This is a genomic window from Mycobacterium sp. NGS24 (assembly GCF_059813065.1).
In genome coordinates, this window is sequence record NZ_JCALDW010000004.1 from 113,287 (window position 1) to 227,965 (window position 114,679).

Sequence of the window (114,679 nt, forward strand, 5' to 3'; positions counted from 1 at the left end):
GGCCCGCCGGCGGGAACGGCCAATCCGGCGCGGCAGCGTCAGTGAGTCGGGTGATGTGTTCGATGGTAATCACCGGTTCGCCGTCCACCACACCTTCGACCGCGAACCGGACCGCAGCCATCCCGCCGGGCTCCACCTTGGTCATGATGCAGTCGATTGGTTCGGTTGTGTACCAGCGCTCATCCCGCTGCCGCACTTCCTCGAGAACTATCCCGAGCTGATCCGCCAAATTGTTCACCGCGCCACCGAACATGGACACGATTACCCCGGGCAGGAAGAGCATCGGCGGATCGTCATCCTGCTTCAGTCCGAAACCCATTGACGTACCGGTGAATTCGTAGTCGTCGTAATTCCCGTAGTCGAAGATTTCCTGAACGGTGATCGAGGAGACGCGGGTGCTGAGGCTGCAGGCCGCGTAGACCAGGGTGTCACCGGAGAACCCTGGATCGATACCGTTGACGTACAGCGATGAGTTGCCGGTTTCGCACGCGCTCTGCAGCGGATGTCGGAGCCAATCCTCAGCGCGGTGCGGCGTGGCCAGCCAGACCAACGAGGTGCCGACAACATTGGTGCCTGCCGCCAGGAATCGTGACATCTGGTCGATGGCCTCCATGGGCCGCGTCTCACCCAACGCGGTGTACACCACGCAGTCGGCCCCGAGCGCGATCAGAGCGTCGATGTCGTCGGTGGCGACCAGTCCGGTCGCTTCGTTCAACCCGCACAGCTCGGCGGCGTCTCTGCCGACCTTATCCGGACCCGAGGCATGGACTCCGACCAGTTCAAGATCTGGGCGTCCGATGATGGCCCGCAACGAATGTCGCCCTACGTTGCCGGTCGAGAACTGAATCACCCTGCGCACGACGGCCGCCTCAGTAGTCGGGGATGGGTAGCGGCGAATTGTTGGAATCGATTCCGCCGTCGACGTGGAATATCGCGTTGGTGGCATAACAGTCGGATGTGCTCAGGTAAACACACAGCCGACCCAGATCCTCGACGTTGCCAAGGCGGTGCAGAGGCGTCGCCTCCTGCATCTTCTCCAGCGAACCCGGCATCAGGTCGAGACTGCTTTGGAGCCCATCGGTGGCGAATGATCCGAGCGCGATGGCGTTGACCCGGACCTTGGGGGCCAGCTCCTGGGCCATCGCCCGGGTCAGCGCTTCGAGCGCCCCCTTGGCCGTGCAGTAGGCAGCCAACGCGCGGATGCCGAAACGCGCTGAGCCTGAGGAGATATTGACGATCGAACCGCGACCGGCGTCGATCATGTGCCTAGCCACCAACTGACTCATGATGAACGTAGACGTGACGCACCAGTCGAACGCGAGCCTGAAATCGTCGTCGGTGATATCGAGAAACCTCGCGTAGGTGGCTCCCCCGACATTGTTGATCAAGATATCAATGCGGCCGAAGCGCTCCATGGCCGTCGAGACCACGCGTTCACCATCGGGACGGCTCATCGCGTCGGCAACCACAGCCAGTCCCTGACCGCCTGCCTCCTCGATGCCGTTGATCGTTGCCAGGATGTCCGCTTCCGTTCGCGCGGTGCCGACCACCGTCGCACCGGCCTCGGCCAGCACCCGGGCGATGCCCTGACCCACACCTTTGCCGGCGCCTGTCACGATCGCGACCTGCCCGGCCAAATTGAACTGCTCCAAAGCCACCTGAGCTCCTCTGCCCCGACTTGACGCCGACATCATCTAACGACTGAAACTGACTTAAGTCAACGATCCGCTCCGGTGCAGGGTGCAGTGTCACTGGCCCGACCAGCGCCGCCGCGATACTGTTTGCAGTCGAATTCGGCGGAGGAAACATGACGGCAGGCAACAAGATCTCGGCTCGCGAGACCAAACGACTGCAGACCCGGGAGCGATTGCTGGGTGCTGCGGTTGCGGAGTTCAAGCGTTCCGGGATGGCCGAAGCTGACGTCGCCGCGATCGTGGCGGCCGCCGGAGTTGCACACGGCACATTCTTTTTCCACTTCCCCACCAAAGAACACGTGCTGCTCGAATTGGAACGCCGCGAAGAACAACGCATCGCGAGCCAGCTCGCCCGATTCCTGGTCACCGAACACGATCTTGCCGGTGCTCTCGGTGAGGCGGTTCGACTGGTCGCCGGCCTCGAACGCCGACTGGGCGATGGTCTGTTCAAAGACTTTCTCGCGCTGCATTTCTCACAGACCCGCCCACCGGTCGAGGACGGCAGAGATCATCCGGTGATCATGGCGGTGGCCGGCGAGATCGAGCGGGCGCAGCGGAACGGCAGCGTTGCCGCCGACGTCATCCCGATAAACAGCGCAGTGTTCTTCCTGCTCGGTTTGTACGCACTGCTCATCACGACCAACACCTGGCCCACCCGCGATGCCATGCTCGCCGATTACGTGGCCAGAACGATGCAGAGCATGGCGGCTCGCTGAGTCCAGGCGGTTGACCTCAGTCAGTTTCTGCGTTACAACAGGCGAGGTTGAGGGAGGCCACATTGAATCTGCCGACGCTGAACTTTCGCCGCTGGAGCAGCGCGCCGGCCCCCGGCGCCAGGGACGGATTGGCCTTCGACGAGCACATGGAGGAATCCCGACTCGCGCAGCGACAGGCCGACAAGTGGCTGATTTCGGGCTCGCTGTTGATCGGCACCGCCGCGCTCGGCGTCTTCGGCCTCCCACTGTTCCTGCGCGGAGTCTGGTTGCTGCGACGCGCGCAGCGGGCGGGGTTGTCGGTGCGGCCGATGCTCGTCACACTGCTCGGCTATCTGGTCATCATTGATGCCGCCATCAACACCGTGGGCTGGGCGCTGGACATGGTGGGCAACCACACCCTGCTCGGGCGAGTGTTGCTGGTGGGCTGGGGCAATATGTTCGATGCTGGCTACTTCTGGCATTTCAACGAACTCTGGATCGGCGGCGCGGCAGGCCCCGGGGAGAAAGGCTGGGAAGTCGGCCTGATCTTCACCGTGTTCACCATGCGAATCGCCGCGGGCATCGGCTTCCTGCAGATGAAACGATGGGGACACCAGTGGATGGTGGTCACCTGCTGGATGGGTGCGGTCATCTGGATCGGCTACGTGTTCAACATGACCATGTACGCCGACGTGCGCTTCGGCGGTGTGATATTCCCGGTCGTCGGCTGGTGGCTCTACGACATCTTCTACATCACCCCGTTCCTCGCGATCCCCTACCTGCACACCGTCAACCGCGAGATCTTCTCGGACTAGCTCGATGACCGAGGTCATGCAACATCACGTTCGGCTAAGTGCTGAATCACTCATGGATTCAGGTCAATTCATCATCGAAAACGCTGCCGAGCCGGAACGGCGCCGTTGACTTCAGTCAGTAAAGGGTCTACAACAGAACACACCATGACGGCACAGGTCAGAACCTCGGTGCGCGAAACGCAGCGACTGCAGACCCGGCAGCGCCTGCTCGGTGCGGCACTTGCCGAGTTTCAGCGCTGCGGAATGGCCGCTGCCGAGGTCGGCGTGATCACCAGTGCTGCCGGTGTCGCACACGGCACCTTCTTCTTCCACTTCCCCACCAAAGAGCATGTCTTACTCGAATTGGAAAGCCGCGAAGAGGCGCGGCTCGCCGCTGAACTCACCCGGTTCCTCGGCACGTCGCCCGACCTGACCGCCGTGCTGACCGAGGCGGCGCACCTGGTCGTCGACCTCGAACAACGTTTGGGCGGTCCACTTTTCCGGGACTTCCTGGGCATACACTTCTCGTCCACGCGGCCCAAGCGCGACGAGGAATGGACCGATCACCCGGTGATCGTGTTGCTGGTCAAGCAGATTCAGCAGGCACGTGACCGCGGCGAGATACACGCCGCGGTCGATCCGTTCTACAGCGCGGTGTTTTTCCTGCTCGGCGTCTACGGCGCATTGAGCACCACGTCCGCCGGGACCCGTCGCGACACCATGCTGGCCGAGCTGGTCGCGACGGCAGTCCGAAGTCTCGAGCCTCGACAATAACCAGGGAGATTCGTATGGATATGGTTTGGGAGTTGCTGCGGTACGTCGCCGCCTGGGGCGGAACCGGATTGATCATCTGGTTCTGGTACTGGATGTTTTCCAACATCGGAACGTTCTGATCGCGTGGCCGGGACGGCCGATTCATCGGCGATGGCGATCGAGCGCAGTTGTGCACTGACGGCAGTGGCGCTCAGTGGACAGCGCCGCGACGGTGCCCGCCTACTCACAGGTGCCGGCCGCAGCTTCGGTTTGAGCCCCGCGTTGGACCTCGTGCACGTTCCCTACCCGGGCGTCGGCGACGACTGGACCCGCCGCACCCTGACGTGTGGTGTCGCGTTGCAATGCTCGCCGTCCAAAGAACGCCTCGCCCACTACCGGTTGTCCGACCTGTCGCCCCGCGAACACCGCGCCCTGGCTTTCGTCGAAGCAGGTGTCGCGATGGGCTGGATCGCTGCGCACTGGCCCGGACTGATGCCTGAGCTAAAAAGAGCGTTGTCCGACATCCCGATTCGCGATCCGGACCTGGATGCCGCGACCATGTTCGACCAAGCGATCGACATTGCGCGCGGTAGACAGCCGATCGTCGAGCACCCATTGCTCGGCATGCTGCCGCGCACCCAATTCAGCGCCCGCGGATTAGCCAGCGCAATCAAGCGACTCGGCAGGATGCCGTGGACCAGCACCCAACAGCGTCATCCGCGCCCATATTCGGTGCCGGTGGGCGGCGATGGTGGCGTTCGCAACCCCAACCTGCCACCGCCCAGCCGACCAGAGGATAACGACCTCGACACCAGTCCCGAACGCCGGCAAGGTATCCCGTATCCGGAGTGGAACGCCTGGACAAAGACCTTCCTGGCGAATCATGTTGCAGTGCTGGAGTTTCCCTCCTACCCGCAGGCCGGTCACCCGGCCCCGGTCGCAGAAAACCTTCGAAAGTGGTTCGAGGAGCACACGCATCGCGCGATGACCAACCGGCTCGAGGACGGATCCGATCTCGACGTCGAGCAATACGTGCGGCACTACATTGACATGTTGACCCAGACGGCAAGCGAACCAAGGATTTTCCGGGAACTGTTGCCGCACAGCCGCGACGTCGCCACCGCGCTGTTGCTCGACGGTAGTTCCTCACTGGGCGTGCACGGCGGCCGCATTTTCCGCTTGGAACTCGAATGCGCCGATGCGCTGTCCCGCGCGATGACACTCGCTCGTGAACGCCATGGCATTTTTGTGTTCACCGGAAACACCCGGCACCGCGTCGAAGTGCGCTGTCTCAAAGACTTTCAGGACGGCCACTTCATAGCGCCGGGCAAGCTCGGGCTGATGACCGGTGGTTACACCCGGCTCGGCGCGCCGATTCGACACTTGACCTCGCGGCTGTTGACCCAACCGGCTGAACGCCGTCTGCTCATCGTGATCGGCGACGGACTGATCTCTGACGAAGGATACGAAGGCCGTTACGCGTGGGCCGACGTGGCGCATGCGGTCGAGGAGGCCAACGACGCCGGCGTCTCGGTGTACTACGTGGGCGTCGGCCCAACGCGGGTCGATCCGCTACCCGAGGTGTTCGGATCCCGCCGGTCGCGACGGATCAAACGTGTCGAAGAACTGCCGCGAGTACTCGCGCACGTCCACCGAGAGCTTGTCTCCGCGTGACCGGCGCAGACCTGAGGGGAGAAATGACCACCGACACCTACATCGCCAGCGGCAACGAGGTGGAGTTGTTCGAACAGGCTTACCGCGAACACGTTCCGGTGATGCTGACCGGGCCCACCGGATGCGGCAAGACCCGCTTCGTCGAACACATGGGCGCTCTGCTCCGGCAACCTGTCGTCACCATCAGCTGCCATGACGACCTCACCAGTTCGGACCTGGTCGGCCGCTTCATGGTCACCGGTGGAGATGTGATCTGGAAAGACGGCCCGCTGACCAGAGCAGTCAAGGCCGGCGCCATCTGCTACCTCGACGAGGTGGTCGAGGCCCGACACGACTCACTGGCGATTCTGCACTCCCTGACCGATCACCGTCGCGCTCTCTATCTGGATCGCGCCGACGAAGTCGTCCGGGCGCCCGACTCGTTCATGCTGGTCTGCTCCTACAATCCCGCCTACCGCAGTTCGTTGAAAGAGTTGAAGCCGTCCTTCCGTCAGCGATTCGCGACCCTGCCGATGACATATCTGCCCGCCGTGCAGGAGGCCGAGGTGATTGTGGCGGAATCGGACGTAGAGATCGCGACGGCGCACCGACTTGTCTCCTGCGCCAACGCTATTCGCTCTGCGGACGCCGTATTCCACTTCGAGCCGCCCTCTACCCGGGTGTTGGTCACGGCCGCGAAGCTGATCGCGGCCGGAGCCACCGAGATCAGCGCGGCCGAAGCCTGCATACTCGCACCGCTCAGTACCGACGGTGCCATCAACGACGGTCTGCGCGAAGTCGCAGCAGCGACCTTGAACACCGAACCCTCAGGGACTTTCTAGGAAAGGCGGACGAAATGGTGGATCAACAAGAGCGCAAACGCAAGCGGGCACTCATCGTCTTTCAGATCTTCATCTACGGATACCTGCTGATCATGTTCAGCATTCAGCTGTACATGTCCTTCGCCCGTGGCTGGTGGGACCTGTGACCGCCGTCGTCTCTCCGGGCGACTCGGTCAACCTCTCTGAGCATGACGACGAATCACGACAAGCCCAGCGCCGAGCCGACAAATGGATGATCGTCGGTGCCGGGTTGATGGGATGCTGGGCCCCGGGCCTGATCGGATTCCCCATCTTCATGCGTGGGGTGTGGCTGCAGCGTCAGGCTTTACGTGCCGGGCTGTCGGTTCGCCCCATGATCGTCACGCTGATCGGCTACCTGGTGCTGATCGACGGAATGCTGAACAGCCTGGGATGGGCACTGGACCTCGTCGCCAACCACACCCTGATCAACAGGGTGCTGATGATCGGCTGGGGCAACATGTTCGACGCCGGTTACTTCTGGCACTACAACGAATCCTGGGTGGGCGGCGCATCGGGGCCGGGTGAGAAAGCGTACGTAGCCGGTCTGATCCTGACCGTGTTCTCCATGCGGGTCGCCGCGGCTATCGGATTCCTGCAGATGAAACGGTGGGGCCATCAGTGGATGGTGGTCACATGCTGGATGGGCACCGTCATCTGGTGTGCCTACGTCTTCAACATGACCATGTACGCCGACGTGCGTTATGCCGGTGTGGTTTTCCCGGTGATCGGCTGGTGGCTCTACGACATTTTCTACATCACGCCGTTCCTCGCCATCCCCTACCTACACACCGTCAATCGCGAAATCTTCTCCGACTAGGGCATGAAGGAGCATCCCCATGACGACGAAATCGACTGTCACAGATGACAAAGAACCGGCCGAAGACCTGCCGCCGGGCACCACGCCCTACTACGCGCGCATGCACAAGTGGATCAAGCGGGCGGTGCTGGTGTGCCTGGTGGCCCTGGTGCTCGAGGGCGCATTCACGTTGCCGTTCATGGCCGTCTACTACGGGTATCCCACGCTGAGCCTCACTGAAATCTGCAGCGAGTTGCTCAAAGTCCGCTACTCCGACGACGCCCTGGAATGCAAATACCCCTACCCACCGTTGGGTCCGCCGGAAGGCGCCGAAGGCAAGGACACCGCCCGGGACGTCTGGGGTATCCAGCCCACGCCGAAGTACCACCGTCTGGGCTTTCGTGAACTGGTGCGCATCCATGATGAACGCATCGCGCGCCAGCACGCCGGCGCCAAGTGACCAGGAGGCTGCGCGTCGTCCAATGGACCACCGGCAATGTGGGCAGGAAGTCGGTCCACGCGATCGCCGAGAACTCGTTGTTGGAACTGGTGGGCTGCTACGCGTGGTCGCCGGACAAAGTCGGCCGTGATGTCGGCGGACTGTGCGGGATCGAACCACTGGGAGTGCAGGCCACCGACGACGTCGACGCGCTGCTCGGCCTCAAACCCGACTGCGTGGTCTACAACCCGATGTTCGCCGACGTGGACGAAGTGATCCGCATACTGCGGGCTGGAATCAACGTCGTCACCACGTCGGAACTCATTACCGGACACCAACTCGGCCCTGCCCGGGACCGCATCGTCGATGCCTGCATGCAAGGCGACTCAACCATTTTCGGCAGCGGCATCAATCCCGGGTTCATCCAACTCCTGGCGATCGTCACCGCCGGACTGTCCGACCGGGTGGATCGCATCTGCATCGTCGAATCGTTCGACACGACCATTTACAACTCTCCGGCCACCGAGATTCCGATGGGCTTCGGTCGTCCGATTGATCAGCCGGACCTGCCTGCTCTCACCGAGAAAGGGTCGGGCATCTTCCGCGAGGCCCTGTTGCTGATCGCCGATGCCCTGGGAGTCGATCTCGACGAAATGAGATGCGACGTCGAATATGCCCAAACCACCGAGGATCTGCTGCTGCCCGGTGACTGGACGATCGAAAAAGGTTGCGTCGCAGGCATCGATCTGCGGTGGCGGGGCATCGCCGAGGGCCGCGAGGTAGTCGAGGCCCGCGCCGTGTGGACCAAAGGGCAATCCCTCGAACCGCGTTGGTCGACGAACTTCGGTTACACCGTAACGGTGGAAGGCCGGCCCACGATCAAGACCACACTGAGTTTCGAGCCGCCCCCGGACTTCCACGGGGAGTCGATCGACGACTACATCATGCTCGGTCTCACCATCACCGCCATGCCGCCCATCACCGCGATACCCGCCGTCGTCTCCGCACCGCCCGGCATCGCCACCTACACCGACCTGCCCCTGCTGTTACCGCGGGGAGTCCTGGCACGCAACGGAAGGACGCGCGCACAATGACGGAGAAGTATCGCGTCATCCAATGGATGACCGGGGATGTCGGACAAGTCGGACTGCGGCACTTCGCCGACAATCCGGTCTTCGACCTGGTCGCCGTGTTGGTGCACACACCGGAGAAGGTCGGCAAGGATGCCGGGGACATCATCGGCATCGGACCGACGGGCATCGTCGCGACCGACGACGTCGAGTCCGTCATGGCGACCGAGGCGGACTGCGTGTTCTACACACCGATCATCATGGATGTCGACACCGTTTGCCGGCTGTTGCGATCGGGCAAGAACGTCGTCACCACGAGCGGATTCTTTCATCCGTCCAAGTACTTTCGGGAGGAAGCGAATAAGATCGAGGCCGCCTGCCGTGACGGTGGCACGAGCTTTCACGGCGGTGGCATCCACCCCGGCTACGCCGGAGACCTACTGCCGCTCACCCTCGCCCGCGTCGCCAGCAGGATCGACAAGATCGAAGTGTACGAGGTCGTCAACGTGCTCACCGACGCACCACTGGACCACATCGACTGGTTGGGTTTCGGTAAGCCCCAGGATGAATTTCTCTCCACGCCAACCATTCTGGGCATGGGTCTGCCGTTCTTCGCCCAATCGATGTACATGATCGCCGATGGGCTGGGCGTCGAAATAGACGACATCACCGCAGATCTGGCCGTCGCCACCGCCACCGAGGACATCCCGCACGAACTCGGCGCCATCGCCAGCGGAACGGTGGCCGCGCAGCATCACACCTGGACGGCACAGGTCGGCGGACAGCCGTTCATCGCTTTCCACGCCATCTACCTCACCAGCGGTCCGACCAGCATCGAGCCAGCCTGGGATTGGGGAAAAACCCGCTACCGCATCGTGATCGAGGGCGATCCAGCAAGTGTCCTGACCCTGGAAGGGCTCGAATCCCCGGACGGGACCACCTCACATCCCGGCTACAACTGGACTGCGATGGGCGCTATCAATGCCATTCCCGACGTCTGTGACGCCGCACCGGGCTGGCTCACTCACTACGATCTCGGTTTGATTCGGCCGCGGGGTATGGTCCGCTGATGACCGACCCGCCACGGTTGCACCATGTCGTGTTCGCGGTGGCACGGGAGCGGCAAGATGCAGCGGGAAAGCTATTCACCGAACTTGGGTTCACTTTGAACGACATCGATCTGGAGCATCTGGGGCTTCGGGTCCTGCTGGACTGGGATCGGGGCATCGAACTGATCAGCCCCGGCCCCGAATCCGACGCCGAGGTTGCGACTTCGGTGAGTCAGTTCCTGGCCGATCATGGCTCTGACCGGCTGCCGAATCCGAGGTGTTCCGAAACCCCCTCGTGGCGGCCATTTCTCGGCATGAGCGGACCCGCGCGACTGCAACTCGAATTCGATCTACCGGACCGGTGATGGTGAAGATCGGCGTTCAGATTCACCCGCAGAACACGACCATGGCCGCGCTGCGTGCCGGTTGGCAAGGGGTCGACGACCTGGGCGTCGACAGCCTGTGGACCTGGGACCATTTCTTCCCTCCGCTGTACGGCTCGCCCGACGAACCGCACTTCGAGGGCTGGCAGATTCTGGCGGCCATGGCCGTCACCACAGCCAACGTTTCCCAGATCGGCATGTTGGTGACCGGATCCTGCTACCGCAACCCCGACCTGCTGGCACATATGGCCTGCACGCTCGACCATCTCTCCGGTGGGCGAGCGGTGCTGGGCATCGGCTCGGGATGGATGGAGCGCGACGAGACCGAATACGGCTACCCCGTCCGGACTCCAGCCGAGCGCCTCGACGTTCTTGCCGCGGCGCTGCCCCGCATTCGCAACCGCATCGGGCTGCTTCGGCCTGCTCCGATCGGTCGGCTGCCGCTGCTGATCGGCGGTAATGGTGAGCGGCGCACCTTGCGCCTGGTCGCTCAGTACGCCGACATGTGGAACGGTTACGGCGATCCGGCGACCATCCGACGAAAGAACCAGGTCATCGACCGGTGGTGTGGCGAAGTTGGCCGCGACCCGCACCAGATTGAGCGCACCGCGTGGATCGAGCGCGCGGAACCGGGTCTGATGCGATCCCTGGTCGAGGCTGGGGCCGATCACCTGATCCTCGGCCTTCGTGCCCCCTTCGACCTGCGTGAGGTGGAGCGGCTGGCCGGGGGTCGTCAGGCGTTTTAGCGTTCAACAGCTCGGGTATGCCGCCTTTAGCGGCGCACAGCCCCCCGCCCGCATTCGCAAACTCCACCCATGGAGGTGTATCGGCGTGGCCGAAATGATTGTTGAAACTCCGGAAGAAGTTGTTGCCTACCTCAAAGCGCAGCACGACCTGATCGAGGATATGTTCGACCAGGTGCTGCTCGCATCAGATCCTGAGGCGCGGGAGAAGCCGTTCATCCAGCTTCGCCAACTGCTCGCCGTGCACGAAACGGCCGAGGAGATGCTGGTGCATCCGCGGGCCCGCCGCGATCTGGAAGCCGGCGACGCAATGGTGGACGGGCTCCTGCAGGAAGAGCACGATGCGAAGGAACAGCTTTCCAAGATCGAAAGCCTGGACATCACCTCCGATGCGTTCATCGCTGAGCTCACGAAGCTGCGCGAGGCCGTGCTGGCACACGCTGAACATGAAGAGATCGAGGAGTTCGCGAAGTTGCAGCGCGACCTCGACACCGACGAGCTGAAACGGATGGGTACCGCCGTCAAGGTCGCCGAGGCTATCGCACCGACCCGGCCCCACGCCGGCGTGGAATCAGCGAAATTGAATTTCGTCGTCGGACCGTTCGCGTCGATGTTGGACCGGGCACGGGATCTGATGCACCAGGCGACAAGTTAGGGGCGTACATGGGTTTGGCTACAGCACGCCATGGCCGAGACGGTTGACCCCGGTCCGTAGGCTGGATCAAGTGAGCGTTGCACCGGGCACGACCATCACACTTGGTAACCGCTTTCTCCGCGACCTGCCCGAGATGGCGGTTCCCTGGCGGGCTCAGGTTGCGGCCGAGCCTCGATTGCTCGTCTTCAACGAACCGCTGGCGGTCGAACTCGGTCTGGACGCTCAGTGGCTCCGTAGCTCCGACGGTCTGCGTTTCCTGGTGGGCAACCTGGTTCCAGACGGCGCCACCCCGGTCGCCCAGGCATATGCGGGACATCAATTCGGCGGCTATGTGCCGCGGCTGGGTGACGGCCGCGCGTTGTTGTTGGGCGAGATAGCCGACGCCGACGGGCGGTTGCGCGACATCCACCTGAAGGGATCCGGCCGCACTCCGTTCGCCCGGGGCGGTGACGGCTTGGCGGCGGTAGGGCCGATGTTGCGTGAATACGTGATCAGCGAGGCGATGCACGCGCTGGGGATATCCACCACCCGATCGCTGGCGGTGCTGGCGACCGGGACCGCCGTGACGCGCGAGACGCTGCTGCCCGGCGCCTTGCTGGTCCGGGTGGCAAGTAGCCACCTGCGCGTGGGCAGCTTCCAATACGCTTCTGCGACAGGAGATATCGGTCTGCTTCGCCGCCTGGCCGATCATGCCATTGCCCGTCACCATCCTGAAGCCGCCCACGCAGAACAGCCCTACCTCGCGTTGTTCGAGGGTGTGGTGGCGGCCCAGGCGTCGCTGGTGGCCCGGTGGATGCTGGTCGGCTTCATCCACGGCGTGATGAACACCGACAACATGACGATCTCGGGCGAGACCATCGACTACGGGCCATGTGCCTTCATGGAGGCCTACGATCCGGACACCGTGTTCAGTTCGATCGACGCCTGGGGACGCTATGCCTACGGCAACCAGCCGACCATCGCGGCGTGGAACCTCGCCCGCTTCGCCGAGACTCTGCTGCCATTGATCGCCGACGACATCAACGACGCAATCCCGTTGATAGAGGAAGCTTTTGACGGGTTTCACCAATACCACAGCGCCTGGCTCGCGGGGTTGCGCGCCAAGCTGGGCCTGCCTGCCGGTGCCGAACCGACCGAGCCGCTCATCGATGAACTGCTGCCCATGTTGCAGGAGAGTCACGCGGACTTCACCTCTTTCTTCCGCAACCTCAGCGCTGCGGCGGCCGGCGACGCCGAACCGGCGCGTGGCATGTTCGTGGACCCGGCCCAGTTCGATGCCTGGGCGTCACGTTGGCGCCAGCAGGGGCCGGACGTCGACATGATGCAGCGCGTCAACCCGATCTACATCCCGCGCAATCACCTGGTCGAAGAAGCACTCACCGCGGCGACGGCGGGCGACCTCGAACCGTTGAACCGACTACTCGATGCCATCAGCTCCCCCTATACCGAACGACCGGGTCTGGAGCGCTATGCAGCCCCGGCCCCCACGGATTTCGGCGTCTACCGCACCTTCTGCGGCACCTGACTCTCCGCACCTTCAGGACTGGAGATCCAGTGCCGCCCCGATCAACGCCAAGTGGCTGAGACCTTGGGGAAGGTTTCCCAGGAAAGAGTTGTCGTCTGAGTCGATCATCTCGGCCAGCACGCCGACATCGTTGGTCAATTCGACCAATTGGTCCATCAATTCGCGCGCTTCGGTGTCGCGACCGACGTAGTGCAGTGCCGACACTGCCCAGAACGAACACGCGACGAATGCACCTTCCTGCTCGTCCCGGCGTGCCCCGCTGTAGCGGTATAGCAGCGGACCGCAACCCAGATCGCGTCGCAGTGCGTCGATGGTCGCCGTCATCCGCGGGCCTCGGTCATAACCGCTGCCGGCGTGCAACAAGATCGAAGCGTCCAGTTTGCCACTGCCCGGATACCATTCGTAGCTGTTCAACTCGTCGGACCAGCATTCGCGTTCTACCCAGGCCCGAATCCGTTCGGCCTCACCGGCCCAGCGATCGGGATCGCCGGGAATCTGTCCCAACTCGGCAAGCCCGACCGCGCACCGCAACGCGTGCCAACAACCCAGTTTGGAGGTGGTGTAGTGCTCGAGCTGTTCCAGCTCCCACATCCCGGCGTCGCGGGTGCGCCAGGCGTCGCAGGCCTGGTCGGCAAAGTCCGCCAGTAGGTGGCCGGTCGCGGTGTCCAGCGCGTGACCGGAGTCGACGTACAGGCGCACCGTGTCGAATAAGTCGGCGTAGATGCTCAACTGCAGCTGCCCGTGCGCGCGGTTGCCGGTCAACACCGGTCCGATCCCCCGCCACCCGGGTACCTCGTGGCTGATCACCGGTTCGACCTCCGAACCGTCCAGCCGGTAGCACACCCCGGTGCCGGCACCGTGCTGACGAACCGTGCGCAACAGCCAGCTGATCGCGGCGTGCGTTTCCTCCCGGATGCCGAGCCGGCGCAAGGCGCTCAGCGTGTAGGCGGCATCGCGGACCCACGCGTAGCGGTAGTCCCAGTTCTTACCGCCTGAAAGCCGTTCCGGCAGTGAGGTAGTCGCCGCGGCTGCCACGGCTCCGGTTGGACTGAAGATCAGCAGTTTCAGGAACAGCAGACTGCGGTGCACGGCTTCGCTCCACGCGCCGGCGCATTCGAACTCACCCGACCATTTGCGCCACTGCTCGACGGTGCGGTCCAATCCCCGATCGATATCGTCCACCGGCGACAACATCAGCGGCTCGCCATCGGTCGCTACCAGGCCGATGACCCGCCGGGACGACGGGTCCGCACTGAATGTGCCGGATACCGCCTGATCGGTCAGCTCCACGTTCATGCCCTCGGAGATGGACACCCCGAAGTTCAAGTCCTTGAGGCGCAACACAATTCCATGCGGAGTCTGTCTCGCCCACGGTGACGCGGTGTTGAAACAAGTGCCGGGTGCGACGCGCCAGCGCATCGGCACCTCGCCGTCCAGTCCCTCGATTCGACGCACCAACTCGGTCCACGGCAACCGTCCGTCGAGTCCGACGTTGAGTGCGTCGGTGACGCGAACCCGTCCGGAGTCGGTGACGAAAGTGGTTTCCAGCACATTGGTGTGCGGGACATATCGGCGCTGCGCGGTGAACGGTATTGCCGGTGCCAACTCCAGGCGTCCACCGTTGGCAGCATCGAGCACCGCCGCGAAGACGGGCACCGAATCCAGGTTCGGTATCGGAAACCAGTCGATGGCACCGTCTTCGGCGACCAACGCCACGGTCCGCCCGTCGCCCAGCGGCGCATAACTGCGCAGCGGCACGAAACCCTTGTCGCGGTATGGGGATTCGGTCGGCGTCGAAGTACGGGGATCGAGCTCCGGTGGCGGCACGCCATCGCGTTCCCCGATCCACCGCCGATAAACACCTGTGGGCTGGGCCCTGACGCTGACTCGCGCCTGGGGCGCAGATGTGCGAGTACGCCCCACCCCCACCGCAGAGTGACTAGGTGGCGCTTCAGCGGGTAACCGCCCCTCATGCCTACCATCGGATATTTCTTGTCCTGCGAACAATTCGGACCGGCAGAGCTGATCGACCAGGCCAAGCGGGCGGAAGCTGCCGGGTTCGACGCACTGTGGATTTCAGATCATTTCCACCCCTGGAATGACGAGCAGGGACAGAGCCCGTTCGTCTGGGGCGTCATCGGAGCCTTGTCGCAGGTGACGTCGCTGCCGGTCAGCACCGCGGTGACCTGTCCTACGATCCGCATCCACCCGGCCATCGTCGCCCAGGCCGCCGCGACGGCCGCGGTGCAACTGGACGGCCGCTTCGTCCTGGGTGTCGGCAGCGGGGAGGCCCTCAACGAGCATGTGCTGGGCGATCGCTGGCCGTCGGTCGGGCAGCGCCTGGAGATGCTCGAGGAGGCCATCGACGTCATCCGGTTGCTGCACAAGGGCGACGAGATCAGCCACCACGGCAAGCACTACGAGGTGCAGGAAGCTCGCATCTACACTCTCCCGGACAAGCCGGTGCCCATCTACGTCTCCGGGTTCGGTCCGCAGGCGGCCAAGTTCGCCGGCCGGGTAGGCGACGGGTACGTCCTGGCGATGCCTTCGGCGGAACTGGTTGACACGTTCCGCAAGGCCGGGGGTGGAGACAAGCCGGTGCAAGCCGGGACCAAGGTCAGCTGGGACAAAGATGCCGACAACGCCCTGAAGACGGCCCACCGACTATGGGCCAACGAGGCGTTACCGGGTCAGGCTGCCCAAATCCTGCCGCGTCCCAGGGATTTCGCCGATCTCATGTCACTCGTACCGCCCGACCAGGTCGCGGAGAGCGTCGCCTGCGGGCCCGACCCCGACAAACACGCCCAGCAGGTCCGCGAGTACTTCGAGGCCGGGATCGACGAGGTCTACGTGCAACAGATCGGGCCGGACATGGCGGGCTTCTTCTCGGCGTGGGAGCGCGACGTCTTGCCCCAACTCCGGAAGTAAACGCCGCCGGGCTACCGGACCCGCCATTGCTAACGAGCAAGATGGTCGACATGACCGCCGTATACCGAGCGCCGATGCGCTCCCGCAGCGACGAGATCGACCCGCAAGCGACTCTCGAGCGGGCTCGCCGCTTGGGCGTGTGTGGCTTCGGTCAACAGGTGCGCGACTCCGGCGAGGGCGAACGTCTGGACCGCCGCGTCGCGCGGTTTGCCGAGGTGCCGGACGGTTCGTTCGTGTGGACCCGCGACACCGACGGCCTGTATTGGCTGGGAAGAATCCGCGGGGCATATTTCTTCGACGCCGACGACGGGGCCACCGAGGTCGATCTGGTGCATGTGCGGCCGTGCGACTGGTCAGCCGAACCCGTGTTGGAGCACGATGTGCCTACCGCGGTGGCGGAGACCTTCCGCCGTGGCGGGCGGAATTTTCAGCAGACCCACGATCCATCGGTAGGGATTGCGACACAGCGCATTTGGGACCGCGAAACCAATTGAGACGTTATCGGTCAGCATTCTTTGCGACCAAGACTTCGCCTTCGAGCCCGTCGGGGTCACGAAAGAAAAGACTACGCACGGCACCGAAGTCGTTGACTGCACCATCACTGGCGCCGCGCTCGACAAGCCGCTGCCGGATCACCTCGAAACTTTCCGGCGTGGCCGCCTGCAAGCCGAAGTGGTCGAGCCGTCCGCGACCCCACATCGGCGTCTGCCGGTCTGGCTCCCGATTGCCCTCAATGGTGACCACATTGAGTTCGGTGTGCGGGCCGATGCGGATCATCGTCATGGTCTCATCGCCCTTTTCACCGTGCGGCTCGGTGGGCCCGACCTCCGCTTCGAACACGCCGGTGTAGAAATCGCGCAACCGGTCGATGTCGCCGGAGATCAGCGCGATGTGATTGATCCCGTCGAGTAACACCGGCCACCCCTTACGCTTTCGATTCCGAGCGCCGAACCCGGCGCAGCAGGTGCACCACGGCAACCACCAGCCCGCCCACCACCGCACCGATCACCGCCGAGGCTGCGGTATTGAACAACCAAGCCAGCACACCGCCCACCGAGTCGACCGCGTGATGTATGCCTTCCTCCGCGTGGTGCACCAGACTGTACGGGGTCTGCCAGCCGAGGTGACTGCTGTGCACCAACAGGATGTGGCCGCCCACCCAGAGCATCGCCGCAGTCCCGACGACGGAGAGTGCCGAGAGCAGTCTGGGCATCCCGGCGACCAGGCCGCGACCCAACGCCCTGCCCGCTCGGGACGACGTCGCAGCGAGCCGTAGGCCGACGTCGTCCATCTTCACGATGCCCGCGACGACCCCGTAGACGGCGACCGTAATGACGAAGGCGACGATGACCAGGATGATGAACCGCGGCAGGAATGCGAGTTCAGCCACTTCGTTGAGTGCGATCACCATGATCTCCGCCGACAGGATGAAGTCGGTCCGGATCGCACCGGCCACCATGTGAGCCTCGCTCTCCGGCAGCTCGGCTTCGCCGTGGTGACCGTGCAGACTGCTCCAAACCTTTTCGGCGCCTTCGAAACACAGGTACGTCGCACCGAGCATCAGGATCGGGCTGAGCAACCACGGCGCGAACTGACTGAGCAGCAGCGCACCGGGCAGGATGAACAACAGTTTGTTGCGCAGCGACCCCAGCGCGATGCGCTTGATGATCGGCAGTTCCCGCTCGGCCGAGATTCCCTCGACGTACTGGGGCGTCACCGCCGTGTCGTCGATGACGACGCCGGCGGCTTTTGCCGTCGCGCGTCCGGCGGCTCCGCTGATGTCGTCGAGCGATGCCGCGGTGAGCTTGGCGAACATGGCCACGTCATCCAGAAGGGCGAACAGACCTGCACTCATCGCGTCTGCTCCATGGCGCGCAAGAGTACTCGCGTGAACCTCGCGTGGCTCATCAGGCAGGTCGGCTGCCGATCTCCAGACCAGCCAGTTCCGAGGTCCCGTCGAAAATGGTCCGGCCCCACTCCCGGACGGTGAGGCGCAGGGTGGCTGCCAGGTACTCGTAGTCGGTGTCGATATTGCGGCGTTCGCCGGGCAGCGGCACCGGCAGCACGTGCGGGCCGTCGCCGACGCCACGGCCGTCCAGCTCGATGTGGAACCGCGGAGTCCGCGCCTCGATCTGCCAACGCAGGTCATTGCCGGTGTAGGACACCAGCGCCGGTGGGGTGATACGCAGCACCCGATTGCCAAGTCGCACAACGACTCCGGTGACATCTCGCTTGAACGGGCCCAACTCCAGCAGGCCACCGGAGAATGCCACGCACACGTCGGCGTCGCCGAAGTCGTGGGCCTGACCCCACCACCAGCGCAACGGGAATCCCGCTCCCCAGTTGCGTTCGCAGTACAGCGTGGCGTCGGTAAAGGTCCACTGCTCGTCGCCGCTTGTCACAGTTCCCGACGCTTTGCCGCCCAGCCGGTAGGGATGCCAATACTGGTTCAGGAACGGGACGGACGAGAACACCCCACCGCCGCCGAACGGCTTGGGCCAGCGGAATTCGTCGTCGAATTTCAAGTCGACTTCGCTGTCGCCGATGACCATCCGGAGCCGTTCGCGGCTCGCGTCGATCACATCCTCACCGCTCTCGGCCTTGACCGAGAACTCGGTCCGGTCGGCGCGCACCCCGTCGATCGCGGCCGAGCGCACCACCCCACCTGGGTGCAGCGCGATCGCCGCCGTCGACCATTCGCCTTCGGGATGCCGATTCTCGCTGCACAGCGCGACCACCACCCGGCCGGTGTCCGGCTCGGAGATCCGCCAGAACCAGCCCTCCATCTCAGTGCCGTGCGAGGGCAGCGGATCCCCGAAAGGCACGTCGGCGCCGGTGCGTCGATAGAACGATACGAACTGACGGCCGGTGTTCAAGACAGATTCGACGACGTCCATCCATGTTTCGTACCCACCGTCTACCGGGATGAACCGGCCCCCCTAGCCGGATTGCTCACACTCGCGCGGACTGGCCCAGATACGCGACGATGGCGTTGGTGAGCCCGCGGCGCGCTTCGTCGAGATCGGCGTAGCTGCCGAGCTGTCGTTCCGACGCAAGGCCCCGCATCGCGCCGGGGATCATGGTTGCAATCTCCCGCACCCGCTGCGCGTCGACCTGCAGATCGGCGAAGGCGTTTTGGCAGACGGCGTGCCAGCTCTGACCCCACGAGCGCAGTTCGGCTGCGGTGCGCGGATAGAGCCGATCAAGCTCGGCGGGTTCCCGCGGCAGCGCCGCACGCAGGTTCTCGATTGCCCGGGAGTCGGGTGCGGTCAGTCCGTCGTACAGCGTGTCGATGATCTCCGCCACCCGCGCCTGCAACGACGCTCCGGTGTCGGGGTTGGCGAACAGGTTGGCGCGGCGTTGCGCGGTGTGGTGCAGCACGGCGGCCCAGAACCCGTCCGCGTCGCCGAATTGATACTGCACGGTGCCCCAGGTCACGCCGATTTGTTTGGCGATGCGATTGGCCGAAACCGCTCCCGGATCGCCGGACGCCAGAGCGGTGACCGCGGCGTGCAACATGGCCTCGCGGGTGGCCAGGCCACGCTTGTTGGATCGGCGACCCGCACTGTCCGCCACCGCCATAAGGCGCATCCTAACCCGGGCCTCTTGGTTTCGTTGACTGCTTTATGAATCTTCCATAGAGTATTCGACCATCGGATCGAGAGGACCGCGAGCATGGCCAAGCCGCCATTGTCGATGAAACCAACCGGATGGTTTCAGGTTGCGTGGTCAGACGAGATCGGCGTCGGCGATGTCCACACGATGAAGTATTTCGGTCAGGAGCTGATCGCCTGGCGCGCCGACTCGGGCGGGCTCACCGTGATGAACGCCTACTGCGAACACCTCGGCGCTCATCTGGGTTACGGCGGGAAAGTCGTGGGCGAAGTGCTGCAGTGCCCTTTTCACGGTTGGCAGTGGAGCCACGAAGGCCGCAACGTCTGCATCCCGTATCAGGACCGCCCCAACCGGGGCCGTCGGATCCAGACATATCCCGTAGTCGAACGGAATGAGTCCGTTTACATCTGGCACGACATCGAAGGCCGCGCACCGTATTTCGATGCGCCCGACGTCTTCGCCAGCTTCGCCGACGGCAGCGATCCCGACGACTACTACCCGCAGCAACGGCTGTTCCGCCAAGACCTAGAACTGCATCCGCAATATGTGCTCGAGAACGGCGTCGACTTCGCGCACTTCAAGTTTGTGCACAACACACCCATCGTGCCGATCTTCACCCGGCACGACTTCGACGACCCGGTGTCCTACGTCGACTTCACCATCACCTTCGAAGGTGACGACCAGCAGAGCATCGACGACGTCAAGAGCGGCGTGGAAGCCATCAACGGCGGACTGGGCATCGCGGTCACCAAGAGTTGGGGAATGATCGACAACCGCACCATCTCGGCCGTCACGCCGGTCGACGAGCGCACCTCCGACGTCCGGTTCATGGTCTATATCGGACGGGTTCCCGGTCGTGAAGGTCTGGCGGCCGAACGTGCGGAGCGCAAAGCGCTCGGGTTCGGCGAGGAAGTCATCCGGCAATTCACCCAGGACGTGCACATCTGGGCGCACCAACGCTATTCCGATCCGCCGGCGCTCGCAACGGCGGAGTACGAGGGGTTCACCGCAATTCGCAAGTGGGCCACCCAGTTCTATCCCGATGGCCGGGGCGGCAGTGCCAGCGAGCTGGCCCGGTCGACCGCGCGGGCAAAACCCGATTCTCGAGAGGTGCGGCTGTGAGCATCAAAGTCTTTCAAGTGGCAACCGGCAATGTCGGAAGCGAGATGATCAAGCGCATCGCCACTCAGCCCGACCTGGAACTGGTTGGCGTGCACTGCTATTCCTCCGACAAGATCGGTAAGGACGTCGGCGAACTCGTCGGACTGCCGGCCAACGGCGTCACCGCGACCGGCAGCGTCGACGAGATCATCGCCGCCAAGCCCGACGTGCTGACCTTCCACGGTGTGTTCCCCGACGAGGACCTCTACGTCAAAGTCCTTGAAGCTGGGATCAATATCGTCACCACCGCCGACTGGATCACCGGCTGGCATCGCGACCGCAACCACCCGCACCCGTCCGGAAAGCCCGTCACCCAGTTGCTCGCCGAAGCCTGTGACAAAGGCGGCACGACGTTCTACGGCACCGGGATGAACCCAGGGGTCAACCAGATCCTGGGCGTGGTGTGTTCGGCCGACGTCGCGGAAATCGAGAACGTGACCACCATCGAATCCGTCGACGTGTCCTGCCACCACTCCAAAGACACCTGGATTGAGGTCGGTTATGGCCTGCCGGTGGATGATCCGTCGATTCCGTCGAAGTTGGAAAAGTACACCCGAGTGTTCGCCGACAGCGTGCTGATGATGGCCGACTGCTTCGACATCGAACTCGACGAGGTGAAGTTCAGCTACGAGCTCGGCGCCTGCACCAAGGACGTCGACCTCGGCTGGTACACGTTGCCGAAGGGTTCGCTGGGCGGCAACTACATCAAATATCAGGGCATGGTGGATGGCATTCCGAGGGTGGAGACGCACCTGGAGTGGCAGATGACCCCGCACACCGATCCCAGCTGGGACATCAAGGGCTGCTACATCACTCAGATCAAGGGCGACCCGTGCATCTATAACAAGCACATGATTTTCCCCAAGCCCGGCATCGACCTGTCCAACCCCGACAACTTCGCCTCCATCGGCATGACGGTCACCGGACTGCCGGCACTGAATTCCATCAAGTCGGTGGTCGCCGCTCCCCCGGGTCTTGTCACCAGCGCCGACCTGCCGCTTCGGGCATTCGCCGGCCGCTTCAAGATCTAGCGAAACACGTTGCGCTATCGCGTCGTCGGGTGGGGCACCGGCACTGTGGGCCGAGAAATACTCACTACCGTCCTCGATCACCGCGACGACATGGTGGTGGTGGGCGCCCGGGTGTATTCCGGGGACAAGGACGGCCTCGACATCGGCACGCTGCTGGGGCGTGACGCCATCGGAGTACACGCGACCACGTCCGTCGACGACATTCTTGCCCTCGACGCCGACTGCGTGCTCTACACGCCGCGCAACGCCAGCCTGGACGAGGTGTGCGCCATCCTGTCGAGCGGTAAAAACGTTGCCACCACAGCGTTCTTGTTCCATCCCCGGCGTATCCCGTCAGCCGAGCGGGACCGCGTGGCCGCCGCCTGCCAGGCCGGCAACGCCTCGGTGCATGGCAGTGGATTGAATCCGGGCAACCTGTCCGGGGTGTTACCTCTGGCGTTGTCGGGCATGAGCCGCACCATCGACAAGATCACCCTGCAGGAGCGGGCCGATTGGTCGGTGTACGAGAGCACCTCGATCACGTTCGACAACATGGCTTTCGGTCAGCCGATCGAAAAGATCTGCCCCACTGCGACCGACTTTCTGGCCTTCAACAGCGGCCTGTTCGAAAACCAGGTCTGGTTTCTCGCCGACGAATTGGGAGCTGACATCGACGAGGTGGTGGCGGCGGTGGAAGCGGTCCCCGCGAAGGCCGACCACCAGATTTTCGAGCATGCGCTGCTCGCCGGATCCACTGCGGGCCAACGCTGGACGTGGTCGGGGCGCAGAGCCGGGGAGACACTCATCGAGATCGAGGCGCTGTGGACGGTGGGCGGTGAATACCCGGAACACTGGCCCAAACCCGAGCACGGTTGGACGTTGACGATTGAGGGCGCTCCTTCCATGCGCGCCCATTTTTTCGCGCTGGCAAGTTTCACCCGCGCTGCCACTATGGCCGAACACGTCAGGTCGGCCAGTGTCGCTACCGCTATGCAGGTCCTCAACGCGGTGCCGGCGATATGCCAGGCACCCGCCGGCTTCGCAACCAGCGCGTCACTGCCATTGATCCGCAGCCACAACGGGTTTGGGCGCACTCGCTAGCCTGGCGACAGTGCACTCAGGGTGGCCCGGCCACCCGGGTCTTCGGCAGTCGACGGCACAATCGCGACGCAGTCGGCGCCGGCTTTCCGGTACGCGCGCACCCGCGTCCTGATCTGCTCGGCCGAGCCCAACGCACCCACTTCGGCCAGCAACTGCACTGGAATGGCAGCCGCCAGTTCGCGCCTGGTCGCGCCTGCTCGCGCCATTACGACGAGGTCGTTGAACCCGAGGTCACTGAACATTTCGCCGTAGCCCGGTGGGGCGAGATACACCGCCAGTTGGCCGGCGAGTTGAGCATGCGCGCCGGCACCGGGATCGAGGGCGACCGGCACCCATACCGTGAGGCGGGGCACGGAACGGTCACCCGCTGCGCGCTCGAGCGCAGCCCGAACCTGCGCGACGCGGGCGGGCGAGGCGAGGTTGAGCACCACCTCGTCGGCGTGCCGGGCCGCCAGCGCGACCATGCCCGAACCGAACACCCCCAACGCAATTCGCGCCTCAGGTATAGGGTGGCGCAGCCGGAAGCCGTGGCTGCTGATGTGTCGTCCGCTGTAGTCGGCGCGGGCGCCGCCCAGTATCGGCCGCAGGCATTCGATGGTTTCGCGCATGAGGGCCACATGGTGGGACCAGTCGCGGTTGTGCCAGCCGGCCACGATCGCCGGACTGGAGGCCCCCAGCGCGAGATCGATCCGGTTGCCGGTCAGTGCGGCGACCGTGCTCGCCCCCAACGCCAAGGTCACCGGACCGCGCACGCCGACGGCCAGGGGACCGATCTTGAGCGTTAAATCCGTTGCACGCAGACCGATTGCAGTGGCGAGCGCGAACGCGTCGTAGGTGGCCATCTCACCGATCCACAGCGCATCGAATCCGCTCTCCGACGCAGCCTGCGCGATGTCCAGCGCCTCGGTATCGGGACGGTCGAGCCAGTACGGCAGGACGACTTCGATGTCGGTCACAGCATTGACACGTCGGCGGGCTGATCGAGCAGCAGACGTCCGGGCAGTTCGCGCGATGCCTCGTTGACCTGGAAGTGCGCGGTGGCGGTGAACGCATCGCGGAACCGCCGCTGCAGTGGCGAGCTGTCATAGATGGCGCTGCCGCCGGCCAGGTCGTACATGGCACGGACCACGTCCGCGGCGGTCCGGGCGGCGTGCGTGGCCGCCAGCCGTAGCCGGTTGCGCAGCGTCACCGACACCGGGTCGTGGTCGTGGCTGGCCTGCCACGCCTCCTCGACCGTGACGTAGTACAGCGCGCGTGCCGCGCTGAGTGCGGACTCGGCGGTCGCCACCGCCGCCTGGGTCGCGGGCCGCTCGGCCAGGGTCCGGGTGGAGCCGAGTCGTGTTGTGCCACCAGCTATCTCGATGAGGTCGTCGATGGCGGCACGCGCATTACCGAGTGCCGCAGCGCCGATGGACAACGCGAAGAAACCGAACACCGGGAAGCGGTACAGCGGCCGGTCGACGGTCGGGCCGTCGAACACCGAGAACACCCGGTCCGCAGGTACGAAGACTTCGTCGGCGACGGTGTCGTGGCTGCCGGTGCCGCGGAGGCCCAGGGTATGCCAGGTATCAAGGACCGTCAGATCACTCTTGGGTAGTGCGACAACGGACGGCACGCGCCGTTCGTCGACGAAGCAGCCGGCAAACAGCATGTCGGCGTGGGTGATTCCGCTGCAGAACGGCCAACGTCCGGTCACCACGATTCCGCCGTCGACCGACTTCGCGGTGCCGCGCGGCGCCCACACCCCGGCGGCGATACCGCGGCCGTCCCCGAACATCTCCTCGCGGGCGCCCGCCGGCATGTAGGCGACCAGTAGCGCGCTGGTGATCGCGATCGATACGCACCATCCCGTTGCCGCATCACCGCGCGCGATCGTCTCGGCGCACCGCAGCGCGGTCCCGGGATCGAGTTCCGGCGCGCCGACTTCGCGCGGCATGGTGGCGCGCAGCAACCCGAGGTCATTGAGCCGGGCGATGAGCTCGGGGGGAAGCCTGCGCTCGTTGTCGATGTCGGCCGACAGCGCCCGCGCGTACTGGGCGACCTTCTCGGCAAGGAGTTCGATGCTGTCGGCATCGCTGCCCGGTGTCATTGGCGGCTCCGGTGACTGTGAGGGTGCAACAAAAGTAACACCCGACGATTCATCGCCCGCCGTTCGAGTGCGGTCGCCTACTATCGGGACGCATGTAAGCCGCCGACCAGGTCGGCCAGGTCTTCCCTACTCGGCGAGTAGAACGGGAAGTAACAGCAGACATCGGAAGCCATTGCACCGAAACGATTTTCGATCTCAGCTGCGCATTCGTCGGGACTGCCGACGATACCGATGGTGCGCACCATCTCCTCGGTGATCAACGCCCGCATACCGGCATAGTCACCCGTCTTGGACATGGCGTTGAGAAGCGGTTGCAGCTCGGCCCAGCCCTCGACCTCCAGCACCGGGCGGTAATTGGGTGTGGAACCGTAGAACGCGATCAGGGTAGCAACGCCGTCGACAGCTGCCGCCAGCTGCGCCTCGGTACCACCGACAGCGACCATCGCCTGCGCGATCACCTGAAGATCGGCAACCGACCGCCCGGATTCCTGCAACCCCTGGGCCAGCGCCGGCGCGGTCCGCTGCGCGAGGTGTCGCGCACTGTTGAACGGCATCACCAGCAGTCCGTCAGCCACTTCCGCCGCCTTGCGGGTCATCAGCGGTCCGAGCGCTCCCATCAGCACCGGCGGTGGACCGAAAGGGTTGGGCCCCGGATTGAAATTCGGCGGCATCAACGTGTGGGTGTAGAACTCACCCCGAAACTTCAACGGCGCCTGACCTTCCCACGCCGCGAAGATCGCCTTGATCGCGGCGACCTGCTCAGCCATCCGGCTCGCCGGCTTGCCCCACTGCGCTCCATACCGCTTCTCGATGTGCGCTTTGATCTGCGACCCGAGACCGAGCCGGAATCGCCCGCCGCTGTAGCACTGCAGATCCCAGGCTGAGTGCGCCAGATGCACCGCACTGCGCGGCCCGGCGATCGCCACATTGGTCATCAACTCCAGGTCGGCCTCCCCCGCCGCCACGACCAGCGGGAAGAACACGTCGTGGGGTCCCTCGAATGTGAAAAGGCCGTCGGCTCCCAGTTCACCGATCTCGCGCACGCTGTCACGCACCTTGTCCGGTGCGCCCTCTACCTGCAGATGTACCTTCACGCCAGCCACGATTCCCTTCTGATCGGGCCAACCCTACGACATGACGGTGCCGACGACGCGCGTACTCGGCTATGCACCAGGCGAATTCAGGGCGCAGGACACGAATTCGCGATTTGTATCGAGACCGGCCACAGCGCCGTCACCACCCCGAAGGCCCCGACGTCAGCACCGGCCGGCATCACCTTGGCCAGTCGCGTCTCAATCTGCTGAACCTGTTCTGCGTGCAGGAAGGCCCACACCAGGCCCACCGACAGATAAGGAATCGCCAACCACACAGCCGCTTCGATCAGCGCCGCGATGCTGACCCGGTGATCCAACAGCCGGCGCAACCGGTCCAGGCCCACCTCGACTCTGCCTATGCTGCCATGTGATTGCGTCATCGTGCGCTCAAATCAGCGGGCGGCCGCGCCGAACCCGATGGCGCACATCGAGGAGCAGCACGTGACTGCCGCCCTGCCGGATGAACGGCGGCAGGAACCGGTTGACGAAAGCCACCAGCAGGAACAACCTTTCGAAACGCCGTTGCCTGGTGTCACTCCACGAGACACCGAGAGCCTCCCGGAAAACCGGGGCGAGAAAGCCGGTGGTCAGGAACCTCAGCAGGCGGTGAAACGGCCACCGCAGCAGTGGATTGATCATCCGCAGATCAATCAGCTCGTGCAGATATCGGCCAACTGTGTCGCTGATTTCGACGTGCGCGCAGGCCTGGACCCAGTAATCGTCGAAGGCTGCCCGAGTCGGCGGCCACTGATCCTCGCGCACCTGCAACGTGGTGCCCAATGTCCACGCGGAGCGGTAGAACTGTTCTGCCTGTTCGGCATTCATCGGGCCGCGCAGCAACTGATAGGTGTCCTCCAACCCGACGAACAGGCAGGCGGCTACCCACAGCTGCAGGTTGCGATCAAAAGCGTTGTAGCGGACCGGACTTTCCGGCGTGGACCGGACCTGCCGGTGCGCGCCGTCGACGGCCTCGCGGATCGCGGCGCGGTCCCGGTCGGACCCGAAGACCGCGACGGCCAGATACTGGAAGGTGGTGCGCGCGCGTTTCCACGGGTGCTTGAGCAGGTTGCCGGAATCCACCTTGGACTCCACCACGCCGTAGCCCACTCCCGGCCGCGACAACTGCATGATCACATTCGCCGCGCCTGCCGCGAACGACCAGAAGTCCATCGCTTCGCGGACATGGACTGGCCGATCGGTCCAGCGGGCCGTCTGCCGGGTGACCCGGATGCGAGTGTCCTCGAGGGCCAACACCGGAGGTTCCAACGACGGTTCGGGCGAAACTGTCATTAACCGAACCTCCCGCCCAATCCAATTGAAACCTGAGCTCAGCAGCCATTGTCAGGTTCTCACAACCGCGAGAAGTGAGCAACGTCCGCTCGAACTATGGTTAACATGTTTGGTGACTACACACGCCGTCGCCGCCGGGAGCCACCCGATGCTCACAGCACTTCGTAACCTACTCGACTACAAGATGACCGTCGCCGAGCTGATCGGCCTCGCGGTCATCGTTGGCGTCCCCTACCTGTTGGTGGGCCTCGTCTGGTCGGTTACGCATACCTCGCATCTGCACCAGCTGCACGGCGCCGACGCGGTGGTGTCGTTTCTGGGTTCCATCGTGTCGTGGCCGGTGCTGCTGTTCTCCAACGTCTGCATGACCTGACGTCCGACGCCTGCGCTCTACTGCGGATGGCCGGCCAGGTACTCGGCCGCGGAGATCCGTTCGGATGCGGCGTACCCGACGGGCAACAGCACGTCACCCATCGTGGTCAGGTAGTAGACGTCCCACCGGTGGTAGGCGGCGAAGGCGGCGGGGTCGCCGCCGATCGCAGCGGCGTAGTCCTTGACGGCTCCGACGTAGTTGCTCGAATGGTTGTAGCTGTAGATGGCGCCGTCGGGATTGCCGGCGAAACCGTTGGCCGCAAGCATCCGGCCGGCCGCCATGATGCTGTCCCGCGGTGAGCGGATGTCGCCACCCTGGCCGTAGCTGGCGAACGTGGACGGCAGGAATTGCATGGGCCCCTGCGCACCCGCGGTGCTCACCCCGGAGATGCGGCCGAAGTCGGTCTCGACCATGTTGATCGCTGCCAGATAGTTCCAGCCGACGCCGCTGGCCGCCTCGGCCGCGCGGTAGTAGCTGAGCAACTCGGCGGCGGGCGCCGGCGGGTCGATCCGCCAGGCGGGCAACGTCGGCTTCGCCTCGCCTGCGTTCAACGCCTGCAGGTGGTGCCGCGCGTCGACATTGAGGTTGTAGATTCCGCTGAGCTGCGCCGGAATGAGCGGTCGCACGACCGGCTCCCACTCGGGGTGGCGCCCGATGGCACGGTAAGCGGCCTGCTCACGCAACGCCGCGGCCTGCAGCACCGCCTCCGACGACGACGGGTCGCGCAGCGCTTGCTCGTCGGCGACCAGATCCCGAGCCAGTTGCGCCGGGTCAGCGGCCAGCGCCGGTTGCCCGAGCACCAGCGCCGGTGCCGCGTACTGCACCAGCCCGAGCGCGGCCATCATCACGAAAAGTGCTGCGCCGCAGCGCAACAAATGGAGCCGATACGGACTGTGGGCTATCACCATGTTCTCGACCTTCAGCGCTGATGCGGGAGTATTTCCGCCCTCCATCTTGTCCGCTGCGACGCAAATGGCCAATCTTGCTAACGTCGCCGGGTCTACCAGGCCGGTTCGGGGTCCAGCGCCACCACGCGGTTGCCCTGCCACTGATAACGCACGGTGGTGATCGGTCCGGGGCATGCGGTGCATACGTTCCGGCCGTCTTTGTAGTCCAGGGTGACGGTGTCGTCGGTGGTCTTGGCGGCGTTCAAAGATGTGAAGGGATACGCCTTCGAGGTGGCGACACCGGCGAAAGCGCCTTTGTGGAATAGCAGAGCCAGGTCAGGCGAACTGCCGGTAGCACCCAGGACAGTGACGATCACCGTCGACAGCGTGGTGCACGGGTTGTAGTTGCTGCTCGGATCGAAGCTGTGCGTGTTGGTATCCCACCCGGAATTGTCCGGCAGGGCCGGCAGCGACTTGACCGCGGCTTGAATCTCCGGCGCTGCCAGGTTGACCCCGCACGCCGGGTCGGCGTGCGCGCGCACCGACAGTGGATTCAGCACGCTGAACGCGGCGATCAGCGCCGCCGGCACAATCATGCGTATCGACACATTGCCTCCCTGTTGGCGGCCTCCCCGTTGGCTGCACCCATGGTCGCGCGGCAGCATCTCAGGTGGTAGGACCGTGGCGACATTGTGTCGAAGAAGTGACCCTGCGGGTCCTGCCGATCAGTCTCAGTCTTCGGTCTCCACGACCAGCACTTCAGCTTTCGCGCGCTTGGAAACGGCTCGCGGCACCGAGCCCACGACCCGACCCACCAGCGAGTTGGTACCGACGTTGCCGACCACCAGCAGGTCAGCATTCGCGTCTTCGACGAGCTGCAGCAGCGCATCGACCGGTGCACCCTCCACGGCGCGTTCCTCGACCTTGGTGGCACCGGCCTCGCGCGCGCGGTCGGCAGCCTTGTGCAGCAGCTCGTAGACCGGCGCGTTACCTTCGGTGCGGTATTTCTCGTCGCGCGCCTGGTCAGGTGCCGTCCCGCCGTCGTCGCCGTCGTCCAGATACGCCGAAGCAACGATCAGGGTCGCCTCCGACTCGGCGGCGATCTTCGCAGCCCGATCCACCGCGCGCAGCGACGTATCAGACCCGTCGGTACCGACTACCACGACGTTGTAGTTGCTCATTGGAATCCTCCCGAAGGTGTGACCATTTACTAGCCCCTGACGGGACGAACCAAACAAGTTTGCTCGATCCGGTCGGCTAGGCGGTCCTGACGGGCAGCTGCGCCCACCCTCGCACGCTGGATGTCCGGGCCCGGCGGGCGTTGCCGTAGTCGACCTCCCAGTCAGTCCACCGCTTGAAGACCTCCTCGAAGGCGACGCGTCCCTCCAGACGCGCCAACGCCGAGCCGAGGCAGAAATGCAGCCCCTGGCCGAAACTGAGGTGGCCACCCTTGCGGTGGATGTCGTAACGGTCAGGGTTGGCGAATCTTGCCTCGTCACGATTCGCCGACCCGTTGAGCAGCAGCATGTAGGAGCCCGCGGTGACGGTCTGCCCGTACAGCTCGACATCGGCAGCTACGTACCGCGCCTGCACCGGCGACGGCGGCTCGTAGCGCAGGGTCTCCTCCACCGCGGATCCGAGCAGCGAAGGATCGGCGACCAACTCGCGACGCTGATCCGGATGTTCGCCGAGCAGTTGGCCCATGAATCCGATGAGTCGCGCGGTGGTTTCGTTGCCCGCGCCTGCGATCATCGCGGTGTAGGCCAGGACTTCGGTGCGGTCCAGCCGGCGACGGGTCCCGTCCTGCTCTTCCACTTCGGCGTTGAGCAGCTCTGTCATCAAGTCGTCGGACGGATGCTTGGCGCGCCACTCGATGTAGTCGGCGAACAGCGCGATGGAGTCCTGGAAGATGGTGGCGCTGATATCGCCCTGCTGCGCACCGACGGTGATGCTGTGGTCGTTGCGATCGCGGATGACCTGTTGCTCGCCTTCGGGGATGCCCAACAGGTACCCGATGGTGCGCATCGGCATGATCGCGCCCAGATCGACCACGAAGTCGAAGCCGTCGGCATCCCGCAGCGGATCCAGTGCGCGCGAACAGAATTCACGCACCAGATCTTCGACGGCCAGCATCCGGCGCGGGGTGAATACCCGCGACAGCAGCTTGCGGTGCAGGTCGTGCAGCGGCGGATCCTCGAACAGCAGGATCCCCGGCGGTACTTCGAGGCCGCTGAACAGGATGTCGGCAGTGGTGCCGCGGCCCGACCGGTAGGTCTGCCAATCGTGCAGTGCGGGCGCCACATCGGCGTAACGACTCAGCGCGTAGAAGTTGTACTTGTCGTTGAAATACAGTGGCGCTTCGGCACGCATCCGTTTCCACACCGAGTACGGATCGTCGTCGATGTCGTGATCGAACGGGTCGTAGTAGAGCTGCGCGGTCTGGACCATTGATGTTCCTATCGAGGCTGGTTCGGGACACCGGGGAACAGCTGCTCATTGGGCCCCGAGGTCACGTAGCCGCCCAGCATCGTGATCAGATGGGGCGCGAATACCGCGCCGTAGAGCAGGTTTCCGATCAGGATCACCGCGCCGATGGACAGGGCGGCGGACTTGACGCGGTTCTTCGTCCTCGACTCAGCCCACATTTCGATGACGTTGCGGCCGAAGGAATCGGTGCGCCCGAGCAGGTAGGCGAAGACCATCATCTGCACGCCCAGGGCGATGGAGTCATAGATCGGATACTGGTGCTTGGTGCCTTCGAAAACAGCCAACCCGGGAATCACGTACGCGTAATAGAAGACACCGAGCCGGGCGCCGAGGAAAGCGTTGAAGACGAACGCCCAACAGAATCCGACGACGAAACCGGAGATCAGGAGGGTGAACGGTCTCCCCAGCCTGTTGGCCCAATCAAACCGGGCCACAAGCCTTTTCCCGAGCGCGGCGCCGAGCACGGCGGGCAGCACGAAGTAGCCTATGTAGCCCACCGGTACCGACGAAGGGAGCCCACCCCACGTCATATTCAGCGGCCACCACGACGGCATCCGCGGCAGGGCAGGCGGGAACTGCGCATACATCGCCCAGTCGTAGGGTGCCTCGATCCAGGAGAACGAGATCGCCGAGATGCACAGCAGCAGCAGCGGGTGCAGCCGACGCTGCCGGACGCTCAGATACACACCCGCGGCGGTGAACGCGATGCCACTACCCCACCCGAAGATGACCGCGCCGGTGAGCAGCGGCGTCAGGCCGTCGTTCATTGGACAGGCTCGTCACGGTCGCCGCCACGCGCTTCGGGGTCGAAGTAATAGACCGCGCCGAAGATCAACACGATCAAGCCGAACAGGGTGCCGAGCATGATGACTGCGCCCACCGCCACGCCCCTTCCCGTAGACTTTTAATAGTGGACACTATTCTAAGCGATCGGTCAAGGGACTATCGTGAATAACCGTGTCCCCGCGACCTGCGCCCGAGAAGAAGCGGGCTGCGACGCAAGCCACCGTTGCGCCGCTGCGCCGACCCCGCGGCGAACCGCGCCGGTTACTGCTCGATGCCGCACGGGAGTTGTTCGCCCGGCAGGACTATCGGAGCACCACCACCCGGGAGATCGCCGAAGCCGCCGGAGTCAGCGAATATTTGCTCTTCCGCCACTTCGGCTCCAAAGCCGGCCTGTTCCGGGAAGCCCTCGTCGTACCCTTCACGACCTTCGTGCACGAATTCGGCCGGACGTGGCAAGCGGTCGTCCCCGAGGAGACCAAAGAAGAGGATCTGGCAAGGCTTTTCGTCGGACAACTCTATGACGTGCTGGTGGAACACCGCGGCCTGCTGCTGACCCTGTTGGCTTCCGAAGGCTTCAGCGAGGACGAATTCGCCGGCACCGGGATGGCCGATATCCGGGCGGCACTCGCGGTACTGGGCCAGATCAGTGCGGAGGGAACCCGGCTACGCGGGTTCAAGTCCAGCCAGCCCAACCTGCCGGCGCACTCGACGGTGGCGATGATCGTCGGCATGGTCGCGCTGCGCTCCACCTACTTCGGCGACGAACAACCCTCGCGCGAGGTCATTGTCGACGAACTCGTCCAGGCGACCCTGCACGGTTTCCTGCACCGCACCTGACTACTGCGCGGGCTCTGCCGCCTCGCTGCACCGGGGCAACTCGTGCAGGGCTGCGGGTCCCGCCCCGTCCGTCTGCAGAATCCGTTGGTCGTCCGCGGCGGTGGCGACGCTGATCTGCAGTTCGTCGCCGGCGGCGTTGTCCGGTGTGACGAAAAGCTGCAGTTCGCCCGAATTTGCGTACAGGATCGCGTCGTCGCTGGACAGTTTCCACGGCTGGCCGTCGGTCGGCCACCGGCCGCCGATGAGCCGGATTTCCTCGCGGTCGCTGTCCTCGTCGCTCGAGGTCGTGGTGACGCAGTCGACCCATAGCTTCGACGGCACCGGACGGAAGTAGACCGCAAGACGCTGCCGGTTCAAATTGGCGTCGATCGGGATCCCGATCGGCGGCAGCAACGTCCCCTCGGGACGGTCGTTGAGCGATTTCCTGACCTCGCGCGACCCCAATCCGGCACCGAACCAGTCGATCGTCAGCAACGTGCTGACGTAGTTCACGATCGCCAGGGTCAGCACACTGCCGGCGCTAGCGCCCACGCCGGCCCCCACCGCCCAAGTGACCGGCAGCGCAAGCAGGCCGACCACAGCGGCAGCGCCGGCGGCCGTCGCGGTCTTACCGGCCAGCGTCAGGCTGAAGTCGGCGTCCACTTCCGGCTCCGGCGGGTTTTGCGTCGGACGCACCCCGACGGTCCGGGGTAGCCGATCGAATTGCTCGTTGACGTGCTTGACGATCGCTTCGTAGTCCTTCTCGTCGAGTTCTCCGGCGCGCTTCTTCTCGCCGGCCGCGCTCAGCGAGCGCTCCAGGCTTTCGACGGATTCGCGGTCCGCGTACCAGGTCTCGGTCTCATCGGGGTCGCGCGGAATGTCGTCGAGACCCATCTCGTAGGTGACTTTGAAATTGGCCTTGAAGTCGTAGAGCTTCGTGTCCGCGCTGACGGTGCCGTCGATGACCAGCCGGCCCTCCCCGGTTCGCGGCAAGATGTCTGCGGTGAGCCCGTCCAGGTTGCGATCTTCGCCACCGATGTTGACCGTCTTCGGTCCCTCCAGCAGACACGGCACCTCGGCAACGAAGTCACTTTCCTCGAGGCCGAAGTTCTTCATCACGGTGTCCCGGACCTGTCGCAGGATGCTCCACCCGGTGACCGCCAATCCAGCTTTCTCACGCGGGTTTTCGGCCAGGATCGAGGCGGGCAGATCCTCCCCGGACGGCAGCTCGCGCAGCGTCTGGAGCTGGATCACCAAGGACTCGTGGGTGATTGCGTCCGAACCGGAGCCGACCTCGAAACGCTGCACCATTACGTCGAGGTCCTTGAATGTGGTGTCGTCGTCGGACTCGGGGTCCACCTCGACCGGCGTCGGCATGATCTTGACGATGCCGTCTTCGCCCTCCTCGGCGAGTTTGGGACGGACCGCATCGGCGATCTGGGCAGCCAGCGAGTCGAGCACCCGGGTTCGTAGTTCCTCGTCCGATGTCATGGGGTGCTGCAGCCGCTCCATGTTCACCATGAGTTGTCCTGCGATGCTGTGGGTGATCCAGTGCGCCTCGGCGTAGTCGAGTTCCCAGCTGACCCGGGGGTCCTGCCCGGCGAACACCGTATGACCGTCGGAGCGGCGTTCCAGGTCCGATCCGTACAGCCGCCCGCTGTACTCGTCCGCCGGCGGGGAAGCCACCAGCACGGGTGCGTCCTGCACGGTCAGATTCAACGCGATGGTCTGTTTGCCGGGCTCGATCTCATAGGGCTCGAGCTGGTCGTGGATCGTCAGCCGGCCGAACAGCGGGATCTCGTTGTACGGGATTTCCCGCGACTCCCCTTTGCGGGGACCGTCGGGGATGGTGATCGTCACCGGCGGCAGCGGCACCAGCGGGATGCAGCTTACCGAGTCGATGACGATCTTCGAGTCGAAGATCGCCAGGTCGATTGCGAAGTGCCGCAATGGATCACGGAGATCTCCGTCGACCTCTTCCTGCCACGGGCGTTGCTGGGCGTCGTGGATGAACCAGACCCGATCCAGGGTCAGGTCCAGCGTCGCGGTCGCCGAATAGCCGGTACCGTCGACGGACTCGGTGTACTTGTCGCCGCCGACCATGTCAGCCGTCTGGTCCTGGACGCGTTCACGATGGATCTCGATGATCGTGTCGGGGCGATGCATGTCAACCTCCCGGTGCGGTTGCTGCGCGTCATTCTGAACGGAGTGCTCGCGCTTTCTGTACCCACAAAGAACCGTCTTGAGTCAGGCGCCGCCGGGATGCGGGCCGGCATCACGGCAACTTGATCACCGACACGTACATTTCCAGCACCGGCCGGAACAGGTCGACGTCGTCGAGCTGACTGCCTAACATCACCGAATCCGTGGTGGCCACCAACACGTGGGCGAACGTCAACGGCGGGATCAGCAGCGCTCCGCCGAGCCGGTCGATGCCCTCGACGATGAACTTGCTCAGCGCCTCGACGACCTCTGAGCGTTTGGCGGCCACCCGCTCGCGCGCTTCGGCATTGCGCAGGAGATACAGGGTGAACTCGTGGCCCAGCGCGGCATGTTCGGCGCCGCGGTCACGGCTCAGTTGGCGCCATCGCTCGGCGATGTCGTCGAGTTCGTGTGCACCGATTTGGGTGGACGTCGACATGACGTCGGCGAAGTTGTCGAAATAGCGGCGCCAGTACCGGTCACTCACGGCGAGGAACAGGTCTTCCTTGGTGGCGAAATGCTTGTAGATCGCGCCCTTGGTGTAACCGGCAGCATAAGCGATGTCATCGAGAGTCGCTGCGGTGAAACCCTTTTCGGCGAACACTTCCTGCGCAGCATCCACCAGCAGAGCACGGGTGTGCTCGAGTCGTCGCTCTCGCGTCCACCGCTCCGCCATGCCGTGATTGTGCCACAGGATCTGGGATGCTCATTGTTCATTCAGATACCGATAGGTATATTGCCGATGGATCAGTAACCGAGGGGACCCAACGTGAGTGAATCGCTGAGGCAACAGGATGTGCCTGCCGTCGCCGAGTCGGCCGGCAACGTGGCCGATTTCGGCGCCCAGGCTCAGGTGCAACGGGTGCAACTGTGGGCGGTCGCCGGCGGAGCGTTGCTCGTTCTGCAGGTCTACGTGTGGATCCGCTGGATCACAGGGCCCTACTTTGAGCGGGTCCCAGCGGGTCCGACGGACGTGCCGCTGTTCATGAAAGTGCCGCTGATAGCGAACGCGGTGATCCTTTGGCTGGCGCTGCCGTTCGCGCTGTGGTGGTTCATCGTGCGGCCGTGGCGACGGGAACGCCGCATCACCCTGGACGGCATGCTGCTGGTGTCCACCGGGCTGATGTTCTTCCAGGACCCGCTGCTCAACTACTTCAACACCTGGTGCACCTACAACAGCTGGCTGTTCAACCGGGGTTCGTGGTCCTCACACATACCGGGGTGGGTGTCACCTGACGAGCCGGGCCGTCAGGTCGCCGAACCGCTGTTGACGAACGCGCCGGGCTACGCCTATGGGGTTCTGCTGATCACCATCTTCGGCTGCTGGGTGATGCGCAGAATCAAAGCGCGATGGCCGAATCTCAGCAACCTCGGATTGATCGGCGTGACATACCTGTTCACGTTCGTTTTGGACTTCGTCATGGAGGGTTGCCTGCTGCTGCCCACCGGGCTGTTCACGTATCCCGGTGCTATTCGGGCTGTTTCGATCAATGCCGGCCATTACTACCAGTGGCCGGTCTACGAAGGACTGATGTGGGGCGGCGTGCAGGCGGGCCTGTGCTGTCTGCGCTACTTCACCGACGACCGTGGCCGCTCCGTCGTGGAACGTGGAATCGACCAGGTACGAGGCGGATTCGTCAAACAACAGTTCACCCGCTTTCTGGCGATCTTCGCCGCGGTGAGCGCGTGTTTCTTCTTCCTCTACAACGTTCCCGCGCAGTGGATGGGTATGCACGCCGACCCCTGGCCACAGGACATGCTCAAGCGTTCGTACTTCGTCAGCGGAATCTGCGGCGACGGGACGACCCAGCCCTGTCCCGACCCCGCGCTACCGATGCCGCGCAAAGGATCGGGATACATCGACACCGACGGCAAGCTGGTTCTCCCACCCGGCGTTCGAGTACCACAGACCGTCCCCTTCGAACGAGGGAAATGAGTTGCCGGACAGAGCTGATGTGACGATGGCAGGAGGCTCCCGCGATGAGTGATCTGATGAACCAGAACGCGCCGGTGACCACCGAACGGCTCGGCAGCGCCGCCGGACTCAGCGTGCCGGGACCGCGACCAACCAGACCGGTCCGGATCTGGGCAGCCGCCGGTGGCGCGATCCTGGCGTTCCAGCTGTTTGTCTGGATCAGCTGGATCAGCGGACCCAACTTCGAGCGGGTGCCCGCCGGGCCCAGTGATCCGCCGACGTTCATGAAAGTCATCCTCACGACCTGGACGGCCGTGATCGTCGTGGGTTGGCCGGTTGCCATTTGGCACTTCATCGTGCGGCCCTGGCGGCGAGAACGGCGGGTCACGCTGGACGGCATGCTGCTGGTCGCCTGCGGCCTGATCTTCTTTCAGGATCCGCTGTTGAACTACTTCAACACCTGGAGCACCTACAACACCTGGATGTGGAACCGCGGCTCGTGGGTGCAAAACGTTCCCGGCTGGCAGTCGTTCGGTGAACCGGGCCGGATGATGGCCGAGCCGCTGTTGATGAACGCGCCGGGTTACTCGTTCGTCCTGCTGTGCACGATTCTCGGTTGCTGGGTGATGCGCAAGGTCAAGTCGCGGTGGCCCAACATCAGCAACGTGGGTCTACTGGGCGTCGTTGCGGTGTGGGCGTTCTTCTTCGATTTCGTCATCGAAGGACTCTTTCTGATGCCAATGGGGCTCTTCACCTACCCCGGTGCGATCCGGTCCCTGTCGATCAACCCCGACACCTACTACCAGTGGCCGGTGTACGAAGGACTGATGTGGGGAGGTGTGCAGGCCGGGTTGTGCTGCCTGCGCTACTTCACCGACGACCGCGGTCGCACCTTCGTCGAACGGGGGCTCGATCGCATCCAAGGCGGAGTCTTCCGACAGCAATTCACCCGCTTCCTGGCGATCTTCGCCGCGTGCAGCGCATTCTTCTTCGTGTTCTACAACCTGCCCGCGCAATGGTTCGCCATGCACGCCGAACCGTGGCCCGACGACGTCCTGAAACGGTCCTACTTCCTGATGGGAGTGTGCGGAGACGGCACGGATCGGCCGTGCCCGGATCCGGCATTGCCGATGCCGCGCAAGGGATCCGGCTACATCAACACCGACGGCAAGCTTGTGTTGCCGCCCGGCGTAGGGCTGCCGAACACGGTGCCGGTGGAACGGGGAAAGTGACTCGATGACTAACGGGGTGCCTGTGGAAGTTCAATCCGGTTGCACCACACCGTTTTACCGAGCGGTAGGTGAGGAAGTACAGGTCTTCCGGGCCGCCGCCCGACGCGGTCTGCCGGTGTTGCTGAAAGGGCCCACCGGGTGCGGCAAGACCCGGTTCGTCGAAGCCATGGCGCACGAGCTAGGCCGCAACCTGATCACCGTCGCCGGCCATGAAGACATGACATCCGCGGACCTGGTAGGCCGATTTTTACTCAAGGGCGGTGAAACCGTCTGGGTGGATGGGCCATTGACGCGGGCGGTGCGCGAAGGTGCCATCTGCTACCTGGACGAGGTGGTGGAAGCACGCCAGGACACCACGGTCGTGATCCATCCCCTGGCCGACCACCGTCGCGAATTACCGCTCGACCGGCTCGGCACCACGTTGCCGGCCGCTCCGGATTTTCAGTTGGTGATCTCCTACAATCCCGGTTACCAGAGCGTCCTGAAGAACATCAAGGAGTCGACCCGGCAACGTTTCGTCGCCATCGAGTTGGACTTTCCGCCGCCCGACATCGAAACAGAGGTTGTCGCCTACGAATCCGGAATCGACCTCGCGACCGCGCGCACCTTGGTCCGGCTCGGCAACGCGATCAGGAACCTGGACGGCTCCCCGCTGGGCGAAGTTTCCTCCACCCGAATGCTGATCCTGGCCGGCGGCCTGATCGCCGAGGGGCTGAGCCTGCGCTGTGCCGTCGAGTCGGCGGTGGTTCGCGTGCTGTCCGACGACCGGGAAGTGGTCCGCGCCCTGGGTGAGCTCGTCGACGCGGTGCTGCCCGCGCCGTGACGGCGTCAGACGTGAGCCGGTTCGCGCTGCTGGCCACGTTCGTGGCGGGCAGGTCCGTCGACATTGCGGAGGCACCGGCCGGCACCGGACCCCACACCGACGGGCGGGTGGTGTTCGTGTCGCCCGGACACCCCGCTGCCGAACAACGGCGCGAAATGCTGTTGCAGAGTGCGCTACTGGGCGCAGGGAGTCTGCACCCGCGGCTGGTGAAGGGTCTGCGCGCCCGGCCCTCGACAGCACGCCGCTACCTGGCCCTGGAAGGCACCCGCGCACTCACCGAACTCGCGGACCGCGTTCCGCTGGCGGCCGAACTCTGCCGGGGCATCGACCCGCGCAGCACCGCAAGTGCCGATGAGTCGCTCGAAATAGCAAAGGGCCGTAGCAGAGTCACTGATCCGCCGTCGTGGTTCGGCGTCATCAAACCCGCGCGGTTACTCAGCGCGTCCCCCCGAACCGGTGGGCGGGCCACCGACATCCAACTGCAGCTGGCCGCCGAAGTCGACGAGTCCCCGGCGACCGACGATGACCAGGACGACGGGCCGCACCGCGAAAGCAAGATCCTCAAACTGTTCGACAATCCCCTCGTTGCGTCGCGGACGGTCTCGGACTACCTGCGCAAGCTGCTTGGCTCCTCGCGCGGCGGAGACGACGCCGACGCCGGTGCTGAAATGCAGGTCCGCGCGATCCGGCGGGCAGCGGTCGGAGCGGATGCCCGGCCGCTGCCCACCCGCATCCAGTTCACCGACGACGGCAATCCCGGCGCTGCGGTGGGCGTCGGCGGGGCGCTGCACCCGGAGTGGGATGTCCACCGCAAGCGCTACCGGCCGCAGTGGTGCCGGGTCATCGACTTCCCGCTGAGCGCCACGGGCGGGAACACCGTCGAAGCCGGCATCGCCCGCGACGAGGTGTTGCGCCGACGGTTGGCTCGGGTCGGCCTCGGGCCCAGGGTATTTCGCGGTCGCCCCGACGGGGACGAGGTGGATATCGAGGCGCTCATCGACCTTTTCGTCGATCTGCGGTCCGGTCACTCGCCACCGGAAAACGTGTACTGCGAGCGCCGCAAGCTGGCGCGCAACCTGGGCGTGCTCATCCTGGTCGACGCGTCCGGGTCGGGCACCGACACCGATCCGCATGGGCTGGCCGTCCACGACCATCAGCGTCGGGCGGCCGCCACCTTGGCGGTCACTCTCGAAGAACTCGGCGACCGCGTCGCGGTCTACGGCTTCCGCTCGCAAGGCCGGCACTCCGTGCACCTGCCGATGATCAAAGGGTTCGGGCAGCGTTTCGGCGCCATCGGCAAGGCCCGCCTGGACCAACTGCGACCCCAGGGTTACACCCGGCTCGGGGCGGGCATCCGCGGCGCGGGCGAAATCCTCAAAGCCCAGGCCGGCACACCGAACAAATTGCTGCTGGTGTTGTCCGACGGCTATCCCTACGACCACGGCTACGAGGGCCGCTACGCCGAAGCCGACGCCGATAAAGCGCTCGAGGAACTCCGCGCCGACGGCGTTGCCTGCCTTTGCCTTTCGATCGGTTCGGGCGCCGCGACCATCGAGCTCGAACGTGTCTTCGGCTCCGCGGGCTTCGCCGGAGCGCCGACGCTGGCCGATCTGAGCGGCCGGATGGACGAACTGTTCCTGACTTCCCTGCGCGAACTGGCCGCGCCCAACCCCACTGCGAGGACACGACATTGAAGGTGCTGTTGACAGGGGCGATGGGCAACATCGGCTTCTGCACATTGCAGGTACTGCTCGACGAGGGTCACGACGTCGTCGCCTTCGACATCGACTCCCGCCGCGCCCGCAAGCTCGCAGCCGGTTTCACCGGACAAGCACGTTTCGTCTGGGGAGACATCACCGACGCGACGTCGCTCGACAGTGCGTTGCAGGGGGTGGATGCGGTGATCCACCTGGCGGCCATCCTTCCCCCGTACTCGGAACGCAACCCCGAACTCGCGCGCAGAGTCAACCTCGACGCCACCCGCACCCTGATCGACCGAATGACCGCCTCCCCCACTGCCAAACGGCTCGTCTTCGCCTCCTCCACCGGCATTTTCGGCGACATCCAGGATCGCGAACCACCGCTGCGGGTGGACACACCGGTCGCTCCGACCGACGAGTACGGACGCCATAAGGTGGCCTGCGAGACGGCGATCCGGGAGTCGGACCTGCAGTGGAGCATCCTGCGGCTTGCCGCGGTGACGCCGATCCACCTGCAGGCGCAGGACCCCAGCATCATGTTCGAGTTCAGCCCCGACGCGCGGTTCGAATTTCTCCATCCCGCCGACGCCGGAATGGCATTCGCCCGCGCCGTCGCCGACGAAAGGACAGTCGGCAAGACTCTTTACATCGCCGGAGGTGCGACCTGCCGGATGACTTACTACGAGTTCACCAACACACTGATGAACGCGATCGGCATCGGGCCGCTGCCGCGCGACGCGTTCGTGCAACGCAGACCTGCTCGTTTCTTCGGCGATTGGGTGGACACCGAGGAGAGTCAACGGTTGCTGCAGTACCAGACACGAGGTCTCGATGACCAAATACGAGACATGAGAAAGGATTTCGGGCTGCTGGTGCCCGTACTGCGACTGGTGCGCCCGCTCGCGACGTGGTTCATCGCCCGTCGATCGGCCTACCTGTCAGCGAATCGGCGGCGGGCCGGCGCGGCCGTCATTCCCTGAGTCCTGCGATGAATCGCTGCACACTGCGGGTCAGCGAATGCGGGACGTGGTCGGGATCCATCAGATCGTTCTCCGCCAACGGGCTCGCTTCATCGGACACCGTCTGTTCGGTGAAGGGGCGCAACGTCTTGTCCTGCCCACGTAATTCTTCGACCGCTTTGAGTAGGGACTGCGACCCGGCCAGCGCGTCCTCGAACTCCGCGACGGACACGCCCAGGTGTTCGGCCACCAAATCGTTGCGCACAGCGGTGATCTGGTCGCGGAGGTGGTCGTGGTCCGGATTGTCGGCATCGGCTTCGATGGCCAGATCGCTTTCGCTGTCGAACCCCATCGACCGGTTGTTCAGATTCGACGAACCGATGCGCAGTAACCGGTCGTCGACCACCATGACCTTCGAGTGCACATAGATGGGCGCGCCGCCGTCGGTCACCGGCCAGTACACCCCCAGGCGGCCGTGTTCGTCGGCGGCCCACAACGATTGGATGAGGCGGTGCCGCGCACCGTCCATGGTGCCGCGCTCGAGAGCATTGTTGCCCCGCCGCGGCAGCACGATCACGATCTCCGGACCTTCTTCTTCTTTCAGCCGGTCGGCCAGAGCATCGACCAGCCGCCGCGCCGCCAGGTACTGGTTCTCCAGGTAGATGGTGTGCCGCGCTGCCGCAATAGCTTCGAGATTGAGCGCTTCAGCTTCCCGAACCTCGTCGCGCCGCTCCAATTCCGGCAAGGTGCGCACGATTCCGACGTCGACATTGCGCAGGGTCAGCTCCAGCTTGCTCGGCCAGCCGGTGTGTTTGGCCTCAATCGGCCGCAACGATTGATTGGTGGCTGTCTCCCACCGTTCGCGGGCCAGCTGCGCCAGGGCGCGCGCGGCGGCGCCGTCCACGGCGGCGGCAACTTCGTGCCGCGCGCCGTAACTACGCCCCACGGACCGCCGGCTACGGCTGTTGTGCCGATGCGCACGGGTGTCCCAGCGGTTGATGGTCAGATCGATGCCACCGCAGAACGCCACCACGTCGTCGACGACAACGATCTTCTGGTGGTGCACCGAGCCGGCCGGGTGGGCCCCGTCGACCGCGAAGTTCAATCGCTTACTGCTGATGCGATTCAGCAGCGACGTCGGGGTCACCCCGTACCACATGCCGTCAAAGGCCGGAAGCAACCGCAGATTGGACCGCAGCAGATACACCTCGAGCTCCGGCCGCTTCCACAGCAACCAGTACATGAACGCGCCCAGCTGGTTGGGTCCCGGCAAGGTTTTCGCGCCACGTTCGAACGTCATCCTCGCGTCCAGATCCCAGGCGATCACCATGATGCGGTGTCGGGCGCGCAACATCGCCGCCTTGACATGCTGGAAGTAGTCCGCGGCGTCGACGATGCAGGCAAACTGATCGGCGCGCTCCACCTGCCAGCACGTCTGGCCGGGCACCAGCAGTCGATCGTCGGGCACTGCACAATTCCTCAACGCAATTGACGGGTCAGCGGCATAACGCAGTATCCAGCATATTCAGCGACCAGGCCGGGAGTCGCCGGGCGGGGCAACGAATACATTGAGGACCATGAACGCGGAAGACCCCGTCAATCGCCGTCGGCTGCTGCTGCTCGCCGGCAGCGCCGGATTGGCAGCGACCGTGGGCGGTTGTTCGACCACGACCTCCGCGAGCCCCACCCCCAGCGAGCCCAGTCCCGCCGCACCCGCCGCCACGGCGCCGGTGACAGCAGCGCCGGCCGCACCCGCCCCGAAGGCCACTGCGGCGTTGTTGCTGTGCCGAGACGCCTGGGGCGCGCGGCCCGCGCGACCGGGTGGGCGCGCGCACACGCCGAACCGGCTGACCCTGCACCACGCGGCGGTAGCGCTGGGTGACAACAGCCACGCGCCGGGCCGTTTCCGCCAGGACCAGCGGTATCACCAGGACAGCCTGGGCTGGATCGACATCGCCTACCACCTCGGGATCGACGGCAAGGGCAACATCTACGAACTGCGCAACCCCGGCATCGTCGGTGACACCGCAACGGATTACGACACCACCGGACATTTCCTGATCATCTGCGAAGGCGACTTCGACCACGAGCCAGTGCCCGAGGCCCAATTGCACGGCACCGCACTTGCCTTCGCGTGGGCTGCCCAGCGATACGGCATCGCGACCACCACGCTGGCCGGACACCGCGACTTCGCTCAAACCTCCTGTCCCGGCGCGAATCTGTACGCCCATGTCTCCTCGGGTGACCTCAGACGCCGCATCGATTTCCTCTTGGGTACCGGCGGTGTCGACCTGCAGCCCTTCTGCGGGGCTGATGCGATCGCGAAGGTTGCTGCCATCGAGGCGGGCAACTGACCTGTCTCGAATTCGACGCGTAGCCTCATGCAGATATCGGGCGAAAGGTCGCAATGACAGCCAACACTCCGGGCAGAGTCGCCGGCAAGGTCGCGTTCATCACCGGCGCCGCGCGCGGCCAGGGCCGCGAACACGCGATCCGGCTGGCCGAGGAGGGCGCCGACATCATCGCGGTCGATGCCTGCGCGGACATCGACGGCGTCGCCTATCCCGGTGCGACCGACGCCGACCTTGCCGAGACCGCCGACCTGGTGCAGAAGTCGGGTCGGCGCATCGTCACCGCCAAGGCCGACGTGCGGGACCTGGACGGCCTTCGCGCCGCGCTCGAGCAGGGCGTGGCCACCTTGGGCGCGCTCGACATCGTGGTGGCGAACGCCGGTATCAGCGGCTCCCCGGCACCCGCCGCGCTGATCGAGCCCTCGACATGGCAGACGATGATGGACATCAACCTGACCGGGGTGTGGCACACCGTCAAAGTGGCGCTGCCGCACATGACCAACGGTGGCGGTTCCATCATCCTGGTCAGTTCGATGCTGGGCATTCGCGGCGGCGGCTACATGGCCCACTACGCCTCGGCCAAGCACGCCGTGGTCGGTTTGATGAACTCGCTGGCCAATGAGCTTGCCCCGCAATGGATTCGAGTCAACTCAATTCATCCCGGGAACATCTTGACCCCGATGCTCGACAACGAGCAGTTCTGCCGGACGCTGCGTCCGGATCTGCCCGCCCCGACCGTGCACGATGCCGGCGAGGTCATCGGCCAGTTTCACCTGTTGCCCAAGCCACTGATCGAGGCACGCGCGGTCAGCAACGCGGTGCTGTTCCTGGCTTCCGACGAGGCGCAATACATCACCGGCGCAGCACTGCCTGTCGACGCCGGCGCGGTCGCGAAATTCTGACGGCTGACCCAGAGAGGAGCCGGGGGTGACCCAACCGCGACCGCTCTCCATCCCAGCCCTCCTCGCGCACAGTGTCGGGTTGTTCGGTCAGCAGACCTATGTGGTCACCCCGACCGAGCGGATCACCTATCGGGACGCCGAACAGCGCTCGGCGCGCATCGCAAAGCGACTGCTCGCCGCCGGTGTCGGGAAGGGCAGTCGGGTGGGCCTGTTCTTCCCCAACGGCGTGCAGTGGATTCTCTGGTGGCTGGCGGTGTCACGGATCGGCGCTGTGGCCGTACCGCTGAGCACCATGTATACGCCTGCAGAACTTGCAAAGGTGCTGCGGCTGGCCGACATTGGGCTGTTGGTCGCGCCCGGCACGGTGATCAAGACGAACGTCGCCGAGTTGTTCGAAGCGACTCTGCCGCAGCTAGCCGATCAGCGAGCCGACCGGCTGGCGCTGCCTGCCGTGCCCTATCTGCGGCGCATTGTGCTCACCGAGGAGACGGACCGCGCCTGGGCGACATCCTGGGACGGGGATTGCGACGTCCCTGACGAACTGCTGGCCGCGGCGGAACGCGAAGTGACCGCTGCGGATCTGGCGATCATGGTGCACACGTCGGGATCCACCGCAGATCCCAAAGGCGTGCTGCACACCCACGGCACGGTGGTGCGGCAGACCTCGACATGGCCGAGTGCCATTCAGGCACTCACCGGGCCGGCATCGCCGCCGAAGATCCTGTGCGCCATGCCGTTCTTCTGGATCGGCGGCCTGCTCGCCGCGACCGGGGCACTGCACGAACCCGTCACGCTGCTGGTGCTGCCGCGCCTCGATGCCGGCACGGCACTGGATCTGATCGAACGGGAACGTGCCACCGGCATCGTCGGGTGGCCTGCCTTCACCCAACGCGTGCGCGAACATCCGACCTTCGCGACACGCGACCTGAGCAGCGCGCCGATGCTGCGGAACGGGCCGTTGGACCTGGCGATGATCAATGTGCCCGACGGATTCCCGGTGCACCGCACCATGTCCGAGACCGCGGGCGGCTTCGCCTTCACCGATATGACCATCGTCGACGAGCAGGGGGCGCCCGTTCCGGTCGGGACCACCGGCGAGCTCCTCGTCCGTGGTATCGGGGTGATGGCCGGTTACAACAAGAGGGAGCGGTGGGAGACGTTCGACGCGGACGGTTGGTATCACACCGGAGACCGCGTCTATCGCCGGGACAACGACCCGCGCCTGTTCTACGTCGGCCGGACCAGCGAGCTCATCAAGACAGCGGGTGCCAACGTCTCCCCGCTCGAGGTAGAAGCCGTCATCGAGGAATTCGACGATGTCGCGCAGTGCATTGTCGTCGGCATCGACGATCCCGAGCGAGGTGAGGCGGTATGCGCAGTGATCGTTGCGGCGTGGGAGCCGATCGACGTGTCATCGGTGGCGGCTCGGGCACGCGATCAGTTGTCCGGCTATAAGGTCCCGACCCGCTGGGCGATTGCGAGAAGTGACGACATCCCCACGCTGCCCAGCGGCAAGCTCAACCGGAAAGCCTTGCGCACCATGCTGATCACCGGAGCGCTGGACTGTCGCCCCATTTCGACCGAGAGCCGCTGAGGTGTTCGACGCCGTCGACCACGTGATCGTCGCCGTGCGCGATCTGGACGCCGCCGCACAACGGTACGCCGCACTGTTCTCCCGCAACCCGTCGTGGCGCGGCGATCACCCGGGCTGGGGCACGGCCAATGTCCTGTTCCGCCTCGACAACATCTACCTGGAGTTGATCACTCCGGTTGGCGACGGCCCGCTCGGACACACGGTGGAGGCGCACTTGGCGCAACGCGGTGACGGACCGATCGGGCTGGCGTTCGCCACCTCCGACATCGACACCGCGCACGCGCGACTCGCCACGAACGGCCTTGAGCCGTCCCCGGTTTCATTCGGCGTGGGTCGCGACACCGACAGCGGGTCGGTCCGGCGCTGGCGTAGCGCACTGCTGCCCGAAGCACGTACCCGCGGCGTGCTGGTGATCGCGATCGAGCACGAGTCGCCCGACCTGCTGCCCGAAGCGTCACCGATCGGCCCGCAGGATGCGATCGTCACCGGAATCGATCATGCGGTGGTACAGACCTGCGACGCGGACGCCGCGATCGCGCTCTACCGCGACGGTCTCGGCCTGCGGCTCGCGCTGGACCGCAGCTTTCCCGACTGGGGCATGCGACTGGTGTTCCTCCGTGTCGGCGGGGTCACCGTCGAGATCGCACAACCGCTGCGTGACGTGCGGCCGGCCGCCCGCACCGATCAGGTCTGGGGGTTGTCCTGGCGCGTCCAGAATGCCGATGCCGCCCGTGCGCGGCTCGCGGCGGTCGGGCTGGACGTGTCCGAGGTCCGGCCCGGACGCAAGCCCGGCACCCGCGTGATCAGCGTCAAAGACGGCACCTGCGGGGTGCCGACGCTGTTGATCGAGCCTGCTTGAATTGACGCGATCGCGGTTGTTGACTCGTCTTCGTGGTTTGTGATGCCGACGCGCACGACGGCGATTTCCATCCGCCCAGCGCCGAGCCGGACTGGGCCGAGAGCAGTTGCTTCACCGTGTCGGTGCCCGAACGTGACATCAACGGATTCGTCTACTTCTTCCACGACGTGCGCTGCGTCAGCTCGGGGGGTGGCCCGGCGCTGTGGGACCCGACCGGCGAGCTACCGCACGACTGCCTCTTCTATGACTGGCGATGGCGTCAACCACCAACCGGGTCAATCGATTTCGAGGATTTCACGCTGCCGAACAGCCTGCGTCACCAGGTCGTCGAACGCAGTCGGCGGTATCGGCTCGAATACGGGCTGCTCGGCCTCGAATTCGAGCTGGAGTGGACGGCGCTGATGCCGCCGCACCCACTCGGGCCGGTCGATGACACGGCCGGTCATTTCGACCATCCCGGTCGGATGACCGGCACGCTGACGCTGGACGGCGAACACTTCGACATCGACTGCTACTCGATACGCGACCGGACCTGGGGCCCGCACCGGTCCGGCGCGGCCCGGTCAGGCGACTACCTGTGGGCGGTCGCCTCGCCCGAGGATCACTGGCACGCGCTGACGATGGCCAGCCGCAAACCGGGTGTCGATAAGGTCGTCGGCGGATACCTGGTCGCCGACGGCCGCCCGGGTGAACTTGTGCAGGGCGAGCGACGCGTCGCCGCGCGGCGCGACGGTGCGCCAGCCCACGTGGTCGTGGAGGCGGTCGACGAGCACGGCCGAACACTGCACGCCGAGGGTCAGGTGCGGACGGCCCTGCGGTGGCTCGGCTGGCCGGGCCGATTGACCTATTGGACACTCACCGATTGGCGCTGGAACGGCATGCGGGGCTGGGGCGAGAACCAGGAGTTCCACGCCCGGGAGCAGGTGCGCCGCGCCGCGGTCGACGGGCGGCCCGGCGCCTAGACGACCCCCTACTCGACTGCGGTGGCCCGACAACCCGGTGACCGGGGCTTCACTTGTCGTCTTCCTCGCGCGCGGCCTCAGCCTTGGAACGGCCTTCACCGGCGGCCTGCCGATGTTCGCTGGCGGCGTCGCCGTGCAGGTCTCCCGAGCTGTTGGGCCGGGCCCGGTCTGCCCAGTCGTGGCCTTCGGCGATCTGCTCGTTGAGCTGGGCGGCGCGGTCGCCGGCATCTGCGCGGTCGCGCGCTGAATTTCGCATTCTGATCGCATAGCCGGGCTCGGTCGCCTGAAACCCGCCGCTGACACTATTCGTAGTGATCTTGATCTACCGTCGCCCGGGCTGCGATCCGTCACACCAGGCGTTGATGCGCGTTTAGTCTGGTCAAGGACACCACACCCGCCCGTCAGTAGGACCGCCCGATGCGCATCGACGACCAGCCCGACACCACGCTGGAGGACCTCAGGGGGGATCTGGCGCAGCGGCATCGGTGGACCCCGTCCGCCGGAAGTTCGGTCGACAACGCGATCGTCGAAGCCGACCTGGCCGCGCTGGCCCGGGACGGCTACGTCGTCTGGGAGAACCTGCTCAGCGCCGAGCAGTGCCGGCACATTCGTGAGGTGGTGCAGCCCTGGCTGGGACACACCGGACGCAATTCCTTCGAGGGGCGCCGCACGCAACGCATCTACAGCGTGCTGAGCAGGACCCGCGCCTGCGATCAGGTTGCCGACCATCCGCGGGTGCTGGCGGTCCTCGACCGTCTGCTAATGCCTAACTACCTGCTTTCGGCGTTGCAGGCCATCAACATCCAGCCTGGTGAGACCGCCCAGTTGGCCCACCATGACGACGGGTTCTACCCCATTCCACGACCGCGGGAACCGTTGGCCGCGGCGACCATCTGGGCCGTCGACGACTTCACCGCCGACAACGGCGCCACCGTCGTCTACCCCGGTAGTCACCGCTGGGGCAAACGCCGGCCGGGCCCGGACGACCCGGCGTTACCGGTCGTCATGCCCGCCGGCTCGTGCGTGTTCTTCGTCGGCACCCTGTGGCACGGCGGCGGCGCGAACACGACGACCAGCGAGCGGCTGGCCATCACCGCCCAGTATTGCGAGCCGTGGCTGCGACCCATGGAGGCCTACACCTTGTCGATATCCCGCGACATCGCTCGACAGGTTTCCGACGACATCCGCCGCATGCTCGGCTACAGCATCCACCCGCCGTTCGTCGGCGCGGTCGACGGCCTGCATCCGCTACGACTGCTGGACACCGAGCGACCTGACCATGGGACACCCGCCGGTTTGTAGGCTGTCGGGCATGCCGCTCAATCACGGCGACGTCTTCGCCGGCTACGTGATCCAGCGGCTGCTGGGCTCTGGCGGCATGGGCGAGGTCTACCTTGCCCAGCATCCTCGCCTGCCACGCCAAGACGCGCTGAAGGTCCTGTCCATGCCTGCGACGGCCGACGTCGAGTTCCGCGCGAGGTTCATTCGCGAAGCCGAGTTGGCCGCCACCCTGTGGCACCAGCACATCGTCAGCGTCCTCGATCGCGGTGAGTACGACGGTCGGCTCTGGATCTCGATGGAATACGTGGACGGCACCGACGCGGGGCGGTTAGTCCGGGAACGCTTCCCCGACGGCATGCCCGAACGAGACGTGGCCGACATCGTCGCGGCGGTGGCCGATGCGCTGGACTTCGGTCACGACCGTCGGCTGCTGCACCGCGACGTCAAGCCGGAGAACATCCTGGTGACCGACGGCCTGCGCCGTCGGGTACTGCTCACCGACTTCGGCATCGCCCGCAGAATCGACGACGTCAGCAACCTCACCGACGCGAACGTCACCATGGGGACCATCAGTTACGTGGCACCCGAGCAACTCCTGGGCAAGCCACTTGACGGCCGAGTCGATCAGTACGCGCTCGCCGCCACCACGTTTCACTTGCTGACCGGCGCGCCGCCCTTCGTCGACTCCAATCGCGCCGTGGTGATCAGCCACCATCTGAGCACGCCGCCGCCCCTGATCTCGCAGCGCCGGCCCGACCTCGCGCATCTCGATGCCGTGCTGACCCGGGCGCTGGCCAAAGAGCCCGGTGAGCGGTACCCGAACTGTGCCGAGTTCGCCCGCGCGCTGGCCCAACTGGGTCCCAGCCGCGGTGCCGCGCCTCCGGCGCCGCCGCCGGCTCCGAGCGAGGCCGGACGCCCGTCCACCCAACGTCTCGAGCGTGTCACTCTGCACGGAACGGCCCGCCAGGTGCAGCAGACCCCGGTCGGCGCCCACGACCAGGTTGGGATCCTGACCTTCCAACTGCTCACCACCGAGCCGCCCGGCAACCACCAGGGTCCCGTTCCGGTCGAGATACAGACCGATCTGGTAGCCGGTCAACTCATGGACGGCAACGCCGTGGAGGTCAGCGGCGCCTGGGACGGCGAGACTCTGGACGCCGATAAGGTCGTCAATCTCTCCACCGGTGTGGGCACCAAGCGGAACGCGCCCGCGGCCCGCGCCACATCGTCCGGCGGCAAGACGCGCAAAAGGGCGATGGTCTGGACCATCGCCGTCGCGGCCGTCGTTGGCGTCATCGCCTTAACCGCCGCCGCGGTGCTGTACTTCACCCAGGGCACCTCGACTCGACCGGGACCGATCGTCAAACCGGTGAGCGCCACCGTGTTCTCCCCCGACGGCGCCCCGGACAATCCGCAGGATGCCGGGTTGGCGATCGACGGCAACCCGGACACTGGCTGGTCCACGGTCACCTATCGGGACGCTGTCCCTTTCCCGAAGTTCCTCAAGGGGATGGGTTTGTTACTGCATCTGGCTGAGCCGACCACACTCAGCGCCGTGTCGCTGGACGTGCCCAGTACCGGCACCCAGATTCAGATCCGCTCGTCGCCCACCGACAAGCCGGCCAAACTCGAAGACACCGTCGAGCTGTCCCCGACGACGTCGTTACAGCCGGGGCGTAACCGCATCGCGGTGACCAAACAGACCAAGACCTCCAACGTGCTGGTGTGGATCTCCACGCTGGGCACCACCAACGGCGAGAGCCGGACACAACTGTCCGACATCACCCTGCAGGCAGCCGGCTAGGGTCGGCCTACCTCACTTCGGTGTCGCGTTGCGTCCTGCTCGACCCGGCGGACTAGCCTGGCGCCGGTCGGCAGGTAACGCCATTCTCACGGCACCGCGGGTCGCAGGCCGGCGGCGGGTATTGCTGGCCGAGGGAAAGTGGTAATGTCATTACCGTAGCTCGGCACCACCAGCCGATACCGGTTGATGCACAAGACTTCCAGGAGACGACATGCCGTCACGCAATCTTTCCTACCCGGTGTTCGACGCGGACAACCACTTCTACGAACCCAAAGAAGCGCTGACCCAGTTCCTGCCGGATCATCGCAAAGGCGTGATCGACTACATCGATGTGCGCGGCCGCACCAAGATCATGGTGCGCAACGTGGTCAGCGATTACATCCCCAACCCGACGTTCGAGATCGTTGCCCGGCCGGGTGCCCAGGAGGAGTATTTCCGGCACGGCAGCGGCGGCAAGAGCTTCCGCGAGGTCATGGGCAAGCCGATGAAGGCCATCCCGGCCTTCCGCAATCCCGCGGCGCGCCTCGAGGTCCTCGACGGCCTCGGCCTGGACTACACCCTGATGTTCCCGACGCTGGCCTCCCTGGTCGAGGAACGCCTGAAGGACGACCCGGACCTGATCCTGGACATCATCCACGGACTTAACCAGTGGATGTATGAGACCTGGCAGTTCAACTACGAGGACCGTATCTTCTCCACGCCGGTCATCAACCTCGCCAATGTCGATCGCGCACTGGAGGAACTCGACTGGTGTCTGCAGCGGGGCGCCAAGACCGTGCTGGTCCGGCCCGCGCCGGTACCGGGATACCGCGGCACCCGCTCCCTCGGCCTGCCCGAGTTCGACCCGTTCTGGGATGCGTGCGTCAAAGCCGGGATCCCGGTGTCGATGCACGCCTCCGACAGCGGCTACGCCGAATACCTCAACGACTGGGAGCCCGGCGACGAGTACAAGCCGTTCAAGCCGACCGCGTTCCGGATGGTCGCGATGGGCAAGCGGCCCATCGAGGACACCATGGCCGCGCTGGTCTGCCACGGCGCGCTGACCCGCAATCCCGACCTTCGCGTGCTGTCGGTGGAGAACGGCGGGTCGTGGGTGCCCTACCTGTTCTACCAATTCAAGAACGTCTATTCGAAGATGCCGCAGGAGTTCCCTGAGGACCCGATCGAGGCGTTCAAGCGCTGCGTGTACGTCGCGCCGTTCTGGGAGGACAACTTCAAGCAGATGGCCGATCTGTGCGGCATCGATCGCGTCATCTTCGGCTCCGATTGGCCGCATCCGGAAGGCTTGTCCGACCCGATCAACCTCGTCGCCGACCTGGAAGAACAGGGGCTCGATGCTGAGGGCGTCCGAAAAGTTATGGGCGGCAACATGATCGACCTGTTCAAGGTGCCCAACGAGATCGTCCACCGCCCGGATGTGCCAGCACTCGTGCTGACCTGACCGAGCCGGTCCGATGCGGCGGGGTGCGCTGCTGGCCCAGGTGGTCGCGGCCGTTGTGCTGCTGGTGCAGTGCGCCCCTGCCGCGCCCCCGCCGTCGCCCACCGCGACACCGTCCTCGTCGGTGGCGGCTGCGCCGGCTTCGACCAGCTCACCGCCAACACCGCCCGCCCCGACCGCGCAGCCGGTGACCGCCGCGGAGCTGGGCAACACCTGGCAGCCGGGTTGTCCCGTCGGACCCGAGCAGCTGCGCCGGGTCGACATCGACTATGTCGGGTTCGACGGCCAGACCCACCGCGGCGTGCTGGTCGTGCACCAAGATCTGGTGCCAGATGTCATCGCGATCTTCGGGCGGCTGCAATTGCTGCGCTATCCGGTCGACAAGATGCAGACAGTGGACCACTACGCCGAGGCCGACGACGAATTGTCCATGGAGGACAACAACACGTCGGCGTTCAACTGCCGACGCATACCCGGCTCCGGTGAGTGGTCGCCGCACGCGTACGGCCGGGCGATCGACATCAATCCGCTGATCAACCCCTGCCTGTACGTCACCGGGTATTTCGAACCACGGAACGCCTCGGAATACCTCGACCGCAGCCGTACCGACCCTGGACTCATCCACGGGGGCGACCCCGCCGAGCAGGTCTTCACCGAACGCGGCTGGCAGTGGGGCGGCTACTGGCGCACCCCGGACTATCAGCACTTCGAGCGGATCTGAGCGTTACAGACCCAGTGCCCGGGCCGCTACCGTGCCCACCTCAGCGCGCAGATCCGACATGGGTGGACTGCCGCGGACATGGATCGAATTGGCCAGCAACACAACGTAACTGTTCGACACCGGGTCGATCCAGATGGATGTTCCGGTGAAGCCGGTGTGGCCGAAACTCCCGATGGGGAATACCATCCCGCGCGGCCCCGACAGCGGGGTGTCGATGTCCCAGCCGAAGCCGCGCAGGTTCTGGCCCGCGATCGCTGGATAGCGCGGAGCCAGCAGCGGATCCCGGGTGTTCGGTCGCTGTGCGATAGCTTCCCGGGTTGCGGCGTTGGCGGCGTCGAGTTGCCGCGCCGTATGTCCCGGCTGCTGCGGAGTCGTCATCAACTCCAAAGTGGTTTGGCTGAGCGGGAATTGGCTCGGGCGGCCAGCGAGGCGGTCCAAGAGAGCCTGGGCGAAGATGCCGACGTCGTGCGCCGTCGAGAACACGCCGGCATGCCCGGCCACTCCGCCCATCCGCCGCGACGTCGTGTCATGCACTGTGCCCCACAACAAATGATCGATGTCGGGATTCTTACCCGGATCACCTCTGCTCTCTTCGTCGCGCGCCGTCGGGGCGATGCGCGGCAAGAGATCGGTGCTCCAGGTCCCGGCAGCACAGCCGGCCGGCGCCCCACCCGGTGCCCAGCCGATGGCGGCACCTCTGATCACGTGTGGCCCACAGGCTTTGGCGACCGGCAGATACCGGGTGTCTGTCATACCGAGCGGCGCGAACACGTGCTCGGCGGCATAGACGTCTTCAGTTTCCCCGGTGACTTTCTCGATCAGCGCGCCGAGCAGGATGAAGTTGATATCGGAGTACCGGAAACCCTGCCCCGGTCCGGACTCCAGCGGCGTCGTCAGTGCGCGATGAATGCCTTCAGCTTTGTCGGTGCGTTCCAGTCCCCACGGGTCCTTGAGTTCGACGTCGCCGGTCTCGCCCGAGGTGTGGGTGAGCAGCATGCGGACGGTGACTTGCGCCCGTCGCGGATCGTTGGTCGTGTTGAAGTCGGGCAGATACTGCTGCACGGGATCGTCGAACCGCACTTTGCCCTGCTCGTAGAGCTGCATGACGATGGTCGCCGTTGCCAGCGGCTTGGTCAGCGACGCCAGGTCAAAGATCGTGTCCTCGGTCATCGGTTCAGCGGGGGCGGGCAGTCCGTCCAGCCCGGGTTCGCTGGCCAGCTTGCGCGAGCCATACGCATGGCGGAAGGCGATGTCGCCGCCGTGACCGACGACGATGACCGCACCGGGCAGCTTTTCGGCCGCGATCGCATCGTTGATCAGTGTGGCGACCGGCGCGAACGCAGGCGGCGTGGGCGCCTCGGCGATCTTCGGAACCGTTGCGCGAGGCGAAGTTTGGGTGATGGTCGATGACGACGGTGGCGCGCTGGAACTGGACGTCGGTGCTGATTCACGATGCGAGCAGCCGGCGAGGACGATCAGCGCCACCGCTGCGAGTGCCCCGGCTCTGCGCATCACGGCCGCCCGCTCAGCGCGGACCGCACGTGTCCCCGCGCGCGCTGCAACAGTCCGGCAGCGGCGACCGCGTCGACGCCGGCGAGCAGCGCGACGATCGCGGTCTTGGCGTGACCGCCTGCGGCCGCGAGCGCGGCGGCGGCGGTCTGTTCGTCGACGCCGGCCGCATCCCGGACAATACGAACCGTGCGGCGCCGCAGCTTCGCGTTCGTGGCACGCACGTCGACCATCCTTGGGCCGTAGACCTTGCCGAGCGCGGTCATCACGCTCGTCGACAACGCGTTGAGCACCACCTTCTGCGAGGTACCGGCGGTCAACCGCGTGGATCCGGCCAGCACCTCAGGTCCGGTCAGCAACTCGATCATGAGGTCGGCAGCCGCTTCGCTGCCGCGGTTGTTGACGATGGCAACGGTCAGCGCACCCACCGCCCGCGCGTGTGCGAGCGCGCCGAGCACGTACGGGGTGCGACCGGACGCGGTAATCCCGACCAGCACGTCGGCCCCGGTCAGGTGGGCCAGATCCGCTGGGTCGAAGACATCTTCGGCGCCGTCGACCGCCTGGGTCAGCGCCGTCGGTCCGCCCGCGATGACACCGCGCACCAGGTCGGTGTTGAAGGTGGGTCCACATTCGGCCGCATCGAGCACACCGAGCCGGCCCGGCGTACCGGCACCGGCGTAGGTCAACCGGCCGCCGCTCTCGAGTCGCGCCGCGATCGCCTCGGCCGCAGCGCTGATCTGCGGAAGTGCGTCCGCAATTGCCTGCTGCGCCTCGTGCTCGGCGGCGACGAGCAGCGCGACGACCTCGCTGACGGGCCGGGTATCAAGGTCGTGCGAGTCGGGCCGGACGCCTTCGGTGGCGAGCGTGTCGAGCTTGTTGGCGGCGACGGCGCTCGCCCGCAGCCGGATCACGTGCGGCTCGTGGATCGCGTTGAGTCGCAATGTCCCGTCGAGTGCGTCGCCGGCCGGCTGGACGAGATCGAGGTGCTTGGACAGCGCCGTCACACCGGCCAGTCCGCCGACCATCGCGACCGGGCCGGCGCCGACTGCCCGCGCCGCCGCGGCAAGGGCTGCGGCGGCCGCGTCGACTATCGCTGCTGCCACGGAATCCTGCTGCGCGGCAATAACATCGGGCGCAAACTCGGCCATGGCGGCAGCATCGTTGACTTGCCCGGGCCAGGTGCGCGGGGGACCGAAGCGCTGGTGCGCAGCATCGAGCAAGGCGGTGGACGGACCGCGTCCGTCCAGACCTCGCAAGGCGGCGCGCAACCCGGCGGCGCCGATCCACGCGCCACCGCCCTCGTCGCCCAGCCAAGGGCCCCAGCCGTCGGCGACCCGCAGTGCGCCGTCGGCGTCGATCGCGAGTGCAACGACGCCGGTGCCCGCGATCAGCACCACGCCGGGCTTGCCGTCCAGCGCGCCCGCGTGCGCGATCACGCTGTCGCTGGTCACCGTCACCCGCGCCGCGCCTATCGAATGCAGCAGCACCGCAGCGAGTTGGCGGGCTTGGTCCGGTGCCGTCAGCGCCCCGGCAGCCCCGACGATCATGTCGTCGATGGGCTCGAACTGCCGCGCCACCGCCAGGATGGCCGCCTGCGCAGCCCGCACTCCCCCGGGCGACGCGAGGCCGGGCGCGCCCGGTACCTGTGCTCTGCGGCCGGCTGCGGCGGCCCGACACGACGTTTTGCCGAGGTCGACGGACAGGATCACGCGGATCCTGCACTCAAGCTGCGATACCGAGTTCTCGGTTGATCTGCGACCAGTATTGCGGACCGTCCAGAGTGAGGATCAGCCAGTCGTGGATTTGGCCGTTAGCTAATACAAAGTTCATATTCGCGATCCCGGCGTCGGCCGCTAACTGCTTGAGCAGAATCGCATCCGGCGAGAGGATATCCAAATTGCCCGTATACACCGTCGTTGGCGGGAGACCGATGGGGTCGCCATACAACGGACTAACCCAGGGATCATCCAGCTGAAGACTACCTGCCCACTGTTTGCCGAATTGCTGCGCAAGCCCGACAGGTAACAGCGGATCCTGAACGAAAGCAATATTCGGGTTCGTCATCGACAGGTCCAACCACGGTGACAGCAACACCATCGACGACGGCAGGGTGGCATTGTCAATGACCATCTGTTGAACTGCAGCCAGAGCGAGATTGCCACCTGCGGAGTCACCGATCACGCTGACATTGGGCGTTCCGTGTAGCCCGGTTTGCGAGGCGATGAAGTCAGCCATCATAGGCACCACGACGCCGGCGGTACCCCCCTCCTGCAGCAACGGGTAGATGGGCACCTGAATAGTCGCACCGGTCGTATATGCCATTACCGAGTAGTGAATCCAGTGCAGAAATGACGGCGGGAAGATGAAGGCACCGCCGTGAATGGCGATCACCTGCTCACCGGTGGCATTCATCGGCGTGATGTGCACGACGCTCATCCCCTCCGGCGTCGAGGTGTACGACACCGTTTCTCCCAGCAGCAAATTCAAGAACGGCGGCGGAGAGTTGCCGATGAACCACGACAACGGTGGAATGTCGCTGGCCACCAACGCCAACAGCGGATTACCCGGCGCTGCCAGGTAGGTCTCCAGCCCCGACACGCTGAGCAGCGGTTTGAGCGGATACAACAACGCTTCTTCGAAACGGGTTATCAAGGACGGCGCGCCCGAGAAGCCGCCGGTCTGCGTTGCCGGGATGGGCGGCCCGGCCGGCGCGCCGAAGATGAAGGTGAAGATTTCGTTGCCCACCCGGGCAAATCCGGTGGCGACCTCAGCGGGAAACTGCTCCACCAACTGGACGGCATCCAGCAACGCAGCGTTGGCCGCCTCACCGGCGGCATAGGCGCCGCCGGCACTGGTCAGCGCCCGGACGAATTCCTCGTGGAACGCCGCCGCTTGCGCGCTCAGCGCCTGATAACCCTGGCCGTGGGCAGAGAACAGCGCGGCGATCGCCGCCGATACCTCATCTTCGGCGGCGGCCAATACCCCCGTAGTGGCATCGGCCACGCCCTTGTTCACCGTCGAGACGGTTGCGCCAATTGACGCCGCGTCGCCGGCCGCTGTGAACATGACGTCGGGCAATAAAAAAACAGATGACACTGCGTCGCTCCCCACCGCCTCAGGGCAACGCGGGTTGCCCAGTCAATCGATCGCCGAGTAATCGGAGCTTATGCCCAAATGGTGCAAGCGCCTAGCGGCTTGCGGCAATTTGCGCGTACTTGACTTCGGAAAGGCGGCTTCCCCGGGAAAGCGACGAGTAAGCTGCATCGCCCCGGCTGAGGACAACGCCCTGGTCACCCTCATACCGCTGGGCGCACTGATCCTGTCGCCGTTCATCGTGGTCGCCCTACTCGGCACGCTGTCCACTCTGTTGGCCACCTACGGGGCCGGGACGTTCTTGAGTACTGCATTGGCATAGTGCCACAACGGTTTTGGACACGCAGGTGCGGACTCCCTGCGCATCAGGGGATCAGAATGTAACTCACGCCCGGGATTTCTCGCACGGTGCGCGAATCGAACGCGCCGAAACCCGCTGTGCGGAAGCCGTTCGCGGCGCTGGCACCGGGTCCGAAATTCATTTCAGTGATTGCCATTTCGCCGGCGTCGACGACATCGACCCAGGCGACGTGACCGACTCCCCCGACCAGTGCACTGCTGTAAACGGCGATTGAGCGGGGCTGCGCTTCGCTCACCACCGTCCAACCCGCCGCCCCAGCTTGGCTGGCCCAGATCTCCGCGTTGCCGGTGAGTGCTGCGACGTAGTAACCGGTGTGAGCGTGTATCAGTTCCTGGGCACCCCAGGTGCAGTAGCCCTCGTAGCCACCGAGCGGGTTGCGGTTGGTGGTAGCGCCTTTCGTCCGGATGGTCACCGTGTCGGCGTTGACCGCGGTAGGCAGCGAGGATCCCAGCATCAGGGCGCTGCTCACAGCGATGACCGCCGCGATTCGCTTGGCCTTCATACGCTTCCCCGCCCAGCCGAGGCACAACTCGTTACGTTGCTGTTATCGCTGGGCGGCCGCGATTCGTTTCACGGACGTCGTCAGGACGACTCGATCACCAGACGCGGACGCGGTCTTCCGGCTTGAGGTACAACGCGTCGCCCGGTTGGACATCGAACGCCGCATACCATTCGTCCATATTGCGGACGATCCCGTCGACCCGGAACTTGGCCGGGCTGTGGACATCTGAAAGCAACCGGTGGCGTTCGGTTTCGGGCCGGCAGACCTCCCGCCAGCTCGCCGCGAACGCGAGGAAGAACCGCTGATCACCGGTGAAGCCGTCGATGACCGGCGCCTCTTTTCCGCCGAGGGACAGTTTGTACGCGTCGTAGGCGATGCGCAGTCCGGCGAGGTCGGCGGTGTTCTCGCCGAGTGTCACCGCTCCGTTGATGTGGTTGCCCGGCAGCGGCTCGTATCCGTTGAACTGCGCGACGAGTTTGTTGGACTCGGCCGTATAACGGTCGGCATCGGCCGGGGTCCACCAGTCGCGCTGCATACCGGTGCCGTCGCTCTTGCGGCCCTGGTCGTCGAAGGCGTGGCTCATCTCGTGACCGATGGTGGCGCCGATGGCACCGTAATTGACGGCGGGATCGGCTGCCGGGTCGTAGTTCGGCGGCTGCAGGATCGCCGCGGGAAAGACGATGTCGTTGAGCCGCGGCGAGTAGTAGGCGTTATTGGTCTGCGGCGTCATGCTCCATTCGCCGCGATCGATCGGCTTGCCCAACTTGCTGCGGTCGTCGTTCCAGGACCAGACCGACAGTGCGTCGCCGTTGCCGACGAGGTTGTCCGCCGCAATCTTGACCGTCGCGTAGGACTTCCACTGGTCGGGGTAGCCGATCTTGGCGACCAGCGCTGCGAGTTTGGCCTGGGCTTCGCGCTTGGTTTCCGGCGCCATCCAGGTGGCCGCGTCGATGCGTTTGCCGTATGCCGTGCGCAGGTTTTCCACCAGCGCCCGCGCCTTGTCTCGTGTCTGCTGGCTGAAATGCGCGTTGACATAGAGTTCGCCGACCGGGTCGCCGAGCCCCTTACTCACTCGGGAGACGCCGCGCTCGACCCGCGGTGCACGGTCCTTGGCGCCGGACAGGGTTCGGCCGTAGAAGTCGAACAGCTCATCGGCGAATGGCGTCGAAAGGTCACCACTGTAAGCGTTGAGGACCTGGTAACGCAGGTAGGACTTCCACGAGTCCAGCGGCTCAGTCGCGAAAAGCCCTGCGGTCTTTCGTAATACGTCCGGCATACCGACCTGGAAGTCGGTCACCGCCGGCAGCTGCAGCGCGTCGAACAGATCATGCAGCGGCGCGCCCTGCCCGAGTTGCTCGACCTCAGCGCGCGGCATCATGTTGTTGGTCTTGACCACATCCCGCTCGTCCTCGCGCGGCACCTGCACCTCTGCCAGCTTGGTCTCGAGGGCGAGAAGTTGTTCGGCCTGCTGTTGGCCGTCGGTGTACCCGGCCAGGCCGAGCATCCGGGCGGCGTGGGCGACGAACTTGTTGCGCAGGTCGACTGATTCGGCGTCGGTGTCCACGTAGTAGCTGCGTTCGCCGAGCGAAAGGCCGCCCTGCCAGATGATGGGCACATAGCGCGTGGGGTTGTTGGGGTCGATCTCCACCGAGACCGGGAAGGGGTCACTGACCCGCGTCTTGCCGTTGAACGAGACGAGCACCGCGCCGAGGGCCGGCCGGTCGTTGACGGCTTCGATGGACGCCAGGAAGGGCCGCACCGGTTCGACGCCTTTGCGGTTCAGCAATGCCTCGTCCATATAGGACGCGAACAGGTCGCCGATCTGCTGCGAGATATCGCCGGCGGGTGCGTGCTTGGCGCCGGCGCCCTCGACAATCGCCCTCAGGTCCGCGTTGAGTTGATTCTGCACATCGAGATTGACGCCCGCGCACACCTTGTCGGCGGGAATCTTGGCGTTCTTCGCCCACGTACCCACGGCGTATGAGAAGAAGTCGTTGCCGGGCCGCACGGAACGGTCCATGTCGGACAGGTTGACGCCCCACGGGCCGACTTTGGGCTTGGCTTGCTGTTCGGTCGAATGGCTACACCCGACAAGCACCACGCCAACAGCCAATGACACTGCCACCGCACGAACGAATCCTCGCACTGCAGACCTCCAGTCGCCGGGCCAAAGGGCAGCTTAGCCGTGCGCGCGGGCCGGAGCCGATCCGGTCGTGCGTGGCAGCGCTACCGCGATCGGAGCGAGGCTGTTGCATCTACACGAAATCGAGCAGCCCACAAATGTTCGGCGCGCCCCGCATACCCTCCGTGAGACGATCGGCAGATGCTTTCCACAAGGATTCTGCCGTGACCGTCGTTATCGCGCTCCGCTGCGCCGACGGCATTGTGATGGCCTCCGATTCGCAGATCACCGACGGTGGTCGCGGTCTGACCTATCCCGCACAGAAACTGCATCCCTTGGGCAAACATGCAGCGTGGGGTGGCAGCGGCTCCCGCGCCGTGCTGTACGACCTCGAGCAGATCTTCAAATCCGAGGCCGAGTCGGTGGTGGAGGCAAGAGACATCGGCCATGCGCTGCAGGCCCGGGTACTGCCGGTACTCAAATACCACTACGAGAACTACATCGAGCATGTGCCGGCACAGCAGCCCGCAGGAACACCTGCCACGTACGTCCTCGCCGCGGGGTACGCCGGTGACGTCCCGTTCATCATCGACGTGGACCCCAACGGTCTGATCGGACACCACGAAGAGACCGGCTTCCAAGCCATCGGCAGTGGCGCGGCTATGGCGCAGCAGGCGCACGCCCTGCTGGCACACTTCCGCATGACCGAGCGCGACGTGGACCACGGGCTGGTTGCCGCGCTACGAGTGCTCGACGCGCTGGACGCTTCGTCGTCGAGCGTCGGGGGCCCGATGGATATGTGCCGCATCACCCCCGACGGTGCCGAGCATCTGAGCCCGGACGAGGTGAACAAGGTCCGTGCTCGGATCGAACGCTGGGTGGAACTCGAACGCAAAGCGCTCGATCAACTCTTCGACTGAGCGCGGGATCCGGCCGCGGATCCAATCATCGCTGCCACCAACGGTTGTGGGAGTCGACCAACCACCGGTTCAATTTGTCGTAGTCGCAGTGATCCGGCAGATCCGAGCTGTCCGTATGCGCGACGAGCTCGTTGCGCACGTTGTCAATCGTGTCGAGGACGGTCTGCTTGTCGACCTTGCCGATGCGCAAGTCATACAGCCAGCTGCGCGACGGTTCCGGCATCGGCAACGTGATGCGCCCGGTGGTGAGCAGCTCAAGGCCCTGAATGCCAAGTCGCACAGCGTGATAGGCGAATTTTGTGTCGAAGCCGAACACCTCGATGAGTTCGGGACGATTGGTGTGCTTGGACCGCAGCCCGAGCATCTGTTCTCGCTGAGCGTCGAGGTAGCCGACGAAACGACGGCCGCAGTCGCGCGACAGGAACAGCTCGGGGTGCTGACGCAGATCGCGCCCAGGTTCCTCGATCTTGACGATTTCGCTCTCCGGAGCGAACAGCAGGAGCAACACGGTGGGGTTGCCGGCCGCTGCGAGCCTCGCCCACTTGCGCAGGCTGTAGATGACCAGATCGAGGTCCCCGGCGCCGGATCGGACGCCTTCGGGCTGGGTGCGGTATTGGTACTGCTCGAACTGGCGCAGGCCGATGACGCACTCCGGCGGTTCGATGCAGATGCCCATTTCGTCGCGGTCGTCGGTACCCGCGATGGTGACACCGTGCAGCCCGGAGCCGACCTGAGTGCAGAGCACGGTGTTGGCTTCCGCGATGTCGCGGTGCCAGTTGGTTGCGTGGCGGTTCTTGTAGACGCCGTCAATCGTCATTGCACCCGCTCTAATCGTCGATTCTCGAATGGTGAATCTGCAGGGAATCGACCCTGACCCACTGTCGAGTTGAGATGCTAAACAGTGAATGGTCCTGCGCCAAACGATTTGAATTGGCGCGAGATTACCCCCAAATGCGCAGTCGCTGCTGACGGCAGCAGTTGGCGGGGATCAACGTCGATAGACCTGAGCGCGGTGCCAGCGACGACGGTGCTAGTCCCGCCGGCGCGAAGATCAGTGGAGCAGCCGAAAGCGAACCGGTCGCCTTAACATTCTGAGCCAAGCAACCAGGCCAAGGACTTGGTCCCAGACCTACCACCCGTCGGCAAGACCGCCGGTGACCATCTGCCAATGTGGTGGACATGACTGCAAAGAAGCCCGAGATCGATTACCCCGGCGGGGAGCCGCCCACCGACCTGGTCATCACCGACGTCGTCGAGGGCGACGGCGCGGAGGCTACCTTCGGTAACACGGTGGTCGTGCACTACGTCGGCGTCGCACACTCCACCGGCGAAGAGTTCGACGCTTCCTATAACCGCGGCGACCCGTTGACATTCCAACTCGGCGTCGGCCAGGTCATCCAGGGCTGGGACCAGGGCGTGCAGGGCATGAAGGTGGGCGGTCGCCGGCAACTGGTCATTCCCGCCCACCTCGCCTACGGCGAGCGTGGCGCCGGTGGCGTCATCAAGCCCGGCGAGTCGTTGATCTTCGTGGTCGACCTGCTCCAGGTCAGGTAGCCACGAGCAAGGCCAGTTAGCGTTGGACGGCGCCGGGGACAAGGTGGATTTTGACGGAGCTCTTCCACCGCCACCGGGCGCTGCTCAGTCGTCAATTGCAAGGTTGTTGCGCCAAGCATCCAAATCTGGCACGATCCGGCGACGGTGCGAGCGGGAGCGTGCTCCGCAGTCTGAGCGTGCCAGAACCGTTGCCACAGCAGCCCTCACAAAGACCCCGCGCCGGCGCCTACTAACCATTCATCCCATTTAGGCGGAAGAAATCTATGATTGACTACGATCCGCACAAATGGCTGAGCCACTTTTTCGATATCCGCGGCTCGCTGGTGCGGGAGATCATCGGTCGGGTCTCCCTATGCGTGGCTTGGTCGGCGGCGGTTGTTGCCTTTCATAATTATGTCTTTCCGGTCGGCATGCCGATCCAGCTGCACACCCTGATGGGCCTCGCCCTCGGTCTGCTGCTGGTGTTCCGTACCAGCTCTAGCTACGACCGTTTTTGGGAGGGACGCAGACTATGGGGAGGGATCGTCAACGAATCACGAAACCTGGTGCGAAGCACGACCGCATACGTTAAGGGCGATCCGGCGCTGGTCGCCCGGCTCACCCGATGGACAGCCGCCTTTCCCTGGGCGGTCATGCACCGCCTGCGCGGCACCGAAGGCCTCGGGCCGCACATCACCGAACTTCCACCTGCTGAGGCGCAGCAGGCGATCAACGCCCAACATCCCGCCCTCGCTGTCGCCGGCAACATGACTGATTGCCTCCGGGAGGCGGGCGAGCGCGACCTCATCTCTGACATCATGCTGACGACGCTGGACCAGAACATTCAGCTGCTAATCGACTACCTCGGCAGCTGCGAACGAATTCGCAAGACGCCTATGCCCTTCGCCTACGCCGTTCACCTACGCCGCGCGCTTGTGCTCTATTGCTTCACCCTCCCCTTCGCCATGGTCGAGACCTTCGGCTGGACGACCATTATCGACGTCCTGATCATTACTTATACATTCTTCGGCATCGAGGAAATCGGCGTCGAGATCGAAGACCCCTTCGGATATGACGCGAACGACCTCCCCCTCGAGGACATCTGCGAGACGATCCAAAAAGACATCTACGCCCTAGCGGGCATTGCGAGCTGACTCGCGATGCCCTGCCCGAGGGGCTTTAACGGCTTTCGTTGGCATGATCGGCCATGATCGGCCAGGGTGTTTTCGTCGCGCTCATCAATTCCATCGATAGCAGCGCTCCAAATCCTCCGGCTTGGCCGCGTTCCTTGAAGGACAGCGATGACTGCCGACCATCTATGAGGACGGCACCGCGAAGGTCGCGGTATGCGGGGCGTTCGAGAACAGACGGCCCCCGGAATCGTTGACGAGCCGATCGCCATAGCTTGAAGCGGCTACAGAATTGCACATTAAATCGGTGGAGCTGCCGGGAATCGAAACCGATGCCCTACCAGGAAAAACACGTGCCCACCTGCGGTTCACTCGATTCGGCTCCGGTTCAGTCCCGCTCGTTACCTGCGGTTTCGCATTCGGGTCTTGACGGCGTCAATGGCGGGTCAGCAATAGATAGTTCGGGCCGATGACAAGGTGGAGTGGACATAATTCATCGCCTTTCGCAATGAACTGGTCCCCACCAAGTTCGGGCCTTGGACATTGCGTCCAGGATCGACGACCGACTTGCATCGGGCGCTGGCATCTGACTCGTCGGTTGGAGATGTATTCCGAATCGGTCTGGACAGAGGGCGAGGAACCAGCGACCAAAAGGCTGTTGCACTCCCTGTCGACGCCCGACGACTTCCGGCACGACACGGTCAGCTCGCCGAGGCGCAGCCTTGGCGGCGTGTATTCGACATCCTCAGAACCCAGCCAGGGCTATCGAGGAATAGGGCCGCTATCCTGCTGGCTCTTGGAATATTGCTGCAACGGTCTACCGAGTGGCAGCCTGCGTCGATATCGTGGCAATCGCGGAAAGATAGGTTGCGGCCGCGCCGACTGTGCGGGAGGTTAGGTGTTCGATTCGACAACGATAAAGGTTCTGATTTCCGCACCGGGAGATACCGCTGAAGAGGTCGAGGCAGTTAAGAACGCGATCTATGGACTGAACTCGTCGCGGGGTGAACGTGACGGCGTGTTTGTGTTACCACAGCACTGGAAATCGGATGCCATCCCAGTGATGGATTCACGTGGCGCTCAGGGAAGTATCAACGAGCAACTTGTCGATTCGTCAGACATCGTCGTCGCGCTATTCGACAGTCGACTCGGACAAGCAACAACCAATGCTGTGTCGGGAACCGCTGAAGAAATCGACAGGGCAATCGCGCAGAACAAGTTCGTTCACGTCTGGTTTTCGAGCGAGCCGCTGCCGCGCAATGCTGACCTTAAGCAGGTTGCCCGCCTTCAGCGGTTTCAGAAAGACCTAGGTCAGCGAGGACTTCTCGGTGAGTACGCGGATCCTCAAGATCTCGCGTATCAGGTCCGCACCGCTATCGAGCGCGATATTGACGCGATGAACCTACCGAACCGTCCGTCAACACGATTACCTGAGGTGACTCCGAAGGCGGCCGAGCACGCGATGCCGCGCCTGCACTACGACGAAAGCCGCAAGCGAGTGGTCCTTGAAAACAAAAGTCAGACGATAAAAGCAGAGCAACTCACGATGGAAGTCCTTGAGAAAGGACCCTTTAGACTCTTCTACGACGGCGAGCCGTTTGACCTTCCACCTCTGGCCGAAGCCGCCTTTCCGATCACACTTGCCTGGGGTGCCGACAAAGTTGTGATTCGTATTCGCTGGTTGGAGAACGGTGGAATGCAAGAAGAGACCATGACCTTGACCTTTTGATTAGAGCATCTCAAACATGTTTTCTGCGCACTTCGAACTTCTGCCAGCTACGGCAGCGTCTGGCTGGTGGATACCATGGCTGCCGGTCGGGACGGGCATGGTCGTGGCGACTGTCGCATTCTTCGGCGTTCTGGTCAATAACCGCACCAACCGGTTGGCTATTGCCGCCGCAGATGGGCGAGAAGTCGACAAATGGCGACGGGACACCCTGCTGAAATTATGTTCCGAAGCAGTCACGGCATCACTCGAGGTCGAAGGGCTCTATGAGCACGGTGTGAAAGAGCGTCAAAGTATTGACCGAAACGCTATTTTCGCAGCAATTAGTAAGATCGGGCCCGCCGCCGAAACTATTAACCTCCTTGGTGAGGTCGGCCTGACAGAATTGGCGCGACGTCTAGACGAGGCATGTAGGGGCATCGAAGCACTGGCTGAGGAGTTCGTTGCCGCAAACATCACGTATGAAAACCAGTTGGACGCATACAAAGAGGCAAATACTGATGCCAGTCCCAAGGACGTGGCGCAGGCATCAAACGAACTCCGACGGACCTTCTGGTACGTCGCCGAATCCCAGTTCGCGGATAGCATCCAGCGCATGGCGATAGTGCGCGGGTTCCTCATCCAGAAGGCAAGTGAAGTTCTCAAGCAGAAGAGTGCGCAGACAGACTGGTACCCTTGGCCCCGCTAGCCGGGGCAACCAACATCGCGGCGTGCAGGTAAAGGTTGCCGCTAGGAGCTTTGTCTGCAGGGGTACTTGGTCGCGATGCGCCGCCCGCCCGAGTTGCCGACCGGCTCGCCCGCACCGAACCGGGGGTACTCATCGAGCCGCTCACGCGGCCAGCGCCTACCATTTTCCGAGGCTCGCCTCCACAATGAAGACGATTCGGGTGCCTGGCACTGCAGCGCCTGCAACTCGGCGATCGGCACCGTGGAATCTTTGCCCCTGAAGTGACCGGCAAGTGAGACGTCGACGAGTGTGGGTGGGTTGGTCGCTAAGCCGTATAACGACGTACACGCGCCGACCAGGCGCGTCGGCGGTAGGGCTGGGCAGCACGGCGAACGGCAACCCAGATGATGAGACCGGACAGGTCGGTGGGATCGGTCATGCCGCAGCGCCTACTTGCTGCGCGCTTTCCTGATCGTGCGGTCGCTGGTCGCCTCGTACATGTCGAAATTCCGTTCTGCGGTCAGTTCGATGAGGTCATCAAATACGCCTTCAAGGGCGACCGGCGCCTCGGGACTGTTGACCTCATGACAGATCACGGACGGCGCAAAGAGATTGGAGTCGACCAGCAGGACGTAAAGCCGTTCGAACTGCTCGTCGCGATCGGCCGGATCGGCCCTGCCAGTGAAAAGCCGGAAACGGGGAAAGACGTTGTCGAAAGTGCTGTTACGGCGCGGCGTATGGTCGCTCGCGGCGCCGATGTCGAAGAAGAAGAACCCTGCCACGACCGCAAATGGGAATCGGCGGTGCAGGGTGGTCGATTCGAAGAGAAGATCACCGCGCCGGTTGGTCAGGTTCTTCTGGAAGTGCCCGTTGACGACGTCGCGGAACATGATCGTCTTGACCGAGCAGGCCAACATCAGACCTGACTCCTCGGTGGCCCAAGTAACGTCGACTTTCTTTGCTCCCAGGCCGCCTGCGAGCCGCCGCTCAGCGCCTGACAGACCAACCTCCCCCGGCTCGCCAGGGCGGGCTCCCTCCATGCCACGCGCCCGCAGTTCCTGGGCGATTGCGAGCGCCAGCGTGTTGCTGATCTTGTTGCCCCAGGGATTCTTTTGCGCTTGCGGCGCATCGTCAGGAGGCTTCGGACCCGCCGCCTTGATCGCGCCAATGACCAGGTCATCGATGCGCGCCACGGCGGCCTCTCGCGAATCGTCGGGCAGTGAGTTCGGCGTGCGCATCGCGCAATACGCGCACCTGGGCGCGGGCTATACCCAGTTCGCCGACCAACAATACGTCGTCGACGAGCTTCGAGGCCTCGATTAGCCTGCCACCCCGCAACAGGCCAGCCACCTGCGGGCGGATGTTCGCGAGGCTGTCGGCTGCAGCCTCGACCAGCGCCGCCGAAGGTACCGGCAACCTGTCGGCTTCACGCGGCTCAAGCTTGAGCATCCCACCGCCGTAGGCACGGCCCACGGTCTCAGCCCCTACGAGGGTCATCGAGGTCAGCGAGGCAAGGGGAAGCAGCGCCTTGCCGAGCTTGCGCACCTGTGGGCCGAGATAGACGCCATGCACCGAGTTCAGGTGTGCGGCCTTGGCGGTATTGGTCGACAGTCGGGGAGTGTCGGCATTCATATAGGTGAGGAACAGGTCGGCCGGGGCGAGGTTCGGCACGCGCCACCACGGCCTGCGCACGCGGCACTTGTAGGCGGTATGGACGCCCGCCGCCTCCCCTGCCGCGATGTAGGCCCACGCCGACCGAGACGGCTCACCCGGTGGGCGGAACAACCACGTCGCTGAGCCGTTGCGCCCAAGCTCATTGAGGGCGCCGGTGCCGAACGCCAGCCCACGGAGGTGGCGGCTGCCCGGCGGAGAGAGCCGCAGTATGTCGGTTTGTTCAAGCCCGAGGTCGGCTACGCGAGCAGGCGACAGCCCGAAATACTTGTTGTTGCCGGTAACCACGCCCAGTGTCGTGTCGCCCCAGGTTTCAAGCACGGTGAAACCGCCGCTGGCAAGCAGCCTGGTGTAGGCGTCGAGCGCGTCGGCGGACAGCAGCGAGGGTGTCCACTTCTCCTCGGGCCGGGCCGGTGTCCAGGTGCGCCCTGCAGCGATCGTGGCCAGCTCGGCGGCGTTTCGTGCTTGGTAAATGGAGGCGTGGTCCGTCGGGCCGTCTAAGTAGCCATCGGCCAGCAGCAACAGCACGTCCTCTTGTGCGTCTGGAAACACCCGCTCGGTGAAGAGCACCAGATCGACCCGGGCGAACGACGCCATCAGGAACCGACGCACCTCGGCGGCGTAGTTGACGCTCAGCAATTCAGCGGGCAAGACCAGCCCCATGCGCCCGCCAGGCCGCAGAAACAACGCCGAATGCACGGCAAACGCCGCCCAACTCGAAGCGAGATTGGTCAGTCCCACACCCGCGCGCAGCGCCGCCTTCCGTGAACGCGCCCTCGCTACACCAGAGAAATCCTGGTACCGAATGTAGGGCGGATTGCCAATCACAACGTGATAGGAACCGGTCGGCTCGACGCAGAAGAAGTCGCTGACCACCACCCGCGCATCGACCCCCGCGTTTCGCAACAGTTTGCGTGCGGCGCGAGCGGAGGCGTCATGAAGCTCAACCCCATCGAGGGCGGCGAACTGCTCGCCGTCGTTGGGACTGCGAAGCGCCGCTAGCCGGTCGACGGCCGCCAGCAGGAAGGAGGCCTCACCGCATGACGGTTCAAGGATGCGATCTGACGTGCTGCGAACGGCCCAATCAGTGATGTATCGGGCGACGGCCTCGGGTGTAAAGAACGCGCCGCGAGCCTTTCGGAGGGCAGCCGTATCGCCCCGTTCTGCCCCCAGCACCATGGACGAAATCTTGCCTTGCCCGACCGACAAATCGTGGGAGCACACCCCCGGCAAACATGGGGAAGTTAACGGAGTCAGGCCAGCACCCCGATTCTCGACGCGGTTACCAACTTTCAGCAGTTCCTAGGATACGACGAGGCGGGCCGCAATCGATGCGCTATCAGGGGTCGCTGGTAGTCACCGGTGACTAGTTGCGCCTGACTTGCAACCGGAAGGCGGAGATTCGGCGCGGCCAGGGCTTATCGGATGCGGTTGCGTGGGAGATGACGGAAGGTCGTCTCAGATCAGCGGGTGGTTATCGCCACGCGGAGTCCATTACCTGCGGGTCAGTGAGATCTTTCGCGGTCACCGCTATACGTCGGAGGTCTTCCACCCTGCAGCGCGAGGTTGATCTGGGCTGTGATCGCTTCCTGCGACTATGTGCCGCAAATGTTCACTACGAGAGAGTCCCAGACGTGCAGCCTCTGCGTCGATACGTGCCACGGCGGCAGCCGATAGACCCCCGGATCGTCACGTCTGGCAACTCAACACCCCTTGGACCAAGACTATCGCCTTTAGACGATGCCCCACCCCAAATCGCAATGCCCGTCGCGGGCATACGCCTGGGATTGCGCCAAGCGTCGGTTCTTTCCACCGCCTGTCGAGGGTGGCTAGCATTGCAAGTGCCTAAACGGTCATGTATTTGGGAGGATCCGTCGGTCGAGATTGACAACTACTGCAGTGCGGTGGAGATTGCGTGCGCAATGCTGCGCCACCCCAGTGACGACGGTTACCGGCTACGCACCGTGTGGGAGCTGATTCGAGGCGCAGGTGAGGTGGGCGAGGTTGCGGTGGACTTAATTGCCGACGAGCCACCGCTAGTAGGTGACCGCAAATTTGATGCTCTGCTCGCGGCTGCGGTGGAATACATTGCGGCGCAGGCGGAGGTACCCGCGCCACCCTGGACGGGCAAGCCCTGCCGCTTTCTCGATGAGGAGTGGTGGGTGTCAGATTTGCCGTCGGGGCGCAGATATGCTCGGCTCGCAACTCCGGCAGCGTTTCGACGCCGGGGGATTTGGCTCGACGAACACGACTTGTCAAGCGCCTGAGCAAAGCTCGGTGTTTCGGGCCGCGCGGCTTGCGATGCGTTGTCGGCCCCTACTCAGTTCTGACTCGAAGACGTTGTGCTATCCCGCGCGGGCCTTGGTATCGGCGGCAAGGGCGTGGTAGACCGCGCGGCACACGTACCGTTTCAAACACCGGATAGCCTGCCGGTGGTTATCTCCTTCGTCGCGGCGTTTGCGATAGTACTGCTCGCCGTGCCCGCCTCGGCGGATATGGACCATGGCGATGGTGTGCAGCGCGCGGTTGAGTTGCCGGTTACCCGCTTTGGTGGCGCGGACATGTACCGACTTGCCGCCTGAGTGGTGGGGCAGGGGGGCCATGCCGACGTACCGGGCGTATTTGGCTTCGGTCGCGAAGCGGGTGATGTCAGCTGTCTCTCCGATGATCTTGGCGGCCATGAGAGGTCCGCATCCGTCGATGCTGTACAACGCGGGTGCACCGGTCTTAACGATTTTCTTGATTCGCTTGTCGATGATGCGGATAGCGTCGCTGAGCGCTGACGCTTGGAGCAGTTCATCGCGGGCTACCTCAGCAAGCACACCCTCCTCGGCTTTGAGACGGGCTAGCGCGGATTGCCGGTGCTTGGTGTAGCGCAGCACGAGTTGGGCAGGTGGTAGTTCCGGGTCGATTTCGTGCAGGCGCGCGAGTACGCGATTGAACAGGCCCACCCTCATCGTCACGAGGTCGTCGCGCCGGTCGACGAGCAGTTTGGTGTTGCGGGAGTAGTCATCGTGTCGTGCTATCGGAAGGTCGGGTTCGCGAAGGGCAGCACGCGCGACCGCCAGCGCGTCGATGGCGTCTGATTTGCCCGCCGAGCGTGCTGAGGCGCGTTGGCGGGCCGTTAGATTAGACGGAACGCGGACCACTGCCTCGTCGGCGTTGAGCAGCTCGGTTTCCAGCCACCTTGTCAAGCCGCGCAGATCCTTGACTCCCCACAGACGGCTGCCGGGGGAACAGGTGGCACGTCCCCAGCGGATGGCCGCCTGATGTCCAGCTGCGGTGGCGTCGACGGTTTTGGTGGCGAGCTTGCGGCCCACGTGATCGACGGCGACGAAGGTGTGGTTGCGCTTGTGCGCGTCGACACCGATGACAAAGTCAGCCACGAGCTTTATCGATCGCGATCGGGAGCGGTGTAACGGACACCTGGCGATGACATGATGGCCAGAAGTCAACCCTGGTGGTGGCACAGCAGCCGTTGGTCAGCGCACCAGGTGTGCCGCTACCCTCTTCTGGCGCACGGTGTCGCCAAAATACCCCAACACGACCGACACGGATTTCGTTAGCCATTCGCAAGCACCGCCAAATACAGTCAGATATCGGTGAGGCGGTTTTGATGCTATTCCTTTTATTCAGGGCAGGCAATAAGATACAGGTCATTACCGATATTTTGCCGGTTACCGGCAAAATACGCACTAAATTACCGGGGATTACCGGCCATCAAAGGCCGTCGTTAAGTACATCACGTGGTGCCGTTCGCGGCACATCTGACCGCCTCTCCAAACCATCGTGCGGCGAAGCTGCGTTACTTCGGGTAGCCGCCGAGCAGCTGACGGCGGTGCGTGGACCTAAGCCTCCGACAGTGTTGGACCTTGAATGGATTGACTGTCACTAACAGTCCGCGTGACGACGTGACCCCGCCACCGAAAGCGGGCTTGATTAGCCTTTCGTGACGTAGACGATAAGACTAGTGGAGCTATTGATTGAGCAGCCCGGGGCTGGATCGGTACTGAATACTGTCCAATTTGATGCCACCCAAACCGATTTGTACTTGGGGTTGGCCGAGGAAAGCGTCACATTGTTTAGACCCATTCCTTTGAGCCGGGTTTCAACTGCTTCGGCGTTTTGACCGATGAAATCCGGCATGGTGGTAGCGCTGCGCGTTCCGTCAATCGAGGTGGACGCAGAGCAGGGTTTCGCCCTTGCTTGTTCTGCGGGGGAAGGAATTTTGTGGATCGGATCGACCAGGAGAATCACCAGCCCCGCCACGAGCCCGACGCCCAGCAGGACGCCAGCAAAAAGGGCAGCGGATCTGTTGGATGGGGGTGGTATCACGGGAGGACCGTTGGGAAAGGGATTCGAGGGCGGCGCAGACTTGCGGCAGTTGGTCGCAGTGTCAAATGTCTTGTGGTTTACCGCGCATGTGCCGTGTCGGTATACCGCCGAACGTCCGTGTTGGGCTTCGTAGACAACGCCTGAGGCAATCAACGACGTCATCCGCTGATCTTCCAGAACCGCTTGGTGAGCCTTTCGCTCGCGAGCAATTAGAAACCATGCCAGCAAGCCAGCGACGTAAATGACTTCCAAACACCAGCCGGTCACGAATCGGGCGGTTGATGGGTTTTCGGCACCACTGCGGACGGCGAGGAATGTGCCTAGTAGGTACGGCCAGGCGGCGGCGAAGAAAATAAGCGCACCGCCGAGTATCCATGCGAGGAGTCCAATGCTGCCGCTACCTCCGCGTGAGCCTCGCCAGGAAGTGCCCGCCGATAGTGGGCCAAGCCCTACCCCGATCCCCCGAGTCGAGATGCCGCCCCTAATGCCGAATACGCTACCGCCGATCCCCAGCCGCATGGGAAGCACCGTACTGCTATTGCGGGTACGGGACACCAAATTCTCTGAGTTGATGCTTGGTGACCGCTCATCCTTCTCGAAGGGGAAGCCATACGCAGACGACGCTTGCGCGCGAACGCGCCGCGTGAGCCAATTACTTGGGGGGTACGCCACCTATCGTCCGATATAGGCACCAGGCGCGACGTAGGTGTTCGATCGTCCGGCCAACGAACCGTGCACGCTACCTTCGATAAATAATTCGCCCCCGATGTGGTTTGTGACGTTGCCAGTGCACATGCCGTGGAGTTCTGCCCTGCCACCTGGCTCAACCACCAGCCCGCCAACCATGCCGCTGATCTGCGCGTGTCCGCCCGATTGCACTGTGACCGTGCCTGTGACCATCCCGGCGACCGTCAGGTCGCCGTCGGGCGCTACTCGAACGTCACCTACGATCTTGCCCGACTCCACATGAGTGTCTGACACCACCATTCAGTGAGAATATTGGCCATAACCGTTGATATCCAGTCATTTTCAGCAACCACTGGTGGCTCCCCCGGGGCCAATAGACTGGTCCGAATCGCCGTTCGTCTGGCTAATGCATCGGTTGCTAGATCTCCGGGCTCCGCCATGTCGATGTGCGGCGTGCAGGGTGGGCCTGGTGGGAAGCGACGCCACCTGGCTCGTCGGGCAAACCCATGGGCGGGCGTCGGTCGACAATCTTGCAAACGTCGAGCACGCACCTAGGCTCCTTTGCGGCAATAAGAGTTGCTATCTTCGGCAACGGCGGGTCTGAACGGGCTATGGCGCACCGCATCGGTGCCGTTAAGGAACATGGGTAGCCATGGATATCAATCGAGCAGCGGCGAGCGGCGGCACTCGCTTGTAGCGCCGCACTGCTGACAAGCGGTTGCGAGTCGACGGAAAGCCCTACCACGACCAGGGGTGCGTCCTCATCAGGAATCGACTCAACGGTCCGGGCCACGCCTAACCTATCGGCCACCCAGATTGCAGTGGAGGCCAAACGCTTTCTGCTGGCGCAATACGGATTAGGCCCCGACCAGCAGTTTCGTGACATTTCCATGGAGGGCCCGGGGCCTTCTTGGGGGAAGACTTGATTGGAGTTCCGCGACTACGAGTCGCTAGTTGGGCCCGCCGAACTGCCAGGTCCATCCGCCGGTTATCGCTGGGTCGCACGACAATGTTTGACCAGCCGAGTTCTCTACCGTGCTTCCCGGAACCATGCAGATGCTGCCGGGCGGGATATTGGGCTTTGCAAGTGTAGTTGGGATGACGCCTGGCGTAAGTGACCACTTGTGAGCGTCGGAATACTGGACGCGCGCACAGTAGTAAAGGACCCCTCCTGGGCCTGTGCCGATTGCGTCGGGGGTCGAACACCAATCGCCGAGGACACCGGCCGCCGGATATCTCGGCAGCGTCGTCGTCGGTTCTGGCGGCGAGCTGGTCGTGGTTGACAGCGGAGGTGGAGGTGGAGGTGACGATATCGGCGTCAAAAGGGTCGTGGTCGCGGCGGTGGTCGGTGCGGTGGCCGATGTTGCCGCTGTGCTCGCCGCGTCGTCCCGGGATGACCCTGGCTGCCACAACACCAGACCAGCAGCAACAAGAATCAGCATCACTACGGCGGACGCGACCAGGAACCGGGTCGGTGGGCGACGCGCCGCCGGTGAAGACGACGGAAGCGTTACTGGTGACGGGTGTGTGTGTTCCGCCGATGGCGCCGTCGCTTGGTGGGGGATCGTGTCACCCGCAAGCGCTCGCGCGAATGCGGTACACGTGGGGTATCGGTCGGCGGGCTCCTTGGCGAGAGCCTTTGCTAACGCATCGTCGAGGCGGCCTAGGTCGGTTCTGATACTTGCCATGGATGGTGGCGGTGAGTTCAGATGGCGGCTGATCACAACCGCCTGATTGGAGTGCGGAAAGAGATGGGATCCAGTCAGTAGGTGGTACGCGGTCGCGGCAAGCGCGTATTGATCGGCCCGACCGTCGACCTCGTCCCCCATCAGTTGTTCAGGGGCCGAGTAGGCGACCGTGCCGACCGTCATGTTGGTGGCTGTCAGGCCACTGATGTCGTCTATGTCGCGTGCAATGCCGAAGTCGGTCAACAGGATTCGCTGCTCGTCCTCAGTGGCGTCAGTCAGCATTATGTTGGCAGGCTTTATATCCCGGTGCAGCAGTCCCCGCCTATGGGCATTGTCGAGCGCGCTGGCGACAGCGGTGACGATCTGCACGACTCGATCGACTGGCATTCCTGCGGGGAACTTGCTGGTGAGAAGACGAGCTGCGTCGAGACCATCGACGTAGTCCATCGCGAGCCATAACTGCCCGTTGTGCTCGCCTCGGTCGTGGACACTGACGATGTGCGGATGCCACAGCTTGGAGGCGAGATCGGCCTCGCGGTTGAACCGGGCGCGGTAGTCCATATCACCGGATATTTCGACTGGGAGCACCTTGAGTGCATTCCGGCGAGGAAGTCTGGGATGTTCGGCTAAATAAACCTCACCCATCCCGCCTGAACCGAGCAGGCGGACAATCCGGTAATCCGCAAAAATCTGGCCCTCGGTTAGCGGCATACGGGGATCATACGAACAACCGGCGACCAAGCGGGCGGATTCTGGGACTGATCGACTGCACTGGACCTTCGCGCGTTCGCGGTGTCGAGAGGCAGGCCTGGGCACCTCCGGATCCGCCTAATGTGGTTCAACCGGTCGGTGCCGGGCACAACGAGCTTTTTGCAGTATCCGCTCAAATTCTTCGCTGCAACCAAGACGCGACGATGTCATGGGTTATTGATGTGTCCGGGAGCAATCTGTAGGCCACGTGTCCTACGTGACGCTTCGCCGGACGCACGGCACTGCGAAACGCAGGTTGTCACCGCGTCTATAAGGTAAACCACGCAGCACATGGGAGGATAATTTCTGAAATTTAATGCTGCTCTGTCTTGCGCGGCTGTAGCCGCCGCTGCCGGTATTGCGTTGGCAGCCAGCCCTATGGCCGATGCTTACCCGGGTGACCCTATGCCCGGTTGTGAAACTCAGGTATTCGCCACGTACTGCGACGGCCCGATCCGCCCAGACGGATCGTGGAAGCGCTGCCTGTTCGCCAATGGCCAAGGTAACGTGCCGCCCGTGCAAAACTGCTTTCGTCGTGCCCGGAGTAGATCAGTTTCCGCCGACACCGCTGGGGCAGCCGACTCATCACATCGATTAACAGCTACTGGCAACAGCTGAAGCACATATTCGAGCGCATCATGACGGCCAAGCACCAGGTCGGGCTCGACTGGCAAGTTTCAGGGCACCCGACGCCCGTTCGGTTTCGAGAAAGACGGCATGACCATCCGTCCTGAGGAGGCCAGTGCGGGGCCGCGCGGCGCCAGCATGGCGGGCCTCACCTCCGAGCAACGGGAGGTACTCATTGCCGTGCTGGTGGGCTCCCGATGACCCCCGAACCGAGCGCCGACTACGTCACCGGAGTACTGGCCTACGTAACCACCGGACGACTTCGTTTGGTCCGACGGGATCAAACGCTACCCCTTTCCGCGTAGCCAGCTGAATCGATCTCCGGGCAGGCGATGCCTCCTCGTTGAGGCTCCGGTCGCTTCGCGGGTAAATACCTGCGAGGTAAGCACCCCCGAGGTAACTGCTGAGCGATGATCAAGAAAAGCGTCGGCCCGAAGCTGTCGGGCCCTGTCTAGCGAAGGCGGCCAAACTCCTTCGATCAGGTGTGTCGACGGTGACAAGAATGCTGCACCTGCGGGCCGTTGCTCATTTTGTCGCTGCACTAATTGGCCCGCAATACGATCGAATGCCGCGATCGACGCAGCGTTTAGTGGTCTCGCGTCTATCAGACAGCCGAATCCGTTTGGCTGACTAGCCACTTGCGCCCAACGACCACGGTGCGCCCATCGTCGCGGCTGATGACGTTGTCGCCGCGCCACCCGTCAGGTTGGGCGATTACGGTGCCAAAGACGGGGACAATGATGTCGTCGCGGCCATCAATATTTTGATGCAGGCGCTGTCCGTTGTCATCGGTTTCGGCCCACATAACCCGATCGCCTACTTGGATTTCCAGTTCCAGGTAGGTAATGAGTGCCGCCCGCGTATCAGCAAGCACCAACCCCGCCTGCAATTCGAAAGCCGAGGGTTCGCGCCCTACGTCCTCGTGAAAAACTCTGGCAGCGTCAGCTATTGCCTCAACGATCTCAGGTGCGGGCTGGGCAGCATAGACTTGCTCGTCGAGTTCAGCGACCGTGGGATGGCAGCGCATCTCGCTGTATAACCGAGCTATCAGGCGCTGCAGACCCACTTCGATCTCTGCCGCAGGGGGGCCTCCCCATAGCGCCGCGCCGTCATTCACGTTGTGCCCCTTCGGTAAATCGGTGCCAGCTTGTCTTGAATGGTTCATCTCATTCTCCTCTGTTGTGCGGCTTAAGTCTTCGTTTGTCGACCTCTATCTCGGGTAGTCGCGTCTGCTGGTAACGACGGTATGGGCGCTGACGCACAGTGCGGGTCGGTCGAGAAATGGGTGGCCGACACCGATGGTCAAGCCGTGGCGAGGTACCGATAGAGAGTCGCGCGGCTGACACCGAGATACTTGGCAATAGCCCTGGCCGTATGCCCATCGGACTTCATGCGCATGGCAGTGGCAATATGCTCCGCGTCGTCCACCTTTCGCGGACGGCCAAATTTAGTGCCGTTGGCGCGAGATGCCGCTCGTTTGAGGGCGGTTCGTTCTTTCGTCAGCTCCCGCTCGTACTCAGCGAGCGAGCCAAGTACCCCGATCATCATTCGCCCAGCCGGTGTTGAGGAATCGATCCCGTCAGAAGTCGACACTAGCGTGACGCCACGCGCAGTGAGTGCTTTGACCGTCTCCAAGATATGAAGTGTGTTGCGCCCCAGTCGATCCAGCTTCCATACAACAACAGTGTCGCCGGAACGGACGTAATCCATTAAGGCAGTGAGTCCCGGTCGGTCATCGCGGGCACCGGACATCACGTCCGAGAAAGTTTTCGTAACGCCTGCTGCCTCAAGTACGGCGTTCTGCTGATCAAGGGTCTGGGCGACAGTGCTCACGCGGGTGTAGCCAATTCTCGTGCCAGCGAGCTGCCTGGCTGCTTGAAGTTCGCGTTCGTGTCTCACCAATCATTAGAACGCAATTTTCGCGACATCTATTTCTGAGACGGACTATTGAGATTGCCCGACCTGGGCGAATGCTTACGTAAGGCACGGTGCTATCGGTGTCTCATATGTGGTCATATTCTAGACACCCAAGAATTGGAGGTCGTGACGCGCCGATGTCACTTCCGAGTACGGTCTGACGGTCACCGACCAGTGGTCAGGCGTCCAGAGATGGCGATAGTCAGCCAGCTTGGGCTGCGATCTTGCTGGCGATCTGACGGGCTTGGTCACTGAGCCGAGGGCCGCAGGCGTTGACATCGATGACCAGATTCGATACTGCGCTGAGGACGCGCTGGCAGATGCTTCCATCGCCTGTTAGCGTTTTCGGCTGTGCAATTGTCGAAGCGTCTCCGGCGAGATCGCCGATGGCCCATCGGAATTGACCGCCGCCGCTTGTCCAGGTCACCGTTTGCCCAGCACACGTCCGCCATTTGGTCGCCGAGTTCTTGATGAAGCTCAGAGCCTTTTCAGCCGATGGAAAGTGCACCACGCCCTGCTGGACAAAGCGGCTTACGGTTTCCGAGTCTGCAAGCACCTGAAGGCTCATCGCGGTGTATCCGCTGCCCGCATACACTGGCTTCTCGCCGATGAAGACCGTTCCCAGACAGTCCGAATTGGACACCTCATCCGGCGGGTCGAAAGGGACATGAGCGATTGCCCCGACCTTTGGCATGTCAGAAACGCCCATTACCGTTGCCACTTCCATTGCGCTGAGCAAGATCGAGTCCATGCGGTCGGGGCCCACCATCGGCCTAGGCGTTGTTGATGTTATGCGCGCGGCGGGTGTCGCCGTCGAACCCCGATCCAGGCCGATGAGCGCCGCCACGACCACGATCGCCACTATGGCTGCCGCAACTCCACTACCGGCGATGATCCGTCGCCTCGGGGCTCGTGGCGACACCACCGGCTCCCGGTCTCCCGCTTTCGCAACAGGATCCAAGGGTTTGGAAATCGCTGCGACGGTAGGCGTCGGGGCCAGGCGCTCGTCGGGGCTTGTGGTCGTGGGGGGCGGCGGACCCGCGCTGGCGTCGCCCGGATTGGACTCCGCTTGCCCCGGAAGATCCGATGGTGGGGCGGGCACCGGTAGGGGAACGTGCTGCGTGATCGCGTCGCGAGCGGCATCGGCCAACTCCACCGTTGTGGCGTACCGATCGTCGGGGTGTTTGGCCATGCCGCGCGCTATGACGTCATCGACTGCAAGGGGCACCTGCGGTTGGCTCATCGAAGGTCGCGGTGCCGAGGCGTACAGGTGTGCCCCGACGAGTTGGGACATGGTCTCGCCCGGAAACGGTGGGCTGCCAGTTAGGCATTCGTAGAGCACGCAGGCTAGCGAGTAGATGTCGGCGCGGGCGTCTTCGTCGGCCCCAAGGGTTAATCGTTCGGGTGCGATGTATAGATAGGTACCGATGACGCTGCCGGACTTGGTCATTCGCGTCTCGTCCTGCATGCGTGCGATCCCGAAGTCAATCAGGTACGCGAAGTCGTCGCGATCGAGCAGGATGTTGGAAGGTTTGATGTCGCGGTGCAGCAGACCCACCTCATGGGCGGCACGCAACGCCTTGGCTACCTGGCCTACGATGTTTACAGCCCGGGTCGGGTCCAACGGTCCGTTGGCCAGCACGGTGGCCAGGTCGCGGCCATCGATTAGTCGCATGTCGAGGTATAGGCGACCGTCAATCTCCCCGTAGCGGTGGATGGGAATGACGTGGGGGCTGTTCAAGCGTGCTGCCGCATGGGCTTCGCGCCGGAACCGCTTCTGGAACTCTTTGTCCTCCGATAGGTGTGCGGGCAACACCTTGATGGCCACGATCCGATCGGCCTCGGTGTCGTGGGCCCGCCACACCTGACCCATCCCGCCGCGACCGAATAACTCAATCAAGCGGTAGTGCCCGAACGGCGTCCCCTCCACTGCCTCAAGATAAACGGATGATCGAGCTGCCGAAAGAGGAATTGCGTGTTGATCGTCCGCCAGCGGCCAACTCTGTACATCACGGTGCAATCAATTGCTCATTCCGGAATTATGCGAATGACCTTCGATGCACTCGTGTGTCGTCTCTTCGAGACCGCCACAACTCTGCGGGGCCTGACGGCGATTTGATCGCACGCGCAGCTCGCTTTGCGGCGGTAGTCATCTGTTTGCCCGGGCGAGCGGTTCGTAGACCGGGTCGTCGGGGACGTCCCGCAGGCGGCGATGGCGGTGCTGAACTCGGGTATGGCCGTGCTCGTAAGGCTGCCGCGTCCTTTAGCGAGTGGCGGCATTTCGACGGCTCGGACGCCCCGGTTGAACGCCCCCAACATCAATGTCCCCGCCAATCATCGGGCCGAGCGGCGCATAGTCGCGTATATGGTGATGTCAAGTTGTCTAGACGCCGCGTAGTACGTGGACGTGAAGGAGAGCGTGCCATCATTCTGCGGGGTGAGAGTGACGTCCGAGTTTACGCAGCTGCCCTGCGTGATCGTTTCGGTAATTAACCGCACTCCGTCGCCTGCGGAGCCGTACTGAGTCCATATCCCGCCACAGTAGAGCTGCGGGTAGCTCACCGTGCCCGATAGCTGTGCGTCGTCAACGATGTCGGCGACCACATCGAAACCCGATTGGGCGCCGGAAACGGACCCAGACCACTTGCCGGTCAACGACATCAGCGCCGTGGTCGGGCTGGCCGACGGCGTAGACGGCTGCTGCCGAGCCTGCTGCCGAGCCGGTTCCCAAGGACGCCAAGTCAAGGTCACAACGCCGATCAACAGCATGATTGCGACGACACTTCCCAAGCCAACCCATGCCCGCCGCGACGCTCTTGCGGGTTTGGCAGACGCTGCCGTCGACGAGGCGGCCCAATTGTGTAATTTCGGTGCCGCGTAGGTCGTAGCGTTTGTAGACGCTGCTCCCTGTCCAGCACGGGACTCATCCACTAGGGCCGCCGCGAACGCCGAACACGACGGGAACCGGTCCTGCGGGCTTTTGGCCAGCGCTATCTGAAGCACCTCGTCCAGGAATGCACAATCTGGGCGACGCTCGCCCAAATTGGGCGGGGTCGTGTTGAGATGACGGCTGATCACGAGGACTGGATTGGAGTGTGGGAACAACTGCACGCCAGAAAGCAGGTGGTAGGCGGTGGCGGCGAGCGCGTACTGATCAGTTCGCCCGTCCAGGTGCTGACCCATCAGTTGTTCGGGCGCGGCGTAGGCGACAGTGCCCACGGTCATGTCGGTAGTCGTGATGCCGCTGGTGTCATCCAATGGGCGGGCAATACCGAAGTCGGCGAGATAAACCTGTTCATCATCGCTGTCGAACTCAGCGATCATGATATTGGCGGGCTTGACGTCTCGGTGCAACAGGCCCTTCTTGTGTGCATAATCCAGCGCGCTGGCGACAGCGGCAACGATGCGAAGAGCAAGTTCGGCAGGCATGCCTGCCGGGTATCGCCGTTGTATCAGCTGAGCCGCGTCGGTGCCGTCGATGTAGTCCATCGCGATCCACAACTGGCCCTCGTGGTCGCCTCGGTCGTGTATTCCGACGATGTGGGGATGGCGTAGAACTGCGGCCAAGTCCGCTTCGCGGATGAACCGATCCCGGAACGACGTGTCGCTGGACACCTCGGCGCGAAGAATCTTGAGGGCATCATGGCGGGGCAGGTTGGGATGCCGGACCAGGTAAACCTCGCCCATGCCCCCGGAGCCAAGCACCCGCAGAATCCGGTATCCGGCGAAAGTCTCACCGGTCCGCAACATCGATGCCATAGTGAATCCAGGATTCTCGGGCGGGCCGCTAGTGTTCCGCCATTCTGAGACGAATCAGTGGCGCATTGCAGGCGTCATTGTAAAGGCGATCAATGGGCCGCTTGCGGAATGGTCGGAAGAACAACCCATACCGCCGTACGTTCCGGCGGGTATAGGTGTTGTGGTTGCATCTGCCACGTTCCAAGAAGCCGTGCCGAAAGGTGTTGCCTAGTCGGCGGACTCGTCGATACCCGGAAGCTGTCCGAGCGGGCCACGGAGTACGTAGTAGTACTTCTGGGCTAGAGCAAGGTGATGCTTGATCGAGCGATTGTCGAGCCTCAAGGCGCGATTGCGTAGCTTCTTCAACTGGCGGTCGAGTGTCAGTTGCGACTTCCAGGGATTCCAGGCCAGCCGCGTGAGGATTTCAGCGGTGTCGCGGAGGAGGGTGTCGAAAGAAGGGGCAATGCTGCCCCAGAACTCCTGATCAACAGGGTCGAACTCGACCGCGTCGCCACTCGAATAGCGGGCGGCGCGAGCGAGAACTACGTAATGTTGCACTGCACGTCTGGGGATGCGGGCAAGTAGCCCAGCCGTTTCCAGGTCACGAATGGCGGTAACAAATGCCGGGAAGTCCTCTCCATTCGGGGCCCTGGAAAAACGTGCTTCCTCGACGATTGCGATGGCTCTTAGGAACGCACTGCGTATCTCACGGCGTGCTCCGGCCGCTCCGACATACTGCCCGATTGCGCCACCAGTGCCCAGCGCAGCAAGGAGTGAGGCGAGCGTTGACACATCCATCGGGCCAACCTAACGGTTGGAATGATCGGTCGGCAGAGCAACACTGCAGTCTTGCTCGGTCCTGCAACGACCATTTGAGGCGCCAGCAGGTCCCGCCCTGTTGCTTACGAGCGAGCATTACCGCGTTTAATCGCGATAGAACGCAGGTACTGCACTCCCGAAGGCCCAAGTTCTTAGTCCGCACCATGGCCAGAAGCCGCGAAGACAACCGTTCCTCAGTTGCGTGCGTGATGTCAGCCATCACCTTCAGCGCCAGCGAACCAGGCTGTAGCAACTGAATGGGTCTCTAACGCCGAATCGTTCACGCCGACCATAACCGTCCATAGTGGTGAAGATCGGTTTATCGGGTTCGAGTCAGAGGGCACCATGACCGACAGGTCTGAACCCATCTTTATGCCGCAGCTGTAGGCCTGTCGGTAGCCATCAGGGCGAACCCAGCGTGTACCTCCAACCATTAGACGACACCGGGTGCCGTCGTCCAGTAGTAACGCATAAGGCTTTGGGTTGTCCTCGGGATAGACCTGATGAAGCGGTGTCGTGTAGGTGTATCGACGCAGTCCTTTGGACCATGGGTCATCGAGGCACAAGATTGACGTGGGCGCTGCCGTCCAGCACACGCTCGCGCCTTCCGCGTATGGCTCACAGAGGTAGACATCCGCTGTCACGGCTGCGGGCGAGGGCTCGCCGCACAATGACAGACGCCTATCAGGCGAGTTATATACCTCGCGAAAGCCACTGACGAGCTGATTGCCAGAAATGGCAATAGTCGTCTGCACATCGGTCTTCGCGATGGCGGGGCTGCCCGCAGGGAGTGCTGGCGACGCTGTACTCACCGGCGCAGAAGTAGTTGTATGCGCGGGCTTGTCTGGGTGATCTTCTTGCGAGTCCGCCCATGTGAGTGCCGCGACGGCAGCAATCGTGGCCGCTATGAGTGCAATCCGTTGGAGAAATCTCGACCTAGCATTGCTGGACTTAGCGGCTGCGTTGGCCGGTTTATCTGAGGAGAAGTCCCTTGGCCGCTTGACTTGCGACCAGGTCTTGCTTGATGCCCCTGCTGAGGTCCTGGTCGGTCCGGGCGCAAACTTCCGTGCTTCGTCGGGCGGAAATGCTGGTCTGCGCCCCTGCGTCGGGGTTGCCTTGCGCGGACCCTTGGAAGGACTGGCCTTGCTCGCTTTCGAGGGACCTGTGGCGGGGCTGGCATTCGGCACGGCCGTGTTCGCGCGGCTCTTGGCAGTGCTCGGCTTCGCAGGGTCCGCCTTGGAAGAGTTCGACTTCGTAATTCCGACGGACGAAGGTTTGCCAGGGGCCGGTGTCGTATTGGTCAACGGGACGGTCACGGTGATGACATCGCGGGCCGCAGCGGCCAGCTTGGTGGTTGTGGCGTACCTTTTGTCGGGGTCTATCGCCATACCACGAGCGATTACTTCGTCGAATCCTGTTGGTAAACCGGGACGTTGATGACTGGGACGTGGCCGATCGAGATAAATATGCGCGTGCATCTGCTCCGGCAGGCTCGTACCTGGGAACGCTGAATTACCAGTTAGGCATTGATGGAGGACACACGCGAGGGCGTAGACGTCCACCTTGGCGTCAGCGCCCCCCATTCGGAAGCGCTCGGGGGCCATATAGGCCCAAGTGCCGAGGGTTGCGCCCGTACCAGTTAGGTCGGTCGCATCCGCAGCACGTGCAATACCGAAGTCAATTAAGTACGCAAAGTCGTCCTCGTCAACCAGGATGTTGGAGGGCTTGACATCGCGGTGCACTACACCAGACTTGTGCGCGCTGTTTAAGGCCTTCGCAACCTGTTCCACGATCCCTACCGCTCGCGACGGCACAAGTGGTCCTTCGCTCAGCAGTTCCTGTAGATCACGGCCCTCCACAAGTCGCATGTCGACATACAGTCGGCCGTCGATCTCACCGTAATTATGGATCGGGATGATATGAGGGTTGTTCAATTTCGCAGCGGCGTACGCCTCGCGTCGAAACCGCTGCACGAAGGTGGGATCAGTTGCCAGCGCAGCGGGCAACAGCTTTAGAGCGACGATACGGTCCGTGTCCGTGTCGAGACCGCGCCATACTTCGCCCATACCGCCACGGCCCAGTAACTCGATGAGCCGGTAGCGACCGAACGGTGTCCCTTCCACTGGCTCAAGATATTGGGATGGCACAGGTGGCGAGGTCGAAATCAAATATTCACCGCATAGTGGGCTTCATTCGGCCATCGTCCCAGCTGACATCAATGCGCGTCACTCATTTTCGCTGAGCGCTCAGGGTTTAGGGTCATCGCGCGGGGCGCGGCCGCTGCGAGGGCGGAACGTATAACTTGTCGATCCGCTGGACGCTGTCCGCTGACTTCCCAAGCACGACAAGGTAGCTCTTGACGAAGTCGACGTCATATCCCGCGTCCATCAGTATGTCTATAGGTGGAAAGTAGTTGGCGGCGAAGAACCATTCGCGTTGTCGCGCATAGCCGTTGTACCCGGCGTCATGCAAGTCTTGCAGCGCCTCTTCGATCTCGGGCGGCACGCCCGGGTGCCGTTGGCCGGTCGTGAGGTCAATAGCCTTCGTAGCCGCTGCCCAGCCGATCAGCTCGTGCGGGTGAGCCGTCGCCGCGCCGAACAGTTGCCCATCAGCGAGTCGCAGGCCGAGTTCCAACAGCTTCAGCGGCGGGTCGACGGCTAACACCGGTCCGCCTCGCTCAGGAGGCTTACCGCGTGCGCTACCGACATTACTGTTGGAGCTGTAGTTCTGGTGATAGCGCTCCCTGCGCGCCGACATGTGAGGTAACAGCAGTGCTCGCTTACCCCAGTTGCTGGCGTTATCGCGCAGGTGGTGTTCGACCAGGGCGAATCCGTAGGCGAGGCCTTGCTCACTGGCGTCGGCCCACACGTTGTCTACCGGTGACATGCATCCATCGTCCCCGCCGCCACCGACACCTACCGGCGTGTCGGGTCAGCCGTGTCGTCGGCCCAAGGTGGGCGCATACTTCAATAGTGGTGTTCTAGGCTTCTTGCGCCACCCAAAAGTCCCCGCTTCTAGCTGGATTCACTGCCAGCCTTGCGCGGCGGCGCGAGGGTCGGAGGGGGTTCGGCATCCAGTTCTTGCGCCTTCTTAACGGCCTCCTCGCCGACACGCTGATGGGCAGACTTGGCGCCACCTGTCTCGATCCTTCAGTGATCGAAACACCTGTGTCATCGAGGATGACTTTACGGGGTATATCCGGCGATGCAGGACCGCCGCTAATCAAAGTCGGAATAGCGATATCGGAGACAAAGTTATGGATCTGAGCCAGTTCAGCACCGGGAGGTACCCACACCGAGCCATCAGGCCTCTGCACATGCACGGCGGAAGTCGCGTCCACTTCCCTTGAGCTCGTAGGAAGCCCCTCAGCGATGACGAATCCCGCGTCTACTTGGTGCATCGTGATGTCGTACTTGCCTGGGCTTCTGCGGAAGGGGATGGTGCGTCCGGACGTCAGACGAATGGCCCTGTGTTTATCCGCGTTGGAGTAGCCCTGCAGCAGCGTTAGCGGGTGCACGCCATGCAGGTCTTGTTTACCCACAAAGGGTGAGATCGCGGTTACCACCGCAAGGCTGTTATATGGCTGAAGACTCTCGATGCGTCGTTAAAGCTCTTTCCGGTGTCAAATCCAGGCACTTTCTTCTTTCGTCGAGTCGACCAGTTCTGCAGATTGATCGCCGACTCTTGGATTGGCATTGCTACCTGAGCTGCTGCGGATGGGGTGAGTGGACCGCCGAGGGCTTCCACGACATAGAACATGACATTGTCAATTGCCGCTCGGAGGTGGTTCACGATTTCACTGAACAGCATCGCCGCGACTGGCGGTATCGGTCGCACAGCGTGTACTACCACGTCGAGCAGACCATCAGCTCTCTTAACTTGCTCTAGGTCGAGGGCGTGAAGCGACCAGTTCAAGCATTCCCAGCCGAGCTGGTACTCAAGTTCGTCGGCACGGGCTAGGCGAAGGGCGACGGGCGCCAGCCCGGCGGGCAACCAGTCAAAGACGGATGGTGCTTGTGCGCTCACTACACCCCCACTGTGATGTGGACTAGTTGCCGAAGTTTGACATAGGGCGGGAGCGCCGACGCACCCCAGTTCGGACCGGATTGATCCGGGCCGCCATCGATTGTGGATCCCGTATTTCAAAGCCCAAACGACTATGCCGATGAAGTCAGGCGCTGTGGGTCCCCGTCGTTGGTCCGGGACCAGCCATTCCCAGCCTCGTCGTTGAACTTCATGACCACAGAAGGCGTTGTGCCGGGGGGCAAGACATACAGGACGATCGCTGACTGGTCGGGAGCGAGCCCGGAAGGAAACCCATCGGCCACGTGCCCGACCAACGCATCGTTCAAGGCTGGCCTCGCTTGCGAAGCAACAGAGTTGCCGAGCATTCTCGCCGACCCCTGACCAATCATTCGACTGAAGCCACTCGCCAAGCCGTCGCCGATTATTCGGCTAAAGACCTCATCCATCGATATGACATCTTTGGAGGGGCGCACACCATCAACCTGGTTACCGTTCGCATCCACTGCCGACACATCGACGCTGAGTCGAGTGATGGGGCCAACGCTGTGATTGCAGACTTGGACCCTCCACATGCCCTTGCCGACAACGCTTACAGAGGTTCGATAACTCATGATTTTCCGCGCCTGGTCAGCCTTGGCGCTTCGGATAATCACCTGACCGAGATCCATCCTAGCCACATCGCGTTCAATCGCATCGCGCACTCTGAACTGCAGGTCCTCGATACCCGCATACTCGCCCAGCAGCCCTTCGCCACGCAACTGGTCTTTGAAATCGTTGAGTCGCTGAATTTCGTCCGGCTTCGTGTCTCGCGGGAACGGCTCGGTTGAGAAGTAAACGTGGACAGGTTTACCCGCTCGGTGTGCCTCGATGATCTCGTGCGCTGTACCCGACACCGCGTCGGCAGTAGCGGTCCCGAGTCGGGCATTGAAAACCGCAATTACCACGTCACACGTCTTGACCGCTTGGCGATCGATGATGTCCTGCGCCGTCCCGCCGAGTTCGGGTATCGCATGCGTCTCCCAGCGCCAAGGCGCCAACTGTATCTGCTCGCGCTCGGCTCGCGAGCTGTTCCAACCATGTAACGCCTTCTCGATCGCATCGCGCTCACGACCCGTATCGCTGGGAGACGCAATCAACACTTTTAGAACGTGGGCGTCGAATCCCATTGCGGTCTCCAATCAATTTATCGTGCCGTGGCCTATCAATACACCAAGCCACTGACACTGATCGGTCGCGACTGCACCGGTTCTCGCAATCTGCCCGAACCCCGATGGCCCCGCCGGGGCTAATCATCGAACCGACAAGACGACGAAGGCGGCACGTCCGTGGTCACGTCAATCTGGCGGCGTCGCCGTATTCGGGCCACCTCTCCGCGAACTACTGCAGCGGCCGCCCCATTGCTGGTGAAAGCGTTCAATCGGCCAGCATCGGCAATCCACTGACCAACTCGCCCGCGTCGGTCCCTAAGCCGTGGGCGATCTTCAAGATGTTGTGCAGACTAATGTTTCGTCGCCCACGTTCAACCTGGCCAAGGTAGGTCCAGTGCAGGCCAACGAGTTCCGAGGCCTTTTCCTGACTCAAACCAAGCTCATGTCGTCGAGCAGCTACCCGAAGGCCGAACTCGCGAGTCGCCGGAGAAACCGGTGACTGCGACGGTGCGGGCATTATCCAAGGAGATAAGGGCCAACTCTATGAATCCAGAGACTATGAATCCCAATACCTTGAATCCTTCTTCGGTTTTTGCGTACCGTGATACGTCCCCATGGGCTATTACAACGCGATGAGGCGGATCAGATGATTCACGCCACGAAGGCTAACGGCCGGCCCATCTTCACTGATGGTCCATGCGGTGTCGTGCGTTGAACGCTGAACATGGACCAGCCCATCAGGGGCAATCGCCAGGCTCGATGGGTGGGGCGCAGACGCCTCGACCCGTCTCTCAGATAAGTCCTCCGCCAATATTCTCGTCATCGACGACGCCCTACCTGCACCCGCACCCGCACCATCCACCGCAGACTCCATACCGCTACCCGCTTCAACTGCCACGGCGCAATAACGCGAAGCTGATAGGCCTTGCGTCGATTGCCCTATTCGTCGTCGCCCTACTCGTGGTTGTCGGGGTGCAGATGCACAGCTCGCGCACCGTCACTGCGGGTGGTTTGAGCAAGTCGGCGCCCGTTGCGGCGGTGTGTCAGCAAGATTCCTATCGTCGCCCGAGTGAGAAAAGCATGGCTCTGCTCCGGGGCACAACAGATTCCGCTCTGTGCACTTCCCGGATCAGCATCTTCCCCGACGCTGAAATCGATAGTGAACGTTACGGAGCGATATGGATTCTTCAGTATCAGTCTCTCAGTGCGGCACAACAGAGAGCGGCAATCATCGGCTTAATGGGCGCAACGACGATAGGAACCATCGGCGGCGCGGCGGTGCTCTTCTACGCTACGGCAGATTGGACCGGAGCGTCCTTGGCGCCACTAAGGCAGTTCGGTTTCGCGATCACCTCGTCCCGATGAGATTTCTGGATCAAAGGAGATTTTGCACGTTGAAGCTCTACTCACAACACCGGACCTCGAAGGTCGACACGCCAACGATGGATAACGGCGTGCCTGTAGCTCGCGACTGGCGAACAGGCCGTCGGGTTAGCGATTCGGGAAGATTCTTCGCGTTTCTGGTCGGCCTCGGAATCACCGCGATCGCATTCGCGCCATCTGCATTCGCGGACGACAATCGGTTCCTGGCAGACCTCACGTCGCCAGGGGTAGTCCATCCGGCGTTGTCTGACTCGGACCTGCTCATCGAGGGTCGGCAGATGTGCTTCGAGATCGGCAAGATTGGACTGACCCCTGACGCTGCTCGTGATGCGTTGGTGAAGGATCTTGATTCTCGCGGTGTTCCGACGAGCTATGCGGAGGCCGGAACGTTGGTGCACTTCGCCCTGCGCGATTTGTGCCCTGACGTCCCAAATACCACAGGCATCTGACCACTCGGTTCGGAGCTTCTGAGCTTCGGAGTGTGGTGCCCCATCGGGCTTACCACGTGGGTGAGTCGAGCAGGCGCCTATGTCTAGGTGCAGGACTAGTCGCGGGATGTCGGATGGTGGCAGAGACAAGTAAGTGGCCGCCTCCCCCGCGAGCCAAAGGCTAGCTGCTGCGGGGAGAGGTCTCGCCACTACCGAAACCTTCGTACTTGGTGACAGTGTTCTTGTGGCTAATTTGTATCAGCATTGGAAGTGCGAATGCCTCCTTCAACACCTCATCCCAGTGGGCTCGCCACGAAATGGATGCGCTGCAATTGTCGTAGTGCCTCTTCGAATGCACCCACAGGCTGTCGTAGGTGATGCGTTCTCTCGCAACAAGAGTCCTGTTGTGTGGCTCTAGACTGCGCAAGATATCCGAGTAGTTGACCACGTGAACGAGACCGTCAGCGTTGATAATTGGCGTTCCGCGCCAACGCAGCAGATTGTTTACCAGGCGGCGCACCGCTGGCTCCCGGCAAACGCGGCAGCGTGGTTCGATCCTTTCGTATGCGACCTTTTTCAACTCCGACCCTCAAGTGCATCGCGGAAGGTACGTCTTCGGGACTTCTGAAGTCTATGGACTCTGCACTCTATTCAACCGTTGTCTCCATTCGTGAAGCTCAATCTGGCTGCCCAACCAAAGCTGAAGCCCCGCGTGGGCATCCAACAAGACGTTCGATAAACGCTTGCCTCGCCCCAGGTGAATCAGCGCGGCCCCCACCCAATTTCGGGCAGCGTCCTCAGACTCCATAACTACCAACTCTGTCTGCGGCAGGTGAGGAGCCTTGGGCCAGCGTCCTGGCCACAACACCGCCCACGCCCCCCACAGTCGCGCGTAGTAACTCTCGATCGCAGCGGGTCCTTCTATCAGCAGCTCTTTCGGAAAGTCGAGGCCATCGGTGTTGACGGAATGAACCCCCTCACCCGAAAACCGTTGAAACATACCCATACTCCCGGAGGAAGCAGCAGGCTTCGAGCACGAAGGGGAAGTAGGAGAACACGAAACCCGAAGGGAATTGGTATGTTTCATGTGGCCTTCTCCACCAAAATCGGTGTTGACCTGCGGTTTCTGATGCAATAAGGTCAGGGCAGTCCCGTAGGAAGAAGATTTTTCCTGTATTGCGACCGTGCGCTCAGCGGGGAGACGCGGTGCCAAGCAATAAATTCCCGCTTTGCGTCTTTGCGCGTTGCCCCTGCTGCGGCAGACAAGAACCCCATCATCAGATAGGCGTTGGAGCGCCCTCCGCACGCGCAGATAATTCACCCCTAACGTTGCTGCTACATCTCGGAGCGGGCAGGTGACGTTAAGGAAACTGCGGGCGTGCATCTGGTGCATAACATAGTCCAATACGCCAGCCTCCAAGGGAGACAGAGCGATTTGTCCCGCCGCCAACAGTCCCCTCCACATGTCGGTCAGGGCCGCAATATATTCGGGCTGATCCTCGTCGGGAATAAAACCCTGCCCGAGCGCCTCATGCGCGTACTTGAAAGCCTTCACCACCATCGGTTCGTACTGCTGAGGGTGCCGGATACGCCGCCCCCGATGAGTCAACTCCTCCCAAAGGACATTGCGTCGTTGACCCTCCTTACTTGGCGGAGGTGTGTAGGCGGGCATGAAGTTCAGGAACTCCTCGGCGGAGAACCCGCGTAGCACCAATGGGTATGCCACGTCGCGCTGTAAACGCCTGAACAGCAGGCGCTGGTCCTGCCCGGCGCCTTCCCAGTCAGTGGGTGAAGCGATGGCATCGTCGACGTATTTCGGGATGCGGTGAGACAACAGGGTAGTGCTGATGGGTCGGCCTGGATCGTGCTGGCACTCAACCGACTTCTTTGTCGTCGATTGTCCACCGGCGCGCCGCTGCTCTATGTGACGCCGCAGTGGACCGAAACCCGTCTCCAAACCAGGGCCCGTATCGCGTGCCGTACCGTGTTCCGGGTGGGGGGATGAACCGGCGGGCGTGGACGGCAACATGGTCGCCCTCAGTTCGTCATTCACAATTCGGCCTGACGCCGCGCTCGGGAACTACTCGCATTGCACCAGATCGGCGGATCTTGTTCAGGGCGCACGTTTTCGGACATTAGTGTTCAGCCCGCCGCATCCGTCGAGCAGTCGTCTTCGTCATCGAACTGACTTGCGGGACTGCGGAACCAGCGACATCAGCGGGCGGTGCAAGCCTGGATGCCATCGCGCAGCGGAGGACGATCTCCTTAAGATCGTCGTCGGACAGCATCCATTTCCTGGCAACCTTGTGGGCAGGAAACCGGCGAGCACGAAGCTGATCAGCAAGCCACTTCGGCGTGCAGCCGAGATAGGCAGCTGCCTGATCGAGGGTTAAAAAAAGCGATGGTGTAGTGGACACGGGGCAGCACTCCTACAGAACGAAACCGACCATTGGCTTTGATGGCCGGTGCCTGCTGTCGTTGCCGTGCAGCCGTCGCTCTCTATCGGAGTGACCCTCGAACGCCCCGCTGCCGATCCAGCGCCCGAAGCACGGCTCTATCCTACCCCCCGTTTCGGGCCAATCCTCTCGATTCAGTTTCGATCGTCACTTAAGCTTCCCCGCCCCTGTACATAGCCCGAATAGGGCTGACCGCGCTTGGCCGTGCGATCCGGCCTTTCGGACCAGTCGGGCAGTGCCTAAATCATGATCGTGGCCATAGCAGCAGCTGCCGCCTGCCCGGCTGTGCGGTCGAGGTGGCCATAAATGCGGGCCGTGGTGGCCGTGTTTTCGTGACCGAGGTGGGCGCTGACAATGATCAACGGGACGCCAGCACCTAGCAGCCAGCTCGCGCACGAGTGCCGAAGGTCGTGGATGCGCGGGCGTTTCGATAGCAGCACCTTGTTGGCTTTTCTCTCGTCCTCGCTTGTAGCCTTCGCCAAGGACGGCACCCATACATTGGATCGCCAGCTGTACAGGCGAATAGGTCCGCCTTCTGAGTTAGTGAAGAGCCATAGGGCGCTATAGTCCAGCTTGTCCAGCACGGAGGCCGGGACGTTGATCGTCCTGATCGACCGTCGAGTCTTCGGCTGTCCCAGCTCGTACTTGGCCTCACCGTTACCCGGTGTGCGCTTCCAGGCTCGGGTGATCCGCACAGTGCCATTGACGCGGTCAACATCGGCAGGCGCCAACGCGGTTGCTTCCGAGAACCGGCAGCCACTGGCGACCAGGAAGTCAAGGAACGGGTGCCAGCGCTCGGTGAAAGATGCCTTCAGCAGTTGGAACTCGTCACTGCTCAAGAACACCATCTCGCGTGGGACGGTACGCGGGAGCCTGATGCCGGTGGCAGGGTTGGCGGGCATCAGCCCCTCCCGTACAGCAGCGTTGAGGCAACCACTTAAGAATCCGAGTTTGTTCTGTATCGTCTTGCCGCTAATTCCATCGGCATGCAGCTTGTTCACCCAACGACTGAGGTCGGTGCGCGCCAAGGTCTGCAGCGGAATATGGCCGAGTACTGGCTCAATGTCGCGGTTAAGGTATCGACGGTATTCGGCTAGAGTTTTCTTCTCTACCCCCGACAGCGCCCCTAAGTGGCTGTCGATGAAGCTTTTGACCGTGTGACCGTCGCTAGGCGTAACGGCTTCCCAGATTCGCAATGCCTCTGCCGGGCCCAGCCGATTGCACACATCTTGGAATCTGAGCGCCTCAGCGTAATCGTTGAAACTGCTGCTGGTCTGCTTGCCGCAATGCACGTAGAGAACGCTGGTGTAGCTACTGCCATCCTTGCGCTGACGGATGCGGATCGAGGCCATGAACCGGCAGCATACACTCGCGATCTTGACCCAGAGCTTGACGTCGAGGCGATCAGCCAATCATCTTTAGCTACGACCTGCACTTTCCCAGTGGAGCTGCCGGGAATCGAACCCGGGTCCTACGGCATTCCCTCAAGGCTTCTCCGTGCGCAGTCCGCTATGCCTCTGCTCGGATCTCCTGGTCACGCGAACTAGCCAGGATGACGATCCCAGTCGCTGTTGGTGTCCCGATGAGTCCCGCGACCGAACTCATCGGTGGATCCCTCTAGCTGATGCCGGGGTCCGGGTCGAGGGCGTTCCCGGTCCGACAGACTAGCTGTCGCTTAGGCAGCGAGAGCGTAGTCGCGCTGATGTGACTCGGCGCTTAATTGGTTGCAACGACGCTTACGGTGGTCTCTTGCCTGCACCGGCACGCTTCCCTTGATTCGATGCGCGAAGTCGAAACCGTTCAGCCCCTTGTCTTGTTAACTTCGAACATCCCTGCCGGGTCTCCGGCAGGACTTCCCATGGTACGCCGGTTAGAACTAGCGGCAACGCGATTTTGTTTCCGATCGGATCACGAAGCAACCTGGACGATGCGGCCCCCGACAAGCCGAGTACCCCCGATCATTGCTGGTCTCGGGGGTACTCGGAGTGTAGAAAGCAGGTCAGCTGATGCCGACGGCCTCTTTCGCGATTGCGGCAACGCGCGTCTGCGCGGCCGAGACCACGCCCTGCCGGTTCTTGTGCGCCTCCTCGTAAGCCAGCACCACGCGCACGTCACCGGCCTCGGTCAGATCCTTGATCGCCGTTACGGCATCGCCCACGTTGAGCTCGTCGTAGTTCTCGACGGGCAACTCACTCGCGTCCAGAACCCCCGCCGCGGCGCGTCCCGAATGCACGGCGTCCGCGGCTTCGTCGGCCCCCTCCGAGCGGGTCACCCGCTCGGCGGCCTTCAGTGCCGCGCTTTGCGAGGCGGACAGCGCTTTTGCGGCGATCTCGCCCGCGTTCCCGGTCCGCTTGACCAGGTCGTTCAGCGTCAGACCCCGGTTGCGCAGCGCGTCGACGGCCCGCTCCAGACCGCGAGCCGACCAGGAGACCGGCAGGTTGACCCACCGGACCGCCGCCCCCGCTGCCATCTGCGTCGGGGTGCGCCGGAGGGCCGCAGGCCCACCGAGCGCGTCTTCGGCCAGCACCGTCGTCAACCAGTCCACCGTCGCCGAGTGAGCGGTAATCAGCCGTTCCGCCAGTTCCTCGATGTCCTTGCGCTTCGCGGCGATCGCCAGTGCCTTGGTGTAGCGGGCGCGGTCCAGTAGCTGGTCCTCCAGGGCCAGGTCACCGAGCAGCGCTTCGTCGAACGGCTCAGCCTGTTCGGTCAGCGCCTTCACCAGCGCGGTGGCGCGGCCCAGCAGGGGCGCGATGACGTCTGGGTAGCCGCCGAGATCCCGTACCGCGGACTCGAGGGCTTCGGCCCGCTTGCGCCCGTTCTCGGCGTTCTGTGCGAGTTCGCGGCGCACCGCGTCCGTACGTGCTTGTGCCACGCGAGTTTCCGCGATCTGGATTTCGGTGTTGGTCAGGTCGAGCAGTGTACGCAGCTGCGCGAGCAGTCTGGTCAAATCTGGTGCAGTCATTTGAGATTCGCCTCCCAGCGATTGAATAGCCAAAGCTTCCTTGCAGTCGGCTACCCGGCGCGGCTGGGTTGACCACATCTATTCGACAGATGTGACCTATGTCGCATTGCCGGCCCGGCGCAGGCCATTCGCGAGGCGAATCGCGGTGTCAGATAACGAAATTCATTCGCTCAACGATGCGCTGCGCGACCTCACGGTCGCCACTGAACTCGATCTCCTGATCGCGCGATGGACACAACGGACGCCCACCGCCGAGCCGGGTGAATTGCAGCGCATCCAGCCGCAGCGTCACCGTCGGCTCCGCACCACCGAAGTCGTCGACCACCTGCGCGCGGCCGTCGACGCTGACCCGAACCGAACGCGCCAGCGGGCCGGTCAGCTCGAACAGCACCCGCGACCCCTCCGGCGCCTTGGCCAGTTTGCCGACCACGAACCCCATACTCGCCGCCATCTCGTCGAGTGACAACCGTGCCGCGGGGCCGTCCAGTTGCGCGTCGGACGACGGCCGGTCCAACCCGATCCGGATGTCCTGCTCGTGCATCCAGCAGTCGAAGACCCGGATCCGCATGAACCGTCCGTAACTGTCCATGCCCGCCGGCGTGGGCAGCACCGCCTGCCAGTCGGCGTCGGACAGGTCGGCGAGCACGTTGCGCCGGGTGTTGGTCACCTCCCGGAATCGGCGGAGCACCTCGGCGCCGGATTCCTTGCTGAGACTGCGCACCCAACACTCGTTCATCACGCCGATGTCGTTGCGCACATGATCGAGTGACTTGACGTCGATATCGGGCTCCGGCGGGCTGATGCCCTGCAGGAAGCACTCGGTGCCGATGATGTGCGACACCACCGCTTTGACGTCCCAGCCGGTCAGCGCGCTCGGGGTCTCCCACTGCGCCTCGGAGAGACCGTCGGCAAGCGCGTCGATGTCGTCCCACACGGCGAAAAGGCCCGCCAGCACTGTGGTTTTGTCGAGCACGGTCACGGGGCGGTCGGCCATTCCTCGGATCCTAGACGTGCCGGAACCGCTCAGGCCATGCCTTTGGCCCGACGGCCCAACTCCCGGACCACTTCCCGCTGCGCGTCACGACGGGCCAGATCCTGACGCTTGTCGTGCGCCTGCTTGCCGCGGCCCAGCGCCAGTTCGACCTTGACTTTGCCTTCGTAGAAATACATCGACAGCGGCACCAGGGCGTAGTTGCCTTCCCTGATCTTGCCGATCAGCCCGTCGATTTCCCGACGGTGCAACAGCAGCTTGCGGTTGCGCCGCGGTGCGTGATTGGTCCAGCTGCCGTTCCGGTATTCGGGAATGTGTACGTTGCGCAACCAGATCTCGCCGTCGTCAACGGTGGCGAATGCATCGACCAATGAGGCATGCCCCTCGCGCAGACTCTTGACTTCGGTGCCCTGCAGCGCCACCCCGGCCTCGAACACTTCGAGGATTGAATAGTTGTGCCGGGCCTTGCGATTGCTGGCGATGATTTGTTTGCCGTCTGCGCGTCGCTTGGACTGGGGCTTGTTGGCCACGGCTACCGCCGGACGTAGAGCCGCAGCGTGGCATAGGCGGTCAAGCCGGCCATCGCCACGCCGACCAGGAACAACCACGGCGCGATGTAGAGGATGTCGGCGTAGTCGACCTTGGCGATCAGATGGGCTTCATAGAACTGGCTCAACGCCCCTTCCAGGAAGAAGGTCCGCACGCCGATCAGGCCGAGGATGGCGATCACCACGCCGATCGTCGCGGCCAGCATGGCCTCCACCAGGAACGGCAGTTGGGTGTACCAGCGGCTGGCTCCGACGAGTCGCATGATGCCGATCTCGGTGCGCCTGGTGAAGGCGGCGACCTGAACCATGTTGGCGATCAGCAGGATCGCCCCGACCGCCTGGACCAGTGCGACGGCGAACGCCGCCTTGCTCAGACCGTCCAGCACGGCGAACAGCCGGTCGATCAGCTGTTTCTGGTTGAGGGTGTCCCGCACGCCGGGCTGCCCCTCTATGGCGGCGACGAAGTCTCTGTGCTGCTCGGGGCTGTACAGCTTGACGATGAACGAGGCCGGGAAGGAGTCCTTGTCGGCGACATCCTTGAACTCCGGGAACCTGCGCATCGCGTCGTCGTAGGCGGTCTGCTGGTTGACGAAGCGCACCGACTTGACGTCCTGCCGGGTCTCGATCTTGTTTCGCAGCGCCTTGCACAGATCGCCGGTACAGCTCGTGTCGTTGGCCGAGATGTCATTGGTCAAAAAAACCTGCGTCTCGACGCGATCGAGATAGATGGCCCGCGAATTGTCGGCCAGCCGCACCACCAGCAGTCCGCCGCCGAACAGCCCGATCGAGATGGCGGTGGTCAGGATCATCGCGATCGTCATGGTGACGTTGCGACGCAGGCCGGTCAGGACCTCGTTGAATAGGAATCCGAAGCGCACTTAGCGATCCATCCCGTAGACGCCGCGCTGTTCGTCACGAACCAGCCTGCCCAGTGACAACTCGACCACCCGCTGCCGCATCGCGTCGACGATGTGGTGGTCGTGTGTCGCCATCAACACCGTCGTCCCGTTGCGGTTGATCCGCTCCAACAGATCCATGATGTCCTTACTGGTGTCGGGGTCGAGGTTCCCGGTGGGCTCGTCGGCCAGCAGCACCAGCGGCTTGTTGACGTACGCCCGCGCAATCGCCACCCGCTGCTGCTCGCCGCCGGACAACTCGTGCGGCAGCCGGTTGGCCTTGCCCGACAGTCCGACCGTCTCAAGCACGTCGGGCACCACTTTGTTGATCGTGTCAGTGCGTCTGCCGATGACCTCCAGCGCAAAGGCGACGTTGTCGTACACGGTCTTCTGTTGCAGCAACCGGAAATCCTGGAACACGCAGCCCATCACCTGACGCAGCTTCGGAACGTTACGGCCGCTGAGCTTGTTGACGTGGAACTTCGAGACCCGGATGTCCCCGGACGAGGGTGTCTCCGCCGCCAGCAGCAGCCGCATGAACGTCGACTTGCCCGACCCGGACGGACCGATGAGGAACACGAACTCACCCTTGTCGATCTGGACGTTGACGTCGTCCAAGGCTGGACGCGCCGACGATTTGTACTGCTTGGTGACATGTTCCAGGGTGATCATCACGGCACGCCAGTGTAGCGGGGTGTCTCGCCGGGCCGCGAGAATCAGCGAGCCGGCGCCGGCGGGACGGGTCCCGGTTGCTGCGGTGGCGCTGACGGAATCGGACTGGGCGTCGACGTCGGCGTGCAGAACGGCGGGATGCACGGCAACTGGATCAACGGCGTGGTCGTCGTCGTGGTCGTCGTCGGCGGCGGTGGCGGCGGCGTCGTCGTCGTGGTGGTGGTGGGTGTCGGCGTCAGCGTGCGCTGCGGCTGCTCCACCCTGGTGCGCGGCACCCAGGTGTAGTCGGGGTCCGGCACGTAACCCGGCGGTACCATTTGCGACGACGGGGCGGGGCTCGGCGCCTGCTCCTGCGGGCGGTACGTCTCGTAGGCCCACCAGATGGCCAGGAACGCCACCATCAAGACGATGGTCGACGTGCGGACGCGACCACCGAACAGGTGACTCGGCGCCCGACGCTCCCCCGGTTCCCTCCGCTTGTTCAGCAGGTTCAGTTCGAGTTTCATCGGCGCGTCACCTGACCCGCGGACTTGTCCAGGTCGGTTCCCTCACCGGCCTCGGGATCGGCGACACCGCCGTCGTCGACGACGCCCACGGTGGCATCGGCCGCCGTCACGATGCCCGCCTTGGCCAGTGCCCGGATGACCAGCACCCGCAACTGGCGGCCGGCCTCGAACTGCTTGCCCGGCAGGGTGCGGGCCACCAGCCGCAGTGTGACGGTGCTGAGTTCGATGCTCTCGACACCCATCACCGTCGGCGCGTCCAGCAGCAGGTCGCCCAGATGCGGGTTCTCGAGTGCCCGCTCGCACTCCTGATGCAGGACTTCGTTGACCCGGTTGAGGTCGGCGCTGGTCGAGACGGGGATGTCGACTACCGCGCGCGCCCAGTCCTTGGACAGGTTGATCGTCTTGACGATCGAACCGTTGGGAATGGTGAAAAGCTCCCCGTCCGAGGAGCGCAGCCGGGTGACCCGCAAGGTCACGTTCTCCACGGTGCCGCGGGCCTCGGCGGCGATCCCCGAGACCGTCAGCGACACCAGGTCACCGAACCCGTACTGCTTCTCGACAATGATGAAGAAGCCCGAGAGCAGGTCCTTGACCAGCTGCTGGGCCCCGAAGCCCAGCGCGGCGCCCACCACTGTCGCCGGCGCGATCAATCCGCCCACCGAGAACTGCAGCACGCTGCCGATCTGCACGATCACCACGATCGAGATCAGCACGATCGACACCCAGGAGATCACCGATGCGACCGCCTGGCGGTGTTTGGTTGCCTCCGAGCGGACCAGGGCGTCGCTTTCGGCGAAGCCCTCGTCGAGTTGGCTGGTCACCCGCTGGGCGACCCACTGCACCAACCGCGCGGCGAGTATGGCCGCGATCACCAGCATGGCGATCCGCAGGCCCCGGGTGATGATCCATTCGCCGATCTGACCGCGCCAGAAGTCGTGCCAGCGCTGCGCCGCATCGGCGAGCCTCAAAGAAATAGCCGTTGTATTAGTCGTCATCTTTTCTGTTACGCCAGCGGATCCCTGCTTCCAGGAACCCGTCGATGTCTCCGTCCAAGACAGCCGCAGGATTGCCCACTTCGAACTCGGTGCGCAGATCCTTGACCATCTGATATGGGTGCAGTACATAGGACCGCATCTGGTTTCCCCAGGAGCTGCCGCCGTCACCTTTCAGGGCGTCCAGCTCCGCGCGTTCTTCGGAACGCTTGCGCTCCAACAACTTTGCCTGAAGCACTCGTAACGCCGAAACTTTGTTCTGCAGTTGCGACTTCTCGTTCTGGCAAGTGACGACGATACCGGTTGGGATGTGGGTGAGTCGAACCGCCGAGTCGGTGGTGTTGACCGATTGCCCGCCCGGCCCGCTGGACCGGTAGACGTCGACCCGCAGGTCGCCTTCGGGGATTTCGATGTGGTCGGTGGTCTCCACCACCGGGAGCACCTCCACCTCCGCGAAAGACGTCTGACGTCGACTTTGGTTGTCGAACGGACTGATGCGCACCAGACGGTGGGTGCCCTGTTCGACCGAGAGAGTGCCGTAGGCGAACGGTGCGTGCACGGCGAAGGTCGCGCTCTTGATCCCGGCCTCCTCGGCGTAGGACGTGTCGAACACCTCAACGCCGTATTTGTGCTGTTCAGCCCACCGGATGTACATCCGCATCAGCATCTCGGCCCAGTCGGCGGCGTCGACCCCGCCCGCTCCGGAGCGAATTGTGACCAAGGCCTCACGTTCGTCGTACTCGCCGGACAGCAAAGTACGCACTTCGGTGGCTTCGATGTCGGCGCGCAACGCCTTGAGCTCGGCGTCGGCTTCGGCGAGCGCGGAATCGCCCTCGGCTCCCTCTTCTTCGGTGGCCAGTTCGTACAGCACCGGCAGGTCGTCGAGGCGTTGCCGCAACTCTTCGATCCGGCGCAGCTCACCCTGGGTGTGCGACAGCTCACTGGTGACTTTCTGCGCGCGCGCCTGGTCATCCCACAGATTGGGGTCGGACGCTTCCTTTTCGAGCTTTTCGATCCGGCTCTTCAGACCGTCCACATCGAGCACCCGTTCCACCGTGGTGAGGGTGGAGTCCAGAGCGGCGATTTCTGCTTGACGGTCAAGTTCCACAGGCGCCCACGTTACCGGCAGCACCGTCTAGCATCAGGAGACCATCAGTGCAACGCACGACTGTGACGCCGGCCCTCGCGTGCAGTCGAGCACGAACAGAAGGCACGACATGCGTTCCCATCATGTTGCGATCGTCGGCTCCGGTCCGTCGGGTTTCTTTGCCGCCGCATCCCTGCTCAAGGCCGCCGACGCGTCCGACGACCTCACTGTCGCGGTCGACATGCTCGAGATGCTGCCCACCCCGTGGGGCCTGGTGCGGTCCGGCGTCGCCCCCGACCACCCCAAGATCAAATCGATCAGCAAACAGTTCGAGAAGATCGCCGGTGATCCGCGTTTCCGTTTTTTCGGCAACGTGGTGGTCGGCGAGCACGTGCACGCAAGTGAGCTCGCCGAGCAGTACGACGCGGTGATCTACGCCGTTGGCGCGCAGTCGGACAAACCGTTGAACATCCCCGGCGAGGATCTGCCCGGCAGCATCTCCGCCGTCGACTTCGTCGGCTGGTACAACGCCCACCCGCATTTCGAGGAGAAGACACCGAACCTGTCCGGCGCCCGGGCCGTCGTGATCGGCAACGGCAACGTTGCGATCGACGTCGCCCGCATCCTGGTCACCGACCCCGACGTGCTGGGACAGACCGACATCGCCGACCACGCGCTGGAATCGCTGCGACCGCGCGGTGTGGAAGAGGTGGTCGTCATCGGGCGCCGCGGTCCGCTCCAGACGGCGTTCACCACGCTGGAGTTGCGCGAGTTGGGTGAGCTCGACGGGGTCGACGTGATCGTGGACCCCGCCCAGTTCGCCGACATCACCGACGAGGCCGCCGAGGCCGCAGGCAAGACGACCAAGCAGAACATCAAAGTGCTGCGGGACTACGCGCAGCGGGAGCCGCGACCGGGCCACCGGCGAATTGTGTTCCGCTTCTTGACATCTCCGATCGAGATCAAGGGCGACGAACGCGTCGAGCGAATCGTCCTGGGCCGCAACGAATTGGTCACCGACGACAACGGCTGGGTGTCGGCCAAGGACACCGGCGAGCGCGAGGAACTGCCGGTGCAACTGGTGGTGCGCTCGGTCGGCTACCGCGGCAAGCCGACGCCCGGTTTGCCGTTCGACGAGAAGCGGGGCACCATCCCGCACAGCGACGGCCGGATCGACGGCAGCCGCAACGAGTACGTCGTCGGCTGGATCAAGCGCGGCCCCACCGGGGTGATCGGGACCAACAAGTCCGACTCCCAGGACACCGTCGACACGGTGCTGGCCGACCTGGCCGAAGCCAGGGCTGCCGAACGGCCCGAGGACCATGCCGACAAGCTCGCCGACTGGTTGCTCGAACGCCAACCGAAAGTGGTCACCTCAGCCCACTGGGATCTCATCGACCAGTTCGAGCGGTCGGCGGGCGAACCGCACGGGCGTCCGCGGGTGAAACTGGCCAACCTCGCCAAACTGCTGCACATCGGGCACGGCTGATCGCTATCCCACCAGCACTCCGGGGTTGAGGATGCCCGCCGGGTCCAGCGTGTGCTTCACCGCACGTAGCGCCGCGGCGAACGGGCCGGGACGTTGCCGGTCGTACCACGGCCGGTGATCGCGACCGACCGCGTGGTGGTGGGTGATGGTGCCTCCGGTGGCGCTGATCGCCTCGGACACAGCGGCTTTCATCTCGTCCCACTGCGCGTCCAGCGATCCCCACCGGCCGCCCGCATAGATGCCGTAGTACGGCGCCGGTCCGTCAGGGTAGACGTGGGTGAACCGGCAGGTCACCACTCCGGTGCCGCAGACCCGGCTGATCGCGGCCCGGGCGGCGTCGGTGACCGCGGCATGCAGAGCGTCGAATCCATCCCAGGTGCAGGCGGTTTCGAAGGTTTCAGCGATGACGCCGCGGCGTGCCATGGCGTCGCGTTGATACGGCATCCGCAAGAACGCCGAACGCCAGGACTCCGAGGCGTCGGCCGTCTCGCTGGACTTGTCGCCGTCGGAGTCGCGGCTCCGGCGCGAAATCACCGTGCCGCCGTATTCGGCGGCGATCTCCAGCGCCCGGGTGAGCCACGGGTCGATCGGGTGATCCGCGGATTCGAAAGCCAGCACCAGAAGCCCGCCGCTGACCGACGTGCCCGCGTTGAGGAACGCTTCGGCGGGATCCAGTAGCCGACAGTTCGCCGGGAAGAGCCCGGCTTGCGCGACTGACCGGGTCGCAGCGACCGCGCCGGCCCAGTGGTCGAACGCGACCGACGCGGTGACCTGCCAGCGGCGCCGGTTCTGCAACCGCATCCAGGCTTCGGTGATGACGCCGAGGGTGCCCTCGGAGCCGATGAACAGCCGGTCCGGGGACGGGCCCGCCCCGGACCCCGGTAGCCGCCGCGATTCGCTGATCCCGGTGGGGGTGACCACCCGCACCGATTCGGTGAGGTCGTCGATGTGGGTGTACAGCGTGGCGAAATGCCCGCCGGCGCGGGTGGCCAGCCAGCCGCCGAGGCTGGAGAAGGCGAACGACTGCGGAAAGTGCCGCAGCGTCAGATCGTGGCGGCGGAGTTGGTCTTCGATCCACGGGCCGAGCGCGCCGGCCTGGATTCGGGCGGCGCGGCTGACGGCGTCGACCTCGACCACGGCGCTCATCGCGCTGATATCGAGGGTGACGGCGGGCCCCTCGAAGCGCGGCTCGACGCCTCCCACCACCGAGCTGCCTCCGCCGTAGGGTATGACCGAAATCCCTTCCCGCCCACACCAATCCAGTACGTCGATCACGTCCTGCTCGCGTCGCGGCCGCACGATCAGATCGGGGACATGATCGATGGTGCCCTGCAGGTTGCGCGCCACGTCCCGAAACGCCTTGCCGCGCGCGTGGCCCACCCGGTCGATGAGATGCGCCGAACACAGCGCGCTCAACGTCGCGGGCGGGGTGATCCGGGGCCCGGGCAGCCCGAGTGCGGCCGGATCCGGCGGACGGTGGTCCGTCAGATCCTGTCCGGGCAGCATGGCCGCCATCCGAGCCACCAGGTCCTTGGTCTCCTGATCGGTGAGGGCCTGCTCGAGTGTGCCCCACCCCCACCACGAACGCATGCCGGACTCGTCAGCGCTTGAGCATGACGAAGGCACCGCCGCCGACCAGCAGCGCCAGCGCCAACGCGATACCCCAGCCGGCACCGAGCAGGTACCAGACGACGGCCACCACGCCGATCAGCGGCGACACCGCGAACAGGACGATCCCCGGGTTCTGCCTGATCACGGCCAGCGCACTCTTGGCCCGAATCGGATCGATCTCCTTGCCTGCCATCCGTTCAGAATGCCAGGTGGGCACGACATTGCAAGCGGAGTCATTCAGGTTCGTCGGCTCCGGCCGGCGACCGCCGCGGCGATCCGCGTCGGAATGCCTGAAAACTGTTGGTACCGCTGGTGATTATGACCAAGGTCCCTACCGGTCCGAAAGTGTCAGCCGTAACGTCGTCATGGTGGACCTCGAAGTCGTCAGAAACGCAGTCCAGCTGGCCTGCCGGGCGCCGTCGGTGCACAATAGCCAACCCTGGCGATGGGTCGTCGAGGACGGGGCGGTCCACCTCTTCGCCGATCGCAACCGGACGGTGCCGGCCGCCGACCCTTCGGGCCGCCAAGCCCTCCTCAGCTGCGGCAGCGCACTTGACCATTTCCGCGTCGCGATGACCGCTGCGGGTTGGCGCACCGGCGTCGCCCGCTTTCCGAACCCGAACGACCCTGCGCATGTGGCGACGATGCATTTCAGTCCGCTCGATCACGTCACCCCGGCGCAGCACACCCGGGCGGCGGCAATTCTGCACCGCCGCACCGATCGGCTGCCCTTCGACGCCCCCAGAAACTGGGCCGATTTCGAACCGGTACTGCGCAGCGTTCTCGCCGACGACGCCGTTGCGCTCGACGTCCTGGCCGACCAGGACCGCGACCGCCTGGTGCAGGCGTCGCGGCTCAGCGCGGCACTTCGTCGCGACGACACCACATATCACGCCGAACTCGATTGGTGGACTTCACAGTTCACGCTTGCGCAGGGAATGCCGGCAACCGCCCTGCCATCCGAGACCGAGCGCCGACGGGTCGATGTCGCGCGGGAATTTCCGGTCCGGGACCACCGGGACCGGCGTCCGGAGATCGCCGCCGACTGGTCGACGATTCTGATTCTGTCGACACCGCAGGACACGAGAGCCGATGTGCTGCAGTGCGGCGAAGTACTCTCGACGGTGCTATTGGAGTGCACCATGACCGGAATGGCGACCTGCACCTTGACCCACCTGATCGAATCGTCCCAGAGTCGCGCCATCGTGCGTGAACTGATCGGGGGGCGCGGCGAGCCGCAACTGCTCATCCGCGTCGGGGTATCCCCCATGATGGAGCCCCGACCGGCACCGACACCGCGCCGTCCGCTGGCTGCCGTCCTGGAAATCCGCCACTCGTCACCCGAAAGGCTGAGCCGATGACCGACGAGCCATTCACCATCCTGTCCGAGAGCGAAAGCTGGGACCTGCTGGGCACCGCCTCGCTCGGTCGGCTGGTGACCAACTTTGCCGGCGAGCCGGAAATCTTCCCCGTCAACTACGTGGCGCAGGACCGCACCGTGCTGTTCCGGACTGCCGAAGGCACCAAACTGTTCTCTGCGGTCGCCAATCGCACCGTGCTCTTCGAGGCCGACGACCACAACGTCGTCGAGGGCTGGAGCGTGATCGTGCGCGGTCGCGCCCAACTGTTGAAGTCCGAGGCCGACATCGAAAAAGCCGACCGCGCCGGGCTATATCCGTGGACGGCAACGAACAAGCCCAATTACGTGCGGGTGACCCCGACCGACGTCACCGGCCGCCGGTTCGAGTTCGGCCCGGAGCCCGATCGCAACGAGACGGCGTCATAGCGGTTCGGGTCCGCGCCTTTCACACGACCAGTGACAGCGGCCCGCGGCTGGGAGGATTCCTGCGGCGCTTGCTGATTGCCACCAGACGCGCCACCGCGGCTTCGATGCCGCGAGCCAGTTGGTCGACGTCGGCCACCACGTCGTAGTCGGCAAGGATTCCGAAGAACAGGTGGTCGGCGTAACTGAGCATCGCCACGCCGGTCCGCAGGTCCATGGCCAGGGGCGGGACGGGGTAGAGCCCGACGACGTTCCTGCCCATGACCCGAAGCGGCCGGGACGGTCCCGGCACGTTCGTCGCCACTGTCACCACGCCTCGTTGCGGCAACCGCATCAGTAATCCGACCGTCCACGCGCTTAGCGCAAAGGGAATACGATTTGCCAAGGACACAAACAGGTTTCCCGCCTGCCGCTGGCCGCTGGCCTTGGCCCGGCCCAACCGGTCATGCACGGTCCGCAGCCGCTGCACCGGATTCTCTTCGTCCACCGGCAGATTCGGCAGCATCAACGACACCCGGTTGTCGGTCTTGTCGAACGCGTCGGCCGACCGAACCGAAACCGGTACCAGCGTGCGCAGCGAATCGCGCACCGGCTTCAGGCCGCGTTCGATCATGAGGTTGCGGTAGCTTTCGGTAATCGCCGCCAGCGCAACATCATTGACAGTCACGTCGAACGTCCGGCAAATCAGGTCGATGTCGGCCATGGCCACCCGCGCCCCGCTGTACCGGCGCAGATCCGACAGCGGTCCGTTGAGCGACGACGCAGCCGGCCTCAACAAGCCTGCCGCGATCTCACTCGCGCCCTGCACGGCGCGGACGATCCCCGCGGTCAGCGCGGCCGAGGTGTTCAACAATCCACCGATCAGTGTTGTCCTTGGGGCGGAAGGCTTTTCCCTAGCGCGGACGGCGCTGTGGGCGAAACTGTGGCCGCCCACGCCGTCATCACACAACCCGCTCAGCAGGTGCGTGGCCGCAATGCCGTCGGCCATGCAATGGTGCAGCTTGGTCAGCATCGCCCAGCGCTCGTCGGCGAGTCCCTCGATGACCCAGACCTCCCACAGCGGCCGATCGCGGTCCAGCCGCCGCGCCATCACATCGGCGATCAACCGAAACAGCTCCCGGTCGCCACCGGGATGCGGTAGCGCGACGCGCCGTATGTGCCGCTCGATGTCGAAGTCAGGATCCACCACCCACTCAGGTGCGCCGAGATCCAGCGTGTGCAACCGCAGCCGTTGCCCGAACCGCGGACAACCGCGGATGCGTTCGCTGAACGACGAAAGCAATGCGTCCTGCTCGGGGGCCGGGCCTTCGATGAGCGCGAGACCTCCGATGGCCAGGCTCACCCGAGAATCAGCGTCCTCGGCCTTCAGAAAACCGGCGTCCAAGCTGCTCAGGTGCTCCATGATGGTTACTATCCGCCGGTGCAGGCCGGGTGCAGCAGGGCCAAAGGTCCCACACCGCCGGGGCTTCGTGCCCTGCCCTGGCAGCGGCCGGCGGACGATCCTAAAACGATGACCACAGTCATCGATAGGAAGGGCTCGGCACCCATGAACGCCCAGTTCCCCGATGCCGACACGCTGCGGACGGTCCTCACTCTGGCCACCCGCGCACCGTCGATTCACAACACCCAGCCGTGGCGCTGGCGGGTGCGTGCCGCACGTCTGGAGCTGTTCTCCGAGCCGGAGATGCAGCTGGAGAACACCGACCCGGACGGGCGCGATCTGATCATCAGTTGCGGTGTCGCGCTCCATCACTGCGTGGTCGCGTTGGCGTCGATGGGTTGGCACGCGAAGGTGAGTCGGTTCCCCGATCCCGACAACTCGCGTCACCTGGCCACCCTCGAGGTGGTGCCGCAGCCTCCCGACCAGCCTGACATCGCACTGGCGGCGGCCATTCCGCGGCGGCGAACCGATCGCCGTGCCTACAGTTCCTGGCCGGTACCTGGCGGCGACGTCGCGCAGATGGCCGCCCGGGCTGCGCGCAGCGGAGTCATGCTGCGCCAGATCGACGCGCTGGACCGAATGAAAGAGATTGTATGCAAGGCGGTTTCGGACCATGCCGGTAACGACGCCTACATGCGCGAGCTGACCACGTGGAGTGGCCGGTACGGCGCGGTGGCCGGTGTTCCGGCCCGCAGCGCTCCGCCGTCGGACCCCAGCTCCCCGATTCCCGGCCGCCTGTTCGCCGGACCTGGGCTGGCGCAACCGTCGGGCATCTCCCCCGCCGACGACAGCAGCGCCATCCTGGCGCTGGGCACCGAGAACGACGACCGGTTGGCGCAACTGCGCGCCGGGGAAGCCACCAGCATCGTGTTGCTCACCGCCACCGCGATGGGTCTGGCGTGCTGCCCGATCACCGAACCGCTGGAGATCGCGGCGACCCGCGACGCGATCCGCGCCGACGTGTTCGGCGCCCGCGGCTACCCGCAGATGCTGCTGCGCGTCGGCTGGGCCCCGATCAACGCCGATCCGCTGCCGGCGACGCCTCGGCGCCGGTTGGCGCGCGTCGTCGACTGGCCCGAATAGTTATTGGAGCAACGGTGCCGACCAGCGCAGCAACGTGCCGCCGGTGGGCAGGTTCTCGACGAGAAACTCACCACCCGACTCCTCGGCCCGACGCTGCAGATTGATCAGACCGCTGCCGGTGTAGTCACCCGGCATGCCGCGGCCGTTGTCGCTGACCTCGATGCACAGGTCGTCGTCGACGCGCACCCGCACCGTCAGGGTGGTGGCCTGCGAGTGGCGCGCGGCGTTGCTCACCGCTTCCCGGACCACCGCCTCGGCGTGCTCGGCCAATGCGCTGTCCACGACGGACAGCGGGCCGACATATTGCACAGAGGTACGCAATCCGGCTGCGGCGAATTGGCTGACGGCGGCGTCGATTCGCTGCCGCAACCGAGTGATGCCCTGCGAGGCGCCGTGTAGATCGAAGATGGTGGTCCGGATCTCCTGGATCACCGCCTGCAGATCGTCGACCGCCTCGGAGAGCCGTTGCCGCACTTCGGGTTCCATGGTCCGGGGCACGGTCCCCTGTAGGGACAGCCCGACCGCGAACAACCGCTGGATCACGTGGTCATGCAGGTCGCGCGCGATGCGGTCGCGGTCGGTCAGGATGTCGAGTTCGCGCATGCGGCGCTGCGAGGTGGCCAATTGCAGGGCCAGTGCGGCCTGATCGGCGAACGCGGCCATCATTTCGAGTTGGTCGTCGGTGAAGGATTGCGTTGCACCCTGACGCAACACCACGACGACGCCGGCGACGGTGTCGGCGGCGCGCAGCGGCAGCAGCAGCGCTGGTCCTGCGGCGAGCGGCCCCGCTGCGCCGTCCAGGTCCAGCCGGGCGATCTGCCGCGGCGTGCCGTTGACGAATACCTCGCCCAACGCGGTGCCCGCCACCGGAATGGTCTGTCCGGCAATGGTTTCGACCGTGCTACCGACCGTCTCGATCACCAGCAACTCCGAGACGTCGGCGGCCGTTGCGCTGCTGTCGAGCGGCACCGCGACCAGCGCGGCGTCGGCTGCAGTCAGGCTGATCGCCTCCTCGCCGACCAGCCGGAACACCGTGGCAGGTTCGGTGCCGGACAGCAACTCGGTGGCGATGTCGCGGGTCGCCGCGATCCACGACTGGCGCGCCTTGGCCTGTTGGTACAGCCGTGCGTTGGCGATGGCGATACCGGCGGCGGCGGCCAGCGCCTGCACCAGGACCTCGTCGTCTTCGCTGAACGGTTGTCCGTTCGTCTTGTCGGTCAGATACAGCGTTCCGAATGAGATGTCGCGCACCCGGACCGGTACCCCGAGGAACGTCCGCATCGGCGGGTGGTGCTCGGGGAATCCAACCGAGGCCGGATGTCGCGAAAGGTCGTCCAGCCGTAGCGCTTTGGGTTCGTCGATGAGTAGCCCGATGACACCGAGCCCCTCGGGCAGGTGGCCGATCCGCTTGACAGTTTCCGGATCGATGCCTTCGTGGACGAAGTTCAGGACCCGGTTTTCCCGATCGTGCACCTCGAGCGCGCCGTAGCGGGCGTCGACGAGATTGGTCGCCGAGCGCACGATCCTGCGCAACGTTTCGTTGAGCTCGAGACCCGAGGTGACCACCAACATCGCCTCGAGCAGACCGTCGAGCCGGTCGCGGCCCTCGACGATCTGCTCGACCCGGTCCTGCACCTCGACCAGCAGCTCGCGCAGCCGCAGCTGGGACAACGTCTGCCGGAACGGGTGCAGGCTCGGCTCGTCCTGGTTCATCGTCCGTCACCGGGTAACCGCGAGCGCTTCAATTCCGTTGCGAACACGGCGGCTTGGGTGCGCCGTTCCATGCCGAGCTTGGCCAGCAACCGGGAGACGTAGTTCTTCACCGTCTTCTCGGCGAGGAACATCCGGTCCGCGATCTGTCTGTTGGTCAGACCCTCGCTGAGCAGGCCCAGCAGCGTGCGTTCCTGGTCGGTGAGGCCCGACAACGGGTCAGGCTTCTCGGTGGCGTCCCGCAGTTTGGACATCAGGGCCGCGGCCGCTCGATTGTCGAGCAATGACCGGCCCGCACCCACCTCCTTGACGGCGTGGGCCAGCTCCATGCCTTTGATGTCTTTGACCACGTACCCGCTGGCGCCGGCCAGGATCGCATCCAGCATCGCCTCGTCAGAGGTGTAGGAGGTCAGGATCAGGCATCGCAATTCGGGCATGCGGGACAACAGATCTCGGCACAGTTCGATGCCGTTGCCGTCGGGCAACCGGACATCGAGGACCGCCACGTCGGGGTTGGCCGCCGGTATCCGTGACATCGCCTCGGCCACCGAGCCGGCTTCGCCGACGACGTCGAGTTCGGGGTCGGCGCCGAGCAAGTCGATGAGACCGCGCCGCACCACCTCGTGGTCGTCGACCAGGAAGACTCTTACCAACGCGCCCCTCCGAATTCGGTCCCTACAAGTTGCTGCACCGCACGGTCAGCACCGAGGATCCCGCGTTGTAGACACTGCACACCTGCGCGGTATGCGCGTCGGTGACGAACAGCTGCCCCGGTCCGGCGTAGTCGGCCAGGTAGCGGCAGGAATGGCCGGGCACCACCGCCGACTCGACCCGGACATCGGGATACAACCGCGTCCACCTGCTCAAGCGGCGGTCCAATTGTGCCTGCTGTAAACCGTTCTGATCAGTGGTGCGCTTCGCCTGCACCGAAACGGCACGCAACGGGACTTCCCGCAGCCGGGCCTCCCGGAACGCGTGTCGCAGCACCGAACCATTCTCCACCTCCACGACCACCCGGCTGATCTCGGGGGTTGTGCTGCCGTCGGGCCTGCGGTGGATCACTGCCACGGGGCACAGCGACGATCCCGCCAGGGCGCCCGCGACCGATCCCTGGCCGCTACGGGCATGGGCGAGGCCGATCGAGCCGACACAGATCATCGCGGCCGACCTGGACTCCTGCATCAACTTGTTGAGCGGTTTACCCCAGCGGATGTCGGTTTCGACGGTGACGTCGCTGCCGGTTGCTCTGATCGCCCGGAAGGCGTCGTACAGCGCGGCGCGCGCGGCTGCCCGGCACCTTTCGATCCCGGCGCTCTGCAACGCATCGATGACGTAGATCAGTCGCAGCGGAACATCACGCTCAATGGCTTCATCGGTGGCCCACACCGCCGCGTGCAACGCGGCCTTCGATCCGTCGATACCGACGACGATTGCAGGACCAGGCTCGCGGCCGCTCATCGTGGTCTCCTCCTTCGGTCTTTCCGGCTAATCCGAACGTTAGGAGCGGGCCGGATCGATTCCCAGAGGAGTTGGTCCCCGGATCCGGGCCATTAGTCCCTAGCCACCAGGTGAGCGCGCAAATACCATTGCCAGCGCCCGGCGATACAGCCCATCGCCCAGACAGGAGATCCTGCAAATGGCTGTTCAAGAGGTATCGTCCACGCCGAATCCCGCTCAGCCGTCCGCCCAGCCGCTAGTGGGTAAGGGCTGGGTCCAGGGGGTTGCCCTGGTGATGATCTTCGGTTTCCTGGTCATGGGCATCCTGGCCTACCGGACCTACACGGCGGCCATGCCGATGCCGGACAAGGTGGTCAGCGAAACCGGACAAACACTGTTCACCAGCGACGACATCACCAAGGGCCAAGAGCTCTTTCAGGCCCGCGGGCTGATGCAGTACGGGTCGGTGCTGGGTCACGGCGCCTATCTGGGACCCGACTACACCGCCGAATACCTGCGCATGGCGACCGACGACGTCGCCGACCAATTTCGCGCCGAAGGCGTCGCAGATCCGCGCCAACGAGTTGTCACCGAATTCCGCACCAACCGCTACAACCCCGACACCAAGACGCTGTCCTTCACCGCTCACCAGGCCGCGGCCTTCGACCACCTGCAAAATCATTACGCAGCCTATTTCGGTGAGAACTCCACCAAATACGGGTTGTTGCCGCACCTGATCACCGACAAGACGCAGATTCGTCAGTTGACGGCGTTCTTCGCCTGGACCGCTTGGGCAGCCGCGGCCGAACGGCCCGGGCACAAATACACCTACACCAACAACTGGCCGGCCGAGCAGCGCGTCGACAACGGTCCTACCGCGGCGGTCATCGTGTGGTCGGCGCTGTCGCTGATCGCGCTGCTGGGCGGTATCGGCATCATGTTCGCCGTCTACGGCCGCTGGAGCCAGAAGGTCGGTTGGCACGGCGCTGAGACCTCTACGCTGTCTTTCCGGCAACCCGGTGAGGTGGGCCTGACGCCGGCCCAACGAGCCACCATCTGGTTCTTCGCGGTCGTTTCGGTGCTCTTCTTGGCCCAAGCGCTGCTGGGTGCGGCGGCCGAGCACTACCGCGCCGACCTGTCGACGTTCTTCGGCTTTGATCTGGCCCGGATACTGCCCTACAACCTGGCCCGCACCTGGCATCTGCAGTTGGCCCTGTTCTGGACGGCGGCAGCGTTCCTGGCGGGCGGTATCTTCCTGGTGCCGTTCATCGCGCGTCGCGAGCCGAAACGTCAAGCGCTGCTTGCCTACATCCTGCTGGGCGCGGTCGCGCTGGTGGTGTTCGGCTCACTGACCTGCGAAGCCCTGTCCATTTACGGTGTCATCCCCGAAGGCGGGCTGTTCTCCCAGCAGTGGGAGTATCTCGACCTGCCGCGGTTGTGGCAGATCCTGCTCGTCGTCGGGTTGTTCGTGTGGATCGCGATCATCTGGCGCGGCATCCGCGCCCGACTCAAGGGTGAGTCGAAGATGAACATGCCGTGGCTGTTCTTCTTCTCCGGCTTGGCGATTCCGGCGTTCTACGCCGTCGGCCTGCTGGCCACCAGCGACACCCACTACACCGTCGCCGACTTCTGGCGGTTCTGGGTGGTGCACCTGTGGGTCGAAGACTTCCTGGAGTTGTTCACCACCGTGATGGTGGCGTACATGTTCGTGCTGCTGGGTGTGGTGCGGGAACGCATCGCGCTCGGGGTGATCTTCCTCGACGTCATCCTGTACTCGGCCGGCGGCGTCATCGGCACCATGCATCACCTGTATTTCTCCGGAACGCCAGTGGAACACATGGCACTTGGGGCGTTCTTCTCCGCCGCGGAGGTCATCCCGCTGACATTCCTCACCGTGGAGGCGTGGGCGTTCCTGCAACTCGGCGCACGCCAGCAATCCGGTGACGCCAACCCGTTCCCGCACCGCTGGGCGGTGATGTTCCTGGTGGCCGTGGGATTCTGGAACTTCTTGGGAGCCGGTATCTTCGGGTTCCTGATCAACCTGCCGGTGGTGTCCTACTACCAGATCGGCACGGCGCTGACGGCCAATCACGGTCACGCCGCGATGATGGGTGTCTACGGGATGCTCGCCGTCGGACTGGCGATGTTCGCGTTCCGCTATGTGATCCCGGCCGACAAGTGGCCGGAGAAGTTGGCCCGAATCTCGTTCTGGTGCATGAACATCGGACTCGCCTGGATGGTGTTCGTCACACTGCTGCCATTGGGCGTGATGCAGCTGTACCACTCCGTCAACGACGGCTACTTCGAGGCGCGCACCCTGGGTTACATCACCAAACCGGGCAACGCGGTACTCGAATGGCTGCGGATGCCCGGTGACATCATCCTGATTGGCGGTGGCATATTGCCGTTCGTCTGGATGGCCTTGCTGGCGCTGCGCAACTTCCGGTCCGGCACAACGGTGGACGAGCTGCCCGAACATGCGCTGTACACCGAGAACACCGCGGTGGAGCCGACAACGGCGAAGGACTGAGAGATGGCCGCGCCCGCGACGTCGGTATGGCTGATCGCCGGCTATTCGCTGCTGCTGCTGGCCATCGGGTGGTGTTTCGACCTGATGGCACGGCATGCCTCAGCACGCGCAGCGGCTTGGCGCAGCGGGCAATTCAGTTACCGGCCCGACCATGACGCCTGGGTGTGCCCGCGGGATCACTGGCTGTGGCCGACCTCGTTCGATCCCAAGCAC

The 114,679-nt window shown here is 63.9% G+C and carries 110 protein-coding genes, 1 other RNA gene and 1 pseudogene (2 of these 112 running past the window's edge); 49 read left to right on the plus strand and 63 right to left on the minus strand.

All coding sequences use genetic code 11. The features are described 5' to 3' along the window. Together AC5Y6Y_RS08000 and AC5Y6Y_RS08005 are read right to left on the minus strand one after the other, a co-directional pair. Positions 1-859, minus strand: partial view of an NAD(P)H-dependent amine dehydrogenase family protein gene (locus AC5Y6Y_RS08000; protein WP_473139066.1) — the 5' portion only. 221 nt of this gene lie to the left of the window's left edge; 859 of the gene's 1,080 nt are visible here — the first part of the coding sequence; the start codon lies at positions 857-859; the stop codon falls past the left edge of the window. A 10-nt stretch (positions 860-869) separates the two neighbouring features. Next, positions 870-1,658, minus strand: a complete 789-nt coding sequence (locus tag AC5Y6Y_RS08005) for an SDR family NAD(P)-dependent oxidoreductase (protein WP_473139067.1) — start codon at positions 1,656-1,658, stop codon at positions 870-872. Between the two features lie 149 nt (positions 1,659-1,807). Here AC5Y6Y_RS08005 and AC5Y6Y_RS08010 point away from each other — a divergent pair, with 149 nt between their 5' ends. The 14 genes from AC5Y6Y_RS08010 to AC5Y6Y_RS08075 all read left to right on the plus strand — a co-directional run bounded on the left by AC5Y6Y_RS08010 (position 1,808) and on the right by AC5Y6Y_RS08075 (position 13,112). After that, positions 1,808-2,410 (plus strand): TetR family transcriptional regulator, encoded by a 603-nt coding sequence (locus tag AC5Y6Y_RS08010; RefSeq protein WP_473139068.1) that lies wholly within the window; start codon positions 1,808-1,810, stop codon positions 2,408-2,410. A gap of 146 nt (positions 2,411-2,556) precedes the next feature. Beyond that, positions 2,557-3,204: a hypothetical protein gene (locus AC5Y6Y_RS08015; RefSeq protein WP_473139271.1), complete on the plus strand. Its 648-nt coding sequence runs from the start codon at positions 2,557-2,559 to the stop codon at positions 3,202-3,204. Positions 3,205-3,348: 144 nt separating this feature from the next. Further along, on the plus strand, positions 3,349-3,957 hold the full coding sequence (locus AC5Y6Y_RS08020) for a TetR family transcriptional regulator (protein ID WP_473139069.1): 609 nt from the start codon (positions 3,349-3,351) through the stop codon (positions 3,955-3,957). A 123-nt stretch (positions 3,958-4,080) separates the two neighbouring features. Then, a complete protein-coding gene (locus AC5Y6Y_RS08025) occupies positions 4,081-5,610 on the plus strand; it encodes a nitric oxide reductase activation protein NorD (RefSeq protein ID WP_473139070.1) in 1,530 nt (509 codons plus the stop codon). A gap of 23 nt (positions 5,611-5,633) precedes the next feature. Then, positions 5,634-6,431 (plus strand): CbbQ/NirQ/NorQ/GpvN family protein, encoded by a 798-nt coding sequence (locus tag AC5Y6Y_RS08030; RefSeq protein ID WP_463827706.1) that lies wholly within the window; start codon positions 5,634-5,636, stop codon positions 6,429-6,431. Between the two features lie 14 nt (positions 6,432-6,445). After that, positions 6,446-6,577 (plus strand): hypothetical protein, encoded by a 132-nt coding sequence (locus AC5Y6Y_RS08035; RefSeq protein ID WP_463827705.1) that lies wholly within the window; start codon positions 6,446-6,448, stop codon positions 6,575-6,577. An 86-nt stretch (positions 6,578-6,663) separates the two neighbouring features. Continuing rightward, complete coding sequence (locus AC5Y6Y_RS08040; RefSeq protein WP_463827795.1) at positions 6,664-7,269, plus strand: hypothetical protein; 606 nt, start codon at positions 6,664-6,666, stop codon at positions 7,267-7,269. A gap of 19 nt (positions 7,270-7,288) precedes the next feature. Further along, entirely contained in the window at positions 7,289-7,708 is a 420-nt protein-coding gene (locus AC5Y6Y_RS08045; protein WP_473139071.1) for a hypothetical protein, read from the plus strand. Continuing rightward, complete coding sequence (locus tag AC5Y6Y_RS08050; RefSeq protein ID WP_473139072.1) at positions 7,705-8,781, plus strand: NAD(P)H-dependent amine dehydrogenase family protein; 1,077 nt, start codon at positions 7,705-7,707, stop codon at positions 8,779-8,781. The genes AC5Y6Y_RS08045 and AC5Y6Y_RS08050 overlap by 4 nt, the downstream gene beginning before the upstream one ends. Further along, positions 8,778-9,827 (plus strand): NAD(P)H-dependent amine dehydrogenase family protein, encoded by a 1,050-nt coding sequence (locus AC5Y6Y_RS08055; RefSeq protein WP_473139073.1) that lies wholly within the window; start codon positions 8,778-8,780, stop codon positions 9,825-9,827. The genes AC5Y6Y_RS08050 and AC5Y6Y_RS08055 overlap by 4 nt, the downstream gene beginning before the upstream one ends. Next, positions 9,827-10,171: a hypothetical protein gene (locus AC5Y6Y_RS08060; RefSeq protein ID WP_473139074.1), complete on the plus strand. Its 345-nt coding sequence runs from the start codon at positions 9,827-9,829 to the stop codon at positions 10,169-10,171. Before AC5Y6Y_RS08055 ends, AC5Y6Y_RS08060 begins: the two co-directional genes overlap by 1 nt. Further along, positions 10,171-10,935 (plus strand): LLM class F420-dependent oxidoreductase, encoded by a 765-nt coding sequence (locus AC5Y6Y_RS08065; RefSeq protein WP_473139075.1) that lies wholly within the window; start codon positions 10,171-10,173, stop codon positions 10,933-10,935. Before AC5Y6Y_RS08060 ends, AC5Y6Y_RS08065 begins: the two co-directional genes overlap by 1 nt. An 85-nt stretch (positions 10,936-11,020) precedes the next feature. After that, a complete protein-coding gene (locus AC5Y6Y_RS08070; RefSeq protein ID WP_463827699.1) occupies positions 11,021-11,587 on the plus strand; it encodes a hemerythrin domain-containing protein in 567 nt (188 codons plus the stop codon). Between the two features lie 70 nt (positions 11,588-11,657). Beyond that, positions 11,658-13,112: a protein adenylyltransferase SelO gene (locus tag AC5Y6Y_RS08075; RefSeq protein WP_473139076.1), complete on the plus strand. Its 1,455-nt coding sequence runs from the start codon at positions 11,658-11,660 to the stop codon at positions 13,110-13,112. Positions 13,113-13,124: 12 nt separating this feature from the next. Here the strand turns inward: AC5Y6Y_RS08075 and AC5Y6Y_RS08080 are convergent, their stop codons facing one another. After that, positions 13,125-14,939 (minus strand): glycoside hydrolase family 15 protein, encoded by a 1,815-nt coding sequence (locus tag AC5Y6Y_RS08080; RefSeq protein WP_463827697.1) that lies wholly within the window; start codon positions 14,937-14,939, stop codon positions 13,125-13,127. 144 nt (positions 14,940-15,083) lie between these two features. Between AC5Y6Y_RS08080 and AC5Y6Y_RS08085 the strand changes: the two genes are divergently transcribed. Beyond that, positions 15,084-16,040: an LLM class F420-dependent oxidoreductase gene (locus AC5Y6Y_RS08085; protein WP_473139077.1), complete on the plus strand. Its 957-nt coding sequence runs from the start codon at positions 15,084-15,086 to the stop codon at positions 16,038-16,040. 50 nt (positions 16,041-16,090) lie between these two features. Further along, on the plus strand, positions 16,091-16,534 hold the full coding sequence (locus AC5Y6Y_RS08090; RefSeq protein WP_473139078.1) for a GAF domain-containing protein: 444 nt from the start codon (positions 16,091-16,093) through the stop codon (positions 16,532-16,534). A 4-nt stretch (positions 16,535-16,538) separates the two neighbouring features. Here the strand turns inward: AC5Y6Y_RS08090 and AC5Y6Y_RS08095 are convergent, their stop codons facing one another. From AC5Y6Y_RS08095 to AC5Y6Y_RS08110, 4 genes are read right to left on the minus strand one after another with little or no spacing between them, the layout of a single operon-like run. Further along, on the minus strand, positions 16,539-16,955 hold the full coding sequence (locus AC5Y6Y_RS08095) for a VOC family protein (RefSeq protein WP_463827694.1): 417 nt from the start codon (positions 16,953-16,955) through the stop codon (positions 16,539-16,541). A gap of 10 nt (positions 16,956-16,965) precedes the next feature. Further along, on the minus strand, positions 16,966-17,895 hold the full coding sequence (locus AC5Y6Y_RS08100) for a DUF808 domain-containing protein (RefSeq protein ID WP_473139079.1): 930 nt from the start codon (positions 17,893-17,895) through the stop codon (positions 16,966-16,968). Between the two features lie 52 nt (positions 17,896-17,947). Next, the gene (locus tag AC5Y6Y_RS08105) at positions 17,948-18,937 is read right to left on the minus strand and encodes a tocopherol cyclase family protein (RefSeq protein ID WP_473139080.1); all 990 of its coding nucleotides are present in this window, start codon (positions 18,935-18,937) and stop codon (positions 17,948-17,950) included. A 55-nt stretch (positions 18,938-18,992) separates the two neighbouring features. Then, positions 18,993-19,622, minus strand: coding sequence for a TetR/AcrR family transcriptional regulator (locus AC5Y6Y_RS08110; protein WP_473139081.1), 630 nt, complete (start codon positions 19,620-19,622; stop codon positions 18,993-18,995). Positions 19,623-19,715: 93 nt separating this feature from the next. On the opposite strand from AC5Y6Y_RS08110, the gene AC5Y6Y_RS08115 reads away from it, so the two are divergent. The 3 genes from AC5Y6Y_RS08115 to AC5Y6Y_RS08125 are packed head-to-tail and all read left to right on the plus strand — an operon-like array spanning position 19,716 to position 22,927. Beyond that, positions 19,716-20,777, plus strand: a complete 1,062-nt coding sequence (locus AC5Y6Y_RS08115; RefSeq protein WP_463827691.1) for a Rieske 2Fe-2S domain-containing protein — start codon at positions 19,716-19,718, stop codon at positions 20,775-20,777. Then, a complete protein-coding gene (locus tag AC5Y6Y_RS08120) occupies positions 20,774-21,847 on the plus strand; it encodes an NAD(P)H-dependent amine dehydrogenase family protein (RefSeq protein WP_463827690.1) in 1,074 nt (357 codons plus the stop codon). The genes AC5Y6Y_RS08115 and AC5Y6Y_RS08120 overlap by 4 nt, the downstream gene beginning before the upstream one ends. A 57-nt stretch (positions 21,848-21,904) precedes the next feature. After that, the gene (locus AC5Y6Y_RS08125) at positions 21,905-22,927 is read left to right on the plus strand and encodes a dihydrodipicolinate reductase (RefSeq protein ID WP_473139272.1); all 1,023 of its coding nucleotides are present in this window, start codon (positions 21,905-21,907) and stop codon (positions 22,925-22,927) included. On the opposite strand, the gene AC5Y6Y_RS08130 is transcribed toward AC5Y6Y_RS08125, so the two are convergent. The 5 genes from AC5Y6Y_RS08130 to AC5Y6Y_RS08150 all read right to left on the minus strand — a co-directional run bounded on the left by AC5Y6Y_RS08130 (position 22,924) and on the right by AC5Y6Y_RS08150 (position 27,400). Further along, positions 22,924-23,883, minus strand: coding sequence for an LLM class F420-dependent oxidoreductase (locus AC5Y6Y_RS08130; protein ID WP_473139082.1), 960 nt, complete (start codon positions 23,881-23,883; stop codon positions 22,924-22,926). The genes AC5Y6Y_RS08125 and AC5Y6Y_RS08130 overlap by 4 nt on opposite strands. Then, the gene (locus AC5Y6Y_RS08135; protein ID WP_473139083.1) at positions 23,880-25,016 is read right to left on the minus strand and encodes an acyl-CoA dehydrogenase family protein; all 1,137 of its coding nucleotides are present in this window, start codon (positions 25,014-25,016) and stop codon (positions 23,880-23,882) included. The genes AC5Y6Y_RS08130 and AC5Y6Y_RS08135 overlap by 4 nt, the downstream gene beginning before the upstream one ends. An 80-nt stretch (positions 25,017-25,096) precedes the next feature. Further along, the gene (locus tag AC5Y6Y_RS08140; protein ID WP_473139084.1) at positions 25,097-26,110 is read right to left on the minus strand and encodes a TIGR03617 family F420-dependent LLM class oxidoreductase; all 1,014 of its coding nucleotides are present in this window, start codon (positions 26,108-26,110) and stop codon (positions 25,097-25,099) included. Between the two features lie 86 nt (positions 26,111-26,196). After that, on the minus strand, positions 26,197-26,490 hold the full coding sequence (locus tag AC5Y6Y_RS08145) for a hypothetical protein (protein ID WP_463827686.1): 294 nt from the start codon (positions 26,488-26,490) through the stop codon (positions 26,197-26,199). A gap of 7 nt (positions 26,491-26,497) precedes the next feature. Further along, a complete protein-coding gene (locus AC5Y6Y_RS08150) occupies positions 26,498-27,400 on the minus strand; it encodes an oxygenase MpaB family protein (RefSeq protein ID WP_473139085.1) in 903 nt (300 codons plus the stop codon). Between the two features lie 148 nt (positions 27,401-27,548). Here AC5Y6Y_RS08150 and AC5Y6Y_RS08155 point away from each other — a divergent pair, with 148 nt between their 5' ends. Next, positions 27,549-27,773 carry a hypothetical protein gene (locus AC5Y6Y_RS08155; protein ID WP_463827684.1) on the plus strand — a complete coding sequence of 75 codons (225 nt, stop codon included), beginning with the start codon at positions 27,549-27,551 and terminating at the stop codon, positions 27,771-27,773. A 17-nt stretch (positions 27,774-27,790) separates the two neighbouring features. Here AC5Y6Y_RS08155 and AC5Y6Y_RS08160 read toward each other — a convergent pair whose 3' ends face one another. From AC5Y6Y_RS08160 to AC5Y6Y_RS08180, 5 genes are all read right to left on the minus strand, one after another. Then, a complete protein-coding gene (locus AC5Y6Y_RS08160) occupies positions 27,791-28,618 on the minus strand; it encodes a lytic transglycosylase domain-containing protein (RefSeq protein WP_473139273.1) in 828 nt (275 codons plus the stop codon). Between the two features lie 155 nt (positions 28,619-28,773). After that, positions 28,774-29,268, minus strand: coding sequence for an LppP/LprE family lipoprotein (locus AC5Y6Y_RS08165; RefSeq protein ID WP_463827683.1), 495 nt, complete (start codon positions 29,266-29,268; stop codon positions 28,774-28,776). A 123-nt stretch (positions 29,269-29,391) separates the two neighbouring features. Further along, positions 29,392-29,841, minus strand: coding sequence for a universal stress protein (locus AC5Y6Y_RS08170; RefSeq protein WP_473139086.1), 450 nt, complete (start codon positions 29,839-29,841; stop codon positions 29,392-29,394). A 76-nt stretch (positions 29,842-29,917) separates the two neighbouring features. After that, a complete protein-coding gene (locus AC5Y6Y_RS08175; RefSeq protein ID WP_473139087.1) occupies positions 29,918-31,108 on the minus strand; it encodes a cytochrome P450 in 1,191 nt (396 codons plus the stop codon). 8 nt (positions 31,109-31,116) lie between these two features. Next, positions 31,117-31,914: a spirocyclase AveC family protein gene (locus AC5Y6Y_RS08180; RefSeq protein ID WP_473139088.1), complete on the minus strand. Its 798-nt coding sequence runs from the start codon at positions 31,912-31,914 to the stop codon at positions 31,117-31,119. Positions 31,915-32,104: 190 nt separating this feature from the next. Between AC5Y6Y_RS08180 and AC5Y6Y_RS08185 the strand changes: the two genes are divergently transcribed. Then, positions 32,105-32,770, plus strand: a complete 666-nt coding sequence (locus AC5Y6Y_RS08185) for a TetR/AcrR family transcriptional regulator (protein ID WP_473139089.1) — start codon at positions 32,105-32,107, stop codon at positions 32,768-32,770. On the opposite strand, the gene AC5Y6Y_RS08190 is transcribed toward AC5Y6Y_RS08185, so the two are convergent. Together AC5Y6Y_RS08190 and AC5Y6Y_RS08195 are read right to left on the minus strand one after the other, a co-directional pair. Then, entirely contained in the window at positions 32,771-34,915 is a 2,145-nt protein-coding gene (locus AC5Y6Y_RS08190; protein WP_473139090.1) for a hypothetical protein, read from the minus strand. Between the two features lie 109 nt (positions 34,916-35,024). After that, positions 35,025-35,627 carry a TetR/AcrR family transcriptional regulator gene (locus tag AC5Y6Y_RS08195; protein WP_463827677.1) on the minus strand — a complete coding sequence of 201 codons (603 nt, stop codon included), beginning with the start codon at positions 35,625-35,627 and terminating at the stop codon, positions 35,025-35,027. A 93-nt stretch (positions 35,628-35,720) separates the two neighbouring features. Here AC5Y6Y_RS08195 and AC5Y6Y_RS08200 point away from each other — a divergent pair, with 93 nt between their 5' ends. From AC5Y6Y_RS08200 to AC5Y6Y_RS08220, 5 genes are read left to right on the plus strand one after another with little or no spacing between them, the layout of a single operon-like run. Beyond that, positions 35,721-36,887 (plus strand): spirocyclase AveC family protein, encoded by a 1,167-nt coding sequence (locus tag AC5Y6Y_RS08200; protein WP_473139091.1) that lies wholly within the window; start codon positions 35,721-35,723, stop codon positions 36,885-36,887. Positions 36,888-36,931: 44 nt separating this feature from the next. Continuing rightward, positions 36,932-38,098, plus strand: a complete 1,167-nt coding sequence (locus AC5Y6Y_RS08205; protein ID WP_463827675.1) for a spirocyclase AveC family protein — start codon at positions 36,932-36,934, stop codon at positions 38,096-38,098. Between the two features lie 4 nt (positions 38,099-38,102). Further along, the gene (locus AC5Y6Y_RS08210; protein WP_473139092.1) at positions 38,103-38,921 is read left to right on the plus strand and encodes a CbbQ/NirQ/NorQ/GpvN family protein; all 819 of its coding nucleotides are present in this window, start codon (positions 38,103-38,105) and stop codon (positions 38,919-38,921) included. A gap of 11 nt (positions 38,922-38,932) precedes the next feature. Next, positions 38,933-40,615 (plus strand): nitric oxide reductase activation protein NorD, encoded by a 1,683-nt coding sequence (locus tag AC5Y6Y_RS08215; RefSeq protein WP_473139093.1) that lies wholly within the window; start codon positions 38,933-38,935, stop codon positions 40,613-40,615. A 2-nt stretch (positions 40,616-40,617) separates the two neighbouring features. Further along, complete coding sequence (locus AC5Y6Y_RS08220; protein ID WP_473139274.1) at positions 40,618-41,601, plus strand: NAD-dependent epimerase/dehydratase family protein; 984 nt, start codon at positions 40,618-40,620, stop codon at positions 41,599-41,601. On the opposite strand, the gene AC5Y6Y_RS08225 is transcribed toward AC5Y6Y_RS08220, so the two are convergent. Further along, the gene (locus tag AC5Y6Y_RS08225; protein WP_473139094.1) at positions 41,591-43,048 is read right to left on the minus strand and encodes a phospholipase D-like domain-containing protein; all 1,458 of its coding nucleotides are present in this window, start codon (positions 43,046-43,048) and stop codon (positions 41,591-41,593) included. The two genes, AC5Y6Y_RS08220 and AC5Y6Y_RS08225, sit on opposite strands and share 11 nt — an antisense overlap. A gap of 109 nt (positions 43,049-43,157) precedes the next feature. Between AC5Y6Y_RS08225 and AC5Y6Y_RS08230 the strand changes: the two genes are divergently transcribed. Genes AC5Y6Y_RS08230 through AC5Y6Y_RS08250 form a run of 5 tightly spaced genes read left to right on the plus strand, consistent with a single transcriptional unit; the run spans position 43,158 to position 48,248 of the window. After that, positions 43,158-43,934, plus strand: a complete 777-nt coding sequence (locus AC5Y6Y_RS08230; RefSeq protein ID WP_463827671.1) for an N-acetylmuramoyl-L-alanine amidase — start codon at positions 43,158-43,160, stop codon at positions 43,932-43,934. Positions 43,935-43,987: 53 nt separating this feature from the next. Further along, positions 43,988-44,833: a mycofactocin-coupled SDR family oxidoreductase gene (locus AC5Y6Y_RS08235; RefSeq protein WP_473139095.1), complete on the plus strand. Its 846-nt coding sequence runs from the start codon at positions 43,988-43,990 to the stop codon at positions 44,831-44,833. A gap of 25 nt (positions 44,834-44,858) precedes the next feature. Beyond that, positions 44,859-46,427 (plus strand): class I adenylate-forming enzyme family protein, encoded by a 1,569-nt coding sequence (locus AC5Y6Y_RS08240; RefSeq protein ID WP_473139096.1) that lies wholly within the window; start codon positions 44,859-44,861, stop codon positions 46,425-46,427. 1 nt (position 46,428) lies between these two features. Next, complete coding sequence (locus AC5Y6Y_RS08245; protein ID WP_473139097.1) at positions 46,429-47,286, plus strand: VOC family protein; 858 nt, start codon at positions 46,429-46,431, stop codon at positions 47,284-47,286. A gap of 32 nt (positions 47,287-47,318) precedes the next feature. Continuing rightward, a complete protein-coding gene (locus AC5Y6Y_RS08250; RefSeq protein WP_473139098.1) occupies positions 47,319-48,248 on the plus strand; it encodes a DUF7064 domain-containing protein in 930 nt (309 codons plus the stop codon). Between the two features lie 49 nt (positions 48,249-48,297). Here the strand turns inward: AC5Y6Y_RS08250 and AC5Y6Y_RS08255 are convergent, their stop codons facing one another. Next, positions 48,298-48,504 carry a hypothetical protein gene (locus AC5Y6Y_RS08255; protein WP_473139099.1) on the minus strand — a complete coding sequence of 69 codons (207 nt, stop codon included), beginning with the start codon at positions 48,502-48,504 and terminating at the stop codon, positions 48,298-48,300. Positions 48,505-48,665: 161 nt separating this feature from the next. Between AC5Y6Y_RS08255 and AC5Y6Y_RS08260 the strand changes: the two genes are divergently transcribed. The 4 genes from AC5Y6Y_RS08260 to AC5Y6Y_RS08275 all read left to right on the plus strand — a co-directional run bounded on the left by AC5Y6Y_RS08260 (position 48,666) and on the right by AC5Y6Y_RS08275 (position 53,492). Then, positions 48,666-49,550 (plus strand): phytanoyl-CoA dioxygenase family protein, encoded by an 885-nt coding sequence (locus AC5Y6Y_RS08260; protein WP_463827665.1) that lies wholly within the window; start codon positions 48,666-48,668, stop codon positions 49,548-49,550. 10 nt (positions 49,551-49,560) lie between these two features. Continuing rightward, complete coding sequence (locus AC5Y6Y_RS08265) at positions 49,561-51,333, plus strand: serine/threonine-protein kinase (RefSeq protein ID WP_473139100.1); 1,773 nt, start codon at positions 49,561-49,563, stop codon at positions 51,331-51,333. Between the two features lie 211 nt (positions 51,334-51,544). Next, complete coding sequence (locus AC5Y6Y_RS08270) at positions 51,545-52,774, plus strand: amidohydrolase family protein (RefSeq protein WP_473139101.1); 1,230 nt, start codon at positions 51,545-51,547, stop codon at positions 52,772-52,774. A 13-nt stretch (positions 52,775-52,787) separates the two neighbouring features. Next, positions 52,788-53,492 carry a M15 family metallopeptidase gene (locus AC5Y6Y_RS08275; RefSeq protein ID WP_463827662.1) on the plus strand — a complete coding sequence of 235 codons (705 nt, stop codon included), beginning with the start codon at positions 52,788-52,790 and terminating at the stop codon, positions 53,490-53,492. 3 nt (positions 53,493-53,495) lie between these two features. Here AC5Y6Y_RS08275 and AC5Y6Y_RS08280 read toward each other — a convergent pair whose 3' ends face one another. The 4 genes and pseudogenes from AC5Y6Y_RS08280 to lipY form a co-directional block, all read right to left on the minus strand. Next, positions 53,496-55,004: a serine hydrolase domain-containing protein gene (locus AC5Y6Y_RS08280; RefSeq protein ID WP_473139275.1), complete on the minus strand. Its 1,509-nt coding sequence runs from the start codon at positions 55,002-55,004 to the stop codon at positions 53,496-53,498. Continuing rightward, complete coding sequence (gene murQ / locus AC5Y6Y_RS08285; RefSeq protein ID WP_473139276.1) at positions 55,004-55,909, minus strand: N-acetylmuramic acid 6-phosphate etherase; 906 nt, start codon at positions 55,907-55,909, stop codon at positions 55,004-55,006. The genes AC5Y6Y_RS08280 and murQ overlap by 1 nt, the downstream gene beginning before the upstream one ends. Positions 55,910-55,975: 66 nt before the next feature. After that, positions 55,976-56,710: pseudogene (locus AC5Y6Y_RS08290) on the minus strand (BadF/BadG/BcrA/BcrD ATPase family protein); the annotation flags it as partial. Positions 56,711-56,723: 13 nt separating this feature from the next. After that, on the minus strand, positions 56,724-58,067 hold the full coding sequence (gene lipY, locus AC5Y6Y_RS08295) for a triacylglycerol lipase LipY (RefSeq protein WP_473139277.1): 1,344 nt from the start codon (positions 58,065-58,067) through the stop codon (positions 56,724-56,726). A gap of 139 nt (positions 58,068-58,206) precedes the next feature. On the opposite strand from lipY, the gene AC5Y6Y_RS08300 reads away from it, so the two are divergent. Continuing rightward, positions 58,207-58,416, plus strand: a complete 210-nt coding sequence (locus tag AC5Y6Y_RS08300; RefSeq protein ID WP_463827660.1) for a hypothetical protein — start codon at positions 58,207-58,209, stop codon at positions 58,414-58,416. Positions 58,417-58,459: 43 nt separating this feature from the next. Here AC5Y6Y_RS08300 and AC5Y6Y_RS08305 read toward each other — a convergent pair whose 3' ends face one another. Both AC5Y6Y_RS08305 and AC5Y6Y_RS08310 read right to left on the minus strand, forming a co-directional pair. After that, entirely contained in the window at positions 58,460-58,957 is a 498-nt protein-coding gene (locus AC5Y6Y_RS08305) for a CHAP domain-containing protein (protein WP_463827659.1), read from the minus strand. Positions 58,958-59,051: 94 nt separating this feature from the next. Then, complete coding sequence (locus AC5Y6Y_RS08310) at positions 59,052-60,977, minus strand: M13 family metallopeptidase (RefSeq protein ID WP_473139102.1); 1,926 nt, start codon at positions 60,975-60,977, stop codon at positions 59,052-59,054. A 326-nt stretch (positions 60,978-61,303) separates the two neighbouring features. On the opposite strand from AC5Y6Y_RS08310, the gene AC5Y6Y_RS08315 reads away from it, so the two are divergent. Beyond that, positions 61,304-61,999, plus strand: a complete 696-nt coding sequence (locus AC5Y6Y_RS08315) for an Ntn hydrolase family protein (protein WP_463827657.1) — start codon at positions 61,304-61,306, stop codon at positions 61,997-61,999. A 25-nt stretch (positions 62,000-62,024) separates the two neighbouring features. Here AC5Y6Y_RS08315 and AC5Y6Y_RS08320 read toward each other — a convergent pair whose 3' ends face one another. Further along, complete coding sequence (locus AC5Y6Y_RS08320; protein WP_463827656.1) at positions 62,025-62,816, minus strand: DNA polymerase beta superfamily protein; 792 nt, start codon at positions 62,814-62,816, stop codon at positions 62,025-62,027. 362 nt (positions 62,817-63,178) lie between these two features. Here AC5Y6Y_RS08320 and AC5Y6Y_RS08325 point away from each other — a divergent pair, with 362 nt between their 5' ends. From AC5Y6Y_RS08325 to AC5Y6Y_RS08340, 4 genes are all read left to right on the plus strand, one after another. Next, positions 63,179-63,553, plus strand: a complete 375-nt coding sequence (locus AC5Y6Y_RS08325; protein ID WP_463827655.1) for an FKBP-type peptidyl-prolyl cis-trans isomerase — start codon at positions 63,179-63,181, stop codon at positions 63,551-63,553. A 263-nt stretch (positions 63,554-63,816) separates the two neighbouring features. Continuing rightward, positions 63,817-64,686 (plus strand): bestrophin family protein, encoded by an 870-nt coding sequence (locus AC5Y6Y_RS08330; RefSeq protein WP_463827654.1) that lies wholly within the window; start codon positions 63,817-63,819, stop codon positions 64,684-64,686. An 874-nt stretch (positions 64,687-65,560) separates the two neighbouring features. Continuing rightward, positions 65,561-66,391 carry a DUF4062 domain-containing protein gene (locus AC5Y6Y_RS08335; protein ID WP_473139103.1) on the plus strand — a complete coding sequence of 277 codons (831 nt, stop codon included), beginning with the start codon at positions 65,561-65,563 and terminating at the stop codon, positions 66,389-66,391. A gap of 103 nt (positions 66,392-66,494) precedes the next feature. Then, positions 66,495-67,076, plus strand: a complete 582-nt coding sequence (locus tag AC5Y6Y_RS08340) for a hypothetical protein (protein WP_499929619.1) — start codon at positions 66,495-66,497, stop codon at positions 67,074-67,076. A 428-nt stretch (positions 67,077-67,504) separates the two neighbouring features. On the opposite strand, the gene AC5Y6Y_RS08345 is transcribed toward AC5Y6Y_RS08340, so the two are convergent. From AC5Y6Y_RS08345 to AC5Y6Y_RS08375, 7 genes are all read right to left on the minus strand, one after another. Continuing rightward, on the minus strand, positions 67,505-68,248 hold the full coding sequence (locus AC5Y6Y_RS08345) for a hypothetical protein (RefSeq protein WP_473139105.1): 744 nt from the start codon (positions 68,246-68,248) through the stop codon (positions 67,505-67,507). Next, positions 68,232-69,905, minus strand: a complete 1,674-nt coding sequence (locus AC5Y6Y_RS08350; RefSeq protein ID WP_473139106.1) for an HsdM family class I SAM-dependent methyltransferase — start codon at positions 69,903-69,905, stop codon at positions 68,232-68,234. Before AC5Y6Y_RS08350 ends, AC5Y6Y_RS08345 begins: the two co-directional genes overlap by 17 nt. A 351-nt stretch (positions 69,906-70,256) precedes the next feature. After that, entirely contained in the window at positions 70,257-70,388 is a 132-nt protein-coding gene (locus tag AC5Y6Y_RS08355) for a hypothetical protein (RefSeq protein WP_473139107.1), read from the minus strand. A gap of 683 nt (positions 70,389-71,071) precedes the next feature. Continuing rightward, positions 71,072-72,181: an IS110 family RNA-guided transposase gene (locus tag AC5Y6Y_RS08360; protein WP_473139108.1), complete on the minus strand. Its 1,110-nt coding sequence runs from the start codon at positions 72,179-72,181 to the stop codon at positions 71,072-71,074. 484 nt (positions 72,182-72,665) lie between these two features. Beyond that, positions 72,666-73,580 carry a PASTA domain-containing protein gene (locus tag AC5Y6Y_RS08365; RefSeq protein WP_473139109.1) on the minus strand — a complete coding sequence of 305 codons (915 nt, stop codon included), beginning with the start codon at positions 73,578-73,580 and terminating at the stop codon, positions 72,666-72,668. 153 nt (positions 73,581-73,733) lie between these two features. Beyond that, positions 73,734-74,048: a hypothetical protein gene (locus AC5Y6Y_RS08370; RefSeq protein ID WP_473139110.1), complete on the minus strand. Its 315-nt coding sequence runs from the start codon at positions 74,046-74,048 to the stop codon at positions 73,734-73,736. A 650-nt stretch (positions 74,049-74,698) separates the two neighbouring features. Then, positions 74,699-76,147 carry a serine/threonine-protein kinase gene (locus tag AC5Y6Y_RS08375; protein WP_473139111.1) on the minus strand — a complete coding sequence of 483 codons (1,449 nt, stop codon included), beginning with the start codon at positions 76,145-76,147 and terminating at the stop codon, positions 74,699-74,701. Between the two features lie 444 nt (positions 76,148-76,591). Here AC5Y6Y_RS08375 and AC5Y6Y_RS08380 point away from each other — a divergent pair, with 444 nt between their 5' ends. Then, complete coding sequence (locus AC5Y6Y_RS08380; RefSeq protein ID WP_473139278.1) at positions 76,592-76,804, plus strand: CDGP domain-containing protein; 213 nt, start codon at positions 76,592-76,594, stop codon at positions 76,802-76,804. A gap of 613 nt (positions 76,805-77,417) precedes the next feature. On the opposite strand, the gene AC5Y6Y_RS08385 is transcribed toward AC5Y6Y_RS08380, so the two are convergent. From AC5Y6Y_RS08385 to AC5Y6Y_RS08430, 10 genes are all read right to left on the minus strand, one after another. Further along, the gene (locus tag AC5Y6Y_RS08385) at positions 77,418-77,978 is read right to left on the minus strand and encodes a hypothetical protein (protein WP_473139112.1); all 561 of its coding nucleotides are present in this window, start codon (positions 77,976-77,978) and stop codon (positions 77,418-77,420) included. A gap of 137 nt (positions 77,979-78,115) precedes the next feature. Beyond that, the gene (locus tag AC5Y6Y_RS08390) at positions 78,116-78,712 is read right to left on the minus strand and encodes a recombinase family protein (RefSeq protein WP_473139113.1); all 597 of its coding nucleotides are present in this window, start codon (positions 78,710-78,712) and stop codon (positions 78,116-78,118) included. A 220-nt stretch (positions 78,713-78,932) separates the two neighbouring features. Further along, complete coding sequence (locus AC5Y6Y_RS08395) at positions 78,933-80,660, minus strand: serine/threonine-protein kinase PknH/PknJ (protein ID WP_473139114.1); 1,728 nt, start codon at positions 80,658-80,660, stop codon at positions 78,933-78,935. Between the two features lie 404 nt (positions 80,661-81,064). After that, positions 81,065-82,480, minus strand: coding sequence for a serine/threonine-protein kinase (locus AC5Y6Y_RS08400; protein WP_473139115.1), 1,416 nt, complete (start codon positions 82,478-82,480; stop codon positions 81,065-81,067). Positions 82,481-82,696: 216 nt separating this feature from the next. Then, complete coding sequence (locus AC5Y6Y_RS08405) at positions 82,697-83,266, minus strand: hypothetical protein (protein ID WP_473139116.1); 570 nt, start codon at positions 83,264-83,266, stop codon at positions 82,697-82,699. A 233-nt stretch (positions 83,267-83,499) separates the two neighbouring features. Further along, a complete protein-coding gene (locus AC5Y6Y_RS08410) occupies positions 83,500-85,410 on the minus strand; it encodes a serine/threonine-protein kinase (protein WP_473139117.1) in 1,911 nt (636 codons plus the stop codon). A gap of 136 nt (positions 85,411-85,546) precedes the next feature. Continuing rightward, positions 85,547-86,155 carry a hypothetical protein gene (locus tag AC5Y6Y_RS08415; RefSeq protein ID WP_473139118.1) on the minus strand — a complete coding sequence of 203 codons (609 nt, stop codon included), beginning with the start codon at positions 86,153-86,155 and terminating at the stop codon, positions 85,547-85,549. Between the two features lie 690 nt (positions 86,156-86,845). Then, positions 86,846-87,313 (minus strand): hypothetical protein, encoded by a 468-nt coding sequence (locus AC5Y6Y_RS08420; RefSeq protein WP_473139119.1) that lies wholly within the window; start codon positions 87,311-87,313, stop codon positions 86,846-86,848. 131 nt (positions 87,314-87,444) lie between these two features. Then, a complete protein-coding gene (locus AC5Y6Y_RS08425; protein ID WP_473139120.1) occupies positions 87,445-88,479 on the minus strand; it encodes a DUF4062 domain-containing protein in 1,035 nt (344 codons plus the stop codon). Positions 88,480-88,726: 247 nt separating this feature from the next. Next, positions 88,727-88,978: a helix-turn-helix domain-containing protein gene (locus tag AC5Y6Y_RS08430; RefSeq protein WP_473139121.1), complete on the minus strand. Its 252-nt coding sequence runs from the start codon at positions 88,976-88,978 to the stop codon at positions 88,727-88,729. Positions 88,979-89,855: 877 nt separating this feature from the next. Here AC5Y6Y_RS08430 and AC5Y6Y_RS08435 point away from each other — a divergent pair. Continuing rightward, positions 89,856-90,293 (plus strand): DUF732 domain-containing protein, encoded by a 438-nt coding sequence (locus AC5Y6Y_RS08435; RefSeq protein WP_473139122.1) that lies wholly within the window; start codon positions 89,856-89,858, stop codon positions 90,291-90,293. A gap of 610 nt (positions 90,294-90,903) precedes the next feature. Here AC5Y6Y_RS08435 and AC5Y6Y_RS08440 read toward each other — a convergent pair. The 12 genes from AC5Y6Y_RS08440 to prfB form a co-directional block, all read right to left on the minus strand. Next, positions 90,904-92,229 carry a hypothetical protein gene (locus tag AC5Y6Y_RS08440; protein WP_473139123.1) on the minus strand — a complete coding sequence of 442 codons (1,326 nt, stop codon included), beginning with the start codon at positions 92,227-92,229 and terminating at the stop codon, positions 90,904-90,906. Positions 92,230-92,407: 178 nt separating this feature from the next. Continuing rightward, a complete protein-coding gene (locus AC5Y6Y_RS08445; protein ID WP_473139124.1) occupies positions 92,408-92,689 on the minus strand; it encodes a helix-turn-helix domain-containing protein in 282 nt (93 codons plus the stop codon). 278 nt (positions 92,690-92,967) lie between these two features. Next, positions 92,968-94,080 carry a tyrosine-type recombinase/integrase gene (locus tag AC5Y6Y_RS08450; RefSeq protein ID WP_473139125.1) on the minus strand — a complete coding sequence of 371 codons (1,113 nt, stop codon included), beginning with the start codon at positions 94,078-94,080 and terminating at the stop codon, positions 92,968-92,970. 88 nt (positions 94,081-94,168) lie between these two features. Next, positions 94,169-94,536, minus strand: a transfer-messenger RNA (tmRNA) gene (gene ssrA, locus AC5Y6Y_RS08455). 191 nt (positions 94,537-94,727) lie between these two features. After that, on the minus strand, positions 94,728-95,690 hold the full coding sequence (locus tag AC5Y6Y_RS08460; protein WP_463827652.1) for a ferritin-like domain-containing protein: 963 nt from the start codon (positions 95,688-95,690) through the stop codon (positions 94,728-94,730). Between the two features lie 148 nt (positions 95,691-95,838). After that, positions 95,839-96,684: a maleylpyruvate isomerase family mycothiol-dependent enzyme gene (locus AC5Y6Y_RS08465; protein ID WP_473139126.1), complete on the minus strand. Its 846-nt coding sequence runs from the start codon at positions 96,682-96,684 to the stop codon at positions 95,839-95,841. Between the two features lie 29 nt (positions 96,685-96,713). Beyond that, positions 96,714-97,211 carry an SsrA-binding protein SmpB gene (smpB, locus tag AC5Y6Y_RS08470; protein WP_463827650.1) on the minus strand — a complete coding sequence of 166 codons (498 nt, stop codon included), beginning with the start codon at positions 97,209-97,211 and terminating at the stop codon, positions 96,714-96,716. Between the two features lie 2 nt (positions 97,212-97,213). Next, the gene (ftsX, locus tag AC5Y6Y_RS08475; RefSeq protein ID WP_463827649.1) at positions 97,214-98,107 is read right to left on the minus strand and encodes a permease-like cell division protein FtsX; all 894 of its coding nucleotides are present in this window, start codon (positions 98,105-98,107) and stop codon (positions 97,214-97,216) included. Beyond that, on the minus strand, positions 98,108-98,797 hold the full coding sequence (gene ftsE / locus AC5Y6Y_RS08480; RefSeq protein ID WP_463827788.1) for a cell division ATP-binding protein FtsE: 690 nt from the start codon (positions 98,795-98,797) through the stop codon (positions 98,108-98,110). Positions 98,798-98,841: 44 nt separating this feature from the next. Further along, positions 98,842-99,303, minus strand: a complete 462-nt coding sequence (locus tag AC5Y6Y_RS08485; RefSeq protein WP_463827648.1) for an Rv3103c family proline-rich protein — start codon at positions 99,301-99,303, stop codon at positions 98,842-98,844. Beyond that, positions 99,300-100,298, minus strand: coding sequence for a mechanosensitive ion channel family protein (locus tag AC5Y6Y_RS08490; RefSeq protein ID WP_473139127.1), 999 nt, complete (start codon positions 100,296-100,298; stop codon positions 99,300-99,302). The genes AC5Y6Y_RS08485 and AC5Y6Y_RS08490 overlap by 4 nt, the downstream gene beginning before the upstream one ends. Continuing rightward, positions 100,288-101,403: a peptide chain release factor 2 gene (prfB, locus tag AC5Y6Y_RS08495; RefSeq protein WP_463827646.1), complete on the minus strand. Its 1,116-nt coding sequence runs from the start codon at positions 101,401-101,403 to the stop codon at positions 100,288-100,290. The genes AC5Y6Y_RS08490 and prfB overlap by 11 nt, the downstream gene beginning before the upstream one ends. Before the next feature lie 109 nt (positions 101,404-101,512). On the opposite strand from prfB, the gene AC5Y6Y_RS08500 reads away from it, so the two are divergent. Further along, positions 101,513-102,871, plus strand: coding sequence for an FAD-dependent oxidoreductase (locus tag AC5Y6Y_RS08500; protein WP_473139128.1), 1,359 nt, complete (start codon positions 101,513-101,515; stop codon positions 102,869-102,871). Between the two features lie 3 nt (positions 102,872-102,874). Here AC5Y6Y_RS08500 and AC5Y6Y_RS08505 read toward each other — a convergent pair whose 3' ends face one another. Further along, positions 102,875-104,461 (minus strand): FAD-binding oxidoreductase, encoded by a 1,587-nt coding sequence (locus AC5Y6Y_RS08505; protein ID WP_463827644.1) that lies wholly within the window; start codon positions 104,459-104,461, stop codon positions 102,875-102,877. A 10-nt stretch (positions 104,462-104,471) separates the two neighbouring features. Next, complete coding sequence (locus tag AC5Y6Y_RS08510; protein ID WP_463827643.1) at positions 104,472-104,675, minus strand: hypothetical protein; 204 nt, start codon at positions 104,673-104,675, stop codon at positions 104,472-104,474. Positions 104,676-104,847: 172 nt separating this feature from the next. Here AC5Y6Y_RS08510 and AC5Y6Y_RS08515 point away from each other — a divergent pair, with 172 nt between their 5' ends. Both AC5Y6Y_RS08515 and AC5Y6Y_RS08520 read left to right on the plus strand, forming a co-directional pair. Continuing rightward, positions 104,848-105,843 (plus strand): Acg family FMN-binding oxidoreductase, encoded by a 996-nt coding sequence (locus tag AC5Y6Y_RS08515; protein ID WP_463827642.1) that lies wholly within the window; start codon positions 104,848-104,850, stop codon positions 105,841-105,843. After that, positions 105,840-106,268, plus strand: a complete 429-nt coding sequence (locus AC5Y6Y_RS08520; RefSeq protein WP_473139129.1) for a pyridoxamine 5'-phosphate oxidase family protein — start codon at positions 105,840-105,842, stop codon at positions 106,266-106,268. Before AC5Y6Y_RS08515 ends, AC5Y6Y_RS08520 begins: the two co-directional genes overlap by 4 nt. A gap of 19 nt (positions 106,269-106,287) precedes the next feature. On the opposite strand, the gene AC5Y6Y_RS08525 is transcribed toward AC5Y6Y_RS08520, so the two are convergent. Further along, positions 106,288-107,667, minus strand: a complete 1,380-nt coding sequence (locus AC5Y6Y_RS08525) for a WS/DGAT/MGAT family O-acyltransferase (RefSeq protein WP_473139130.1) — start codon at positions 107,665-107,667, stop codon at positions 106,288-106,290. 144 nt (positions 107,668-107,811) lie between these two features. Here AC5Y6Y_RS08525 and AC5Y6Y_RS08530 point away from each other — a divergent pair, with 144 nt between their 5' ends. Next, the gene (locus AC5Y6Y_RS08530) at positions 107,812-108,789 is read left to right on the plus strand and encodes an Acg family FMN-binding oxidoreductase (protein ID WP_473139279.1); all 978 of its coding nucleotides are present in this window, start codon (positions 107,812-107,814) and stop codon (positions 108,787-108,789) included. On the opposite strand, the gene AC5Y6Y_RS08535 is transcribed toward AC5Y6Y_RS08530, so the two are convergent. Genes AC5Y6Y_RS08535 through AC5Y6Y_RS08545 form a run of 3 tightly spaced genes read right to left on the minus strand, consistent with a single transcriptional unit; the run spans position 108,790 to position 111,957 of the window. Next, positions 108,790-110,502 (minus strand): GAF domain-containing sensor histidine kinase, encoded by a 1,713-nt coding sequence (locus AC5Y6Y_RS08535; RefSeq protein WP_473139131.1) that lies wholly within the window; start codon positions 110,500-110,502, stop codon positions 108,790-108,792. Then, positions 110,499-111,152: a hypoxia response regulator transcription factor DosR/DevR gene (gene dosR, locus AC5Y6Y_RS08540; protein ID WP_463827638.1), complete on the minus strand. Its 654-nt coding sequence runs from the start codon at positions 111,150-111,152 to the stop codon at positions 110,499-110,501. The genes AC5Y6Y_RS08535 and dosR overlap by 4 nt, the downstream gene beginning before the upstream one ends. A gap of 22 nt (positions 111,153-111,174) precedes the next feature. Then, complete coding sequence (locus tag AC5Y6Y_RS08545; protein ID WP_473139132.1) at positions 111,175-111,957, minus strand: universal stress protein; 783 nt, start codon at positions 111,955-111,957, stop codon at positions 111,175-111,177. 178 nt (positions 111,958-112,135) lie between these two features. On the opposite strand from AC5Y6Y_RS08545, the gene AC5Y6Y_RS08550 reads away from it, so the two are divergent. Beyond that, a complete protein-coding gene (locus AC5Y6Y_RS08550) occupies positions 112,136-114,466 on the plus strand; it encodes a nitric-oxide reductase large subunit (RefSeq protein ID WP_463827636.1) in 2,331 nt (776 codons plus the stop codon). A gap of 3 nt (positions 114,467-114,469) precedes the next feature. Next, a protein-coding gene (locus tag AC5Y6Y_RS08555) for a hypothetical protein (protein WP_473139133.1) crosses the window boundary here: on the plus strand, positions 114,470-114,679 show its 5' end (the start). It continues 414 nt past the right edge of the window; only the first 210 of its 624 coding nucleotides appear in the window; its start codon is at positions 114,470-114,472; its stop codon lies off the right edge, out of view.

Coding starts and splice junctions, on each gene's coding strand:
- AC5Y6Y_RS08515 (WP_463827642.1), top strand. CDS start 104,848: ATGGTGGACCTCGAAGTCGTCAGAAACGCAGTCCAGCTGGCCTGCCGG.
- AC5Y6Y_RS08530 (WP_473139279.1), top strand. CDS start 107,812: ATGAACGCCCAGTTCCCCGATGCCGACACGCTGCGGACGGTCCTCACT.
- AC5Y6Y_RS08505 (WP_463827644.1), bottom strand. CDS start 104,461: ATGCGTTCGTGGTGGGGGTGGGGCACACTCGAGCAGGCCCTCACCGAT.
- AC5Y6Y_RS08135 (WP_473139083.1), bottom strand. CDS start 25,016: ATGACACCGGGCAGCGATGCCGACAGCATCGAACTCCTTGCCGAGAAG.
- AC5Y6Y_RS08350 (WP_473139106.1), bottom strand. CDS start 69,905: ATGGTGCTGGGGGCAGAACGGGGCGATACGGCTGCCCTCCGAAAGGCT.
- AC5Y6Y_RS08235 (WP_473139095.1), top strand. CDS start 43,988: ATGACAGCCAACACTCCGGGCAGAGTCGCCGGCAAGGTCGCGTTCATC.
- AC5Y6Y_RS08400 (WP_473139115.1), bottom strand. CDS start 82,480: ATGTTGCGGACCGGTGAGACTTTCGCCGGATACCGGATTCTGCGGGTG.
- AC5Y6Y_RS08275 (WP_463827662.1), top strand. CDS start 52,788: ATGCGGCGGGGTGCGCTGCTGGCCCAGGTGGTCGCGGCCGTTGTGCTG.
- AC5Y6Y_RS08085 (WP_473139077.1), top strand. CDS start 15,084: ATGCCTACCATCGGATATTTCTTGTCCTGCGAACAATTCGGACCGGCA.
- AC5Y6Y_RS08015 (WP_473139271.1), top strand. CDS start 2,557: ATGGAGGAATCCCGACTCGCGCAGCGACAGGCCGACAAGTGGCTGATT.
- AC5Y6Y_RS08385 (WP_473139112.1), bottom strand. CDS start 77,978: ATGAACCATTCAAGACAAGCTGGCACCGATTTACCGAAGGGGCACAAC.
- AC5Y6Y_RS08255 (WP_473139099.1), bottom strand. CDS start 48,504: ATGCGAAATTCAGCGCGCGACCGCGCAGATGCCGGCGACCGCGCCGCC.
- AC5Y6Y_RS08370 (WP_473139110.1), bottom strand. CDS start 74,048: ATGGTGGTGTCAGACACTCATGTGGAGTCGGGCAAGATCGTAGGTGAC.
- AC5Y6Y_RS08380 (WP_473139278.1), top strand. CDS start 76,592: ATGCCCGGTTGTGAAACTCAGGTATTCGCCACGTACTGCGACGGCCCG.
- AC5Y6Y_RS08325 (WP_463827655.1), top strand. CDS start 63,179: ATGACTGCAAAGAAGCCCGAGATCGATTACCCCGGCGGGGAGCCGCCC.
- AC5Y6Y_RS08145 (WP_463827686.1), bottom strand. CDS start 26,490: ATGACGCAATCACATGGCAGCATAGGCAGAGTCGAGGTGGGCCTGGAC.
- AC5Y6Y_RS08270 (WP_473139101.1), top strand. CDS start 51,545: ATGCCGTCACGCAATCTTTCCTACCCGGTGTTCGACGCGGACAACCAC.
- lipY (WP_473139277.1), bottom strand. CDS start 58,067: ATGTTCACAGCGGCCGGCGACGCGGCGTCAATTGGCGCAACCGTCTCG.
- AC5Y6Y_RS08375 (WP_473139111.1), bottom strand. CDS start 76,147: ATGCCGCTAACCGAGGGCCAGATTTTTGCGGATTACCGGATTGTCCGC.
- AC5Y6Y_RS08260 (WP_463827665.1), top strand. CDS start 48,666: ATGCGCATCGACGACCAGCCCGACACCACGCTGGAGGACCTCAGGGGG.
- AC5Y6Y_RS08525 (WP_473139130.1), bottom strand. CDS start 107,667: ATGGAGCACCTGAGCAGCTTGGACGCCGGTTTTCTGAAGGCCGAGGAC.
- AC5Y6Y_RS08195 (WP_463827677.1), bottom strand. CDS start 35,627: ATGGCGGAGCGGTGGACGCGAGAGCGACGACTCGAGCACACCCGTGCT.
- AC5Y6Y_RS08550 (WP_463827636.1), top strand. CDS start 112,136: ATGGCTGTTCAAGAGGTATCGTCCACGCCGAATCCCGCTCAGCCGTCC.
- AC5Y6Y_RS08045 (WP_473139071.1), top strand. CDS start 7,289: ATGACGACGAAATCGACTGTCACAGATGACAAAGAACCGGCCGAAGAC.
- AC5Y6Y_RS08465 (WP_473139126.1), bottom strand. CDS start 96,684: ATGGCCGACCGCCCCGTGACCGTGCTCGACAAAACCACAGTGCTGGCG.
- AC5Y6Y_RS08090 (WP_473139078.1), top strand. CDS start 16,091: ATGACCGCCGTATACCGAGCGCCGATGCGCTCCCGCAGCGACGAGATC.
- AC5Y6Y_RS08425 (WP_473139120.1), bottom strand. CDS start 88,479: ATGGGATTCGACGCCCACGTTCTAAAAGTGTTGATTGCGTCTCCCAGC.
- AC5Y6Y_RS08490 (WP_473139127.1), bottom strand. CDS start 100,298: ATGACGACTAATACAACGGCTATTTCTTTGAGGCTCGCCGATGCGGCG.
- AC5Y6Y_RS08280 (WP_473139275.1), bottom strand. CDS start 55,004: ATGCGCAGAGCCGGGGCACTCGCAGCGGTGGCGCTGATCGTCCTCGCC.
- AC5Y6Y_RS08055 (WP_473139073.1), top strand. CDS start 8,778: ATGACGGAGAAGTATCGCGTCATCCAATGGATGACCGGGGATGTCGGA.
- AC5Y6Y_RS08150 (WP_473139085.1), bottom strand. CDS start 27,400: ATGACAGTTTCGCCCGAACCGTCGTTGGAACCTCCGGTGTTGGCCCTC.
- AC5Y6Y_RS08065 (WP_473139075.1), top strand. CDS start 10,171: ATGGTGAAGATCGGCGTTCAGATTCACCCGCAGAACACGACCATGGCC.
- AC5Y6Y_RS08305 (WP_463827659.1), bottom strand. CDS start 58,957: ATGAAGGCCAAGCGAATCGCGGCGGTCATCGCTGTGAGCAGCGCCCTG.
- AC5Y6Y_RS08155 (WP_463827684.1), top strand. CDS start 27,549: ATGCTCACAGCACTTCGTAACCTACTCGACTACAAGATGACCGTCGCC.
- AC5Y6Y_RS08265 (WP_473139100.1), top strand. CDS start 49,561: ATGCCGCTCAATCACGGCGACGTCTTCGCCGGCTACGTGATCCAGCGG.
- AC5Y6Y_RS08060 (WP_473139074.1), top strand. CDS start 9,827: ATGACCGACCCGCCACGGTTGCACCATGTCGTGTTCGCGGTGGCACGG.
- AC5Y6Y_RS08545 (WP_473139132.1), bottom strand. CDS start 111,957: ATGAGCGGCCGCGAGCCTGGTCCTGCAATCGTCGTCGGTATCGACGGA.
- ftsE (WP_463827788.1), bottom strand. CDS start 98,797: ATGATCACCCTGGAACATGTCACCAAGCAGTACAAATCGTCGGCGCGT.
- AC5Y6Y_RS08170 (WP_473139086.1), bottom strand. CDS start 29,841: ATGAGCAACTACAACGTCGTGGTAGTCGGTACCGACGGGTCTGATACG.
- AC5Y6Y_RS08040 (WP_463827795.1), top strand. CDS start 6,664: ATGATCGTCGGTGCCGGGTTGATGGGATGCTGGGCCCCGGGCCTGATC.
- AC5Y6Y_RS08230 (WP_463827671.1), top strand. CDS start 43,158: ATGAACGCGGAAGACCCCGTCAATCGCCGTCGGCTGCTGCTGCTCGCC.
- AC5Y6Y_RS08020 (WP_473139069.1), top strand. CDS start 3,349: ATGACGGCACAGGTCAGAACCTCGGTGCGCGAAACGCAGCGACTGCAG.
- AC5Y6Y_RS08500 (WP_473139128.1), top strand. CDS start 101,513: ATGCGTTCCCATCATGTTGCGATCGTCGGCTCCGGTCCGTCGGGTTTC.
- AC5Y6Y_RS08310 (WP_473139102.1), bottom strand. CDS start 60,977: ATGGACCGTTCCGTGCGGCCCGGCAACGACTTCTTCTCATACGCCGTG.
- AC5Y6Y_RS08010 (WP_473139068.1), top strand. CDS start 1,808: ATGACGGCAGGCAACAAGATCTCGGCTCGCGAGACCAAACGACTGCAG.
- AC5Y6Y_RS08330 (WP_463827654.1), top strand. CDS start 63,817: ATGATTGACTACGATCCGCACAAATGGCTGAGCCACTTTTTCGATATC.
- AC5Y6Y_RS08365 (WP_473139109.1), bottom strand. CDS start 73,580: ATGCGGCTGGGGATCGGCGGTAGCGTATTCGGCATTAGGGGCGGCATC.
- AC5Y6Y_RS08320 (WP_463827656.1), bottom strand. CDS start 62,816: ATGACGATTGACGGCGTCTACAAGAACCGCCACGCAACCAACTGGCAC.
- AC5Y6Y_RS08180 (WP_473139088.1), bottom strand. CDS start 31,914: ATGAACGACGGCCTGACGCCGCTGCTCACCGGCGCGGTCATCTTCGGG.
- AC5Y6Y_RS08190 (WP_473139090.1), bottom strand. CDS start 34,915: ATGCATCGCCCCGACACGATCATCGAGATCCATCGTGAACGCGTCCAG.
- AC5Y6Y_RS08405 (WP_473139116.1), bottom strand. CDS start 83,266: ATGGATGTGTCAACGCTCGCCTCACTCCTTGCTGCGCTGGGCACTGGT.
- AC5Y6Y_RS08510 (WP_463827643.1), bottom strand. CDS start 104,675: ATGGCAGGCAAGGAGATCGATCCGATTCGGGCCAAGAGTGCGCTGGCC.
- AC5Y6Y_RS08105 (WP_473139080.1), bottom strand. CDS start 18,937: ATGGACGTCGTCGAATCTGTCTTGAACACCGGCCGTCAGTTCGTATCG.
- AC5Y6Y_RS08210 (WP_473139092.1), top strand. CDS start 38,103: ATGACTAACGGGGTGCCTGTGGAAGTTCAATCCGGTTGCACCACACCG.
- AC5Y6Y_RS08460 (WP_463827652.1), bottom strand. CDS start 95,690: ATGACTGCACCAGATTTGACCAGACTGCTCGCGCAGCTGCGTACACTG.
- AC5Y6Y_RS08110 (WP_473139081.1), bottom strand. CDS start 19,622: ATGGCGGTGGCGGACAGTGCGGGTCGCCGATCCAACAAGCGTGGCCTG.
- AC5Y6Y_RS08100 (WP_473139079.1), bottom strand. CDS start 17,895: ATGAGTGCAGGTCTGTTCGCCCTTCTGGATGACGTGGCCATGTTCGCC.
- AC5Y6Y_RS08520 (WP_473139129.1), top strand. CDS start 105,840: ATGACCGACGAGCCATTCACCATCCTGTCCGAGAGCGAAAGCTGGGAC.
- AC5Y6Y_RS08115 (WP_463827691.1), top strand. CDS start 19,716: ATGGCCAAGCCGCCATTGTCGATGAAACCAACCGGATGGTTTCAGGTT.
- AC5Y6Y_RS08450 (WP_473139125.1), bottom strand. CDS start 94,080: ATGGCCTCGATCCGCATCCGTCAGCGCAAGGATGGCAGTAGCTACACC.
- AC5Y6Y_RS08485 (WP_463827648.1), bottom strand. CDS start 99,303: ATGAAACTCGAACTGAACCTGCTGAACAAGCGGAGGGAACCGGGGGAG.
- AC5Y6Y_RS08035 (WP_463827705.1), top strand. CDS start 6,446: ATGGTGGATCAACAAGAGCGCAAACGCAAGCGGGCACTCATCGTCTTT.
- AC5Y6Y_RS08030 (WP_463827706.1), top strand. CDS start 5,634: ATGACCACCGACACCTACATCGCCAGCGGCAACGAGGTGGAGTTGTTC.
- AC5Y6Y_RS08535 (WP_473139131.1), bottom strand. CDS start 110,502: ATGAACCAGGACGAGCCGAGCCTGCACCCGTTCCGGCAGACGTTGTCC.
- AC5Y6Y_RS08430 (WP_473139121.1), bottom strand. CDS start 88,978: ATGCCCGCACCGTCGCAGTCACCGGTTTCTCCGGCGACTCGCGAGTTC.
- AC5Y6Y_RS08175 (WP_473139087.1), bottom strand. CDS start 31,108: ATGGTCCAGACCGCGCAGCTCTACTACGACCCGTTCGATCACGACATC.
- AC5Y6Y_RS08205 (WP_463827675.1), top strand. CDS start 36,932: ATGAGTGATCTGATGAACCAGAACGCGCCGGTGACCACCGAACGGCTC.
- AC5Y6Y_RS08160 (WP_473139273.1), bottom strand. CDS start 28,618: ATGATGGCCGCGCTCGGGCTGGTGCAGTACGCGGCACCGGCGCTGGTG.